The 115,343-nt window shown below is 59.9% G+C and carries 95 protein-coding genes, 4 tRNA genes and 3 pseudogenes (2 of these 102 cut by a window edge); 57 read left to right on the top strand and 45 right to left on the bottom strand.

What is annotated here, in order from left to right; all coding sequences use genetic code 11:
• Positions 1-5,805, top strand: the 3' portion of a protein-coding gene (locus tag F6R97_RS07045) for a non-ribosomal peptide synthase/polyketide synthase (RefSeq protein WP_315866296.1). It extends 7,866 nt beyond the left edge of the window; only the last 5,805 of its 13,671 coding nucleotides appear in the window; its start codon lies beyond the left edge, outside the window; the stop codon is at positions 5,803-5,805.
• A 74-nt stretch (positions 5,806-5,879) separates the two neighbouring features.
• On the top strand, positions 5,880-6,836 hold the full coding sequence (locus tag F6R97_RS07040; protein ID WP_315866295.1) for an alpha/beta hydrolase: 957 nt from the start codon (positions 5,880-5,882) through the stop codon (positions 6,834-6,836).
• Between the two features lie 134 nt (positions 6,837-6,970).
• On the opposite strand, the gene F6R97_RS07035 is transcribed toward F6R97_RS07040, so the two are convergent.
• The 6 genes from F6R97_RS07035 to pvdM form a co-directional block, all read right to left on the bottom strand.
• Positions 6,971-7,330, bottom strand: coding sequence for a DUF6124 family protein (locus F6R97_RS07035; protein WP_048396738.1), 360 nt, complete (start codon positions 7,328-7,330; stop codon positions 6,971-6,973).
• A 563-nt stretch (positions 7,331-7,893) separates the two neighbouring features.
• Positions 7,894-10,374: a TonB-dependent siderophore receptor gene (locus F6R97_RS07030; RefSeq protein WP_080772107.1), complete on the bottom strand. Its 2,481-nt coding sequence runs from the start codon at positions 10,372-10,374 to the stop codon at positions 7,894-7,896.
• Between the two features lie 115 nt (positions 10,375-10,489).
• The gene (locus F6R97_RS07025) at positions 10,490-12,139 is read right to left on the bottom strand and encodes a cyclic peptide export ABC transporter (protein WP_038982323.1); all 1,650 of its coding nucleotides are present in this window, start codon (positions 12,137-12,139) and stop codon (positions 10,490-10,492) included.
• 201 nt (positions 12,140-12,340) lie between these two features.
• The gene (locus F6R97_RS07020; protein WP_315866294.1) at positions 12,341-13,228 is read right to left on the bottom strand and encodes a formylglycine-generating enzyme family protein; all 888 of its coding nucleotides are present in this window, start codon (positions 13,226-13,228) and stop codon (positions 12,341-12,343) included.
• Between the two features lie 43 nt (positions 13,229-13,271).
• Positions 13,272-14,558, bottom strand: coding sequence for an aminotransferase class V-fold PLP-dependent enzyme (locus tag F6R97_RS07015; protein WP_048396744.1), 1,287 nt, complete (start codon positions 14,556-14,558; stop codon positions 13,272-13,274).
• Positions 14,555-15,925 (bottom strand): pyoverdine-tailoring dipeptidase-like protein PvdM, encoded by a 1,371-nt coding sequence (gene pvdM / locus F6R97_RS07010; protein ID WP_038982326.1) that lies wholly within the window; start codon positions 15,923-15,925, stop codon positions 14,555-14,557. Before pvdM ends, F6R97_RS07015 begins: the two co-directional genes overlap by 4 nt.
• Before the next feature lie 308 nt (positions 15,926-16,233).
• Here pvdM and F6R97_RS07005 point away from each other — a divergent pair, with 308 nt between their 5' ends.
• On the top strand, positions 16,234-17,859 hold the full coding sequence (locus tag F6R97_RS07005; protein ID WP_315866293.1) for a PvdJ/PvdD/PvdP-like protein: 1,626 nt from the start codon (positions 16,234-16,236) through the stop codon (positions 17,857-17,859).
• 139 nt (positions 17,860-17,998) lie between these two features.
• On the opposite strand, the gene F6R97_RS07000 is transcribed toward F6R97_RS07005, so the two are convergent.
• The 3 genes from F6R97_RS07000 to F6R97_RS06990 are packed head-to-tail and all read right to left on the bottom strand — an operon-like array spanning position 17,999 to position 22,535.
• Complete coding sequence (locus F6R97_RS07000) at positions 17,999-19,393, bottom strand: efflux transporter outer membrane subunit (RefSeq protein WP_315866292.1); 1,395 nt, start codon at positions 19,391-19,393, stop codon at positions 17,999-18,001.
• Between the two features lie 7 nt (positions 19,394-19,400).
• A complete protein-coding gene (locus tag F6R97_RS06995) occupies positions 19,401-21,374 on the bottom strand; it encodes a MacB family efflux pump subunit (protein ID WP_048396749.1) in 1,974 nt (657 codons plus the stop codon).
• Positions 21,375-22,535 (bottom strand): efflux RND transporter periplasmic adaptor subunit, encoded by a 1,161-nt coding sequence (locus tag F6R97_RS06990; protein WP_315866291.1) that lies wholly within the window; start codon positions 22,533-22,535, stop codon positions 21,375-21,377.
• A gap of 313 nt (positions 22,536-22,848) precedes the next feature.
• Here F6R97_RS06990 and F6R97_RS06985 point away from each other — a divergent pair, with 313 nt between their 5' ends.
• From F6R97_RS06985 to F6R97_RS06965, 5 genes are all read left to right on the top strand, one after another.
• Positions 22,849-23,331: a sigma-70 family RNA polymerase sigma factor gene (locus tag F6R97_RS06985; RefSeq protein ID WP_038982331.1), complete on the top strand. Its 483-nt coding sequence runs from the start codon at positions 22,849-22,851 to the stop codon at positions 23,329-23,331.
• A 290-nt stretch (positions 23,332-23,621) separates the two neighbouring features.
• The gene (locus F6R97_RS06980) at positions 23,622-24,959 is read left to right on the top strand and encodes a lysine N(6)-hydroxylase/L-ornithine N(5)-oxygenase family protein (protein ID WP_038982332.1); all 1,338 of its coding nucleotides are present in this window, start codon (positions 23,622-23,624) and stop codon (positions 24,957-24,959) included.
• Between the two features lie 323 nt (positions 24,960-25,282).
• A complete protein-coding gene (locus F6R97_RS06975) occupies positions 25,283-25,654 on the top strand; it encodes a response regulator (protein ID WP_315866290.1) in 372 nt (123 codons plus the stop codon).
• Between the two features lie 154 nt (positions 25,655-25,808).
• Positions 25,809-26,429 carry a response regulator transcription factor gene (locus F6R97_RS06970; protein ID WP_048396751.1) on the top strand — a complete coding sequence of 207 codons (621 nt, stop codon included), beginning with the start codon at positions 25,809-25,811 and terminating at the stop codon, positions 26,427-26,429.
• A gap of 12 nt (positions 26,430-26,441) precedes the next feature.
• Positions 26,442-29,660 (top strand): ATP-binding protein, encoded by a 3,219-nt coding sequence (locus F6R97_RS06965; RefSeq protein WP_315866289.1) that lies wholly within the window; start codon positions 26,442-26,444, stop codon positions 29,658-29,660.
• 3 nt (positions 29,661-29,663) lie between these two features.
• On the opposite strand, the gene dkgB is transcribed toward F6R97_RS06965, so the two are convergent.
• Both dkgB and F6R97_RS06955 read right to left on the bottom strand, forming a co-directional pair.
• Entirely contained in the window at positions 29,664-30,467 is an 804-nt protein-coding gene (gene dkgB, locus F6R97_RS06960; RefSeq protein ID WP_315866288.1) for a 2,5-didehydrogluconate reductase DkgB, read from the bottom strand.
• A gap of 244 nt (positions 30,468-30,711) precedes the next feature.
• Positions 30,712-31,620 (bottom strand): LysR substrate-binding domain-containing protein, encoded by a 909-nt coding sequence (locus tag F6R97_RS06955; RefSeq protein WP_315866287.1) that lies wholly within the window; start codon positions 31,618-31,620, stop codon positions 30,712-30,714.
• A 105-nt stretch (positions 31,621-31,725) separates the two neighbouring features.
• Here F6R97_RS06955 and F6R97_RS06950 point away from each other — a divergent pair, with 105 nt between their 5' ends.
• The 7 genes from F6R97_RS06950 (at position 31,726) to F6R97_RS06920 (ending at position 41,999) form a co-directional block, all read left to right on the top strand.
• The gene (locus tag F6R97_RS06950; protein WP_038982338.1) at positions 31,726-32,592 is read left to right on the top strand and encodes a pirin family protein; all 867 of its coding nucleotides are present in this window, start codon (positions 31,726-31,728) and stop codon (positions 32,590-32,592) included.
• Positions 32,593-32,719: 127 nt separating this feature from the next.
• Positions 32,720-33,346 (top strand): isochorismate family cysteine hydrolase YcaC, encoded by a 627-nt coding sequence (gene ycaC, locus F6R97_RS06945; protein ID WP_008011497.1) that lies wholly within the window; start codon positions 32,720-32,722, stop codon positions 33,344-33,346.
• A gap of 225 nt (positions 33,347-33,571) precedes the next feature.
• Positions 33,572-35,017 carry a mechanosensitive ion channel family protein gene (locus F6R97_RS06940; RefSeq protein WP_038982339.1) on the top strand — a complete coding sequence of 482 codons (1,446 nt, stop codon included), beginning with the start codon at positions 33,572-33,574 and terminating at the stop codon, positions 35,015-35,017.
• A gap of 241 nt (positions 35,018-35,258) precedes the next feature.
• Entirely contained in the window at positions 35,259-35,699 is a 441-nt protein-coding gene (locus F6R97_RS06935) for a carboxymuconolactone decarboxylase family protein (protein WP_038982340.1), read from the top strand.
• A gap of 297 nt (positions 35,700-35,996) precedes the next feature.
• Positions 35,997-40,796, top strand: coding sequence for an RHS repeat-associated core domain-containing protein (locus F6R97_RS06930; protein ID WP_315866286.1), 4,800 nt, complete (start codon positions 35,997-35,999; stop codon positions 40,794-40,796).
• Positions 40,796-41,212 (top strand): hypothetical protein, encoded by a 417-nt coding sequence (locus F6R97_RS06925; protein WP_038982342.1) that lies wholly within the window; start codon positions 40,796-40,798, stop codon positions 41,210-41,212. The genes F6R97_RS06930 and F6R97_RS06925 overlap by 1 nt, the downstream gene beginning before the upstream one ends.
• Positions 41,213-41,675: 463 nt before the next feature.
• Positions 41,676-41,999 carry a hypothetical protein gene (locus F6R97_RS06920; RefSeq protein WP_038982343.1) on the top strand — a complete coding sequence of 108 codons (324 nt, stop codon included), beginning with the start codon at positions 41,676-41,678 and terminating at the stop codon, positions 41,997-41,999.
• A gap of 147 nt (positions 42,000-42,146) precedes the next feature.
• Here F6R97_RS06920 and F6R97_RS06915 read toward each other — a convergent pair whose 3' ends face one another.
• Both F6R97_RS06915 and F6R97_RS06910 read right to left on the bottom strand, forming a co-directional pair.
• Complete coding sequence (locus F6R97_RS06915) at positions 42,147-43,739, bottom strand: DHA2 family efflux MFS transporter permease subunit (RefSeq protein WP_048396759.1); 1,593 nt, start codon at positions 43,737-43,739, stop codon at positions 42,147-42,149.
• Positions 43,736-44,857: an HlyD family secretion protein gene (locus F6R97_RS06910; protein WP_048396761.1), complete on the bottom strand. Its 1,122-nt coding sequence runs from the start codon at positions 44,855-44,857 to the stop codon at positions 43,736-43,738. The genes F6R97_RS06915 and F6R97_RS06910 overlap by 4 nt, the downstream gene beginning before the upstream one ends.
• 226 nt (positions 44,858-45,083) lie before the next feature.
• On the opposite strand from F6R97_RS06910, the gene F6R97_RS06905 reads away from it, so the two are divergent.
• The 3 genes from F6R97_RS06905 to F6R97_RS06895 all read left to right on the top strand — a co-directional run bounded on the left by F6R97_RS06905 (position 45,084) and on the right by F6R97_RS06895 (position 49,120).
• Entirely contained in the window at positions 45,084-45,584 is a 501-nt protein-coding gene (locus F6R97_RS06905) for a sigma-70 family RNA polymerase sigma factor (RefSeq protein ID WP_007907700.1), read from the top strand.
• A 40-nt stretch (positions 45,585-45,624) separates the two neighbouring features.
• Positions 45,625-46,599, top strand: coding sequence for a FecR family protein (locus F6R97_RS06900; RefSeq protein WP_048396762.1), 975 nt, complete (start codon positions 45,625-45,627; stop codon positions 46,597-46,599).
• A gap of 97 nt (positions 46,600-46,696) precedes the next feature.
• Positions 46,697-49,120, top strand: a complete 2,424-nt coding sequence (locus F6R97_RS06895; protein ID WP_048396947.1) for a TonB-dependent siderophore receptor — start codon at positions 46,697-46,699, stop codon at positions 49,118-49,120.
• A 245-nt stretch (positions 49,121-49,365) separates the two neighbouring features.
• On the opposite strand, the gene F6R97_RS06890 is transcribed toward F6R97_RS06895, so the two are convergent.
• Complete coding sequence (locus F6R97_RS06890; RefSeq protein WP_038982349.1) at positions 49,366-50,517, bottom strand: MFS transporter; 1,152 nt, start codon at positions 50,515-50,517, stop codon at positions 49,366-49,368.
• Between the two features lie 169 nt (positions 50,518-50,686).
• Between F6R97_RS06890 and F6R97_RS06885 the strand changes: the two genes are divergently transcribed.
• Complete coding sequence (locus F6R97_RS06885; protein ID WP_048396766.1) at positions 50,687-51,679, top strand: DeoR family transcriptional regulator; 993 nt, start codon at positions 50,687-50,689, stop codon at positions 51,677-51,679.
• A 101-nt stretch (positions 51,680-51,780) separates the two neighbouring features.
• Here the strand turns inward: F6R97_RS06885 and codA are convergent, their stop codons facing one another.
• From codA to F6R97_RS06860, 5 genes are all read right to left on the bottom strand, one after another.
• A complete protein-coding gene (gene codA / locus F6R97_RS06880) occupies positions 51,781-53,025 on the bottom strand; it encodes a cytosine deaminase (protein WP_315866285.1) in 1,245 nt (414 codons plus the stop codon).
• Between the two features lie 13 nt (positions 53,026-53,038).
• Positions 53,039-54,310, bottom strand: coding sequence for a cytosine permease (codB, locus tag F6R97_RS06875; protein ID WP_315866284.1), 1,272 nt, complete (start codon positions 54,308-54,310; stop codon positions 53,039-53,041).
• A gap of 244 nt (positions 54,311-54,554) precedes the next feature.
• Entirely contained in the window at positions 54,555-55,379 is an 825-nt protein-coding gene (locus tag F6R97_RS06870) for an alpha/beta hydrolase (protein ID WP_315866283.1), read from the bottom strand.
• Positions 55,380-55,605: 226 nt separating this feature from the next.
• Positions 55,606-55,962, bottom strand: coding sequence for a 6-carboxytetrahydropterin synthase QueD (gene queD / locus F6R97_RS06865; RefSeq protein WP_003173033.1), 357 nt, complete (start codon positions 55,960-55,962; stop codon positions 55,606-55,608).
• A gap of 95 nt (positions 55,963-56,057) precedes the next feature.
• A complete protein-coding gene (locus F6R97_RS06860) occupies positions 56,058-57,137 on the bottom strand; it encodes a patatin-like phospholipase family protein (RefSeq protein ID WP_315866282.1) in 1,080 nt (359 codons plus the stop codon).
• Between the two features lie 252 nt (positions 57,138-57,389).
• Between F6R97_RS06860 and F6R97_RS06855 the strand changes: the two genes are divergently transcribed.
• The 4 genes from F6R97_RS06855 to F6R97_RS06840 are packed head-to-tail and all read left to right on the top strand — an operon-like array spanning position 57,390 to position 60,000.
• Positions 57,390-57,698, top strand: coding sequence for a PepSY domain-containing protein (locus F6R97_RS06855; RefSeq protein WP_038982355.1), 309 nt, complete (start codon positions 57,390-57,392; stop codon positions 57,696-57,698).
• Positions 57,698-58,018 carry a PepSY domain-containing protein gene (locus F6R97_RS06850; RefSeq protein WP_038982356.1) on the top strand — a complete coding sequence of 107 codons (321 nt, stop codon included), beginning with the start codon at positions 57,698-57,700 and terminating at the stop codon, positions 58,016-58,018. The genes F6R97_RS06855 and F6R97_RS06850 overlap by 1 nt, the downstream gene beginning before the upstream one ends.
• A 3-nt stretch (positions 58,019-58,021) precedes the next feature.
• The gene (locus F6R97_RS06845) at positions 58,022-58,690 is read left to right on the top strand and encodes a response regulator transcription factor (protein ID WP_315866281.1); all 669 of its coding nucleotides are present in this window, start codon (positions 58,022-58,024) and stop codon (positions 58,688-58,690) included.
• Positions 58,687-60,000 carry a sensor histidine kinase gene (locus tag F6R97_RS06840; RefSeq protein ID WP_048396773.1) on the top strand — a complete coding sequence of 438 codons (1,314 nt, stop codon included), beginning with the start codon at positions 58,687-58,689 and terminating at the stop codon, positions 59,998-60,000. Before F6R97_RS06845 ends, F6R97_RS06840 begins: the two co-directional genes overlap by 4 nt.
• Before the next feature lie 164 nt (positions 60,001-60,164).
• On the opposite strand, the pseudogene F6R97_RS29545 reads toward F6R97_RS06840, so the two are convergent.
• Both F6R97_RS29545 and F6R97_RS29540 read right to left on the bottom strand, forming a co-directional pair.
• Positions 60,165-60,755, bottom strand: a pseudogene (locus F6R97_RS29545) (methyl-accepting chemotaxis protein); the annotation flags it as partial.
• Positions 60,756-61,022: 267 nt separating this feature from the next.
• Positions 61,023-62,093, bottom strand: a pseudogene (locus F6R97_RS29540) (HAMP domain-containing protein); the annotation flags it as partial.
• Positions 62,094-62,672: 579 nt separating this feature from the next.
• Here F6R97_RS29540 and F6R97_RS06830 point away from each other — a divergent pair.
• The 4 genes and pseudogenes from F6R97_RS06830 (at position 62,673) to F6R97_RS06820 (ending at position 66,336) form a co-directional block, all read left to right on the top strand.
• On the top strand, positions 62,673-63,989 hold the full coding sequence (locus F6R97_RS06830) for a Na+/H+ antiporter family protein (RefSeq protein ID WP_038982360.1): 1,317 nt from the start codon (positions 62,673-62,675) through the stop codon (positions 63,987-63,989).
• A gap of 61 nt (positions 63,990-64,050) precedes the next feature.
• Positions 64,051-65,007, top strand: a pseudogene (locus F6R97_RS29535) (cache domain-containing protein); the annotation flags it as partial.
• Between the two features lie 36 nt (positions 65,008-65,043).
• Entirely contained in the window at positions 65,044-65,865 is an 822-nt protein-coding gene (locus F6R97_RS29530; RefSeq protein WP_409999787.1) for a methyl-accepting chemotaxis protein, read from the top strand.
• Positions 65,866-66,171: 306 nt separating this feature from the next.
• Positions 66,172-66,336 (top strand): metallothionein, encoded by a 165-nt coding sequence (locus tag F6R97_RS06820; protein ID WP_046049906.1) that lies wholly within the window; start codon positions 66,172-66,174, stop codon positions 66,334-66,336.
• A 46-nt stretch (positions 66,337-66,382) separates the two neighbouring features.
• Here the strand turns inward: F6R97_RS06820 and F6R97_RS06815 are convergent, their stop codons facing one another.
• The 3 genes from F6R97_RS06815 to F6R97_RS06805 all read right to left on the bottom strand — a co-directional run bounded on the left by F6R97_RS06815 (position 66,383) and on the right by F6R97_RS06805 (position 68,955).
• On the bottom strand, positions 66,383-66,610 hold the full coding sequence (locus F6R97_RS06815) for a DUF6555 family protein (RefSeq protein ID WP_008071169.1): 228 nt from the start codon (positions 66,608-66,610) through the stop codon (positions 66,383-66,385).
• A 317-nt stretch (positions 66,611-66,927) separates the two neighbouring features.
• Positions 66,928-67,974, bottom strand: coding sequence for a purine nucleoside permease (locus F6R97_RS06810; protein ID WP_315866279.1), 1,047 nt, complete (start codon positions 67,972-67,974; stop codon positions 66,928-66,930).
• Positions 67,975-67,998: 24 nt separating this feature from the next.
• Positions 67,999-68,955: a nucleoside-specific channel-forming protein Tsx gene (locus F6R97_RS06805; protein WP_008071167.1), complete on the bottom strand. Its 957-nt coding sequence runs from the start codon at positions 68,953-68,955 to the stop codon at positions 67,999-68,001.
• A 406-nt stretch (positions 68,956-69,361) separates the two neighbouring features.
• Here F6R97_RS06805 and selD point away from each other — a divergent pair, with 406 nt between their 5' ends.
• Entirely contained in the window at positions 69,362-70,396 is a 1,035-nt protein-coding gene (gene selD, locus F6R97_RS06800; RefSeq protein ID WP_038982365.1) for a selenide, water dikinase SelD, read from the top strand.
• Positions 70,396-71,499: a tRNA 2-selenouridine(34) synthase MnmH gene (gene mnmH / locus F6R97_RS06795; protein WP_038982366.1), complete on the top strand. Its 1,104-nt coding sequence runs from the start codon at positions 70,396-70,398 to the stop codon at positions 71,497-71,499. Before selD ends, mnmH begins: the two co-directional genes overlap by 1 nt.
• A gap of 139 nt (positions 71,500-71,638) precedes the next feature.
• Here the strand turns inward: mnmH and F6R97_RS06790 are convergent, their stop codons facing one another.
• The gene (locus tag F6R97_RS06790; RefSeq protein WP_390176105.1) at positions 71,639-72,310 is read right to left on the bottom strand and encodes a histidine phosphatase family protein; all 672 of its coding nucleotides are present in this window, start codon (positions 72,308-72,310) and stop codon (positions 71,639-71,641) included.
• Between the two features lie 317 nt (positions 72,311-72,627).
• Here F6R97_RS06790 and F6R97_RS06785 point away from each other — a divergent pair, with 317 nt between their 5' ends.
• Both F6R97_RS06785 and hemB read left to right on the top strand, forming a co-directional pair.
• Positions 72,628-73,335: a glutathione S-transferase family protein gene (locus tag F6R97_RS06785; RefSeq protein WP_038982367.1), complete on the top strand. Its 708-nt coding sequence runs from the start codon at positions 72,628-72,630 to the stop codon at positions 73,333-73,335.
• 245 nt (positions 73,336-73,580) lie between these two features.
• Positions 73,581-74,555: a porphobilinogen synthase gene (gene hemB, locus F6R97_RS06775; protein ID WP_038982368.1), complete on the top strand. Its 975-nt coding sequence runs from the start codon at positions 73,581-73,583 to the stop codon at positions 74,553-74,555.
• Positions 74,556-74,642: 87 nt separating this feature from the next.
• On the opposite strand, the gene F6R97_RS06770 is transcribed toward hemB, so the two are convergent.
• Positions 74,643-76,172 (bottom strand): FAD-dependent monooxygenase, encoded by a 1,530-nt coding sequence (locus F6R97_RS06770; protein ID WP_315866278.1) that lies wholly within the window; start codon positions 76,170-76,172, stop codon positions 74,643-74,645.
• 189 nt (positions 76,173-76,361) lie between these two features.
• On the opposite strand from F6R97_RS06770, the gene F6R97_RS06765 reads away from it, so the two are divergent.
• Entirely contained in the window at positions 76,362-77,456 is a 1,095-nt protein-coding gene (locus F6R97_RS06765; protein WP_315866277.1) for a DUF1615 domain-containing protein, read from the top strand.
• Positions 77,457-77,555: 99 nt separating this feature from the next.
• Positions 77,556-78,176, top strand: a complete 621-nt coding sequence (locus F6R97_RS06760) for a glutathione S-transferase N-terminal domain-containing protein (protein ID WP_048396793.1) — start codon at positions 77,556-77,558, stop codon at positions 78,174-78,176.
• 129 nt (positions 78,177-78,305) lie between these two features.
• Here F6R97_RS06760 and F6R97_RS06755 read toward each other — a convergent pair whose 3' ends face one another.
• Complete coding sequence (locus F6R97_RS06755; RefSeq protein WP_038982372.1) at positions 78,306-78,746, bottom strand: CBS domain-containing protein; 441 nt, start codon at positions 78,744-78,746, stop codon at positions 78,306-78,308.
• A 335-nt stretch (positions 78,747-79,081) separates the two neighbouring features.
• Here F6R97_RS06755 and F6R97_RS06750 point away from each other — a divergent pair, with 335 nt between their 5' ends.
• On the top strand, positions 79,082-81,442 hold the full coding sequence (locus tag F6R97_RS06750; protein ID WP_161794751.1) for a DNA polymerase II: 2,361 nt from the start codon (positions 79,082-79,084) through the stop codon (positions 81,440-81,442).
• Here the strand turns inward: F6R97_RS06750 and F6R97_RS06745 are convergent.
• The 3 genes from F6R97_RS06745 to F6R97_RS06735 all read right to left on the bottom strand — a co-directional run bounded on the left by F6R97_RS06745 (position 81,407) and on the right by F6R97_RS06735 (position 83,988).
• Positions 81,407-81,877, bottom strand: coding sequence for a DUF1810 domain-containing protein (locus F6R97_RS06745; protein ID WP_038982373.1), 471 nt, complete (start codon positions 81,875-81,877; stop codon positions 81,407-81,409). The genes F6R97_RS06750 and F6R97_RS06745 overlap by 36 nt on opposite strands.
• A gap of 30 nt (positions 81,878-81,907) precedes the next feature.
• Positions 81,908-82,729 (bottom strand): aldo/keto reductase, encoded by an 822-nt coding sequence (locus F6R97_RS06740; RefSeq protein WP_315866276.1) that lies wholly within the window; start codon positions 82,727-82,729, stop codon positions 81,908-81,910.
• A 110-nt stretch (positions 82,730-82,839) separates the two neighbouring features.
• On the bottom strand, positions 82,840-83,988 hold the full coding sequence (locus tag F6R97_RS06735; RefSeq protein WP_050683168.1) for an aldose epimerase family protein: 1,149 nt from the start codon (positions 83,986-83,988) through the stop codon (positions 82,840-82,842).
• Positions 83,989-84,238: 250 nt separating this feature from the next.
• Here F6R97_RS06735 and F6R97_RS06730 point away from each other — a divergent pair, with 250 nt between their 5' ends.
• The 3 genes from F6R97_RS06730 (at position 84,239) to F6R97_RS06720 (ending at position 87,504) form a co-directional block, all read left to right on the top strand.
• Entirely contained in the window at positions 84,239-84,988 is a 750-nt protein-coding gene (locus F6R97_RS06730) for a hypothetical protein (RefSeq protein ID WP_038982376.1), read from the top strand.
• A gap of 278 nt (positions 84,989-85,266) precedes the next feature.
• On the top strand, positions 85,267-86,052 hold the full coding sequence (locus F6R97_RS06725; RefSeq protein WP_038982377.1) for a sulfite exporter TauE/SafE family protein: 786 nt from the start codon (positions 85,267-85,269) through the stop codon (positions 86,050-86,052).
• 93 nt (positions 86,053-86,145) lie between these two features.
• Positions 86,146-87,504: an erythromycin esterase family protein gene (locus tag F6R97_RS06720; RefSeq protein WP_048396803.1), complete on the top strand. Its 1,359-nt coding sequence runs from the start codon at positions 86,146-86,148 to the stop codon at positions 87,502-87,504.
• A 174-nt stretch (positions 87,505-87,678) separates the two neighbouring features.
• Here F6R97_RS06720 and F6R97_RS06715 read toward each other — a convergent pair whose 3' ends face one another.
• Positions 87,679-88,047, bottom strand: coding sequence for a VOC family protein (locus tag F6R97_RS06715; RefSeq protein WP_038982379.1), 369 nt, complete (start codon positions 88,045-88,047; stop codon positions 87,679-87,681).
• Between the two features lie 178 nt (positions 88,048-88,225).
• On the opposite strand from F6R97_RS06715, the gene F6R97_RS06710 reads away from it, so the two are divergent.
• Positions 88,226-88,759 carry a DUF4174 domain-containing protein gene (locus tag F6R97_RS06710; protein ID WP_048396805.1) on the top strand — a complete coding sequence of 178 codons (534 nt, stop codon included), beginning with the start codon at positions 88,226-88,228 and terminating at the stop codon, positions 88,757-88,759.
• Between the two features lie 336 nt (positions 88,760-89,095).
• Here the strand turns inward: F6R97_RS06710 and ampC are convergent, their stop codons facing one another.
• A complete protein-coding gene (gene ampC / locus F6R97_RS06705; RefSeq protein WP_315866275.1) occupies positions 89,096-90,250 on the bottom strand; it encodes a class C beta-lactamase in 1,155 nt (384 codons plus the stop codon).
• A 159-nt stretch (positions 90,251-90,409) separates the two neighbouring features.
• On the opposite strand from ampC, the gene F6R97_RS06700 reads away from it, so the two are divergent.
• Positions 90,410-91,282 carry a LysR family transcriptional regulator gene (locus F6R97_RS06700; RefSeq protein ID WP_038982382.1) on the top strand — a complete coding sequence of 291 codons (873 nt, stop codon included), beginning with the start codon at positions 90,410-90,412 and terminating at the stop codon, positions 91,280-91,282.
• 121 nt (positions 91,283-91,403) lie between these two features.
• Here F6R97_RS06700 and gudD read toward each other — a convergent pair whose 3' ends face one another.
• Positions 91,404-92,747, bottom strand: a complete 1,344-nt coding sequence (gene gudD / locus F6R97_RS06695) for a glucarate dehydratase (protein ID WP_038982383.1) — start codon at positions 92,745-92,747, stop codon at positions 91,404-91,406.
• Positions 92,748-92,772: 25 nt separating this feature from the next.
• Entirely contained in the window at positions 92,773-94,119 is a 1,347-nt protein-coding gene (locus F6R97_RS06690) for an MFS transporter (RefSeq protein ID WP_038982384.1), read from the bottom strand.
• Between the two features lie 366 nt (positions 94,120-94,485).
• Here F6R97_RS06690 and F6R97_RS06685 point away from each other — a divergent pair, with 366 nt between their 5' ends.
• Together F6R97_RS06685 and F6R97_RS06680 are read left to right on the top strand one after the other, a co-directional pair.
• Complete coding sequence (locus F6R97_RS06685) at positions 94,486-95,199, top strand: FadR/GntR family transcriptional regulator (RefSeq protein WP_038982385.1); 714 nt, start codon at positions 94,486-94,488, stop codon at positions 95,197-95,199.
• Positions 95,200-95,372: 173 nt separating this feature from the next.
• Positions 95,373-95,534, top strand: a complete 162-nt coding sequence (locus F6R97_RS06680; protein WP_235375775.1) for a hypothetical protein — start codon at positions 95,373-95,375, stop codon at positions 95,532-95,534.
• 220 nt (positions 95,535-95,754) lie between these two features.
• On the opposite strand, the gene F6R97_RS06675 is transcribed toward F6R97_RS06680, so the two are convergent.
• Complete coding sequence (locus tag F6R97_RS06675) at positions 95,755-96,666, bottom strand: DMT family transporter (protein ID WP_315866274.1); 912 nt, start codon at positions 96,664-96,666, stop codon at positions 95,755-95,757.
• A 96-nt stretch (positions 96,667-96,762) separates the two neighbouring features.
• Between F6R97_RS06675 and F6R97_RS06670 the strand changes: the two genes are divergently transcribed.
• Positions 96,763-97,626, top strand: a complete 864-nt coding sequence (locus F6R97_RS06670; protein ID WP_038982388.1) for a LysR family transcriptional regulator — start codon at positions 96,763-96,765, stop codon at positions 97,624-97,626.
• A 183-nt stretch (positions 97,627-97,809) separates the two neighbouring features.
• On the opposite strand, the gene yegQ is transcribed toward F6R97_RS06670, so the two are convergent.
• Positions 97,810-99,135 carry a tRNA 5-hydroxyuridine modification protein YegQ gene (yegQ, locus tag F6R97_RS06665; RefSeq protein WP_038983660.1) on the bottom strand — a complete coding sequence of 442 codons (1,326 nt, stop codon included), beginning with the start codon at positions 99,133-99,135 and terminating at the stop codon, positions 97,810-97,812.
• A 176-nt stretch (positions 99,136-99,311) separates the two neighbouring features.
• Between yegQ and F6R97_RS06660 the strand changes: the two genes are divergently transcribed.
• Positions 99,312-100,373, top strand: coding sequence for an AI-2E family transporter (locus F6R97_RS06660; RefSeq protein ID WP_038982389.1), 1,062 nt, complete (start codon positions 99,312-99,314; stop codon positions 100,371-100,373).
• Here F6R97_RS06660 and F6R97_RS06655 read toward each other — a convergent pair.
• From F6R97_RS06655 to F6R97_RS06645, 3 genes are all read right to left on the bottom strand, one after another.
• Positions 100,370-100,552 carry a hypothetical protein gene (locus F6R97_RS06655; RefSeq protein WP_038982390.1) on the bottom strand — a complete coding sequence of 61 codons (183 nt, stop codon included), beginning with the start codon at positions 100,550-100,552 and terminating at the stop codon, positions 100,370-100,372. The two genes, F6R97_RS06660 and F6R97_RS06655, sit on opposite strands and share 4 nt — an antisense overlap.
• 100 nt (positions 100,553-100,652) lie before the next feature.
• On the bottom strand, positions 100,653-100,847 hold the full coding sequence (locus F6R97_RS06650) for a hypothetical protein (RefSeq protein ID WP_007901759.1): 195 nt from the start codon (positions 100,845-100,847) through the stop codon (positions 100,653-100,655).
• A gap of 193 nt (positions 100,848-101,040) precedes the next feature.
• Positions 101,041-101,418 (bottom strand): hypothetical protein, encoded by a 378-nt coding sequence (locus F6R97_RS06645; RefSeq protein WP_038982391.1) that lies wholly within the window; start codon positions 101,416-101,418, stop codon positions 101,041-101,043.
• A 239-nt stretch (positions 101,419-101,657) separates the two neighbouring features.
• Between F6R97_RS06645 and F6R97_RS06640 the strand changes: the two genes are divergently transcribed.
• Together F6R97_RS06640 and F6R97_RS06635 are read left to right on the top strand one after the other, a co-directional pair.
• Complete coding sequence (locus F6R97_RS06640) at positions 101,658-102,476, top strand: shikimate 5-dehydrogenase (protein WP_038982392.1); 819 nt, start codon at positions 101,658-101,660, stop codon at positions 102,474-102,476.
• Between the two features lie 284 nt (positions 102,477-102,760).
• Positions 102,761-103,279, top strand: coding sequence for a cupin domain-containing protein (locus F6R97_RS06635; protein ID WP_038982393.1), 519 nt, complete (start codon positions 102,761-102,763; stop codon positions 103,277-103,279).
• A 175-nt stretch (positions 103,280-103,454) separates the two neighbouring features.
• Here F6R97_RS06635 and F6R97_RS06630 read toward each other — a convergent pair whose 3' ends face one another.
• Complete coding sequence (locus F6R97_RS06630; protein WP_315866273.1) at positions 103,455-104,102, bottom strand: YceH family protein; 648 nt, start codon at positions 104,100-104,102, stop codon at positions 103,455-103,457.
• A gap of 140 nt (positions 104,103-104,242) precedes the next feature.
• On the opposite strand from F6R97_RS06630, the gene F6R97_RS06625 reads away from it, so the two are divergent.
• Positions 104,243-104,752, top strand: coding sequence for a DUF1993 family protein (locus F6R97_RS06625; RefSeq protein WP_007901777.1), 510 nt, complete (start codon positions 104,243-104,245; stop codon positions 104,750-104,752).
• A 215-nt stretch (positions 104,753-104,967) separates the two neighbouring features.
• On the opposite strand, the gene sstT is transcribed toward F6R97_RS06625, so the two are convergent.
• Complete coding sequence (gene sstT, locus F6R97_RS06620) at positions 104,968-106,218, bottom strand: serine/threonine transporter SstT (RefSeq protein WP_038982396.1); 1,251 nt, start codon at positions 106,216-106,218, stop codon at positions 104,968-104,970.
• A 331-nt stretch (positions 106,219-106,549) separates the two neighbouring features.
• On the opposite strand from sstT, the gene F6R97_RS06615 reads away from it, so the two are divergent.
• Positions 106,550-107,704: an MFS transporter gene (locus F6R97_RS06615; RefSeq protein ID WP_038982397.1), complete on the top strand. Its 1,155-nt coding sequence runs from the start codon at positions 106,550-106,552 to the stop codon at positions 107,702-107,704.
• Between the two features lie 4 nt (positions 107,705-107,708).
• On the opposite strand, the gene nhaR is transcribed toward F6R97_RS06615, so the two are convergent.
• Positions 107,709-108,608: a transcriptional activator NhaR gene (gene nhaR, locus F6R97_RS06610; protein ID WP_038982398.1), complete on the bottom strand. Its 900-nt coding sequence runs from the start codon at positions 108,606-108,608 to the stop codon at positions 107,709-107,711.
• A 177-nt stretch (positions 108,609-108,785) separates the two neighbouring features.
• Here nhaR and F6R97_RS06605 point away from each other — a divergent pair, with 177 nt between their 5' ends.
• Together F6R97_RS06605 and F6R97_RS06600 are read left to right on the top strand one after the other, a co-directional pair.
• A complete protein-coding gene (locus F6R97_RS06605) occupies positions 108,786-109,028 on the top strand; it encodes a hypothetical protein (protein WP_048396818.1) in 243 nt (80 codons plus the stop codon).
• A gap of 28 nt (positions 109,029-109,056) precedes the next feature.
• Positions 109,057-109,806, top strand: coding sequence for a TerC family protein (locus F6R97_RS06600; RefSeq protein ID WP_048396819.1), 750 nt, complete (start codon positions 109,057-109,059; stop codon positions 109,804-109,806).
• 138 nt (positions 109,807-109,944) lie between these two features.
• Here the strand turns inward: F6R97_RS06600 and F6R97_RS06595 are convergent, their stop codons facing one another.
• A complete protein-coding gene (locus F6R97_RS06595) occupies positions 109,945-110,115 on the bottom strand; it encodes a hypothetical protein (RefSeq protein WP_231669725.1) in 171 nt (56 codons plus the stop codon).
• Positions 110,116-110,286: 171 nt separating this feature from the next.
• On the opposite strand from F6R97_RS06595, the gene F6R97_RS06590 reads away from it, so the two are divergent.
• From F6R97_RS06590 to F6R97_RS06580, 3 genes are all read left to right on the top strand, one after another.
• A complete protein-coding gene (locus tag F6R97_RS06590) occupies positions 110,287-111,015 on the top strand; it encodes a lipoprotein (protein ID WP_038982401.1) in 729 nt (242 codons plus the stop codon).
• 93 nt (positions 111,016-111,108) lie between these two features.
• Positions 111,109-111,324 (top strand): DUF6021 family protein, encoded by a 216-nt coding sequence (locus tag F6R97_RS06585; RefSeq protein WP_038982402.1) that lies wholly within the window; start codon positions 111,109-111,111, stop codon positions 111,322-111,324.
• Positions 111,325-111,336: 12 nt separating this feature from the next.
• On the top strand, positions 111,337-111,561 hold the full coding sequence (locus F6R97_RS06580) for a hypothetical protein (RefSeq protein WP_080772108.1): 225 nt from the start codon (positions 111,337-111,339) through the stop codon (positions 111,559-111,561).
• Positions 111,562-111,626: 65 nt separating this feature from the next.
• On the opposite strand, the gene pbpG is transcribed toward F6R97_RS06580, so the two are convergent.
• Both pbpG and folD read right to left on the bottom strand, forming a co-directional pair.
• A complete protein-coding gene (gene pbpG / locus F6R97_RS06575; protein ID WP_030130814.1) occupies positions 111,627-112,565 on the bottom strand; it encodes a D-alanyl-D-alanine endopeptidase in 939 nt (312 codons plus the stop codon).
• Positions 112,566-112,802: 237 nt separating this feature from the next.
• A complete protein-coding gene (gene folD / locus F6R97_RS06570; protein ID WP_048396825.1) occupies positions 112,803-113,657 on the bottom strand; it encodes a bifunctional methylenetetrahydrofolate dehydrogenase/methenyltetrahydrofolate cyclohydrolase FolD in 855 nt (284 codons plus the stop codon).
• A gap of 274 nt (positions 113,658-113,931) precedes the next feature.
• Here folD and F6R97_RS06565 point away from each other — a divergent pair.
• The 5 genes from F6R97_RS06565 to tig all read left to right on the top strand — a co-directional run.
• Positions 113,932-114,008, top strand: a tRNA-Arg gene (locus F6R97_RS06565).
• A 32-nt stretch (positions 114,009-114,040) separates the two neighbouring features.
• A tRNA-His gene (locus tag F6R97_RS06560) sits at positions 114,041-114,116 on the top strand.
• A gap of 58 nt (positions 114,117-114,174) precedes the next feature.
• Positions 114,175-114,259: transfer RNA gene (locus tag F6R97_RS06555), tRNA-Leu, on the top strand.
• Positions 114,260-114,334: 75 nt separating this feature from the next.
• Positions 114,335-114,410: transfer RNA gene (locus F6R97_RS06550), tRNA-His, on the top strand.
• Between the two features lie 386 nt (positions 114,411-114,796).
• A protein-coding gene (tig, locus tag F6R97_RS06545) for a trigger factor (RefSeq protein WP_038982404.1) crosses the window boundary here: on the top strand, positions 114,797-115,343 show its start. Its footprint extends 764 nt past the window's final position; 547 of the gene's 1,311 nt are visible here — the first part of the coding sequence; the start codon lies at positions 114,797-114,799; its stop codon lies off the right edge, out of view.

The raw sequence follows: 115,343 nt of genomic DNA, 5'->3' as shown, positions 1-115,343 counted from the left end.
GAACAACCCTTGCCGCAGCGTCATCACTGGAATCAGTCGGTGCTGCTCAAACCGTTGAACCCTCTGGTGGCCGCGCCGCTTGAGCAGGCCTTGCACGCGCTGATCGATCATCACGACGGCCTGCGCCTGGGCTTTACACAAACCCCAGGCAGCTGGTCGGCGAGCTATCGGACCGTGGAACAACAGCGCCTGTCGCCGTTGTGGCTGGAATCGGTCAGTGATGCCGCCCACCTGGAACGCGTCGCCGAACAAGCCCAACGCAGCCTGGATCTGCAACAAGGCCCGTTGTTGCGCGCGGTGTTGTTCGATTTGCCTGAGGGCGAACAGCGCTTGTTGTTGATCGTTCATCACCTGGTGGTCGATGGTGTGTCGTGGCGGATCCTGCTGGAGGATTTGCAGGGCAGCTACTGCCAGTTACTGGCCGGCGAACCGTTGGCATTGGCGGCCAAGACCACGTCCTTCAAGCATTGGGCGGAGCAATTGCAAGGTCACGCCCGCAGTGAATCGCTGCTTGAACAACTGCCTTACTGGCAGGCGCAGCGCTCGGACGGCGCGCCGCTGCCGCAAGATAACCCCCAGGGCAGCCTGCAAAGCCGCCATGCCTTGACGCTTTACAGTCGCCTGAACCCGACCTTGACCCGACGACTGCTGCAACAGACCCCGGCGGCTTACCGCACACAGGTCAACGACCTGTTGCTGACGGCGCTGGCACGGGTGATCGCCCGTTGGAGCGAACAGTCGTCGGTGCTGATTCAGCTTGAAGGCCATGGTCGTGAAGATCTGTTCGACGGCCTTGATCTGACCCGCACAGTAGGCTGGTTCACCAGTCTGTTCCCGGTCAAATTGACCCCGACCCAGGAGCTGGCCGGCTCGATCAAGCAAATCAAGGAGCAACTGCGCGCGATTCCGGATCGTGGCATGGGTTACGGTGTGTTGCGTTATCTGGGTGACGAGGCGTGCCAGGCGTCGCTGCGGACCCTGCCGACACCGCGTATCACCTTCAACTACCTGGGCCAGTTCGATGGCAGCTTTGATAGCCAGAGCGGTGCCTTGTTTGTGCCGGCCGATGAGGTCAAGGGCGCAGAGCACAGTCACGATGCGCTGCTGGGTAACTGGCTGACGCTCAATGGCCAGGTGTACGGCGGCGAGTTGAGTGTCGGCTGGTCGTTCAGCACGCACATGTTCAACGCCTCGACCATCGAACGCCTGGCCGAGGAATACGCCCGGGAACTGGAGTTGCTGATCGAGCATTGCTGCCAGCCGGACAGCCACGGCGTCACGCCGTCGGATTTCCCGTTGGCGCGCCTGGATCAGGCCCGACTGGACGCCTTGCCGGTAGCCCCGTCCCGGATCGAAGACATTTATCCGCTGTCGCCGATGCAAGAGGGCATGCTGTTCCACACCTTGTCGGACAATGGTTCGAGCCTGTACGTCAATCAGATCAGTTTGCCGGTGGGCGGTCTGGATGTTGAGCGTTTCCGCAAGGCCTGGGAGGCGGTCATCGCGCGTCAGGCGATCCTGCGTACCAGCTTCCACTGGCATGATGGCTTGGCCAAACCGCTGCAAATTGTCCAGCGTCAGGCGACGCTCGATTTGCAGGTGCTCGACTGGCGCGATCGCGACGTCAGCGAGGAGGACATCGCCACGCGGGCCGCCGAGGACCGTGCACGAGGCTTCGAGCTGACCCAGGCGCCACTGCAGCGAGTGTTGTTGATTCGCAGCACTGAAGATCAGTACCAGATGGTCTGGACCAGCCACCACATCCTGATGGACGGCTGGAGCAGCTCGCGGCTGTTTGGTGAGGTGATCCAGCACTACGCCAAGGGTGAAATCAGCGCAGAAAACGGCCGCTACCGCGACTTCATCGCCTGGTTGCAAGCCCAGGACCAGGACGCCCGGGAACTGTTCTGGAAAGCCCGGTTGGCCCCGGTCAACGAGGCGACGGCGTTGAGCCAGGCCATCCATCCACGGCATGTGTCCGATGAGCCTGGCCACAACGCCATTTACTCCCATTGGGACGCGCAACAGACCGGTCGTCTGCTGCAGTTCTGCCGCGATCTGCGGATTACGCCGAACACGTTGATCCAGGGCGCATGGTTGCTGCTGTTGCAGCGCTACACCGGGAAAAACACCGTGACCTTTGGTGCCACGGTGTCCGGGCGTCCCGAGAGTTTGCCCAATGTCGGCAACATGCTGGGGCTGTTCATCAACACCTTGCCGATCATTCAGACGCTGGAACCGGATCAGCCTCTGGCAGACTGGCTAAACCGGATCCAGGCTTACAACCTGGATATCCGCGACCATTCCCAGGCTCCGTTGGCGGACGTGCAACGCTGGTCCGGCCTGGGCGGGCAGGCGCTGTTCGACAGCATCATCGTGTTCGAGAACTACCCGATCGACGATCGCCTGCAAGAGGACAACGATACCGGCCTGAGCTTCGGCAAATCCATCGGTCATGACGTGACGAACGTGCCGATGGACCTGGCGGTGACGCTCGGCGACGAATTGTCGATTGAATACCTGTACCTGCGCAGCCACTTCAGTGCCGAGGCGGTGGAGGGGATTCGTCTGACCCTGGAAAACACCCTTGAAGCGATGATGCGCGCCCCTCACGAACGCCTGGGTAACCTGCAGCGCCTGTCTTCTGAACAATGGCAGGCGATGCAAACCTGGAGCGCCGAGCCGCCGGCGGATCATCAGCCGCAGCTGTTGCCGGAACTGATCAGCCGACACGCCTTGAGTCAGCCCGAGGCCATTGCGGTGCAATGCGCCGGGCTGAGCCTGAGCTATGGCGAGCTGGAACGCCGGGCCAATCGTCTGGCCCATTGTTTGATCGAGCACGGCGCGGGGCCGGAAGTGGTGATCGGCGTGGCACTGCCGCGCTCGCTGGAAATGGTCGTCAGCTTCCTCGCCGTGCTCAAAAGCGGCGCCGCGTATGTGCCGCTGGATATTGATTATCCACCGGAGCGTCTGGCGTACATGATCGAAGATTCCGGCATGGCGTTGCTGCTGACCCAGAGCAGCCTGCGGGCGACGTTACCGGCGCCCGAGGGCCTGTTGCGCCTTGAACTGGATCACCTCGACGAATCCCGTTATGGCGATGAGGCGCCGGCGTGCCGCGTGCTGGAGCAAGGGTTGGCTTATCTGGTTTACACCTCGGGTTCTACCGGACGGCCAAAAGGCGTGGCGGTCACCCAGGGCCCCCTGAGCATGCACTGTCAGGCCATCGCCAAACTGTATGAAATGGACACCCGCAGCTGCGAGCTGCACTTCATGTCGTTCGCCTTCGATGGTGCTCATGAGCGCTGGTTGAGTACGCTGTACAGCGGCGGTCGGCTGGTAGTGCGGGACGGTTGCCTGTGGACGCCGGAGCAGACTTATCAGGCACTGCACGAGTACGGCGTGACCATCGCCTGCTTCCCGCCGGCCTACCTCAAGCAACTGGCCGAGTACGCCGCGGCCAGCGGTATCGCACCGCCACCGGTGCGCATCTACTGCTTCGGCGGCGATGCGGTGCCGGACCAGACTTTCGAACAGGTCAAAGCAGCGCTGCGTCCGGAGTACTTCACCAACGGCTACGGCCCGACGGAAACCGTGGTCACGCCGATGCTGTGGAAAGTGCCGGTGAGCCAGCAGTGTGAAGCGGCTTATGCACCGATCGGCCGGGCGGTGGGCGCGCGTTCGCTGTATGTGCTGGATGAAGAACTGAATCCGCTGCCGCCAGGTTTTGCCGGCGAGTTGTACATCGGTGGCTACGGGGTTGCCCGTGGTTATCACGGTCGGCCAGACCTGACCTGCGAACGCTTCGTGCCCAATCCGTTTGCTGGCGGCGAGCGGTTGTACCGCACCGGCGACCTGGTGCGCTTGCGCCAGGACGGCGTGGTCGATTACGTCGGCCGTATCGACCATCAGGTCAAGGTGCGTGGGTTCCGCATCGAGCTCGGTGAAGTCGAGGCCAGCCTGCGGCAACTGGCGCAGGTCAGCGACGCCTTGGTGATCGCCCGGGACAACGCCTCCGGCAAGCAACTGATCGGTTACGTCGTCACCGACGCCGGGCAGCAGCTAGGTGATGAACTCAAGGCCGGTCTGCGCAGCACCTTACCGGAATACATGGTACCGGCGCAGATTGTCTGCCTCAGTGCCTTCCCGATCACCCCCAACGGCAAGCTCGACCGCAAGGCATTGCCCGAGCCGGAATTCAAAAGTGAGGAATACGTCGCCCCGCGCAATCAGCAGGAACAACTGCTGGCGGAGATCTGGTCGCAGGTGTTGCAGGTGGAGCAGGTCGGTATCAGCGACAACTTCTTCGAACTGGGTGGCGACTCGATCCTGAGCCTGCAAGTGATTTCCCGGGTCAGGAACCACCCGACCCTGCAGATGGAACTCAAGCTGCGTGATCTGATGCGCTACCAGACCATCGCCGGCATCGTCGAGCAGGACGTGGTGAAGGCGGGCACCGCGCAACCGTCGGTGGACCTCACCCATGTGGCCAGTGACGGGTTGTTCAATCTGCTGCCGATTCAGGAGTGGTTCTTTGCCGAGGGCATGGCCGAGTCTCATCACTACAACCAGTCGTTTTTGCTGAGTGCGCGTCAGACTCTGGATCTGGATGCCCTGGAACGAGCGCTGGGCTGGATCGAAAACCATCACGACACTTTGCGCCTGCGCTTCTGTCAGGAAGGCGGGCGCTGGTTGCAGCGCTATGCCGCACCGACCGAGCGCCGCGAGCCGGTGCTGTGGCGCCGCGAGGTCGAGAGCAGTGAGCAGGTCGAAGCCTTGGCCAACCTGACTCAGCGCAGCCTCAAACTCGACGATGGACCGGCCTGGCGCGTGGTGCATATCGCCTTGCCGGACGGCCAGGCGCGGCTGTTGATGGTCATCCACCATCTGGTGGTGGACACGGTGTCGTGGCGGATTTTGCTCGATGACTTGAAGGTGGCCTACGAGGCCTGCGTGATGGGCATCGAACCGCAATTGCCGATCCGCACCAGCAGCTATCGCGCATTTGCCGAAGCCCTGCAGGCGCAGGCGCCGGTGATTGCCGAGCAGGAATTGGGCTACTGGCTGGAGCAACTGGATCAGCCGGGTATCGACCTGCCGTGCGACAACCGTCGCGGCAAGAATCAGGTGCGTCACCAGGCTCAGGCGCGGCTCAAGTTGTCCAGCGAGCACACCGAGCAGTTGCTCAAGCAGGCGCCGGCGGTCTATCGCACGCAGATCAACGATTTGCTGCTGTCGGCCCTGAGCCGGGCGTTGTGCCGCTGGAGCGAACAACCGTCGGCGCTGATTCTGCTGGAAGGGCACGGTCGCGAGGACCTGTTCGAGAACATCGACCTGAGTCGCAGCCTGGGCTGGTTCACCAGCATGTTCCCGGTCCGGCTCACTCCCGACAGCGCGGACATCGGTGCGTCGATCATCAACGTACAGGCGCAGTTGGCGGCCATCCCACAGAAGGGCATCGGCTACGGCGTGTTGCGTCATCTGGCCGGCCCGCAACTGGCCCGCCAATTGGCCGACCTGCCGCAGGCACGGGTGACGTTCAACTATCTGGGGCAGTTCGACCAGAGCTTCGACGAGCAAGCGTTGCTGGTGCCGGCGCTGGAAGAAACCGGCGACAACTACAGCCTGCAGGCCAATCTGGGCAACTGGCTGGAGGTTGTCGGCCAGGTGTACGACGGTCAGTTGGCGCTGCGTTGCATTTACAGCACCCAGCGTTATCGAGCCAGCACCATGGAGTCGTTCATGCAGGATTATCAGCGCGAGCTTGAGGCGTTGATCGAGCATTGCATGGCGCGGGTGGGCTGAGTGCCGGGGCTTTAATCATTGCTGGAGGGGCGTTGCTCAGGCGCGCCCCTTTTACGGACATAAGGATTTTTTCGATGTCGTTACACCCTGATCTGGAAGCCTTCCTCGACCTGGCGCAAGACGGCCAGGACGCAGGCCTGCCGGCGCTGCATCAAATGACACCGGTCGAGGCGCGGGCGATTTTCGAACAAACCACGGCGCAATTGCGTTGGGATGCTCCTCAGGATCTTGACGTGCTGGAGGTCAACACCACGGCGCGGGACGGTGCGCCGCTGGCGTTGCGTTTGTATCGTCCGAGCGGGGCGATGTCACCGATGCCGGTGCTGGTGTATTTCCATGGCGGTGGTTTTGTAGTGGGCAGCCTGGATTCCCATGACGGAGTCTGCCGCGAATTCTGCCAACGTACGCCGTGTGCGGTGTTGTCGGTTGGCTATCGGCTGGCGCCGGAGCACCGCTTCCCGACAGCATTGGAGGACGGTGAAGACGCCTTGTCCTGGTTGGCGGAACAGGCGCTGGTCCTGGGGCTGGATGTCGGTCGCGTCGCGTTCGGCGGTGACAGTGCCGGTGCCACATTGGCGACGGTGCTGGCCTTGCAAGCGGTGGTTCAGCCACACACCGTGGCCATCGTCCCCAAGGTGCAACTGCTGTGTTATCCGGTCACTGATGCGTCGCGCACTCATGATTCGCGTTTGTTGTTCAGTGAGGGGTATCTGCTGGAGAGCGACACGCTGGACTGGTTTTGCCAGCACTACGCCCGCGGCCCCGAGGACTTGCTGGACTGGCGCTTCTCACCGTTGCTGGCTGAGGATCTGCGCGGTGTGGCACCGGCGATTGTGTTGCTGGCCGGGTTCGATCCATTGCTCGATGAAGGCCAGGCCTACGTCGATAAACTGCGCGCGCAGGGGGTGAGTGTCGAACTCGAACATTGCCCGGGCCTGACCCATGATTTGCTCAGGCTGGCCTCGGTGATGCCGGATGTGCTGAGCGTGCATGAACGCTTGAGTCGGGCGCTGAGTCGGCATTTGGGTTGATGCCGACATTGATCGTTCCCACGCTCTGCGTGGGAATGCAGCCCGGGACGCTCCGCGTCCCACCCTCTAAAGCCGAACGCGGAGCGTCCGTTGAGGCATTCCCACGCAGAGCGTGGGAACGATCAGTGCGTCTGTTAGCCTCGCGGATCGTAGTTATCCAGCACCCGGTTGACGGCCAACTCCCCGAGCATCACCACCGATTGAATCCCCAGCATCATGTTGCGATGTGGCATGTCCATCAACCCGGCGAACTCACTGAGCATCATGCTCGCTGACGCCAGGGTTTCACAGGCGTTTACCAGCAGGGTTTCGTTATCGACCTTCTCACCCACATGGTAAATGGTGCTGGGTTTGCGCTTGGTGTCTTGGGGGATGGATGGCTTGAGGTGGTAATCGAGGGCGCGGTCGGCGGCTTCGTTGAGTTTTTTGGAATCGAGGGATTCGTAGGGGGAAACGTCGTCGGTTTTCGGAGGGTTTGGCGTAGGTTTGAACATAGATGAAACTCCTAGAGTTGTGGAGCCGCTACACATCGCTGCTAAACGAAAAAGAGGTGGCGGCTGTACGCGGGTTAGCAGACCAGGACTCTAGAACCCGGCGCACCGAAGTGCCCCACGCAAAGCCGCCATAACATGAACGACTAACGTTGTACGTCTAGAGATGACCCGGGCTGCTAAACCCGATCGCTGATTGATCAGCGACCCGGAAACGATAGAGCCCGGCCCTTAGACGCACAAGCCAGCGGATTCTGGCGCAGTCGTAGGCAACGGCGCAAGAATGTGTAGCCTGAGTGAGTATCTGGAAGTGTCGATTAAACAGTGCTTGTTTAGTGGTCTGACTGTGTCTTGTGGTGGATGGACTGGCCTCTTCGCGAGCAAGCCCGCTCCCACAGGGGATCTTCGGTGAACACACTATCTGTGTACGCCTGAGATCAAATGTGGGAGCGGGCTTGCTCGCGAAGAGGCCCGCTGGAACACCCTCGAACTTTCAGTTAAACCACCGTCCTTTTCCCGCACAAAAAAACGCCCCGCATTGCGGGGCGTTTTCATTGGCGCTGCAATCAGAAGTCAGCCTTGACCGACATCACGAAGTTGCGCGGTTCACCGTAGAAGTTACCCCAACCTTCGGAACCGATCGTGGCGTAGTAGCGCTTGTCGAACAGGTTGTTGCCGTTCAGTGCCACGGACCAAGTGTCGTCGATGCGGTAGCCGACGCGACCGTTCCAGACCGCATAGCCAGCCTGGGTGATATTTTTGCCGCTACTCGGCGAGACGCGGTAGTTGCTGCTTTGGGCATTGACGCCGGCACCGACGGTAACGCGCTCCAGCGGACCGCTGAGGGCGTAGTCGCCCCACACGCGCAGCAGGTGGCGCGGCACATACGAGTTATACGACACACCGTCCTGACTGGCGTCGGCGTCTTCCAGCACCTTGGTCTGGGTGTAGGTGTAGCCGGCCAGCAATTGCAGGCGGTCAATGACTTCACCGCTGACTTCAGCTTCGAAGCCTTGGGCGCGCACTTTGCCGGAGTTCTGCGAGCAGCTGCTGTCCGGGCAGGCCGGGTCATCCTGGGCTGCGTCTTTCTGGACGGTGCGGAACAGGTTGAAGGAGCTGTTCAGGCGACCGTCGAACCATTCACCCTTGATCCCCAATTCATAGCTCTGACCGATCAATGGCTTGAGCGTCGAACCGGTGATGGTCTTGTAGTTGCCTTGCGGGGTGAAGATATCCGCGTAGCTGGTGTAGACGGTCAGGTTGTCGTTGATGTCGAACAGCAGCGCGGCGAACGGGGTGACTTGCCCGGTTTCCTTGGCCTCGGAACTGATCGGTGTGCCTTCGCCGCGCCAGAACGAGACGGAGTCGGTTTCGGACTTGTACCAGCTGACGCGGCTGCCCAGTACGAAGGTCAGCGGGTCGGCCAGTTTCAGGCGTGCCGTGGAGTAGGCGCCGTATTGCTTGATCCGCATGTCCACCGGACCACCCCGGGTGGCGTTGGCCAGGTAGAAACTTTCATCCGGCTGGGGCAGGTGATGGTTGGGGTTCAGCACATCCTGACGATCAGGCAGGAGGGCCACGGCGTAGAAGTCATCTTTGTGGGAGCGGCTGGCGTTGGCACCGACGATCAGCTCGTGCTCTTGGCCGAATGCGTTGAACTTGCCGTCCACGTAAGCGTCGAGGCCGTAGTCGACCTGATCGTAGTCAAAGATGCTGCCGATCATCAGGGTATCGGTGCTGGTGGCGCCTACCGGTACCGAACCGCTCGGGAAGGCGTATTCCATGTCCTGGGTGTTTTTTGAGTAAACCCCCGCGACCTTCAGCGCCCAGTTGTCGTTGAACTCGTGTTTCAGGTCGCCAAAGTAAGTGGCCCGCTTGCTGCGCTGGTTGTTCCAGGCGGTGTTCAGGCACGTGGAGCGAGAGAGCTTCAGGTCGCTGCCATCGGCGTAGCGCGGCAAGCCGCCCCAGCACGGAGTGGCATCGACGTCTTCATAGGCCATGCCCAGGCCCAGGGTGGTGTAGTCGCTCAGGTCGAAGTCCAGCGCGCCGTAGTAGATCTGGTCCCTGCGTTCGCCCACGTCATAGAAATACTGACGGGTCTGCTGGGTCACCACGGCCCGGCCACGGATGGTGCCGGCGTCGTTCAGCGGGCCGCCGGTGTCGACCTGTCCACGGTAGTTGTCCCAGGTACCGGCAGACAACGACAGTTGAGTGTGCGGAGTGTCCTGGCCGCGCTTGCGCACAAAGTTCACCCCCCCTGCGGTGCCCCCGGCGCCCTTCATCATCCCGGCCGCGCCGCGCAACACTTCGACCCGATCATAGATCGCCATGTCGCTGTTGAAGGCATCGGCCTGCACGTAGCTGCTGCCGATGTCCAGCGGCACGCCGTCGTACTGGTACTGGCCGGTCATGCGGAAACCGCGGGAGTAGAAATACTTGCCGCCCATGGGCGAATCGTAAACGGTGATGCCCGGGGTCTTTTCCATGACCTGTTCGATGGTGTTCAGGTTCTGGTCATCGAGCATCTTGCGCGTGATGACGGTGATCGACTGTGGGGTTTCCCTGAGCGAATGCTCGCCCTTGCCAATGGTCACCGCCCCGGTGGTGTAAGAGTTGCTGCCTTCGGTGGTCGCACCCAATCGCTGACCGTTGATACTGGTCGGTGCCAGTTCCATCGCGCTGCCGGTGGCCGGCGCCAGCAGGGTGACCGTGTTGCCGTCGCGCTGATGGCGAATCCCGGTGCCCTTGAGCATCGCGCTGAGCGAATCATCGTCCTGATAGCGGCCGTTGAGGGCACTGGAACGCAGGCTCTGAATGCTCTCCGGGCTGTAGATGATTTGCAGACTGGTCTGTTGACCGAGGGTCTGCAGCGCCTGAGCCAATGGCTGGGCCGGGATGTTCAGGGTCCATTCCTGGGCCTGAACATACGGCGTCATGGCCAGGGTCATCGCCAGGCCGAGGCCGGTAGACGTCATGCGCGAGCGGGTCGTGCTGCTTATTAACAGGGCGCGGGTCAGAGGTCGAAGCATGAAACGAGATGCGGACATGAGGTTAAGACCTTGGCAGGTATAGTTGGTAATGGTTCTTATTCATCTCATTAAGACGAGGAGGCCGCGGCAAACCGGAAAAAAATATTTTTCCGACCGGCCACGGCCTCGTCGATTACGCGGGTTGCAGTTCGCTTTTAACCTTGCCGGCTTCCATGCGCACCAGTTGATCGGCTACGTCGAAGTAGCGGTCATCGTGGGAGATGACGATGATGGTTTTGCCCAGGCGCTTCAGGTCGGGCAGCAGTTCGGTGTAGAAAATGCGGCGGAAGGTCGGGTCCTGATCGGCCGCCCATTCGTCGAACACCAGCACCGGCCGCTCTTCGAGCCAGGCATTGACCAGCGCCAGGCGTTTGCGCTGGCCGGTGGAAAGATCGGTGGTGCTGAATGCGCCGTCGCGCACGCTGACCTTGTGCGCGATCTCCAGGCGTTCGAGGTAGCGCGTGGCATCCTGCGGCACTTGCCGGTCGCCCTGAATCAGGTCATCGAACAGGTAATAGTCGGCAAATATCGTGGTGAAATTCTGCCGGTAGTCATCGCGGTTGAGGGCGGTGATCGGCTGGTCGTTCACGCGGATCTCGCCTTCGGTGGGCGCATAAAGACCCAGCAGCAGTTTGATCAGCGTGGTTTTGCCGCAGCCGTTCTCACCGACGATGAACACAATGTCGCCTTGTTCGATGCGCAGGTTGACCGGGCCGAGGCGGAAGGGCTCGCTGCCTTCCACCGGCGGGAAAGCGTAACGCACGTTGCTCAGTTCCAGGCTGTGGACCGGGCCGGGTTTGTGGCCCTGGTCTTCCAGCAGCAGGTGCGGTTCCGGGGAGGAAAATTGTTCGCTGAGCTCGGCGATCCGGCGAAACGCAATCTGCGCCCGGCTGATGATTGGCAGGGTGCTGACCAAATGTTCCAGCGGGCCTTTCATGTACAGCAGCACCAACACAAAACCGCTCATCACGGCTTTGTCGGAACTGGGCCAGAACGATTGCAGGGCCAGCGCCAGGCCGATGACCACGAAGAACAGCATCGAGCCGAACGACTTGGCAATGACGAAGGTATTGATCGAGCGGATCTGCGTGTCACAGATTTTCTCGGCGGTTTTCTGGATGCCGGACACGAACATGCGCTGACGCCGCGGGCGGTGGATGCGCAGTTCCTTGGCCCCTTCGGCGATAGCGTTGTAGTGCTTTTGCAGTTCGTCTTCGGAGTCTCGCGCCGCGTAGAAACCGCGCATGCCCTTGGCCCGGGCGATGGCCTGGATGGTGGTGCCGATGGCGATGGCCACCAGCATCATCAGAAACATCGGCCACGACAGCATCGCCAGATAGCCGAGGCAACCGAGGGTCACGGTCAGGGAAATCGCCAATGGTGCGAAGGCGAAGGCGAAATCGCTGATGGTGTCCACGTCATGGGTCAGCACCGGGATCAACCGATGGCTGCGGTAGCGCTCGATCTGGTCGATCGGCGCCGACAGCACTTTCTCCCCCAGTTCTTTGCGCAGCCTGGCGATGATGTGCTGACCGACGTAGTTGGTGCCGATGTCGGAGAGAATCGAGGTCAGCAGCGCCAGCACACACAGCCCGGCGAAAATCATCACCACGGTGCGGGTCAGGCCGTCAGCGGAGTGCAGGGCATTGTTGATGGTCGCCAGCAACACGGTGACGCTCAGGCCACCGATCATGCCGAGCACGATGGACACAGAGACGATCAGGCGGAAGGGCTTGAGCAGGGCGAACAATTCGTTGATCGCCCCACGCGTTGGCTTGGTCATGGAGGATTCCTGCTTCGGTGCGGAGTGCGGAGGGAGTGCCGGTACTTAAGGAAAACGAATGGTTGCGGAGTTTATTTAAACGGCTAAAGACGGTAATGCCCGTAGGAGCCAGGCTTGCCGGCGAAGGCGTCCTTGAGAACGCCTTCGCCGGCAAGCCTGGCTCCTACGAAAAGCGGGGCAAGCCCCCTAGTCACAAAGGACTCAGAGCTCACGCACTACGCGAAACCCCAGCCAGTCGCCGCTGCTGGTGGGCAGGCTGCTGTTGCGATTGCCGGAGCGGGAAAACACCGGTGCTTCGCCCCAGTCGTTGCCGCGCATGACCTGGCGTTTGCAGTTCTGCTCCAGCCACGGGCTGCCATCGCTGGGCACGCCGACATAGTCTTCGCGGTAGCAGTCGGCGACCCACTCGTAAACGTTGCCGTGCATGTCGAACACGCCAAAGGCGTTGGCCGGGAAGGTGCCGGCCGGGGAGGTGAAGTTGTAGCCGTCGGCGGCACCGTAGGTGTTGGCGTTTTTCGAGATCTGGTAGTCGGCGCCTTCATCGAACGCAAACGGGAAAGACCCGGTACTGCCAGCGCGGGCGGCGTACTCACGAATCGACTCGCTGGGCATGCGATAGGCATGACCGGTTTTCTTCGACAGCCAGGCAATGTAGCCCTCGGCTTCGGCCACGTTCATGCACACGGCCGGGTGGCGCGCGGTCTGTTTGAAGCTGGGTTTGCCGGCGGTGCAGCGACGGCCCGGGCGATCATCGAAGTCGGCGGGGGTGTTGCCGGTGGCGCGCACGTAGGCGTCCCATTCGCCGGCCAGTACCTGGAAGCGACTGATGGCGAAGGGGCGGGTGAAGGTCACTTGATGCAGCGGACCTTCATCGGGCTGGTGGCCGACTTCATCCTCTGGCGTGCCCATGGTGTAGCGGCCGGCGGGCAGCACGACCATTTCCGGACAGTCCTTGCAGTCCTTGAACACCTTGCCGGGGGCAGGCGGGTTCGCGGCCTGGGCGGTGCCGGGCAGCAGGCCGCCGAGCAGTGCGGTCAGCGCCAGGGCCGATAGGGTTCGCAGGGAAGAGGGCATAGGGAGGGTTTTCATAAGTCGTCTCGGTTAAAGGAAAACTGTGCCTCGCAGCGAAGGTTCATGCGGAGCGCTTTTTGCTCAGCACGTCGATAAAACGGTCCACCTCGGCTTCGGTATTCAGCAAGCCGGGGGCGGTGCGGATCACCGGGCCGACGTCGCGGCTGACTGCATCGCTGACAATCCGGTTTTGCATCAGGCGAGCAGCCACCGCATCGCCGTCCTGACCCTTGACCCGGAAGAAGCTGAACCCCGCCGAAAATTTCGGATCGACCGGGGTGACCAGTTCGACGCCCGGTTGCTCCAGCAAGCGCTGTTTCAGGTAGCTGTTGAGCTGATGGATGCGCGCCTGGACGTCGGCCTTGCCCAGTTGCAGGTGCAATTTGAACGCTTCGTCCACGGCCCAGCGATGTTCGAAAGCGTGATAGCCGCCCGGGGACATGGTGGTGGAAAAGGTCGTGGCTTCGGAGAAGGTCGGCACGCTCGGGCTGACGTACTTCAGCTCTTCACTGCGGCTGCAAACGATGCCGGTGCCGCGGGGGCCGAACATCCATTTGTGGGTGCCGGCAATGAAGAAGTCGCAGTTCATCGCCGGGAAGCTCAGGTCTTCGACGCCGAAACCGTGCACGCCGTCGACCACGTAAACGATCCGGTCCTTGTCGTCGCGCTGACGATTATGTTCATCGACGAGTCCGCCGATGACGCTGATCGGCAGCTTCACGCCACTGCCCGAGTGCACCCAGGTCATGCCCAGCACGCGGGTTTCGGGGCGGATGTTGCGGTTGATGGTATCCAGCACCTGATCGGCCGAGATCGACTGTGGCTGCTCGAACAACTGAATTTTACGCACCCGGGTGCCATCGCGCTGGTTGCGAAAATGCAGGATGTTGTTCGTGGAGTAATGCTCGTGAACCGTGGTGAGGATTTCCTGATCGGGGCGCACCTGTACGCCGCCATAAATCATCGCCAGGCCTTCGGTGGTGCTGCCTGTGAGGGCGATCTGTGTCGGTTTGGCCTGCAAATACCGACCGGCCCAGAGCCGCACGTTTTCTTCGCGCTGGTGGGTCACACCCAAGTCCCAGTCCATGGCCAGCCCGGGATTCAGATCGAGAGCGGCGCGGTGACGGGCGATGGCCTCGCGCACGGGTTTGGGGTGGGAGGTCACCAGAAAATTAGCGAAGTGGATGTAGTTCGGGTCTTGGTCGAACAAGTGACGCAATTGCGCCCATTTGTCCCGTGGCTGGGTTTGCATCTGCGCGGCGGCGACCGGTGAGCCGAGGCTGGCACCCAACGGCAGGCCGGCGGCGAGGACCCCGGCCTGTTTCAGAAAGGTACGACGGTCACTCATGGCTTGACCGGTTCCTGGCGAGAAATCAGCGTGGGCTTCGCGGCTTTTTGCACCTGTTCCCAGACTCGCAGGAAGTTACCGCCCCAGAGCTTGGCGATGTCGGCTTCGGAATAACCGCGCTGGATCAGTTCGGCGGTGACGTTGCGGATTTCACCGACATTTTCCCAGCCCTTGATGCCGCCGCCGTCGTTGAAGTCCGAAGCGATGCCGACGTGGTCGATGCCGACCTTGCGCACGGTGTAATCGATGGCGTCGCCGAGGTCCTTGAGCGTGGCCTTGGGCTCTTCTTCGAGAATGGCGTACAGACCGCTGGCGTATTGACCGAGCTTCTGTTCGGACCAGGCGGTAATGATCGGATCGCCCGGCATCAGCGCCATCGCCAGGTTGGGCAATGGCGGCAAATCGAAACGCGTGCGCAGGGCGTTGAGTTTGTCCTGTGTGTCTTGGGTCAGCGGTTTGAGGTATTGCGAGAAACCGACCACCTGCACCACGCCGCCGCTGTTCTTGATCAGCTGCAACTCTTTGTCGCTGAGGTTGCGCGGGATGTCCACCGAAGCCCGTGGCGCCGAGTGCGAGGCCACCATTGGCGTGCGGCTCAGTTGCGCCACTTGTTCCAGGCCCTTGGTCGACATCTGCGACACATCAATGATCACGCCCAGATCGTTGAGGCGTTGCACCGCTTGTTTGCCGATGTCCGACAGCCCATCGAGGGCATCGGGGGAGTCGTTGAAAAACGGCAGCGGTCGTGACGAATCGGCCCAGCTGTTGTTGCCGATGTAGCTGAAACCGAACATGCGCATGCCGCGAGCGGCCCACAGGTCCAGTTTGCTCAGGTCATTGCCCAGCGGGTAGGCGTTGAGCATGCTGATGAAAATCGCAAACTTGCCTTCGCCGTGCAGGCGCCGGAAGTCGTCGGGGGTGTAGGCGATGCCGACCTGATTGGGAAAATCGCGCACCAGGCCGGAGATGATTTTGTAGCGCACTTCCTGCTGGTTGCGTGCTTCTTCGACGAAACCGTCGGTGGGCCTGTGCGGCGCGTTCGGGCCGTTCCACATTTCCGGCCAGCCGAAGACTGTCAGGGCCGCGCCGGACAGTCGGCCACGGTTGGCCTTGATCAGGTCGAACTGGCCGGAACCGTCCTTGTCGGCCTCGTTGCCGTGGGCGCCGAAACTCAGTGGGACGGTGATGTGGCTGTCGAAGGAAAGGATCCGCCCCTGCAGTTCGGTGGCCTGTTTCATGACCTTGACCGGGTAGCCGGGGTTGTCCTTGAACCCGTAATCCCAGACCAGCCAGCCTGCGCCGGCACTGATCGCCAAGGCCAGTGGCAGGCCGAGGTACAGCGCTTTTTTCGAACGTGTTTTTTTCATCGCCATCTCAGTCAGGTTCGCCGCCCCGGTGCAGGCGCAGGGGCCTTTGCTATCTGGGAAGAACGAGTGACCGATGCAGGAATTTAGGTGGCCGTTGAAAAAATCGCAGGCTGCGCCAACTCCTACATTTGAAATGCGATCCCTTTGTAGGAGCTGCCGAAGGCTGCGATCTTTTGATCTTGATCTTTGGTGGCCCCGAAAAGATCGCAGCCTTCGGCAGCTCCTACAGGGGGCGCATTTAAATTTGTAGAGGCAACAAACGTTCTAGCTTGGATAAAGCCTGCTTCATGGCTGACACAGGTAGGGCAATGACGATTTCTCGACGCTGGTTCATGGCGGGCCTGGCGCTCACGAGCGCTGCGGTGCCTGCCGCTTTTTATGCACATCGTGAGCTGACCCGGGAAAAGGAACCGATCACGCCGGGGGAGGCCACGGTCGACCTCGCCAGCACCGCCGGCCAGCAACTCGCCGACAGCTTGCGCGGAATCTGGGACATTCGTTTTGTCGGCAGCGAGGCCGGGCTTGATGGCTTACCGCAGGACGGGCTGGAGCTGTTTCTCGACATCGCTCATCGCGGGAGAGGGTTGCGCGGTTGCCTGGACACCGGCACTCACCTGCGCGGGGAAGGCCAGCCGTGCTATCAGGTCATCGGCGATCTGGCGCCGGCCAAGGGCGCCGAACTGTACTGGCGACTGATGCGCACCGACGCCCCGCTGGTGGCGCCGGTGTATGAGTTCAAGGCAAAACTCGACGAGGTTTGGGCCGCTTTCGGCAACGCCGGCAGCGGCACGTTCAGCGGCCAGGTGCTGAGCCTGAATCGCCCATTGGGTTTGCCCGAACTCGACAACCGCTTTATCGCCATCAAGCGTCGGTTTCCGGAAGCGCGGGAGCGAACTGCCCTCAACCCGGCGTTTCTGGCGTGGCTGGTGTCCCCCGAGCATCGGCTGTTTCATCAGCTCTGGCACGCGTCCCGGGACAAATGGCACAAGCTCTCGGAGAAAAAACGCGAGGCGTTGCGCGGTATCGGCTGGCAACCCGGCCCACGGGACAAGGAGCGTGATGCCCGCGGGCCGCGCAAGGACCGAAACGGTTCGGGCATCGATTTCTTCTTCATGCACCGGCACATGCTCGGCATCGCCCGGTCCATGCAGGATTTGCCCTCATGGCCGGCGTTCCCCTTGCCGCAGCCGGAACTCGAGCGTGATCGCCAGGGCTTCGCGCGTTATTTCGACAATCACGATGGCAATGCCTTGCCGCCGACCTGGTTGACCGAAGGCGACGACGAGTACACCAAGTGGGTCAGTGATATCAAAGCCGCAGAGACCTATCACAGCAACTTCCAGGTCTGGGAGTCGCAATACCGGGATCCGCGTTACCTGTCGAAACTGACCCTCGGCCAGTTCGGCTCGGAGGTCGAGCTGGGCTTGCACGATTGGCTGCACATGCGCTGGGCGTCGGTGGCCCGGGACCCGTCCAACGAGATACCGGTGCCGATGGCCCGGGATCAGGCCGACTTCGCGGCGCGCTGGTATGCCCCGGAAAACGATTTTCTCGGCGATCCGTTTTCGTCCCACGTCAATCCGGTGTTCTGGCGTTTTCACGGCTGGATCGACGATCGCATCGAAGACTGGTTCCGCGCCCATGAGCGTTTTCACCCGGGCGAACTGAGCCGCCTGGAGGTCAACGGTGTGCCGTGGTTTGCGCCGGGGCGTTGGGTGGAAGTCGGCGATCCATGGCTCGGGCCGGACACCCACGGTTGCAGCACGACCCCGGGCCTGCAATCGGGGCGCTCGGTGGAAATGGACCCGGAAACCATGAAGCTGGCGTTGCGCATCACCTTTGGCGATGAAGACAACATGAGTGACCTGTTGCGCAAAGTGCCGCGACGGCCGTGGTATGCGCGGCATTTGAAGGTCAAGGGGTGGTCGGTTTAATCAGGTAAACCGCGTTATCGTTCTTCGCGAGCAAGCCCGCTCCCACATTAGGTCTGCGTCGTACACAAACCTTGTGCTCGATGGAGATCAAATGTGGGAGCGGGCTTGCTCGCGAAGGCGATCTCAAACTCACACTGAGCTAGAGCACCTGCCAGCCCCCACCCAACGCCTTGTACAGCGCAATACTGGCCTGCAACCGCGACAATCTCAGCTGCACATTCATATCCTGGGCGGCATACAGCGTGCGCTGGGTTTGCAGCACCGTGAGCAGGTCTTCGGCGCCGGCCTGGTAGCGGCTCTGGGCGATGTCGAAAGCGGTCTGCGCCTGGCTCAATTCTTCCCCTTGCCACTGACGTTGTTCGTCCAGCCCACGAATGCTGTTGAGGGCTTTTTCGACATCGGCGAAGCCATTGATGATTGCCCCGCGATAGGTTTCCAGCAGTTCCTGTTGGCGCGCCGTGGCTTTGTCGCGGGCGGCGCTGAGGCGACCATTGTTGAAGACCGGCGCCACCAGCCCCGAGGACAGGTTGTAAAAAGTCGTGCGCAGCAGATCCGAAGCGAGGTCGGCGCCGGTGCCCAGGCTGGCGGTGAGCGTCAGGGTGGGCAGCATCGCCGCGCGGGCGACGGTCACATCGGCCTGGGCGGCGGCGAGCTTGGCTTCGGCGCTGGCGATGTCCGGGCGACGACTCAACAACTCACTGGGCACGCCGCTGGCAATCTCCGGCCAGTGCAATTGATCGAACGGCTGCTCCGTCAGTGTCAGCGCCTGTACCGGTTGGCCGAGCAGGGTGGCCAGGGTGATCCGCGCTTCCCGGGCCTGTTGCTGCACCAGCGGCAGTTTGCGTTGCTGTTCGGCCACCAGGCTTTTTTGCTGAGCCAGTTCCAGTGCGGTGGCGCTGCCGGCGTCGTAGCGGGTCTGCACTAATCGCAGCACGCTTTGGGCGTTGGCCAGGTTCAGCTCGGCGATCCGTTGCTGTTCACGCAACGACAAAGCCTGGGTGTAGCTGTTGGCCACGCCGCTTTGCAAGGTCAGTTCCACGGTGGCCCGGTCGAACTCGCTGGCCTGCAAGCCGAGCAGGGCACTGTCCCGGGCCGCCCGTTTGCCGCCCCAGAAATCGATTTCGTAACTGGCGCTCAGTTCCGCATCGTAATAGTTCAGCGAGCGATTATCGGGGCTGACGTCCAGTTGGCTGTAGCCCTTGCCATGCATCAAGCGTTGGCGATTGGCGTTGAGGCCAGCCTTGAGTTCGGGCAGCAGCGGCGCGCCGGCGACGGTGGCGCTGGCTTGGGCCTGCTGCACCCGAGCGACGGCGGCAGCCAGGTCATGACTGCCCACGCTGGCTTGTTCGATCAGGCGATTCAGTTGCGGGCTGCCGAACTGCATCCACCATTGCCGATTGCTGTGTGCAGCGGCTGCGGTGTTCGGCGATTGCCAGGCGGCGGGTGGTTGCAAGCCGCTGTCGGGGCGCGGCGCAGGGTTACTGCAGGCGGCCAGCAACAGGCTGGCGGCCAGAAGGGTCAGGGGCACTTTCATAGGTCGATCATTCACTGGTAAGGGCCGTGACCGGATCGAGCCGGGCAGCCTTGCGGGCAGGCATGAAACCGAAGATGACGCCGGTGACCAGGGCGCAGCCGAAGGCGCCGAGCACGGCGAACAACTGGAACGCGACCGCGACATTGCTCAGCAGCAACACGCCACCGACCAACAGCGCCAGGCCGATCCCGGCGACACCGCCGACCACCGAGAGCATCACCGCCTCGGTGAGAAACTGGCGCAGGATGTCGCGCTGACGGGCACCGGTGGCCATGCGAATACCGATTTCCCGGGTGCGTTCGCGCACGGTCATCAGCATGATGTTCATGACGCCGATGCCGCCGACCAGCAACGAAATCGCCGCAATCGAACCGAGCATCAATGACAGCGTGCCCTGGGTGCGGGCCTCGGCCTGGATCATGGCGGCGTTGTTGGTCAGTTCGAAATCGCGCTTGCCCTTGTGCTCGCGCAGCATCGTTTGTTCGATCGCTTGCTCGGCTTCCTTGACCTTGCGCGCATCCTTGGCGGCGATCACCACATACTCAGGGTTGCGACTGCCAAACAGACGCACGCTGGCGGCCGAGTAGGGCACGGCGATGCGGTTATCGCTGTCGGAGTCGCCGGAACTGGAACCTTTCTCGGCCAGCACGCCGAGCACCTGAAACGGCACGTTTTCGATCAGGATGTACTGGCCGATCGGGTCGGCCAGGTCTTTGAACAGCTTCTCCCGGACCTTGTGGCCGATCACCGCGACCGCGGCGGCACTGTCTTCATCGGCCTGGGTGAAATAGCTGCCTTGAACCACCGGCCAATTGAAAATGCTCGGGAAGTTGGTGTCGTTGCCGCCCACATAAGCGGTGTGATCGGCGTTGCCGAATCGCACGCCGGCCGTCGAGCCGTTGACCGGCATGATCCGCTGCACCTGGGGCAGGTTGGCGAGCGCGGCGACGTCGTTGAGGGTAATGATCCCGGGCGGCGTACGTGGATTGGGCGCAGCGCCGCTGAGGTAAATGATGTTGGAACCGAAGGCGCCCATCTGCGCCATCACCTGCCGCTTGCTGCCTTCGCCCACCGCCAGCATCACCACCACCGACGCGACGCCAATAACAATCCCGAGCAGCGTCAGTGCGGTACGAAAGCGGTTGATCCACATCACGCGCCAGGCCGCTTGAACCGCGTCCACCAGTTCGCCTTTCCAGGCGCCATTGGGCTCGCTGCCGGCGCTCAGGCGCTGGCGCAGGTCCACGGCTTGCAGCGCGCCGGGAGGGGCCGAGCGCGGGGCACCCGAGGGATGTGTGGCAGTGTCGCTGATGATCAGGCCGTCGCGGATTTCGATGACCCGGTTGGCACGCTTGGCCACTTCGCGGTCATGGGTGATCAGGATCACCACGTGCCCTTGACTGGCCAGTTCATCGAGCAGGGTCATGACTTCGGCGCCGCTGTGGCTGTCGAGGGCGCCGGTGGGTTCGTCGGCGAGGATGATGTGGCCGCCGTTCATCAAGGCGCGGGCGATCGATACCCGTTGCTGTTGACCGCCGGAGAGCTGATGCGGACGGTTGCCGGTGCGCGAGCCCAGGCCGAGGCGCTCGAGCAGCACCGCTGCGCGGGCATGGCGTTCGTCCGCCGGAGTGCCGGCATAAATGGCTGGCATCTCGACGTTTTCCTGGGCCGATCCGGACGGGATCAGGTGGTAACCCTGAAACACGAAGCCGAAGGCCTCGCGCCGTAACCACGCCAGTTCGTCACTGCCCAGGCCCGCGACGTTTTCCCCGGCGAACAAGTAGTCGCCGCTGGTAGGGCGGTCGAGGCAGCCGAGGATGTTCATCAGCGTCGATTTGCCGGAACCGGAGGCGCCGACGATGGCGACAAATTCGCCAGCGTGGATCGACAGGTCGATGCCGCGCAGTACTTCCACCAAGGGGCTGTCACCACCGCCGTAGGCTTTGCGGATCTGTCGCAGGTCAATCAGGGGCGTTTGCATTCAGCCTCCGCTGCCGGTGAGCGGAGCGCTCAGCACGTGATCGCCTTCCGCCAACCCGTCGAGAATCTGCGTGCGCAGCCGGTCGCTGATCCCGGTGCGAACCTCGCGGCGTTGAACCTCGCCGTTGGCTGCCACCACTTGCGCCACTTGGCGATCCGCGGCGGTGCCGTTTTGCAGGGCTGCGGTAGGCACCGTCAGCACGTTCTGCGCTTGCCGGGCGACGAAAAATACCTGGGCGGTCATGTCCGTCATCAAGGCGTTGTCGGCGTTGTCGACATCCAGCAACACGGTGTAGAGCACCACTCGTTCACTGCCACTGCGACCGCTGGTGGGGCTGCCCTGCGTCTGTTCGAGCGGGCGCGGTGGCACTGGCAAAATCTGCCGCACGGTGCTGCTCCAGCGTCGGCTGCCACCGCTGAGCGTGGTGAACCAGGCGGTCATGCCGGGTTTGACCTGACCGATATCGGCCTCCGAAACTTCGGCCCATACGGTCATCGGTGACAACCGGGCAATGCGCAATATCAGCGGCGTCTGTTGTTGGGCGTTGAGCGTCTGGCCTTCCCGGGCGCCGACGGCGACCACCGTGCCGGACATCGGCGCGTAGATCCGTGTGTAACCCAGCTCCGCTTCGTCGCTGCGCAAACTGGCCTGGGCTTGACGAATCTGCGCCTGGAACCTGTCGATGCGCGCCTGGGTCGCCCGCACTTCGGCGCGGGCGGTCTGCACATCTTCTTCGCGGGTGGCGCCGCCGGCCTTGAGGTTCTGCTGACGCTGGTATTTTTGCTGCGCCAGGTCGTGCTGGGCGCGCTGCTCTTGCAACTGGGCCTTGAGGTTGTCGATGGAAAAACGTCCAGCGTCGAGTTTGGCTTTCTGGGTCGAGGGATCGATCTCCACCAGCAATTGGCCTTCCTTGACCTGATCGCCGGCCTCGACATGAATCTTCTGGATCTGCCCGGATGCCTGGGCGCCAACGTCGACGTAACGTCGCGGTTGTAGGGTGCCGAGGGCGGTCACGCTGTTTTCGATATCAGCGCGGGTCACGGCGGCGGTGGCAAGTTTCTCACGCCCCGGCGGGATCACTTGCCAGACGGCCAGGGCCACGGCGGGGATCAGGCACAGGGCGACAAACAGGGCGCGTCGGGTGGGGCGGGGACGTTTCATGCGGGGTTCCAGCCGGAGAAAATCGGCCCGTCGCTCGGCGAGCGCGGCGGTGACCGGCGCCGCTGAACGCTGTCGGTGGACCGACAGACACGGGAAGCTGTCCTGTAAACGAGAACCCCGGAGCAGAATTTAAGCCTTGATACATAGGGTTACAGGACGGCAAATGAGGTTATTTCTCAGGCAAATGGATCCAGTGCTTTAAATCTATATGAGAATTACTATAAATTACGCCCCTTGCGCGCTGCCATCATCGTGCCGCCATCTCTTTATGGCGCACTCTTTATGGCACAGATTGGCCCAAGAACCGGGAGTCATGTTGGAAAACTACTATCGCGAGCTGGTGTGTTTCCTGAACGCCAAGCTAGGCAACCGTCAGGTGGCCGAAGATGTGGTGCATGACGCTTATCTGCGGGTGCTGGAGCGTTCCAGTGACACGCCGATCGAACAACCCCGGGCGTTTCTTTATCGCACCGCGCTCAATCTGGTTATCGATGACCACCGACGCAATGCCTTGCGGCAGGTCGAATCCCTGGACGTGCTCGACAGCGAAGAGCGCTATTTCACGCCATCCCCTCACAACAGCCTCGATCACGGCCAGCGTCTGGACATGCTCCAGCGCGCCCTGGCGGAGTTGCCAAGGTTGTGTCGCGAGAGTTTTCTTTTGCGCAAGATCGATGGCTTGTCGCACCCGGAAATCGCCGAGCAGTTGGGTATTTCCCGGGCGCTGGTGGAAAAGCACATCGTCAATGCCATGAAGCATTGCCGGGTGCGAATGCGTCAGTGGGATGCTCCCTGATCGACCTAGGCACAATGCCAGCCAGTTAAGCCGCGGAACCTGTGGGAGCGGGCTTGCTCGCGAAAGCGGTGTGTCAGGCGACATCAATGTTTACTGTGCCGCCGTCTTCGCGAGCAAGCCCGCTCCCACAGGAATTTCGCTTAACTGACTGGCATTGCGCCTAAGGGGCGTTAAATTTTTTTTCATTGTCCTCGTTCCTATTCAACAGACGATCTGCTGCCGCACAAGGCCGGTCAGGTCACCCAGGCTTTATCCCCGCTGGTCCGGGGTTCATCCAGAGGACACTGGAAATGACACAGGCAATTGCATCGCCCATCGTTCACGACCTGATCGGCGTCGGTTTCGGCCCTTCGAACCTGGCTCTGGCCATCGCCCTGCAAGAGCGCGGGCCGAGCCAGGGCGAGCTGGATGTGCTGTTTCTCGACAAGCAGGCGGACTACCGCTGGCACGGCAACACCCTGGTCACCCAGAGCGAACTGCAGATTTCCTTTCTCAAGGATCTGGTGACGCTGCGTAACCCGACCAGCCCATATTCCTTCGTCAATTACCTCAAGCACCACGGTCGTCTGGTGGACTTCATCAACCTCGGCACCTTCTATCCGTGCCGCATGGAGTACAACGACTACCTGCGCTGGGTCGCCGGGCAATTTACCGAGCAGAGCCGCTACGGCGAGGAAGTGTTGGCCATCGAACCGGTGCTGCACCAGCAGCAGGTCGAGGCACTGCGGGTGATTTCGCGTGATACGCAAGGCCAGCAGCATGTGCGCACCACCCGTTCGGTAGTGGTCAGCGCCGGCGGTACACCGCGCATTCCCGAAGCGTTCAAGGCACTCAAGGATGACGGCCGGGTGTTCCACCACTCCCAGTATCTGGAGCGCATGGCCAAGCAGCCGTGCGTGAACAACCAACCGATGAGCATTGCGATCATCGGCGGCGGGCAGAGCGCGGCGGAAGCCTTCATCGACCTGAACGACAGCTTCCCGTCGGTGCAGGTGGACATGATCTTGCGTGGCTCGGCCCTGAAGCCGGCCGATGACAGCCCTTTCGTCAACGAAGTGTTCTCGCCGGAGTTCACCGACCTGGTGTTCCAACAGGCCAGCAGCGAACGCGAGCGCCTGGTCAACGAGTACCACAACACCAACTATTCAGTGGTGGACATCGACCTGATCGAGCGCATCTACGGCATCTTCTATCGCCAGAAGGTCTCGGGCATCGCACGTCATGCGTTCCGTACCCTGACCACGGTCGAGAAAGCCACCGCCACCGAACGCGGTATCGAGCTGGCGGTGCGCAACAACGCCACCGGTGAAGTCACGGTTCGCCATTACGACGCCGTGGTGCTGGCCACCGGTTACGAGCGCCAGATGCACCGCAAACTGCTGGCGCCGCTGGAACAGTACCTGGGTGATTTCGAGGTTGATCGCAACTACAAACTGATCACCGACGAGCGCTGCAAGGCCGGCATCTATATGCAGGGCTTCTGCCAGGCCAGCCACGGCTTGAGCGACACCTTGCTGTCGATCCTGCCGATCCGCGCCGATGAAATCGCCGGCTCGCTGTATGACCATGGCAAGTCGCGTGGGCATGGCCGGTCGGTGATGGATTTGTTGTTGGCGACTGCCAGCTAAATCTTCGGCGCCTGCCAGGCCGCTATCGCGGGCAAGCCCGCTCCCACAGTTTCATCTTCAGTCACCAAATCTGTGTTCACTGAAGATCTCTGTGGGAGCGGGCTTGCCCGCGATAGGCCCTCAAAAGCACCACACATCCAGAATCATGAACCCTCCTGAAGAATCCCGCGCTGCAACGGCGCGGTGAATCCCGACCCGTTCCCGGAGAACCACGTCCTGAAGGGATAAGTGACACAGTTTTTAGGAAAGTTCCTACAGAACGCTTCATGGGTCTTGCGTAGTCTTGCCGCCTCACTCATCAGGCATTGACCTGGAGGCACGCGATGACCAACAAAACCTTGCGTATCCTGATCGCCGACGAGCAGCATTTTCACCGGATGAAAACCGAACGGCTGTTCAATCAGCTCGATTACTACCGGGTGGCGCCGGTACAAAGCCTTGCGGAGATGCTGACCTTGGTCGAGTACGGCTGCGAGCCATTTGATCTGGTCGTCATCAATGCCTCACTGGCGGATGGGGCATTGGATCTGCCTGGGTTCTTCCTCGATAACTGCCAGGTTCGTCACGCCTTGATCTACGCTTCGGCGCTGCCGGATTTTGCATCAATTCAACGGCTGATGACGCTCATCGATCCGCCTTCGTGTGAAGCTGCACCCTCCTTGGATCAAGAGCGGTATTGGCAACGGATCGGTTGATTTTCGGGGTTGCCGTTCGTCGGTACTATCACTTCTGTCAGGTACATTCTTTCTGCCTTCCGTGCAAAAGTCTTAGCGCAGCCGTTGCGTCCGGTTCGTCGTTATCCGGCGTGCATTGGTGCGCAATCGTCAGATCTTTGCACAGGGAATTAACATGAAGTCAGTGCTGATTGTGGACGATCATCCGGTGGTACGCGCCGCAGTCAAAATCGTATTGGAGAAGGAGGGTTTCAAACGAATTTATGAGGCGTCCAGCGGTAGCGAGGCGTTGTCGATGCTCCGAGAGCATTCACCCACCCTGGTGGTGCTTGATCTGGTCATGCCCGAGGGCGATGGGCTGGATGTGCTGGACCGGATCAGGGCCAGTGATTGGTCATGTCTGGTACTGGTTTTCACGTCCCTGGATCCGCTGTTTTTTCAAGAGCGTTGCATGCGTGCCGGGGCTATGGCGTATGTCGCCAAGAGCAACGTCCTGAGTCAATTGCAAAAGGCCGTGCATGCGGTCATGACCGGTTACACCTATTTTGCGCGGCTGCCTTCGGGATCGCAGGACGCCCTGCAACGCAGCGAAAAACAGATGATCGACAAACTCTCCAACCGCGAACTGACCATTCTGCAATACCTGGCCCGGGGCACGAGCAACAAGGCGATTGGCGAGCTTATGCACTTGAGTCACAAGACTGTCAGCACCTACAAGACTCGCTTGATCGAAAAACTCGGGGTGAACGCAGCGGTGCACTTGCGGGATTTTGCCAAGCGCAATCATCTGATCTGAATGAGCCTGATCATGCGCATGTTGCTGTTGGCCTTGGCACTGAGCCTTTTAACGCAGTTGCCTGCGGCGATGGCCGACGAGCCACAGCGGTTGCACCTGCTGGGGCGCTCCACGGTGGATGGCTTTCAGGTCAAGCTGGATGAAAAGGACTGGCAATGGCTACGCGATAAACGGGCCCTGCGCCTGGGAGTGACGGGGGCGGATTACCCTCCGTTCGAAGTGACGCGCCACCGCGATGAACTGGAGGGCATCACGGCCGATTACGCCGCGCTGCTGGGGCAACTGCTGCACGTCAACATCGACGTGCTGCGTTATGCCACTCGTGAAGCCGCCATGGACGCTCTCAAACGCCAGGAGCTGGATCTGCTCGGGACATCGAACAACTTCGAGGCGGCCGACCCCGCGCTGACCCGGTCCCGAGCCTATGCCGAAGATCAGCCGATGCTGGTCACTCGACTGGACGAGAGAATGCCCGTCGACCTTGCCGGCAAACGTATCGCCATGGTCGATGACTATTTGCAGGCGCAGACGGTTGAAGAGTTTTATCCCGATGCAAGTTTGCAGCTCTATCCCTCGGCACTCGACGCGCTCGGAGCGGTAGCGTTCGGGCCAGACGATGTGTACCTCGGCGACTTCATCAGCGCCAATTACCTGATCAACAATAATTACCTGAATAACGTTCATCTGGCGGGGCCTTCCGGTCTGGATGCCAACCCGTTCGGCTTCGCCTTGGCGTTGGACAACCCGCGTCTCAAAGGCATCATCGACAAGGCTCTGGCGGCGATTCCCATGGATCAGCGGCTGGCCATTGAGGTGCGCTGGAGTGCCGGAAAGGCCAATACGGCGGGTCAACAACAGGTGCGTTTGAGCCCCAGTGAACAACGCTGGCTGGACCGGCATCCGACGGTCACTGTCGGCGCGATCGACAACTTTGCCCCGCTGACGTTCTACGATGCCCAAGGCCGGCTCAGCGGGTTGACGGCGCAGTTGCTGACGCTGATCAGCCAGCGCAGCGGTTTGAGCTTTCAGGTGCAACGCGGACGCTCACTGGACCGGCAAATAGAGCAGCTCCAGGATGACGAGATCGACCTGTTGCCGGTGGTCACCCCCAGTACCGAGCGTGAAGACGCGTTGCTCTTTACCCGCGCCTACCTCAGCAATCCGTTTGTGCTGGTCAGTGCAACTACCCAAGGCAGCCCCAGGACGCTGGACGATCTGGCCGGTAAACGCCTGGCGATTTATCGTGGTCATCCGTTGTTCGGATTTATGCAGACCCGGGCGCCGCAGGTGCGCCTGGTCGAAGTGCAAAGCCCGGCCGAGGGCATGGAATGGGTGATCAAGGGGCAGGCTGATGCGACGCTCAGTTCATTGATCGTCGCCCGTTACCTGATTGCTCGGCATTACCCTGATCGTCTGCGCGTCAGCAGCACCGTGGGCGATCAACCTGCCCGCATTGCCTTGGCCACCGATCGCGGCGCGCTGGAATTGCACTCGATTCTGAACAAGGCGTTGCTGAGCATTTCGCCTCAGGAAATGGACGACCTGGTGGCCCGCTGGAGCCATGATGTGGTGCTGGATGACAGCTATTGGCTACGCCATCGTCAGGGCATTCTTCAGGCCTTTGCCGCGGCTGGCGCCTTGCTGTTGCTCGCCTTGGGCTGGATCGCCTGGCAGCGCCGGCAGATCCGCCAGCGCCAGCAGTGGTTGCAGCAATTGCAGGATGCCAAGAACGAAGCAGAGGATGCCAACCGCGCCAAAACCACCTTTCTGGCGACCATGAGTCATGAGATCCGCACGCCGATGAGCGCCCTGATCGGCATGCTCGAACTGGCCCTGAAACGTGCCGACGAGGGCGTCACCGATCGGTCCGCCATTGAGGTAGCGTCCGATGCCGCACAACAATTGCTGGCGCTGATCGGTGACATTCTGGACATCGCCCGTATCGAGTCCGGCCATTTGTCCCTGACACCTGAGCGGGCCAATCTTCGGCGGCTGGTGGAATCGGTGTGTGGGGTTTTCGAAGGCCTTGCACGGCAGAATGAACTGGCGTGGCGCATCGATCTGGATGAACACAGCGACTGCGACGTGTTGATCGACCCCACCCGTTTCAAGCAGGTGCTGTCCAATCTGCTGAGCAATGCGATCAAGTTCACCCGGGAGGGCGAGGTCAGCCTGACGCTGCGGGCGACGCCCGTGACGCCGGGGCATCTGGCGGTCAGTGTGCGCATTGAAGACACTGGCATTGGCATCAGCGACGTCGACCGGCAACGGTTGTTCAGCCCGTTCGCCCAAGCCGGCAATAACCTGCAGTCAGCTCGCGGCGGCTCCGGGTTGGGCCTGGTGATCAGCCGCACCCTGTGCGAAATGATGGGCGGCCGGTTACAACTCGACAGCGTCCTCGGGCAAGGCACACAGGTCGACATCAAGCTTGAGCTGATCGCACTGCAACCGTTGCCTTCCATTGAGGCAGTGGATAGCGGGTTGCAAGTGCCGACGCGGCCACTGACGATTCTGGTGGTCGACGATCACCCGATAAATCGGCTGTTATTGTCATGGCAGCTGTGTGATCTGAAGCATCACGTTTTGCAGGCTGCGGATGGCGAACAGGGGCTTGAGTTGTGGCGCAAGCATGAGTTCGACCTGGTGGTTACCGACTGCAATATGCCGAGGCTCAGTGGTTATGAACTGGCGGGTGCAATCCGCGATGAGGAGCGCGCCCAGGGATTACCAGCGACGCTGATTCTGGGCTTTACCGCCAATGCACAGCCCGAGGAAAAAGTCCGCTGCCTGGAGGCGGGTATGGATGATTGCCTGTTCAAACCTATCCTGTTGGCGGATTTGAGCGCATGGCTGTCGTCCAGATTTGTGAGCGAATTGCCAGAGGCGCTCGAAGAGCAATCCACGCCCGAGATGGACTTGAGTGGCCTGGAGCAATACGTCGGTGTGGACCGCACGCTGCTCGATCACCTGGTGCGCGAACTGGCGGTGACTAACCGCAGTGATCGGAAAAAACTGCTCCAGGCGCACGCCAATGGCAATCGCCCAGATCTGCAAGATTTGGCGCATCGCATCAAGGGGAGTGCGCGTATGGTCCGGGCGGTGCGTTTGATCGAGCATTGCGAGCAACTGGAGCGTGTCATCGATGAGGATAACATGGTGCTGCTCGACGAAGCCGTCGATCAGCTGCAGCACGCTATGTCATCGCTGGACAGACACTTGAACCAAGGCTGAAGCTCAATCCCACTGCGGCGCAATGCCTTTGGGGCTGGTCAGCCGCTGACCGCGATCCAGGCCTGCGATCAGCGCCATGTCGGCGTCGCTCAAGGTCAGGGTGCAGGCCTGCAGATTGCTTTGCAGGTTGGCGCGTTTGGTGGAGGAAGGAATCACCGCGTGCCCCAGTTGCATGGCCCAGGCCAGCGTGACTTGGGCCGGTGTCGCCTGAAGGCGATCGGCGATCTGCTGGATGAGCGGATCCTTCAGCACTTCGCCGTAGGCCAGGGTCATGTAAGAGGTGATCTGGATGCCTTGGCTTTGGGCGAATTCGACAACCTTGCGATTTTGCAGGTACGGGTGCAGCTCGATCTGGTTGGTGGCGATGTTCTCGGCACCGATGGCAGCAGTGGCCTGTTGCATCAGGTCGACCGTGAAGTTGGACACGCCGAGCTGTCGGGTCAGGCCCAGTCGTTTGGCTTCGAGCAGCGCGCCCATGAATTCTTCGACCGGCACCTGATCGTCCGGCGACGGCCAGTGGATCAGCGTCAGGTCCAGGTAATCGGTTTGCAGTTTTTTCAGGCTTTCTTTGAGGCTGTCGATCAACCGGTCTCTGGCAAAGTTGGCGACCCAGATTTTGCTGGTGATGAACAGTTCTTCACGGGCAATGCCACTGGCCGTGATGGCCTGGCCAACCTCGGCTTCGTTTTCGTAGATTTGCGCGGTATCGATGACCCGGTAGCCCAGCTCAAGACCGGTGCTCACCGAATCGATGACCACTTGGCCTTGCAGGCGAAACGTACCAAGACCGAATGCGGGGATAGACATCAATGACTCCAGGGGTTGCAGTGAGAACGGACAGGAGTATCCCCGGCTGGACCCTTGAGAAAAACCGCTGGATTGGCAAAGCACTGTTTACCGTAAGTCATGAATGGAGAATTGCTAAGCGCATAAGATCAAAAGATCGCAGCCTTCGGCAGCTCCTACCCGGGATTTTGTTCGACCGCGATGTTGCGGCGTACATCGAATCTGTAGGAGCTGCCGAAGGCTGCGATCTTTTGATCTGCTGTTCTTAAGCAATATCACTATGGCTGAATTCCTCACCCAGAAAGTCGATCAAAGTCCGCACCGACGGCAGCAATCCGCGTCGTGACGGGAAGATCGCATGCACGATCCCGCACTTGGGTGTCCACCCCGGCACCAGTTCCACCAGTCGGCCGGCAGCAATCTCATCGCGCACCACCACTTGGGGCAGGTGGGCGATGCCGATGCCGGCGAGTACCGCGTGACGCAAGGCCAGCAAATCGTCGGTGACCATCCGCGGGGTATGACGAATCAGCGCGCTGGCGCCATCGGCACCGAACAATTCCCACTGATATTCACGCTGCGCGCCACCCCAATGCACGCTCGGCAGACCGCTGAGATCAGCCGGCGTGGCCGGTGATGACAAGCGCTGCAAAAACGCCGGAATACCCACCAGGCATTGGGTGCTGTTGCCCAGTACCTTCATCACCATGTCGGTGTTTTCCAGCGGTGGAAAGCGCACTCGCAGAGCGATATCGAACCCTTCGTGGATCAGATCGACCCGGCGGTTGGTGCTTTCGATGAACAACTCCACCAACGGGTATTTGAGCATGTAGCGGGTCAGCATCGGCCCGACCCAGGAATTCAACAGCGCGGTCGGGCAACTGATGCGCACCAGGCCCTGGGGTTCGGAGCGATTGCGTTCGATCAGTTCGGCGGCGCTCTCGGCTTCCACGCGCATGGCCAGGCAACGCTGGTAATACGCCTGGCCGATTTCGGTCAGCGAGCAATGCCGACTGCTGCGGTGCAGCAAGCGCACACCAAGGCGTTCTTCGAGCTCGGCAATGCGTCGGCTGAGCTTGGATTTGGGCATGTCCAGCGCGCGCCCGGCCGGGGCGAAACCGTGGTGTTCCACTACTTGGGTGAAGTAGTACAGGGTGTTGAGGTCTTCCACCATCGTTCTCCAAATAGAACGCTAAGGCTGATTTTTGCAGTCTAGCGCAGCAAAGGCTCCGGTTTTAAGCTTTGTCCATCGCGTCACACAACAGATTTGGAGGAAAAGATGAAAAACATCATCGGTATCTACACCAGCCCACGACCTCATTGGGTCGGCGACGGTTTTCCGGTTCGCACGCTGTTTTCCTACGACAACCTGGGCAAACACATCAGCCCGTTTCTGCTGCTGGATCACGCTGGTCCCGCCGAATTCACCCCGACCACCGAGCGTCGTGGCGTTGGTCAGCATCCGCACCGTGGTTTCGAAACCGTGACTATCGTTTACAAGGGCGAAGTGGAACACCGCGACTCCACCGGCAGCGGCGGCAAGATCGGCCCCGGCGACGTGCAATGGATGACCGCGGCCTCGGGGATTCTTCATGAAGAGTTCCACTCCGAAAGTTTCGCCAAGAGCGGCGGCACCCTGGAAATGGTGCAGCTGTGGGTCAACCTGCCGGCCAGGGACAAAATGGCTGAGCCCGGTTACCAGACGATTCTTGACGGTGACATCCCGAGCATCCCACTGAAGAACAACACTGGCAGCCTGCGTTTGATCGCCGGTGAGTTCGAAGGCCATAGCGGCCCGGCGCGCACCTTTACGCCGATCGACGTGTGGGACGTTCGCTTGAACGCCGGCAAATTGCTGACCCTGGATCTGCATGAAGGGCGTAACACGGCACTGGTGGTGCTGCGCGGCACGGTTCAGATCAACGGTGTGGAATTGGTTCGAGAAGGGCAGTTGGCGCTGTTCGAACGCGACGGTGATCAGCTCAGTCTGGAAGCCAATAACGACGCCGTGGTGCTGCTGCTCAGCGGCGAGCCGATCGACGAGCCCATTGTCGGCCATGGCCCGTTCGTGATGAACACCGAGCAGGAGATTCACCAGGCCTTTGCCGACTTCCAGTCGGGGCGCTTCGGCCGGATGCCCGGTTGAAATCTTTGTTGTAACGCTGTGGCGTGCCGGGCTTGGCTGACTACGCTTGCTTGGCCGCGTTTTAACGAAATATCAGAGTTCACTCACGCCGGCCCGTTCGGCATCGATAAAAAGCGAGGATTGACCCATGACTACTTCCTACAAACGTCTCGACAAGGATAACGCCGCCGTTCTGCTGGTGGATCATCAGGCGGGTTTGCTTTCTCTGGTGCGCGACATCGATCCGGACCGTTTCAAGAATAACGTGCTGGCCCTGGCCGACCTGGCCAAGTACTTCAAGCTGCCAACGATTCTGACCACCAGTTTCGAAACCGGCCCCAATGGCCCGCTGGTGCCGGAACTCAAGGCACTGTTCCCGGACGCGCCGTACATCGCTCGCCCAGGCCAGATCAACGCCTGGGACAACGAAGACTTCGTCAAGGCGATCAAGGCTACCGGCAAGAAACAACTGATCATCGCCGGTGTGGTAACTGAAGTCTGCGTGGCATTCCCGGCGCTGTCGGCCCTGGCTGAAGGCTTCGAGGTGTTCGTGGTGACCGATGCTTCCGGCACGTTCAACGAACTGACCCGTCAATCGGCATGGGATCGCATGTCATCCTCTGGCGCCCAGCTGATGACCTGGTTCGGCCTGGCCTGTGAACTGCATCGCGACTGGCGCAACGACGTGGAAGGCCTGGCGACTCTGTTCTCCAACCACATCCCGGATTACCGCAACCTGATGACCAGCTACAACACCCTCACCAACAGCAAGTAAACCCTGGCAGCACATACACACATATCCTGTGGGAGCGGGCTTGTGTGGCGAGGGGACTTGCCCCCGTTCGAGTGCGCAGCGCTCGCAGGTCTTGGGTCCGCTGCGCGGCCCAACGGGGGCAAGCCCCCTCGCCACACAAGCTCGCTCCCACGGTGTTTTGTGTTGTTCTGAAGACATCAAATCCTCCTACACTGTGCCCATCCGTACTATTGCTGGAGTTGCTTGATGCTGTCACTGCTTACCGATCACCCGTTGCTCAGCGCGTTGATCCTGATCCTGATCGATCTGGCTTTGTGGCGTTTGATCGCGGCCAGCGGCAGCAACTGGAAACTGGCGGTACGGCTGGTAATTTTTTCGTTGTTCAGCGTGCTGCTGTTCAACGAAGGCTTGAACCCCATGGAGCCGGCGCCCTGGGCCGACAACGTGCCGTTGCACCTGGCGGCAACCGGTTTGCAAATTGGCTGGTGGCTGTTCGCCGCGCGCACCCTGACGGTGTTGATCGGTGCGGGGATGATGCAACGGGTCGGACACACCGGGCGCTTGTTGCAGGATCTGCTCGGCGCGGTGATTTTCCTGATCGCGGTCATCGCTGCCCTGGCATACGTGCTCGATTTGCCGGTCAAGGGCGTGCTGGCAACGTCCGGTGCGTTGGCGATCATCGTCGGCCTGGCCTTGCAAAGTACCCTCAGCGACGTGTTCTCCGGGATCGTCCTCAACACTACCAAACCCTATCAACTGGATGACTGGATCTCCATCGACGGCACCGAAGGCCGGGTCATCGACATCGACTGGCGCGCCACGCGCCTGCAAACCGCGCAAGGCAGCATGGCGGTGATTCCCAACTCGTTGGCGGCCAAGGCCAAGATCATCAACTTCAGCCGACCCAGTGACATTTTCGGGGTGTCGATCAGCTTGCAAGTAAGCCCCCATGCGCGTCCGCAAAAGGTGATCGATGCACTGGAACGGGCCGTGCAGGGCTGCCGCCTTCTGTTGAACAAACCGGCGGCGAGCGTGGCGTTGAAAAGCTCTGGCGGCGCCGGTGTGGAATACGAAATCAGCGGGTTCGTGGTCTCCATGGACCAGAAGCGCATGGTGCGTAATCAGCTGTTTGATCTGGCGTTCCGGCACTTGCAGGCTTCGGGTATCAGCCTGTTGTCGAGCGTCGAACCCAATACGCCCGCTACCCTGTCACGGCCGCTGGCGCTGCTGGAAAGCTCGAACATTTTCTCGACCCTGCGTCAGGAAGAGAAAGAAGCCTTTAGCCAGAACATGACCCTGCAAACCTTCCGCGCCGGGGAAATGATCCTGTCAGCGGGGGAGGTCAGCGATCATTTGTTCATCATCGAATCAGGTGTGGTGTCGGTGGAGCTGAGCCGTGGCGGGGTCAAGTTCGAATCCGGGCGCATGGGGCCGGGCGAGGTGATTGGCGAGGCCGGGATATTGTCTGATTCGTCAGTGCCGGCGGACATCAGCGCCAAGACTTTTTGCAGTTTGTACCGGATCGAGAAGGAATACCTCAAACCGTGCCTGGAGGCGCGACACGACATCAGCGAAGCGATGAAGGCGTTACTCGATTTCCGTTTGCACAAGGCTCAGACGTTGACTCAGGAAGTGCCGAAGGTGGTGGCGAAGAAGGGGTTTTTGCAGTGGTTGCGTAGTCGTAGCGGCTGATGTGTTGGTTGCCTGTTCCGGCCCCTTCGCGAGCAAGCCCGCTCCCACACTTGATCTTGGCCGGACACAAAACCTGTGTTCACTGAAGATCTAATGTGGGAGCGGGCTTGCTCGCGAAGAGGCCGGAACAGGCAACCCCCAATGGTCTATTGGCATCCTCAACTTCCCAATAATTGGCTATTTGTTCAACCCCACGTCGGTATTAACGTAGCGCCAATCCCACCCGTGATTGGAGCTCACCATGCAACCTCGTATCGATTTCTACACCGCCTCCCCAGACGGCCTGAAAGCCATGATCGCCCTGGAAACCGCCGTCTCGAAGCTGCCGCTGGAAAAGTCGCTGATCGAACTGGTCAAGCTGCGCGCTTCGCAGATCAACGGCTGCGCCTTTTGCATCGACATGCACACTGCCGATGCCATCAAGGGCGGGGAAACTCCACGCCGGCTGTTTGCCGTGACGGCCTGGCGCGAGGCACCGTTCTTCACCGATCGTGAGCGCGCCGCGCTGGCCTGGACCGAATCCCTGACCCAGCTGAGCCTCACCCACGCGCCGGATGAAGACTATGCGCTGCTCAGCGCCGAGTTCAGCCCCAAGGAAATGGTCGACCTGACCGTGGCGATTTCCACCATCAACAGCTGGAATCGCCTGGCCGTGGGTTTTCGCAAAATGCCTCAGGCGTAACGCCCTGGCTCTAATGCCAGTCAGTTAAGAGCGGCGATCCGACTTGCTCGCGAAAGCGGTATGTCAGGCGACATCAATGTTGACTGTGCTGCCGTCTTCGCGAGCAAGCCTGCTCCCACCTGGATTGCGCGTTATTGAGTCGCTGTTAATCAGCGAATCCCCCTACAGCTATTTCCACCTTTCCCGACTTCTTTCCTGATCGATCCCACGCAAAGTCCCCGCGCCTAATTTTCTGCGCGAGGGATTGCTCATGTTCGACTCCTTATATCCAGCAACTCCGTACTTCTCGGTGCGTTGATGGAGCACGTTACCCGCATCGAGGAGGAACTCGACAACTTTCCGCACACCCTCTCGCTCTATCGCGAACAGCTCAATCACTGGCTCAACCGAGCCGCCGACCAGGCCAGCCACGTGGCGGATCTGCCGTCGCTGATGGGCATGGAACGGATCATCCGGTTCGCAAGCTCCAGCACCGTTGTCAGCAGCGGCGACGACGAGTTTATCTCCACCGTCGTCGAGTGCCCGAAAGGCGGAAAGCTCGAAATCGAGAGCAAGTTCGAATCGGTTTATGACATTCCCGTGGGGGACATTCAGGTCGATGTGATCGCGATGGATGGCGGTAAGTCGACGCCGGTCACGCTCGATAAAAACGGCAAGGGAACATTCCGAGGGGAAGAGGGCAAGTTCTACCGCGTTCACGTTCACAACGAAGTGACGCCGGAACAAGTTGATGAGCTTTTTTCTTCCTATGGCGGCCTGACCACGAAGCTCGATAACTGGCTGCGTGAGGAATGGCAGACGTTCAAGCCGAAGTGGTCGGAATCATCTTCGGTTGCTGTAGGCAATGGAATGCTTGCGGGGAGTTGGGCGGCGATCGAGGGTGTGTGGGACAGCATCAGCCTGCTGTCGGACATCCTCAAGGATCCCGACCGGTTTGCTAAGCGATTGGGCTGCGGTGCCGATCAGTTGCGCGAGCTGGCGGAAAAATCACCGCAGGTGATGCAAAAAATCCAGCTGTTGGCCAGTGACGAAGCGGCCCTGTGTTTGCTGCTGCGCACGGCCAGCCTGTGGCTGGACATGCTGCCGCCCAGCGAGATCGCCGGTAAAACCGCTGAAGCAGTCTCGGCGGGCGTGGTGCAATTGCTGATCGACATTCTGATCGGGATTGTCCTGACGTTCGCCGGGGCGGGTGCCGGGATCGCCTATCTGAGCATGCGCCTGGTCAACTACGGCGCGCGAATCATCAATGCCGTGGTGCGCTTTATCAAAGCGATTTTCACGATCATCGACAGCTTCATGGAGTACGTCGACCACTACAAGAAAGTCGCTGCACGCGGTGTTGCAGCGGGTCTGAAAAAAGGTCGGATGCAACTGCGCTGGGATGCCAAACACAACACCACGCTCAAGCCAAACGAACACCACGACGACGCCTCGAAACAGGCCACCAACCCCAACGGCGACAGTGCCGAGTCAGCCGATAAAACCGCGACCAACAAATGCCCGGTGTCGATGGTCACCGGCGAAGAACTGCTGACCCTCACCGACGGTGCGCTGGACGGGCTCCTGCCGTTCGACTTCACCCGGCTCTATCGCACCAGCGCCGCGGAGATCGACTGCGGGCTGGGTTTTGGCTGGAGCCATTCGCTCGCCCATCGGCTGGAAATCGATGGCGACACGGTCATCTGGGTCGACCACGAAAACCGCCGCACCACCTTCCCGCTACCGAATCGCGAACGCCCGGCGATCCACAACAGCCTGTCACGCGCGGCGATTTATCTCGGCGATGAACCCGAGGAACTGATCCTCGCCCAAGCCGGCGACGACGCACGTTTTTATCACTTTCATAACGGTCGGCTGACGGCGATCAGCGATGCCTACGACAACCGCTTGCGCATCACCCGCGACCGCCAGCAGCGCATTCAGCGCCTCGACAACGGCGCCGGTCGCGCTTTGTTGTTGCGCTATGACCGCGCGCATCTGATCGCCGTCGACTATCAGGTTTTTGTCCCGGCCCAGACCCTCGCCGAGGCCTGGCACACCGAGCAGACGCTGGTCAGCTACCTCTACGACGAACGCGCTCATCTGATCGAAGCGAGCAACGCCGCCGGGGAAAGCGAGCGTTACGATTACGACGACCGGCACGTGATCCTGCAGCGGCAACTGGCCGGTGGCGCGAGTTTCTTCTGGGCGTGGGAAAGGTCTGGCAAGGCAGCGCGCTGCATCCGGCACTGGGCGTCGTTTGCGCAGATGGATGCGCGTTATGTCTGGGATGACCACGGCAGCGTTACGGTCCTGAACATCGATGGCAGTGAAGAGGTTTACCTCCACGACGACCGCGCGCGGCTGGTGCGTAAGGTCGAGCTGAACGGTGGTGAACAGCTCAAGGCCTATGACGACAACGGCCGGTTGGTGGCCGAGCAGGATCCGCTCGGCGCCGTCACCGAATACCGTTACGACGAAGTCGGACGGTTGGTGGCGCTGATTTCGCCGGAAGACGAGCCAACGGCCTACGAGTATCGCAACGGTTTCCTGCATGCGCGCTATCGCGGCAAAGCGGTGTGGACCTACCAGCGCAATGCCCAGGGCGATGTCACTGAAGCCACCGATCCCGACGGGCAGGTCACCCACTATCACTACGACGAAAAAGGTCAGCTGCTGTCGATCCGCTACCCGGACACCAGCCGACATGTGTTCGTCTGGAATGCCTTGGGGCAGTTGCTCGAAGAGACTTTGCCGGACGGTGGGCAGCGAAAGTTTTCCTACGATGCGCTGGGTCGGCAGACGACCCGTCAGGATGAACACGGCGCGGTCACCCGCTACCAATGGGATGCCATCGGCCGACTGCTCCAGACGACTTTGCCTACCGGCGCCAGCCGCGGGTTCAGCTACAACGCCTACGGCCAGATCACCGCGGAGCGCGATGAACTGGGTCGCATCACCCGCTACGAATACGCCGACGACCTGCACTTGGTCAGCCGCCGGATCAATCCGGATGGAACCCAGCTCCAGTACCGCTACGACAACGCGCAGCTGCTGCTCACGGAAATCGAAAACGAATCCGGTGAAAAATATCGGCTGGACTACACGGCCAACGGCCTGATCCGACAGGAAACCGGATTCGACGGCCGCCGCACCGCGTATGCCTACGACCTCAACGGCCACCTGCTGGAGAAAACCGAGTTCGGCGACGACGGCTCGCAGCTGGTTACGGCTTATGAGCGGGACTCGGCCGGACGGTTGCTAACCAAGACCCTGCCCGATGGCATCCAGGTCAAGTACCGCTACGACTCGCTGGGCCGACTGACCAGCGTCGACGACGGTCACGACCATCCGCTGGAATTCGAGTACGACCAGCAGGATCGCCTGATCACCGAACATCAGGGCTGGGGCACCTTGCGCTATGGCTACGACGCCTGCGGCCAACTCAAGCGCCTGCGCCTGCCGGACGGCAGCAAACTCGATTACCACCACGCCAAGGGCGGCGCGCTGACGGCCATCGACCTCAACGGTGCACGTCTTACAAGCCACACGTACAAATTCGGTCAAGAGCAACAACGCCAACAGGGCCTGCTGCTCAGCGAATACGCCTACGACGACCAAGGCCGTTTGAAGGCCCATGCTGTCAGCCAACAGCAAAAAAGCCTGTACCGCCGCGACTATGCCTACAGCCTCAACGGCAACCTCGACCAGATCGCCGACACCCGCCACGGCCAACGCAGCTACCAGTACGACCCGCTCAACCGCCTGATTCGCGTGCGCCACACCCGCGACGACCCACCGGAAAGCTTCGCCCACGACCCGGCCGGCAACCTGTTGATGCAAGATCGCCCCGGCGCCGCGAAAGTGCGGGGTAATCGCCTGCTCATGCAAGGCGACCGCCATTACGACTACGACGCCTTCGGCAACCTCATCCGCGAACGCCGCGGCACCGCGCAAAAACTCGTCACCGAATACCGCTACGACTGCCAGCACCGACTGGTCGGCGTCACTACCCCGGACGGTCGTTGCTCCAGCTACCGCTACGACGCCTTCGGCCGCCGCATCGCCAAAACCGTCGATGGCAAAACTACCGAGTTTTTCTGGCAGGGCGATAACCTCGTCGCTGAAAGCAGCAAAGAGCATTACCGCAGCTACCTATACGAGCCGGGCAGCTTCCGCCCATTGGCCATGCTCGACGGCAAGGGCCCGAAAAAGGCCTGCCCGTTCTACTACCAACTCGATCACCTCGGTACGCCGCAGGAACTGACGGATTTCGGTGGCGAGATTGTCTGGTCGGCGAAGTACAGCGCCTACGGCAAGGTCACTCGCCTAGCGCTCGGTGGGGGCGAGCAGCTCGATCAGCCGCTGCGGTTTCAGGGGCAATATTTCGACGCCGAGAGCGGTCTGCACTACAACCGGCATCGGTACTATGATCCGGAGGTTGGTCGATACCTGACGCCGGATCCGGTCAAGTTGGCGGGTGGGCTGAACCAGTATCAATACACCCCGAATCCAACGGGATGGGTTGATCCGTTGGGGTTGAGCGGGAACTGTCCGCCACCGAATAAGCCTGGGTGTTCCGCGCCGGATGGTGTTGCTGGTGTCAAGGTGGATGAGGGTGACCCACCGCTGCCGAAGCTGACGACTGAACAGCGGCGCGCGCGGATAGATGAGTTGGCTGAGGCGAATGCCAAGGGGCGGGTCATGGCGATGGAGGATAAATACGACATGCACACTGTTAAAAAGCACAGTTCAGAAATACCTGATGCTGCACTAAAGCAGAGGGCTATAAATGGAGCACACCCTGAAACGGGAAGAGTTCCAGTACCACCAAGAGGAAATTTAAGCTCCCAGTTCGCAAACTGGAGAGTTCATTTTAATGCGTTGAACAAAGCTATGACGAGGGAAAGGCTCGGGCTGGACCCATATACAGGTTGGGATCACAATAATGACCCTATTGTAAGGATGGAGTTGCCTGGTGCGGGTCGCGGTTATCGACCGAACAAAAAAGACAATCAAAATCCCACGCTGAATGATGATTTAAATTGGTTTGAGGTTAAGTTTGATCAGGATAAGGTGGCTTGGCCGTATACGGGTTTTCCCTCGGAGAGAAAGTGATGTTGAAAGATCCCTTTATGAATGAAGATTTTGAACCGAACCTGATGTGGTTTATTGGGGTGTTTAATGTCTATGATCGTGAGGAGACTCGAGGGGAAGAACTCGTAGCCTTTGATCCTGATAATCAGGTTGATAGAGATGTTCTGATCGTTAGGTATAGTTTGAAATTGAGGTGTTTATCTTATCGGCACAAGTTTGTGTTGTTTGAGTTTTTGGCCGAAAAGCTAAAAGATTGTAACTATGACTTTCAAATTTTGTTCAATATAGACGATGTGTATGACTCAAGTTGGCCGCGAACTGAATGGTATGCGCTGAAAGACCCTCGTGGTTTTTTTGAGGATATATATAGATTGGCGAGCGAAGAGTGGAAAGACGATCTTCATAAGGCCAGCCTTGAAGATCAGTCCACATGGTGAAGTCCGTTAATTTAGTGTCTGAAGGATTTTATGACCGCTTCGCGCTCAATCGCGGGCAAGCCTCGCTCCTACAGGACGGCGGTGATCTGTAGGAGCGAGGCTTGCCCGCGATGGCGGTCTCATAGGTCGCGAAATTTCCGGACAAGCTCGTCGGAAGTTTCCTTCAACTCGTAGCGGTTTCCATGAACTGGTGCGAAATGAGCTCCATCGATAGTCTTTGGCAGTCACTGAAAATTCAGTGGCAGGGTGTAGGAACCCTTCAAGACTAGAGTGGACGCTTTGGCGTCGACACCTGAATTTGCGGCCATCAACGTGCGTCCGTAAGATCAGTTGCGGCGGCTGTGCGCGGGCACGCTTCGGTGTGGTCGAGTTCTCTGGTCTCGATATTCCTACCCCGCGTATAGCTGCCACCCAAGCCTGTAGGAAGGCTGATGGTAGCTCCACTTCTACCAGAGGTTTAAAAATGAAAAATCTTCACCCCGATCCACCCTACGAAAAACCAATTCCCCACCCCAAAAACCGCTTCATGGCGCTCACCAGCAACTGCACTGACATGCCCACCCTGTTCGTCGATACCCACGCGCCGCTCGATATCCTGACCGACGCCGCCAGCTATCGAATTCGTGCTGTAACGCAGGTGCTCGAAAATCTGTCCATGCGCGGCTCAGTCGAATGCGATTCGATGATTCTCAGCGACTTTGCTTTGCTCTGCGCCATTCCTCTGCGGGATGGGTGCGATGTGCTGGATGTGATTGGGCGGCGGTTGAGGGCACGGCCTTCGGAGTAGCGGCGGGCGTTGTTGTGGCGAGGGGGCAAGCTCCCTCGCCACAAGAGCAAGATCAAAAGATCGCAGCCTTCGGCAGCTCCTACGGGGGGCCTTCTTATGCTTCTGTGTCGGGAGAGGGGCCGCTTCGCGACCCAACAGGGGCAAGCCTCAATGCGCATCAGCACTCGGCGCGGCCGGTGGTTGTATCTTGCGCATCAAGGGCACCATCGCCGTGGCGAGGATGAAGCAGACCATGATCATCAGGAACGCGTCGCCATAGGTTTGTGTCTGCGCTTCGCGGTAGGTCAGCAGCCACAACTGACGCAGGCTGGCGGTGACGCCGATGTCACCGCTTTGGCCGAGGGCGGCGAAGTTATTGCCGACCTGGGACAGCCACTGATTCAGCGCTTCGTTGGTGCTGTTGAGGTTCTCCGCCAACCGGGTGAAGTGCAGGTTGGTGCGGTCATTGAGGATGGTCGCGCACGCGGCGATGCCCATCGCGCCGCCGAGATTACGCATCAGATTAAACAATCCCGAAGCATGTTTGAGCCGCGCGGGCGCCAGTCCGCCGAGGGTCAGGGTCACCGCGGGCGGCACCGCCAGTTGTTGAGCGATCCCGCGCAAGGCTTGCGGCAGCATCAATTCTTTAGCCCCCCAGTCGTGGGTGATCGGGCTGAAATCCCACATCGACAAGGCGAACAACCCAAGGCCGATCATCATGACCCAGCGCAGGTCAATGCGGTTGGCCAGAAAGGCGTACAGTGGAATCGCCAGAATCTGGAACACCCCGGTGGAAAAAACCGCCAGGCCAATATCCAGCGCGCCGTAGCCACGTACACGACCGAGAAACAGTGGCGTCAGGTAAATAGTCGCGAACAGGCCGATCCCCGTGACGAACGAAAAGAAACAACCGAGGGCGAAGTTGCGGTCTTTCAAGGCACGCAGATCGACGATCGGATTGGCCACGTGCAAGGTCCGACCGATGAAAGCCAATCCCGCCAGGCCGCTGATCCAGGCGGTGGTCAGGATCGTGCTGTCGCTGAACCAGTTGAAGCGTGGGCCTTCTTCGAGGGTGTATTGCAGGCAACCGAGAAACACCGCCATGAACAGCATGCTCAGGTAGTCGGCACCCTTGAGCAGCGACAGTTCCGGCTGGTCGATTTTCACCAGCATCGGCACCGCCACCGCGACGAAAATTCCCGGCACCAGGTTGATGTAGAACAGCCAGTGCCAGGACGAAATGTCGGTGATCCAGCCCCCGATCACCGGCCCCAGCGTCGGTGCCAGCGAGGCCACGGCACCGATGGTCGCGGCGGCGATTACCCGTTGTTTACCGGTGAAGAAAAAGAACGCGGTGGTGAACACCAGCGGGATCATCGAACCACCGAGAAACCCTTGCAAGGCGCGGAAGGCGATCATGCTCTGGATGTTCCAGGCCGCGCCGCAGAGCAGGCTGGCTAAAGTGAAACCCACCGCCGAAGCGCAGAACAACCAACGGGTCGAGAACACTCGGGACAGCCAACCCGACAGCGGAATCACGATGATTTCGGCGATCAGGTAACTGGTCTGTACCCATGCAGTTTCGTCGGTGCCAGCCGAGAGCCCGCCGCCGATGTCACGCAGCGACGCCGAGACGATCTGGATATCCAGCAGCGCAATGAACATGCCGATGCACATCGTGGCGAAGGCGAACACCTTGGTCGCCGTCGCCATGTTGGCGGCGTCGAACGGCAGCGCGGGGGCGGCGAGGGCGCGACTCATGGTGTGCTGGCCACGGTCGGGGTTTCAGGCTCGGCGCGGGTGTCCACTTCGGCAGTCACCGACAAACCGGGGCGCAGGTGACCGAGCACGCCGTCAGCGGGATCGAGCAGGATTCGCACCGGCACTCGCTGGACAATTTTGGTGAAGTTGCCAGTGGCGTTTTCCGGTGGCAGCACGCTGAACTGCGAACCACTGGCCGGCGCAAGGCTGTCCAGATGACCGTGGAATTCACGCCCCTTGAGCACGTCTGCATGAACGATCACACGTTGGCCCGGCGTCATCCGCGACAGCTGATCTTCCTTGAAATTGGCATCGACCCACAGCCCGCTGGCCGGCACCACCGACAACAGTTGCGAACCGGCCTGGGCATAAGCGCCGACCCGTGCCCGGCGATTGCCGATCACGCCGTCGACGGGGGCTTTCAACTCGGTGTAACCGACATTCAATTGCGCCAGATCACGCTCGGCCCGCGCCTGGATCAACGCGGCGCGCGCTTGCTGCTTCTGGGTTTCAATCACGTTCAATTGGCGTTGCGCGGCCAGCAATTCGGCTTGGGCTCGGGCACTCTGCGCCTGTGCAGTCTTGAAGGTGGCGTCGGCCCGTTGCGCGCTTTCCACCGAGACGGCATTGCTGTTCACCAGGCGTTTGTAGCGGGCGTTATCGTCCCGCGAGCGCGCGGTTTCGGCACCCGCGGCATCGATGCCGGCGCGGGCCTGGCCGATCACCGCGTGTTGCAGTTGTTCGGTGGCGTCGAGGTTGGCGAGTAACGCTTCTTCGGCAGCCACCGCACCTTCGGCCTTGGCCAGGTTGGCGCGATAGTCACGGGCGTCGAGCCGAATCAGCACATCGCCAGCCTTGACCTTCTGGTTGTCGGTGACCAGCACTTCTTCGATATACCCCGCGACTTTCGGCCCGATCACCGTGACGTCACCACCGATATAGGCATCGTCGGTTTCTTCGATGAAACGCCCGGCGGTCCACCAATGAGCTGCGTACAACCCGATAAACACTAAGGCAGCGATGGCTGCCGTCAGCAAGACCAGCCTTTTAAGCAGGGGAGGCTTGGGTGTGCTCACCGGGACAGCAAGGTCGGGTTCAAGGCTGGGCATGCTGGTCATAAAAAAATACCTGTGAGGAACGGCGCTTTATTACATCTGTAATATGACGTAGGTAATATTCACTGACAATTGTTTTCTGCTGCCGATCGTCAGGTGCTCTTGGAATAGTGAGGGAAATGATTGGCTTCTATCACTGCTTGACTCTTTATCAGACGCTCTGAGGAATGATTTGCCGGCCTTAATAGGAAGCATTACTATTCACGCCTCCTCCCCACAGCACACCGCAATGACCCCCAAGCTGCCCCGCAGACACGGCTTTTTCGAGCATTACGAAGAGTTGATCGGCACCTGGACCCGTCGCCTGAGAAATCGTCAGCAGGCCGAGGACCTGGCCCATGACACCTTCGTGCGGGTGCTTGAGTCTGATTCGGCGGCGGTGCAACAACCTCGGGCGTATTTGCACCAGACCGCGCGCAACATTGCGGTGGACGGTTATCGGCGTGAGGATCGGCGGGGCGCCATGGAGTCGGAGGCGATCGATCACAGTGTGTCGTCGTCCGGCGACCCGGAGCATTTCATGCACGCGATCCAGTTGGCGGATTCCATCGAACGGGCGCTCACCGAGCTGCCGGTCAACTGTCGCAAGGTGTTCGTCTGGCAGAAGATCGAAGGCCTGACCCAGGCCGAAATCGCTGAGCGCCTGGGGCTGTCCAAGAACATGGTGGAAAAGTATATGATCCGCACCCTGCGGCATTTGCGTGATCGCCTGGACGGGTTACAGCCATGATTCGCCGCGCCTTTTCATCCCCGGCCAAACAGGACTTTCCATGATGGATACTCGTGATTGTGCGTGCGGGCAAACAACGGTTCGCGATGACGCGGCGCGGTGGTTTGTGCGTTTGCAGGAACCTGCCGTCAACGCCGAAGATCGGCGAGGCTTCGAGATCTGGCTGGACGAACACCCTCAGCATCGCGACGAATATCAAATGCTCCAGAGCCTGTGGGCGGCAACAGATCTGCTGCCCGCCAAGCGTTTGCACGCCTTGTGCGAAACCCCGCCGGCGCGCCGCACACGTCATCCGCTGGTGCGTTACGCGGTGGCCGCCAGTGTGTTGGCGGTGGCGCTCGGCCTGGGGTTGTTCAGTGGCTTGAACCCTCCGGCGACCTACACCGCTGAATATTCCACGGCCCTTGGCGAGCGTCGTCATGTGGCGTTGCCAGACGGTTCGGTGATCGATATGAACAGCCGCAGCCGGGTGCAGGTGCGCTATGAAAAAGATCGTCGCGGCATCGAGTTGACGCAAGGCGAGGCGATGTTCAGCGTCGAGCACGACAGCAGCCGACCGTTCGTGGTCGAGGCGGGCAGCGGCAAGGTCACGGTCACTGGCACCCGTTTCGACGTACGTCGCGACAACACTGAAACCCGGGTCGCGGTGGAGCAGGGCACGGTCAAGGTTCAAGGTAGCGGCGCCGATTTCGTCAGCCTCACCGCTGGCCTTGGCACTCGCGTCGATGCTCTGGGGAAGGTGGCCGCGGCCTATACGGTCAACTCTGCCGAACTGACCGCGTGGCGCAACGGCAAACTGGTATTCAACAATGCCAGCCTCAGCGAAGTGGCCGAAGAAGTGTCGCGTTATCGGGCAAAACCACTGACGGTCGGTAGCGCCAAAGTGGGCGATCTGCGCCTGACCAGCGTGTTCAAATCCGACAACACCGACGCCTTGCTCAAGGCCTTGCCGAGCATTCTGCCGGTAGCCATTCGCACCCTCGATGACGGCAGTCAGGAAATAATTGCCCGATAGATTCAGGTTTTTTTCGAGTTCTTCGTCTTCTTGTCCAACTGCAACTGGTTTTCATTAACAGCCGCACACTCTTGCGATCCACAGGACAACGTTCGACGTGAAAAAAACCACCGCTAAAAATAACAAATCATCCTGGTTGCCCCTCGCTCTCGCCCTGGCGGTCAGCTCGGCGCTGCCCCAGGCGTTCGCTGCCGATGCCATTCATATTCAGGCGCAGCCGCTGGGTCAGGCCTTGAGTCAGTTGGGTCAGCAAACCTCGCTGCAGGTTTTTTTCAGCCCTGAACTGGTGGCCGGCAAACAGGCTCTGGCAGTCGATGGCAATCTCTCGCCGGAACAGGCTTTGCGCCAATTGCTGCAAGGCAGCGGTCTGGAATATCAGATCGATGAAGGCTCGGTGACCCTGATACCAGCCCCGACTTCCGCCGCCAACGGTCCGCTGGAGTTGGGCGTGACCGATATCAAAGTGGTCGGCGACTGGCTCGGCGATGCCAACGCCGCCGTGGTGCAAAACCATCCCGGCGCGCGCACGGTGATCCGTCGTGAAGCCATGGTCGAGCAGGGCGCCATGAACGTTGGTGACGTGCTGCGTCGCGTACCCGGCGTGCAAGTGCAGGACGCCAACGGCACCGGCGGCAGCGACATTTCCCTGAACGTTGGCGTGCGTGGCCTGACCTCGCGGCTGTCGCCACGCTCCACCGTGCTGATCGACGGCGTGCCAGCCGCCTTCGCGCCTTATGGGCAACCGCAGCTGTCCATGGCACCGATTTCTTCCGGCAACCTCGACAGCATCGACGTGGTGCGCGGCGCCGGTTCCGTGCGTTATGGGCCGCAGAACGTCGGTGGCGTGATCAACTTCGTCACCCGCGCGATCCCGGAGAAAGCCACCGGCGAAATCGGCACCACCCTGGAAACCACCCAGCGCGGTGGCTGGAAACACATCGACACCGCGTTTCTCGGTGGCACCGCCGATAACGGCATGGGCGTGGCGCTGTTGTATTCTGGCGTGAACGGCAACGGTTATCGCAAAAGCAACAACAGTAATGACATCGACGACGTGATCCTCAAGACCCATTGGGCGCCCACCGATCAGGACGATTTCAGCCTCAATTTCCATTACTACGACGCCAGCGCCGACATGCCCGGTGGCCTGACGCAGAAGCAGTACGACGCTGATCCGTTTCAGTCCGACCGCGACCATGACAACTTCAGCGGCCGCCGCAAGGACGTGTCCTTCAAGTGGATTCGACAGATCGACGACCGCACCCAGGCCGAAGTGCTGACCTACTATTCCGACAGTTTTCGTGGCAGCACCATCGCCGCTCGCGACCAGAAAACCCTCAGCTCTTATCCGCGTACTTACTACACCTTCGGCATCGAACCGCGTGTGTCCCATGTGTTCGATCTGGGCCCGACCACTCAGGAAGCCAGCGTCGGTTATCGCTACCTGAAAGAGGGCATGCATGAAGAGGCGAGCCGTCTGGCGCTGGTGAACAATCAGCCGGTGGTCACCAAAACCTCCGATGGTCATGTGTTCCAGGATCGCACCGGCGGCACCGAAGCCCACGCTGTGTACATCGATGACAAGATCGACGTCGGCAACTGGACCGTGACCCCCGGCATCCGTTTTGAAAGCATCAGCACCGAATGGCACGACCGACCGGTTCTCGACACCGCCGGCAAACCTGTGCAGGAAAAACGCCGCAGCATCGACAGCAACGAACCGCTGCCGGCCCTGAGCGTGATGTATCACATGTCCGAGGCCTGGAAGCTGTTCGCCAACTACGAAACCTCGTTTGGCAGCCTGCAATATTTCCAGCTCGGTCAGGGGGGCTCGGGTGACAACACCGCCAACGGCCTGAACCCGGAAAAGGCCAAGACCTACGAGATCGGCACGCGCTACAACGATGACGTGTGGGGTGGGGAAGTGACGCTGTTCTACATCGACTTCGATAAAGAACTGCAATACATCAGCAACGATGTGGGCTGGACCAACCTCGGCGCCACCACGCACCAAGGCCTTGAAGCCTCGGTGCATTACGACATGGCGGCGCTGGACCCACGGCTCGACGGCCTGACCGCCAACGCCGGTTTCACCTACACCCGCGCCGTTTATGAAGGCGAGATTCCAGGCTTCAAGGGCCGCGACCTACCGTTCTATTCGCGTCAGGTGGCGACCGCCGGCCTGCGTTACGACATTAACCGCTGGACCTACAACCTCGATGCCTTTGCCCAATCCAAACAGCGCTCGCCAGGCACCGCGGTGAACGCTGATGGCAGTTTCAGCGGCAACTACATCACTGAAGGCAGCGCGGACGGCCAGTACGGCGACATCCCGGGTTACGTCACCTGGAACGTGCGTGGGGGGTATGACTTTGGCTCGCAACTGTCGAACCTGAAAGTCGGCGCAGGGGTGAAGAACATTTTCGACAAGCAGTACTTCACCCGCTCCAGCGACAACAACTCGGGGATGTACGTCGGCGCACCACGTACATTCTTCGTGCAGGCCAGCGTCGGGTTCTGATCGACCGAGTTAACTTCATCGCGGGCAAGCCCGCTCCCACAGGATCTGTGTCGTACACAAAATCTGTGTCCGCTGAAGATCTCTTGTAGGAGCGAGGCTTGCCCGCGAAGACGGACATCCAGCCGAAAAAGCCGTCGCCTGACCCAACGCTTTCGCGAGCAAGCCCGCTCCCACATGATCTTTGGCGTACACAAATGCTGTGTTCACTGAAGATCCTTGTGGGAGCGGGCTTGCCCGCGATGCTTTTAAACCTTCAACACCTTCCCGCCAATCGCCACGGCCACCAGCAACACCGCCATCAACCCAAAGGCAAAACTCAAGCTGCTGCCATGGGCGATAAAGCCGATCACCGCAGGCCCGGCGAGAATCCCTGCATAACCCAGGGTGGTAATGGCCGGCACGGCAATGCTTTCCGGCATGACGGTCTGTTTGCCCACGGCGGTATAGAGCACCGGTACGATGTTCGAACAGCCAGCGCCCAGCAGCGCATAACCCACCAGTGCCGCTTCCCAGCTCGGTGCGAATGTCGCCAGCGCCAGGCCCGCCGCGGCCGTCGATCCACCGAACACAATCACTCGTGTAGCACCGAGGCGCCGGACAATCGCATCGCCGGTCAAACGCCCGACAGTCATGGTCAACGCAAACGCCGCATAACCCAGCCCTGCATACGCCGTGTCGATCCCGCGCTCCTGCGCCAGGAACACCGCGCTCCAGTCCAGCGCCGCGCCTTCGGCCAGGAACACGATGAAACACATCCCGCCGATAAACAGCACGATGCCATGCGGCACGGCAAACGCCGGGCCGGAGCTTTCGCTGCCATAGGGCAATAAATGCGGCGCGGCCTTGAGCAACGCCACCACCAGCAGCACGATCACCACCAGCATCGCCCCCAGTGGCGACATCCCGAAACCGAGCAGCGCGCTGACACCCGCCGCGCCGACGATTCCGCCAAGGCTGAACAACCCATGAAACCCCGACATCATGGTCTTGCCGCTGGCTCGCTCAACGATCACCGCTTGCAGGTTCACCGTCGAATCCACCGTGCCCAGGCCCGCGCCGAACATGAACAACGCCGCAATCAACGCCGGAATCGTAGACACCGTCGCCAACAGCGGCAGGGCCGCACAGATCAACAAAGTCCCGCCGCTCAACACCCGACGGCAGCCGAAACGCGTCGCCAGAATACCGGCCATGGGCATCGCCAGAATCGAGCCCACTCCCAGACACAACAGCAACAGTCCTAGGGTGCCTTCATCCAGCCCGGCCCGCGCCTTGGCGTAAGGCACCAGCGGCGCCCAGGCCGCGATGCCGAAGCCTGCGATGAAAAAGGCGATGCGGGTGGACATCTGTTCCAGACGTCCGGGGACGAAGGTGGCTTGGGTGTTGAGGTTGGTCATATCAATCCTTGGCAAAAAACGTCGCGTCCCCAAGGGACAGTGAACAACCGCAAAGGGTTCGCTCAGCACGTCCGGGTGGAATCGCAGTCAGGCAGGGTGACATCCTTGCACAGCCAGCCGTTGTTTCGCGATATCGTCGATGCATCAATTGTTCATAGAGGGGGGCGCCATGACGCGGATGTACGATGCTCGAGGGAATATCTACGCGGTCGTGATGCCTGATGCGCTGCGCGGTTGCGGTATCGACCTGCCTGAACAAGCCAGCCTGGCCGCGCAAAGCCGTGGGGCCTGGGCGTCGTCGGCCATCGAGGCGTTCTGCGGCTGGGTCCCCGGTACACAACCGCCCGGCAGCAAGGCACATCGCTGCGATGGTTTGCTGGTGGGGCCGTTTCAATCGTCGCCGCCTTTTGACCTGTTGATCGTCAACACCGACGGCACCCTGGCCGAACGCAGTGGCAATGGCCTGACGATTTTTTCCCAGGCCCTTGGCGAACAAGGGCTGATGCCGACGAAAGAGGCCTGTCAGCTGCGGGTTCATCACGACAAGAGCGATGCGCTTTCGCCGGTGGAGACCTCAGTGAAACCCGCTGAAATCGATGGTGTGCAAGGGTTCTGGCTGGACTTGGGGCGGCCATCATTCGGACCTGAAGCGGTGGCTGCGCAAGGCGTTGAACCCGTGACGTTGAACGGTCGAGAAGTCAGTCATGTGCGGCGATTGTCGGCGCTCGATCCTGCCTGGAACCGCAGCCAGTTCGTACGCATCGGTAATCCCCACTGCGTGACGTTGGTGACAGGTGCCGATGCGTTGCCGAGTAACGCGCAGATGCGCGAGTCGGCGTTGGCCAACGGATTGACCCGCATCGCCTACGCCCTGCCGATCGGGGCAGGGCAGCCGTGTGCGGCAGGGGTGAACCTGCAATGGGCGATGCTTGAATCCGAGGGACGAATCGTTGCGCGGGTGTTCGAGCGCGGCGAAGGGCCGACCGCGTCGTCAGGCACCAGCGCCAGTGCGGTGGCGTGTGCGGCGTGGCGCGTGGGATGGGTTACGGCGGGGGAGGTGAAGGTGGTCATGCCTGGCGGCACGGCGCCGATTTTGCTGGAAGAATTGGATGGCGAATTGAGTCGGGTCAGGTTGTTTGGTACGGCGCGGTTGATGGGTTGAATTCAACATCGCCATCGCGGGCAAGCCCGCTCCCACAGGTTCAGCGTGATCCCTGTGGGAGCGGGCTTGCCCGCGAAGAGGCCTGCACAGTCAGCGAAAACTCAGAGTTGATCCGCCCATTCCACCACCGGCATCTGCCGCTTCATCAACACCTTACCCCCGCGAACCGAGTACAGCGGCAAACCCTGACTACGAATCACCTCATAATCGCTGTCCGCCGATAGAATCAGCAGGTTCGCCGGCCGCCCTTGCTCCAGCCCATAACGATCGCCCAGGTTCATGGCCTTGGCACTGTTGTCGGTCACCAGATCCAGCGCGCTCTGCAGATTGCGATAACCGAGCATATGGCAGATGTGCAACCCAGCCTCGAGCACCCGCAGGATATTGCCGTTGCCCAGCGGATACCACGGATCGACAATCGAGTCCTGACCGAAACACACATTCATCCCCGCTTCGAGCAACTCATTCACCCGGGTCACGCCACGGCGTTTCGGGAAGCTGTCGAAGCGTCCTTGCAGGTGAATGCTTTCGGTCGGGCAGGAGACAAAGCTGATCCCCGAATGCCCGAGCAGCCGAAAGAGCTTGGCGCAGTAGGCGTTGTCGTAGGAGCCCATGGCCGTGGTGTGGCTGGCGGTAACGCGCGAACCCATGTCGCGGCTGCGGGCCTCTTCGGCCAGCACTTCAAGGAAGCGCGAGTGCGGGTCGTCGGTTTCGTCGCAATGCACGTCCACCAGGCAACCGGTGCGCTCGGCCAGGTCCATGAGGAACTTCACCGAACTGACGCCCTGATCCCGGGTGTATTCGAAGTGCGGAATACCCCCGACTACATCGGCGCCCAGGCGGATCGCTTCTTCCATCAGTTCCCGACCGTTGCGGTATGACTCGATGCCTTCCTGAGGGAACGCGACGATTTGCAGGTCGATCAGATGGCTGCTTTCCTCGCGGACTTCAAGCATCGCCTTGAGCGCCGTCAGCTCCGGGTCAGTGACGTCGACGTGGGTGCGCACATGCTGAATGCCGTGGGCGGCGAGGGTCTGGATGGTCTTCTTGGCGCGGGTCTTGGTGTCTTCCTGGGTGATCGTTGCCTTGCGCTCGCCCCAGCACTCGATGCCTTCGAACAGCGTGCCGCTCATGTTCCAGCGCGGCTCGCCGGCGGTCAGGGTGGCGTCGAGGTGAATGTGCGGCTCGACGAAGGGCGGCACCACCAGATTACCGCTGGCATCCAGGTCATCAGGCCCCAGGGACGGGGCTTCGGTTTGCCGGGCGATGCTGTGAATCAGGCCGTTTTCCAGGTGCAACTCATGCAGGCCTTCTTGGTTGCGCAGGCGGGCGTTGATGATATGCATCAGGCGAATCCTTCTAGAGATCTTGTAGTGGTGCGTCGGCGGTACGGGCACCCAGTACCCCGGTCAATAGCACATACGTTAGCGCGGCTACGGCAATTCCTACCAGCGGCGCGACCCACGGCGAGCTGAAGGCGGCGACTGTGCCGACCGCATAAGCGCTCAGTCCCGGCCAGTTGAAGGCGGGCAGCCGTGTGTCGGCCAGGCGTGGGTAGCGGCACCGATAGCGGAAGAAAAAGTCCGCCATGATCACCCCGCCAATCGGCGGAATCACCGTGCCCAGCAAAATCAGGTAAGGCACCAGCATGTCATACATGCCCAGTAGCGCCAGCAGCGTGCCGATCACCGCGCCAGCCAGGGTCACGGTTTTGCGCCGGCCGGTGCGCAGCAGGTTGCAGCCAGCGACGGCGAAGTTGTAGATGGTGTTGTCCTGGGTGCTCCAGATGTTGAGCAGCAACATCGCCATTGCGGCCATGGCGAAGCCTTGCAACAGCAGCACTTCGACCACGTCCGGTTGTTGATAGACGATGGCGCCGTAGGCACCGATCAATACCATCAGACCATTGCCGACGAAGAAGCCGATCAGGCTCGCCAGCACCGCCACCCGCGCCGAACGGGAGAAGCGTGTCCAGTTGGTGGCTTGCGTCGCACCGCTGACGAACGTGCCGAACACCAGGGTAATGGCGGTCGACCAATCCAGCATTCCCGTCGGAACCACCGCGAGCAAGCCCTCGAACCCGCCGACCTTCACCGTCGCGACCCACATAGACAACATCAGCAGCAACATCATGGCCGGCACGGCGATGTACGACAGAATCTCCAGCCCGCGATAGCCGATGTAGGCCGTGGCGCAGAAGCCCAGGCCGAACAACACCATCAGCCCCAGAACCGTGCCCTCGCTCAGTTCGAAATATTTACCGAGTACGACAGCTGCCGTCGCGGTGCCCCAGGCGTACCAGCCGATCTGGGTGAAACCGAGGATCAAGTCGCTGAGTTTGCTGCCCACTTCACCGAAGCAGAAACGTCCCATCAGCACCGAGTTGAGGCCGCTCTTGAAGGCGATGTAGCCCAGCCCCGCGGCGTAGATTCCCAGCAGGAGATTGCCGACGATAATCACCGCCATCATTTCGCCGAAACTGAACGCCACACCGAGCTTGCCGCCGGCAAACATGGTCGCGGTGAAGAAGGTAAAACCCAGTAGCACCATGGCGGTGGAGGCAAGTCCCTTACGGGCATGCATCGGGACTTCGCTGAGGGGGTAATCGTTGCCCGAATCGTTCTGCGTCATATGGCGTTCCTTGCTGGATGGAGGACGCGGGGGGTGTTGCAGTGCTCGTGCCAATGGCGCGAGGGTGTTGTTATTTATAGACGAGCAGGCGGATTTGGCCCGAAGAGAGGCACGAAAGCGGTGCGGGGTTGAGTCAAATTGGAACATTTGTGGCGTTGCTGGAATTGCCAGGATCGCAGCCTTCGGCAGCTCCTACACCGATCCCTGTAGGAGCTGCCGAAGGCTGCGATCTTTTGATTTTTAATCACCCTGCCAATGGTAAAAACCGCAATATCGCCGCCACAATCGCTTCCGGCGCATCCTCCTGAACCAGGTGCCCGGCATTCGCAATGGCGTGAAATTGCGATCCCGCAATCATTTGATGCAGCGTCCGGCCGCGCTCGATGGGAATCCACTGATCGTCCTCCCCCCAAAGAATCTGCACCGGGCAGCGAATCGTCGGGTACAGCCCTTCGACCTCGCGGGTATAACGTTCATCCATCTGCGCGATCTGCCGGTAGAACGCCGCTTGCCCGGGGTCTCCCAGCCAAGGCCGCACATAGGGCGCCAGCTCATGATCGGGAATCTCGCGCTTGATCGCGCCGCGAATATAGGCCGGCACAATCGCCTGCTGAATGTAATCGGGCAGTCCACTGAACGCCGCTTCATGCTGACGCACATGCTGCACGAACGGTGACCCCCAGGGCGATAGCGCCACAGGGTCGATCAGCGTCAGGCTGCGGTAATCCTTGCCATTGAGCAGATGCGCGCGCAACGCGGTGGCGCCGCCGAAATCGTGGGCCACCACGTCAGGCCGTTCCAGGCCCCAGTGCTCCAGCAATTGCGCCAACAGTTGGTTTTGTACGCCCAGCGACACATCGCCTTCCGGCTGTGCGGATAGCCCATAGCCCAGCAGATCAAAATAGTGCACCCGGTGCGTGGTGATGAAGTGCGGCGCAATCCGGTGCCACACATAAGAAGAGAAGGGCGTGCCATGCACGAACACCAGCGGCGGACCGTCGCCACGCACGGCGTAGCGCACGGAGTGCCCGTTGAAGCGATAGGTCTGAGCCAGCGGCCAGTCAGCCATGGATGCGTCCTCTTGGCATGTGCGAGCCAAGAAGCATAGGCATAAAAAAACAGCCATTGAAGGCTGTTTTTATATTCACTGACGAAACGCAGTTCTTGTGTGGTCGGGCTTGTGTGGGAGTCGGGCTTGCCCGCGATGCAGGCGGCTCGGTTTAACGTCGAACCGGGTTGATGCCATCGCAGGCAAGCCAGCTCCCACAGGGATTTATGTTGTGCTTGGGGTCGGTTTACTCACCGCGATAGATGCAACCGCTGGTGCAGGTTTCGTGGATGCGAATCGCACTGAGTTCCGGCAGCAGGGGCTTCAATTCATTCCAGATCCACTTGGCCAGCACTTCGCTGGTCGGGTTTTCCAGGCCGGGAATGTCGTTCAGGTAGTTATGGTCCAGACGCTCGTAGAGCGGCTTGAAGATCGCCTTGATTTCCGAGAAGTCGCGGATCCAGCCGGTGTGCGGATCGAGGTCGCCGCTCAGGTGAATCGCCACTTTGAACGAGTGACCGTGCAAGCGACCGCACTTGTGGCCGTCCGGCACGTGGGGCAGGCGGTGTGCGGATTCGAAGGTAAATTCTTTGAAAATTTCCACAGTGATGTTCAGCTCTGTCAGGTGGCGATCGCCGCAGCGATGTGGGCAGGTGGCGAGTTTACCAGCTTGTGTTTGGCGATGCGGGAAAACACTGACTAAAGGGTCAGCAAGCGCTCGCCGAGACGACCGTTGGCGGTCAGTTCGAGAAACTCATCGCCCAGGCGACGGCTTTCATCCATCGTCGCGCGCCAGTATTTCTGCCGGCTCGGGGCATCGCCCATGAAGCGCTTGAAATCGTTACGGTCCGGCAGTTTGCCGTAGGGCAGGCGCGACAGGTATTCCTTGGACGGCGCCAGCAACAGAACATCCTGCAAACGCACCGGGCAGGCGCGGCGCCACGGCAGGGTCTTGTCGAACCAGCCGGGGATCACTCGATCAGTGAAGTGCGGATACAGCACAATGTCGTTGCCGCTGTAGGGCAAATCGAGGTGATAGTCCAGCAGACCACCGTCGCGAAACGTCCCGGCGCCGGCACCCGGCAGGTCGCGCACGCCTTGCATGACCATCGGGATCGAACCCGAGGCGAGCAGGGCCTGGCGCAGGTTGCCGGCATCCAGCGCAACGAAGCGCGACGGGAAGTCATTCAGCGCGTTGACCGGTGGCGCCAGGCGCGGGTCGTGGATGATCAGCCGCTCGAAATGCCGCGACAGCCGCGCCCGCCCGCGCAGGTTGTCGGCGATCACCGACGACAGGCCCAACCCCAACCGACCGCGATGATCGTCCGCCAGCAAGCCGTGGCTTTTGACCACCATGATGTTCAGTCGGTAATGGGCATTATCCAGAATCGATGCATCGCGGCCGTCGAGCAAGTCATCGAGCATGCACCGGGAGCTCTGGCTGATCTGCGCCATGGTCACACCCTTGGCGAAATTCTGCTCGGTGTACAGATGACCCAGGCGGCGGATGCCTTCGGCGGCGTCCGGCAGGCAGGCGCTGGCGAACCGCCAAGAACCCACCGAGGCGCCGATCAGCGAACGCTCCCGGGGCGCCGCCGGCAGCCATTCGCCGAACAGCGCCAGGTCCAGCCCCTGAATCCCCAACGCTTTCGGGCCACCGGCGGCGCCCGGCAACGTGCCCACATCGGCGGCGCTCAAGCCATTTGCACGGATGCGCGCCAAGGCACGCGGGCCGGCCTTGATAGTCAGGGAAGGGAACTTGATGTGGATCGCGGTCATAACCGGTCTCGATGTCTGGCGTGCGGGGATTATAAGCGCGTTCTGCAGGTGCACGAATCCATTGTGGGAGCGGGCTTGCCCGCGAAGGCGGTGTACCTGTCGCCTCGATACTGGATGTGCCGACGCCATCGCGGGCAAGCCCGCTCCCACAGGTTTTGTGCAGTGGTCATCAATGATGGCAATTCAGTTTCAGTTAAGTTCGAATCACTAAGGTAGCTCTCGTAGCAACACATAAAAAATACGGAGACATCCATGAAAATCCTGACTGCCCTGTTCACCGCCTCCATCATCGCCATGACCGCCAGCATCGCCCACGCTCGCGACCTGGGGCCCGACGAAGCCCTGAGACTGCGCGACGCTGGTACCATTGTGTCCTTCGAGAAGCTCAACGCCACGGCATTGGCCAAACATCCCGGCGCCACAATCAGCGAAACCGAGCTCAAAGAAGAGTACGGCAAGTACACCTACCAAGTGGAACTGCGCGACCCGCAGAGCCTCGAGTGGGACCTGGAATTGGACGCTGTCAGCGGGCAGGTTCTCAAGGATCATCAGGATACGTAATGAAGGTGTTTTGTTTAAATCGACGCGCCAGCAGTCGAATGGCGCTGGCGTTCCTGGCTTTTTGCTCGGTGGTCATGGCCCGTGACCTGGATCAGGACGAGGCCCTGCGCCTGCGCCAACAAGGTGTGATCCTGCCGCTGGGGCAGATGTTGCAGCAAGCGCTGGACCGCTATCCCGGGGCCAAGCTGCTGGAAGCCGAGCTTGAGGAAAAGCACGGCGTCTACATTTATGAAGTCGAGCTGTTGACCACCGAAGGCGTGGTGCGCGAGCTGGACCTCGATGCCACCACCGGCCAGTTACTGAAAGACAAGGAAGATTGATCGATGCGTTTGCTTCTGGTGGAAGACCATGTGCCGCTGGCCGACGAACTGATGGCCGGCCTCAACCGGCAGGGTTACGCCGTGGACTGGCTGGCCGACGGTCGCGACGCGGTGTATCAGGGCAGCAGCGAGCCTTATGACCTGATCATCCTCGACCTCGGCCTGCCGGGTTTGCCGGGGCTCGACGTGCTGGCGCAATGGCGGGCCGGCGGCCTGGTCACGCCGGTGCTGATCCTCACCGCGCGCGATTCCTGGGCCGAGCGGATCGAAGGCCTCAAGGCCGGCGCCGACGATTACCTGACCAAACCGTTCCATCCCGAGGAGCTACACCTGCGAGTCCAGGCACTGTTACGTCGCTCCCACGGTCACGCCAATCAGCCAACGCTCAAGGCCGCAGGTTTGCATTTGGATGAAGGTCGCCAGTGCGTGACCCGCGACGGCGCCGACATTCAGCTCACTGCCGCCGAGTTTCGCCTGCTGCGCTACTTCATGCTGCACCCCGAACAGATCCTTTCCAAAAGCCATCTCGCCGAACACCTCTACGACGGTGAAACCGAGCGCGATTCCAACGTGCTGGAAGTCCACGTCAACCATCTGCGACGCAAGCTCGGCCGCAGTGTGATCGAAACCCGTCGCGGTCAGGGTTACCTGTTCGGCGGGCAAGCCCGGTGAGGTCGATCCAGCGCCGCTTGAGCCTGGGCCTGATCAGCGTGATGGTGATCTTTGGCCTGGTGCTGGCGCAAACCAGTTTATGGCTGTTCGAAATGGGTTTGCAGCGCTACCTCGAAGCCGGGCTGCGCAATGACAGCGAAAACCTGCTGGTGGCGCTGGTGCGTGGACCGCAGGGATTGCAACTGGATGAGCGGCACTTGGCGCCGGCCTATCAGCGACCGTTTTCCGGGCACTATTTTCGCATCGACTTTGCCGACAGGCATTGGCGTTCCCGCTCACTATGGGATCAGGATCTGCCGCAGCTAGACCATGTCGGCCTGCACAGCAACCTGCAACTGGGGCCGGAAGGGCAGCAGCTGCTGGTGTTGCGTTCGGACTATCGCCGGTTGGGCCAGGCGATTTCCATTAGCGTGGCACAGGATTACACCCCGATACGTGAGAGTTTCTGCCGCATGCAAGAGGTCGGTCTGGGGCTGGGGCTGGCGGGGTTGTTGTTGATTTTGCTGTTGCAACGAGTCACCGTGCGCCGCGCCTTGCGCCCGCTGGAAAAGGCCCGCGAGCAAATCGCCCAGTTGCAGCAGGGGCAGCGCTCGCAACTCGACGAAGAAGTGCCGCTGGAGCTGGAACCGCTGGTGGCGCAGATCAACCATTTGCTGGCCCACACCGAAGACAGCCTCAAGCGCTCGCGCAATGCGCTGGGCAATCTCGGCCATGCCTTGAAAACCCCGCTGGCGGTGTTGTTGAGCCTGGCTTCCAGCGAAAAACTCGATGCTCACCCGCAGTTGCGCAAAATCATGCAGGCACAACTGGAACAGGTTCAGCAGCGGCTCAATCGTGAACTCAACCGCGCCCGGCTGTCCGGCGACGCACTGCCGGGTGCGTTGTTCGATTGCGATGCCGAGCTGCCTGGGTTGCTGGCCACGTTGAACATGATTCACGGCGAACACCTCGACCTGAGCTACCGGGCCCCGGCCGGTTTGCAACTGCCATGGGATCGCGAAGATCTGCTGGAATTACTTGGCAACCTGCTGGACAACGCCTGCAAATGGGCGGATGCGGAGGTGCGGCTGAGCGTGGTCGAAACGGCAGAAAGGTTTGAGCTGAGCGTGGAAGACGATGGACCGGGGATTCCCGAAGACCAGCGCGCTCAGGTGTTCAGCCGCGGTACCCGGCTTGATGAACAGACGGATGGGCATGGGCTGGGGTTGGGCATCGTGCGCGACATCGTCGACACATGGGGCGGGGTGTTGAAGTTGCAGGAAAGCGAGTGGGGCGGGTTGCAGGTGACGATCGAGTTACCCAAACGCTGAGTTCGATCCTGTGGCGAGGGGGCTTGCCCCCGTTGGGCTGCGAAGCAGCCCCAAAATTTCTGATACACCAAAGATCTTGTGAGTGCTACGCACTCAAACGGGGGCAAGCCCCCTCGCCACATGCCGCTCCCACATTTGGATCTTCGGTGGACGCGGAATCTGCATCACACCCGAAACTGATCCATCAAGCTCTGCTGCTGATTCGCCAAACTGTTAAGCGACTGACTCACCCGGGCCGATTCATTGGCCTGCCCCGACAGTGATTCGGTGACATCCCGAATGGTCGCCACGTTGTTATTGATCTCTTCAGCCACCGCGCTTTGCTCTTCAGCCGCACTGGCAATCTGCAGGTTCATGTCGCTGATCACCGTCACCGCATCACCAATCTGCTTCAATGCCGTCACCGCTTGACCGACCTGCTCGACACTGCCCTGAGCCTGGCGATGGCTATTGTTCATCGAACTCACCACGTCCTGAGTACCGCTCTGCAACTGCTCGATCACCAGGCGGGTTTCTTCGACAGACTCTTGAGTGCGCCGCGCCAGGTTGCGCACTTCATCGGCCACCACGGCAAAACCGCGTCCGGCTTCCCCGGCACGGGCGGCTTCGATGGCGGCATTCAGCGCCAAGAGGTTGGTCTGTTCGGCGATGGCACGAATGACCTCCAGCACCGAACCGATTTTCTCGCTGTTCGCTGCCAGGCCTTCGACCTGCACCATGGCCGCGCTCATGTCGGCGGCGAGGTGGTCGATGCTGGTGGTGGTGCGGTCGATCACGGTCAAACCCTGACGGGTTGCCTGATCGGCGTCGCGCGCCGCGTGTGCCGCCTGTGCGGCACTGCGGGCCACGTCCTGGGCGGTGGCGCTCATTTCATGGGACGCGGTGGCGACCTGATCGACCTGACGGTATTGCTGTTCCATGCCGGCGCTGGTCTGGGTGGCGATGGCGGACGACTGGTCCGCCGTGCTTCGAGCGTCCTGCACCGAGCGCTTCACTTCGGCGATGATCGGTTGCAGCTTGTCGAGGAAACGGTTGAACCAACCGGCCAACTGGCCCAGTTCATCCTGCTTGTCGTAGGCCAGGCGCCGGGTCAGGTCGCCTTCGCCGCTGGCAATGTCTTCCAGCATGCGGGCCACGCCGAGGATCGGTCGGGTCACGCTACGCGCCATTAGCCATACCAACAGCAGACCGACAAGCGCCGCCAGCACACCCAGGCACAGTTCGATCAGCGTTCCGGCGGTGTTGCTGTCGTCGAGTTGTTTTTTCAGCGTTTCGGCAGGGCCGACCAGGACCTTCTCCGGCACGTCGAGCAACACCCCCCAGGATTTACCACCGGGAATCGGCTGGAACGGCGACAGCACTTTCAATTGCTGGTTGCTGTGCAGACTTTCGGTCTTGCTGCTGGTGGTCAGCCGGCGGAGCAGTTCGGCTCCGTCGGTGGTGTCCACGGCGTCCAGGCGTTGGCTGAGTTTGCTGGCGTCCCGGCTGTAGCCGGCGAGCAAGCCGACCGGGCTGACGATGCTGACGCTGGTCTGGCCGTCATAGAGTTTTTTACTGGCGCTCTGGCTGATCGCTTGCAGACTGTTGAGGTTGATGTCCACCGACAAAGAGGCGATGACTTTGCCGTTGACCATCAGCGGGAACACGATGCTGGTCATCAGCACGTTCTGGCCGTCGATCACATAGAAGTAGGGTTCAATCACGCACGGCTTGAGCGTGGTGCGCGGGCACGTGAACCAGGCGTTGGCTGGCTCGCCGCTGGGGCCGGTGCTGGTGTCGGCCATGTCACTTTCCGGCAGGGCCATGGAGGTCACCTTGCCAGGTACAGGTTGCGACCAGTACAGGGCGAAACGGCCCTTGTCGTTACTGCCCAGCTCCGCCTGACCGGCGAACAGTTCGTCCTTGTTGTCCAGCGCATTGGCTTCGAACACCAGCGACAGGCCGAGCAGTTCCGGGTTGGCTTGCAGGGCTGACTTGACCTGCCGGGTCAAGTCTTCACGCAGGTCGAAGGCATCGAGAAAGCGCTTCTCGGCCTGATCGCGCAAAAACAGCACCTGCCGCGAGAAACCATGGCCATATTGATAGGCGTCCATGAACTGCTGACGAATGCCCAGCGCCTGGACTTCACCCTGGGACTCAATGCGCGCCTGGGCGGCTTCGGTCAGCATCTCCATGCTTGAGGCTTTTACCAGCGCGGAGCTGTGCTCCATGCGATACAGCGAAAGCCCTACCAGCAGGGTCACGATACCCGCCAGGCACAGCCCGGCCAGCAGGGTGATTTTCCATTGAATGGAAAGTTGTCTGAGCGACATGGGAACGTCCTTTTATTCTTTATTCGATAAATATCTGAGACTTTGCACTGTAGCGGCCGTGATTTGGCTTTCTTTATGCTCCCCTATGAATACCGAATTACCCCCGTAGGAGCTGCCGAAGGCTGCGATCTTTTGATCTTCGGCGTCATCAAGGGCGCAAAAATCAAAAGATCGCAGCCTCCGGCAGCTCCTACACGGGACCGTGCTCCGGCTTTGACACCGAGGCGACTCTGCGGCACAGTGCGCGCCCTCTAATAAAACCCTTTTCTCCATCCGCTGGCGGCGCTCCTACAGACTGCCGGCCGGACTCATTCCGTTTGGCGGTGATTGCCTCACCGCGCTGCTTTTGAGGTAACAACAATGAATGCAGTAATTGCCGCGGTCGGCATCATGCTGATACTCAGCCTGTCCCGCGTGCATGTGGTGATCGCGCTGATCGTGGGTGCGCTGGTCGGTGGCTTGACCGGTGGCCTGGGCATCGACGCGACCCTGAAAGCCTTCAACAATGGCCTCGGCGGCGGGGCGACGGTTGCGTTGTCCTACGCTTTGCTCGGCGCATTCGCGGTGGCCATCGCCAAGTCCGGCCTGGCCCATGCGCTGGCCGACAAAGCCCTGGCCATGGTCGATCGCCAGCACGCCAACGGTGGCGGAAACGTCAAATGGCTGCTGATCGGTTTGCTGTGGGTGGTGGCCATCGCCTCCCAGAACATTTTGCCGATTCATATCGCCTTTATTCCGTTGCTGGTTCCGCCTCTTCTCTACGTGCTGACCAAGCTGCAACTGGACCGTCGATTGATTGCCTGTGTCATCACCTTTGGTTTGATCACGCCGTACATGTTCCTGCCCGTGGGCTTCGGCAACATCTTCCTCAATGAAATCCTGTTGGCCAACGTCGCCCGTAGTGGCGTGGACATCAGTGGCATCAACGTCACCCATGCCATGGGCATTCCGGCACTGGGCATGGTGTTTGGCCTCGCGGCAGCGTTCATCAGCTACCGCAAGAAGCGCGTTTACGACCTGGAAAAAATCGAGCAGGTCGAACAGGTCGCGGTGCAGTACAACCCGTTGAGCCTGATGATCGCCGGTCTGGCCATTGCCGCCGCGTTCATTGTTCAGTTGCTGCTGGACTCGATGATTATCGGGGCGCTGGCGGGTTTTCTGATTTTCTCGGTGTCGGGGATTGTGAAGTGGCGGGACACCGATGACCTGTTCACCGAAGGCATGAAGATGATGGCGATGATCGGCTTCATCATGATCGCCGCGTCCGGGTTTGGCGAAGTGATCAAAGCCACCGGGCAAGTGCAGACACTGGTCGAAACCTCGGCCTCGTGGATCGGCCACAGCAAAGCCATCGGCGCGTTGCTGATGTTGCTGGTGGGCCTGTTGGTAACCATGGGCATCGGCTCATCGTTTTCCACCGTCCCGATTCTGGCGGTGATTTTCGTACCGTTGTGCGTGCAACTGGGCTTCAGCCCGATCGCCATCGTGTGCATCGTCGGCACCGCCGGCGCACTGGGCGATGCCGGGTCACCCGCGTCGGACTCGACCCTGGGCCCGACCTCCGGTCTGAACATCGACGGCCAGCATCACCACATCTGGGACACCGTGGTCCCGACCTTCCTGCACTACAACCTGCCATTGCTGGCGTTTGGCTGGGTAGCGGCGATGGTTCTGTAAAACACCCCGGATCAAATGTGGGAGCGGGCTTGCTCGCGAAAGCGATCTGTCAGACACATCAATGCTGGATGTGCCGCCGCCTTCGCGAGCAAGCCCGCTCCCACATTTGATTGCTGTGCCCTTCACTCAACTTTTGAATTGGCCTGCCGTTATAGCCTTTAACCACGCCAACAAAATCAAAAGAGTGAACGTCATGCGCATGAGCCTGAAGGCTAAAGTCCTGTCCCTTGCCGTCCTCCCGGTGCTGCTCTTTGCGCTGGTCATCAGCCTGACCACGTTGTTCATTCTGCAGGAGCAGGCTCGCAAGGAAGTCGAGCAAACCCGTCAGCGCCTGCTCAGCGATGCCAAGGCGACTCTGCAAAGTTACGTCGCCGTGGCCATGACCACGATCAAACCGCTCTACGACGCGGCCGCCCCCGGCGATGACGCGGCGCGGGCGCAGGTGATCAAGTTGCTGTCGAGTATCACCTACGGCAAGGACGGCTACTTCTTCGGCTACGACTCCAATACCGTGCGCTTGTTCAAGGCCAACAGTCCCGAAGGCGTGGGCCAGAGCTTCAAGGACAACCGCGACCCGAACGGCGTCTACGTCAACCGTGACCTGGTGAAAGTCGCGAAGGACGGGACCCACTACCTGCAATACAGCTCGACGCTGCCCGGCAACACCCAAGTGCTGGTGCCCAAACTCGGCTACACCGAATACCTGCCGAAGTGGGACATGGCGGTCGGCACCTCGGTCAACCTCGACGGCATCGAAGCGCAAGTGGCGGTGGTCGAGGCCAAGGTCCAGGAACGCATGCAAGGCGTGGTGCTGAGCATTGTCGGGATTGCCGTGGTGGTGCTGCTGGTGATCGCTGCTGCCGGGATGCTGCTGGCCAACACCATTTTGCGTCCGCTGAACCTGATGAAAGCCAACCTCGACGACATCGCGGCGGGCGAGGGCGACTTGACCCGGCGTCTGTCCATCACCAGCCAGGATGAACTCGGCGAACTGGCCGGCTCGTTCAACCGTTTCGTCGATAAGATCCATGGGTTGGTACGGCAGATTACTGAAATGACCTCGCAACTGACCGGGCTGGTGAATCAGGTCTCCGATCAGGCCCAGCGCTCGGATCAGGCCATGGAGCGCCAGCGTCACGAAACCGATCAGGTGGCCACGGCGATCAACGAAATGTCGGCGGCGGCCCAGGAAGTGGCAAAAAGCGCGCAAAACGCGGCGGTCGCTGCCCAGCAGACCGACGAAGAAGGCCAGGCTGCCAAGCGCGTGGTGGCAGGCAGCATTGTGAAGATTCATGCGTTGGTGAACGACATTCGCAGCAGTGGTGTGTCCCTCGACAGCTTGCAGAAAGACGTGTCGTCGATTGTCAGCGTACTCGGGGTGATCCGTTCGATTGCCGAGCAGACCAACCTTCTGGCGCTCAACGCCGCCATCGAAGCGGCCCGCGCCGGTGAGGCCGGGCGTGGTTTTGCGGTGGTCGCCGACGAAGTGCGGGCATTGGCCAGTCGCACGCAAATCAGCACCCAGGAAATCCAGAGCATGATCGACCGCTTGCAGGCCGGCACCCAATCGGCAGTCGAAGCCATGCGCCGCTCCAGCGAGGCCGGTGACGGCACGTCGGCCCAGGCCAACGAGGCGGGGGCATCTCTGGATGCCATGGCTCAATTGATCGGCACCATCAACTCGATGAACGCCCAGATCGCCAGCGCCGCCGAAGAGCAAACCGCCGTGGCCGAAGAAATCAACCGCAGCGTGCATCAAATCGCCGTGGCCGTAGACAGCGTCGCCGACGAAACCCAGCTCGGCGCCCAGACCTCGCGCAGCCTGGCCGACCTTGGTCAGCGCTTGGGGAAACTGGTCGGGCAATTCCGTATTTGATTGATAGTGCTTTTGGGGCGAGGGGTTTGCCCCCACTACCGGTAAGTTAAGAAATTCGAGCGACGAAAATCCTGTGGGAGCGAGGCTTGCCCGCGAAAGCGTAGTGTCAGTCGATATCAATGTTGAATGACACTACGCCTTCGCGGGCAAGCCACGCTCCCACAGGTTCTGCATCGAGACTACCCTCATTAGTAAGCAAACACCGTCCAAGCGTTTGTTTGAACCCGTTTGTGGAACGGGCGGTCATTTGCTTCAGGTGTCGCGCACCCGCGACACCTTGACGACCACAACAATGGAGTCAGACTCATGATCGACAGTGAAAGTATCTGCGACTGCCCCAAATGTTCCTGCAAACTGGGCGAACATCCGATCGCGCGTCACGGCAAGCACTATTGCTGTGAAGCCTGTGCCAAGCACCACGAACATGGCGAAGAATGTGCCAGCAAGGGCTGTAAGTGCGCCCAACGCTGACAGTTCATCCAAAAAAAGTGGAGCCTGATCGGGCTCCACTTTCATTTCAACTGGCCGGTCGCCAGGTCACATTCTCGATGCCGAATTTTTCCGCCAGCGGTTTGCTGGTCTTTTGCACCCGTTCACGGCCAAAGCGCGGGATCCGGCCGACTCCGGCGTCGCAACTGGCCCAGTGCCAAGCCTCTGCATTGTCCATTTTGTCCAGGCGGATAATGAAAGACTTGGGCTGGCCATGAAGGGTGTATTCAATAACGAAAAGTTTTGCATTGTTCATAAAGCCTGTATTCCTCCCTGTAGTTATAGAGGGATCGCGAGGCGCGGGGAAAATTCAGTCGAATTGTCGGACGGTGACAGTGGCTGGCGACGGCCGGACGCCTTGTGATCATGGAGCCTTCCTTGACCCCCAATGATCCTAGCCTATGGCCCAGGGGGTGCTGGCGGAACCGTCACAGTCGGCATTTATGTTGAATGTTCTGGCCCTATCGCGAGCAGGCTCGCTCCCACAGTTGATCTGCGCCGCTCACATGATTTATGACCGACACAGACCTCTGTAGGAGCGAGCCTGCTCGCGATGACGGCCTGAAGCCGAACTCAGACCTCAGGCACACCTTTCTCCCAAGCCGACCAGTTCTGCAAAATCTCCTGCACCAACGGATTCCCGGTGCGGTACAGGTTCTCCAGCGCCGGCACAAAACCGCCTTGATCGGCGTATTTGAGCAGGTTATCCACCTCACTCTGGCCCGGCGCCGGCCGGTCGAAGTCGGAACCGGCGCGCACCACCGCCAGGCGCCGGACATCCACCAGCCCCTCGCGGCTGGCGCGCAGCAGCGCCTCGTAGGTTGAGTTGTCTTCCTGTTGAGTCGTGCAATAGACCCCTTCGTTATTGGTCAACAGCTTGGTCCAGACTTCTGCCCGCTCACTCAACCGCGTCCCGGAAAACCAGGTATTGCCCGCCAGTGTGTCGCACTGGGTCACCACCGGTGGCTGATTGGCTGGCGCAGACGGATACTTCAAGCGCCATATCGCTGATTCCTTGCTCTCGCTCAGCTGGACCTTGTGGCTCAGGGCGAACGCCTTGGCCTGCAACTTTGGATTGAGTTCGAACACTTCAGTCTTGTAGTCCAGCGGCGGCTTTTCGTTCGGACCTTTGGTGTTGATGCCCAGGTAACCGGTCGGCCAGTCTTTCGGCGCGTCGCGGGAATCCAGTTCCCACTGGGTGCCGAACTCCACCAGATAGTGCGCCCACGCGGTCGTGCCGATGGTGCCGTGGTGCGGGCTGATGCCGGCAATCCCGGCGATCAGGAAGTAACTTTTGCGCAGGTCGAATTTCGGTGACAGCGCCAGGGCCAGGGTCGAGGCTGCGGCATTGGTCTGGCCCATGCCGGTGACCATCAGGCACACCTGTTGGGTGTTGCAGCGGATATTCGGGTATTCGGCGGCCAGGCCCGGTACGCGCACTTCTTGCTTGAGCTCCAGGCGATCGATCCAGTTCTGCGCCTCGGGGGCGAACATGGTGATCAGCATCACTTTCGGCTGGATCGGCGCGTCGCCAGCCCAGGCAGCAGAAGAGAGCAGAGTGCCGCAGGCCAGGGGCAGGGTTACGGACAGGGAAAAGGAAAGACGCGTCATTGCATTCATAAAACCTCCTGATTCAAATGAACCTTAAAACTGATAACCGACACCGGCGTAGTAGCCCCAGCCGTTGGAACGGGCGCGGAAGTCACCGTCGCCGAAATTCAACTCGCTGCCGTCGTCCCAGTTGCCGCCGTTGTGGAAGTAACGGCCGACCAGGGTGAAACGCAAGTGGGTGAAGGCGTAGAGCAACACGTTGGTGGCCACGGTGGCGTTGGCGGTGCGGGCCGGGTTGTCCTTGTGCAGGTCGGAGCCGAAGTCGAAGTTGGTGAAACCGATGTAGGTCAACGACGCGCCGTTGCTGAAACTGCTGATGGGCACGATGTATTTGAGCTGGGCGCGGTAGCCGTCCCACGAATACTCGTTGCTGGCACCGTAGTTTTCCCACTGGTAGCGGCCGTAGAAGTTGGCCGACAAGTTGACCCGCGAATGGGTGTCGATGTCGGTACCGAGGCCGCTGTACAGCGTGTTGGCGCGATTGGCGCTGTTGCTGCCGTGGTCATAGATCCAGTCGAACGCCACGTACCATTCCTTGAACGGCCCGACGGCCAGGCTACGGCCGGCCAGGTAGTCGATGGAAATCCGTGGTTCGTGCTCCATGAACACCGGCGAGCCATGGTCCCAGACACCTTTGTCATGGCTGTTGCCAATGTCGAAGATCTTCGGAATGTCGATGTAGCCGTACAACTCGAACGGCCCCTTGCGGCCGAAGTACTCATATTCCAGGTAGATATCGTCGGCCGGTTGCGGGCCGAAGCTGATGTCTTTGCTGCCGATGACGGTCAGGTCCTGGTTGAACCAGTCCGACAGGTAGGCGCCTTTTTTCGGCGGGCTGGCTTCAGGGCTGAGGGCTTCGCCCTGGGCGGATTCTTCGGCGGTGGCCGGTTGGGCCAAAACGTGGCTGCTGAGTAGTCCTGTAACGCTGGCCAGCAGCAAGGAAACAGCCAAAGTGCGCGAGCAAGTCACGCGGCTGGAGGTGCAGTGCATTAAAAATCCCTTTTTGTGCGGATCGAAAGCCCGGTGGTGCGGGTTTGCGCGGTCAGGTGGCGAACAGGCCGGTATCGGCGACTCGCAAACGTTTGCACAAGGCATACCAGTTTTGTTCAAAGCACGGAGAAATCTAAGGAATTGACGGTTTAACTGTCCTTTCGGTCAAGGAATACGGAGGGATAGGCAGAACGAGTGATATTCAGGGCGAAAGGGATCTGGCGGTATATGCACCAAAGTGGTGTCGACTGCTCCCTGTAGGAGCTGCCGCAGGCTGCGATCTTTTGACTTTGGGCTATTTCAACTCTGCCGAAGATCAAGATCAAAAGATCGCAGCCTTCGGCAGCTCCTACAAAATGGGGTTGCTGTAGAATCCTCGGCATTGACTTCACAAGGTGCACCCCTGATGAGCGAGCCGATTCGTCTGACCCAATACAGCCACGGCGCAGGTTGTGGCTGCAAGATTTCGCCCCAGGTGCTGGAAGTGATTCTGGCCGGCAGCGGCGCGCAAAACCTGGACCCGAAACTCTGGGTCGGCAACGCCTCGCGCGATGACGCGGCGGTGTATGCCATCGACGAAGAACGCGGCGTGGTGTCGACCACCGACTTTTTCATGCCGATCGTCGATGATCCGTTCGACTTCGGTCGCATTGCCGCCACCAATGCCATCAGCGATATCTACGCCATGGGCGGCGACCCGTTGATGGCGATTGCGATCCTCGGCTGGCCGGTCAATGTGCTGGCGCCGGAGATTGCCCGGGAAGTGATTCGCGGCGGGCGTTCGGTCTGTGACGAGGCGGGGATTCCTCTGGCCGGAGGCCATTCCATCGACGCGCCAGAGCCGATCTTCGGCCTGGCCGTGACCGGGCTGGTGGAAAAGCGCCACATGAAGCGCAACGACACCGCCACCGCCGGTTGCTTGCTGTACCTCACCAAACCCTTGGGCATCGGCATCCTCACCACGGCCGAGAAGAAGGGCAAGTTGCGCAATGCCGACATCGGCCTGGCCCGCGACTGGATGTGCACCTTGAACAAACCCGGCAGCCGTTTCGGCAAACTCGACGGCGTGACCGCAATGACCGACGTCACCGGTTTTGGCCTGCTCGGGCACTTGGTGGAGATGGCCGACGGCAGCAACGTGACCGCCCGCATCGAATATGACCGGGTGCCGCGCCTGCCGGGTGTCGAGTATTACCTCGATCAGGGCTGTGTGCCGGGCGGCACGCTGCGCAATTTCGACAGCTACGCCAGCAAGGTCGGCCGGCTCCAGGAGTTGCACAAACGTGTGCTCTGCGATCCGCAGACCAGCGGCGGCCTGCTGATTGCGGTCACGCCTGAGGGCAATGAACAGTTTCTGGTGGTGGCGGCCGAACTCGGCCTGACCCTTGAACCGATCGGCGAACTGGTTGAGCGACAGACTAACGCGGTAGAGGTGTTTTGATGTCCATCGACTTCACCGATTACCGCGACATTTTTCTCAACGACCGGCCGATGATGGATACCCGCGCGCCGGTCGAATTCCTCAAGGGCTCATTCCCCGGCGTGGTCAATTTGCCGTTGATGAATGACAACGAGCGGCAACGGATCGGCACTTGCTACAAGCAGCAAGGTCAGCAAGCGGCCATCACGCTGGGACATCAATTGGTGTCCGGCGAGATCAAGGCCGAGCGCATCCAGGCCTGGGCCGATTTTGCCCGGGCTCATCCGGATGGTTATTTGTATTGTTTTCGCGGCGGCTTGCGTTCCCAGATCGTTCAGCAATGGCTCAAGGACGAAGCGGGTATCGACTATCCGCGGGTCGGTGGCGGCTACAAGGCCATGCGCACCTTTTTGCTCGATACGCTCGATCAGGCCATTACCCAGTGCGATTTCGTTTTGCTGGGCGGCATGACCGGCACTGGCAAGACCGAGGTGCTCACGCAATTGAGCAACGGGCTGGACCTCGAAGGCCACGCCCATCATCGCGGCTCCAGTTTCGGCAAGCGCGCCACCGGCCAACCCTCCAACATCGACTTTGAAAACCGCGTGGCGGTGGACGTGCTGAAGAAGCGCGCCCGCGGCATCGAACAGTTCGTGCTGGAAGACGAGAGCCGCGCGATTGGCAGTTGTGCCTTGCCGCTGCCGCTGTATCAGGGCATGCAGCAGTTTCCGATGGTTTGGCTGGAAGACAGCCTGGAAGGTCGGGTCGAGCGGATCCTGCGCGATTACGTGGTGGATTTGTGCGCCGAATTCATCGAGGTGCATGGTGATGAAGGGTTCGTGCTGTTTTCCGAGCGTTTGCTGGCGAGCCTGAACAATGTCCAGAAACGTTTGGGCGGTGAACGTCATCAGCGGATGTTGACCTTGATGGAAGACGCGCTGGCAGAACAGGCGAGCAGCGGTGCGGTGGATTTGCACCGGGGCTGGATCGAAGGGTTATTGCGCGAGTATTACGACCCGATGTATGCGTTTCAGCGGGAGAAAAAGGGCGCGCGGATCGAGTTTGTCGGGGAGCGGGGGGCGGTACTCGAATATCTGCAGGAGCGTGCTAACAAGCGAGTTTAGGTGGCGGGTTTGCTGGCCTCTTCGCGGGCAAGCCTCGCTCCTACAGGGGATATTCGTTGTACACAAATGCTGTGTTCACTGGGATCCCCTGTAGGAGCGAGGCTTGCCCGCGAAGGGGCCCTGACAGGCGCCCGATCGCTTACGTCGGACAGCTCTCCTGACCGTTATCCAGCCCCTGCTTGTAGCTGTGGCTCTGCAGGCTGGCCTTGCCGTTGTGCCAGGTCAGCGTGAGCACGTACAGCGAGTCGTAGTCGTTCGATTCCCAGTCATCGGTAATGTTCTGTTTTTTGCCGACGGCTTCCCCGGCGACTTTGTTGATCAGCTCGGGCAGGTAGCCGTGGGACCAGGCCGTATAAATGACCGAGTTGTGATACTTGTCGTGCAGCAATTCATCCGCCAGGTCGCTGGTGTCGTTGGCCGAGAAGTTGATGTTCACCGGCAAGCCGAGCTTGATCGCGCTGGGGCTGATGGTCATCAGGGGGCGGATGTAACTGTAGGAGTTATCCAGTTCGCCTTCCTCGACATTGCGTGTCGGGTTGGCGGCAAACACGTAATTGGCCTTGCCGAATTTTTCCGGCAACAAGGTGGCCAGGTCGATGGCGCGGTTCAGCCCCTGACAATTGAGCTGACCCAAGCCGCCGGCGGGTTTCTCCGCGTGGCGCAGAAACACCAGCGTCTGAGTGCCATCCGCCGGTTGGGCACGGCTTTCACTGGACTCAAGCGACAAGAACAGCGCGCTGACCGCCAGCAGGGAGGGCAGGAAGATATAGGCGCGATGCTTGAAGCGTTTGGCGAATTTCAATGGATTCATCATCGAATTGGTCATCTTCAGCGCATTCGGTTAAGGCTGACAAACCTTGACACCGCGAGCTCCCAGCATCGGGTGTATTCCATGTCGTTGACCCGGTCTGTTTCCTACAGGGCAATCCTCAGAGTCCTCTGAAGCCCTTTGGTTCGATCCGAGCGAGGTGCCTGGCACTTTAGCGGCAACCTTTTATGGATTGGGGGAAAGGTTATCGACAGGATGTTGCGGATTTAAGTAAACCCGGAGTGGCCGTGAAAAGATTGCAACCGTCGGTCGGCGATCCTGGATTATGCTCAACCCTTTCTTTGTACCGGATGCTCCTTATGACCGATTTGTCTGCATTCCCCATCACTCAAAAATGGCCGGCCCAGTACCCGGAGTGGATCCAGCTCTATTCCTTGCCAACGCCCAATGGTGTCAAGGTTTCGATCATGCTCGAGGAAATCGGGCTGCCCTACGAGCCGCATCGTGTGGGCTTCGACACCAACGATCAGTTGTCCCCGGAATTTCTGTCGCTGAATCCCAACAACAAGATCCCGGCAATCCTCGACCCCCACGGTCCAGGGGATCAACCGCTGGCGTTGTTCGAGTCCGGGGCGATTCTGATTTACCTCGCCGACAAGAGCGGGCAGCTGCTGGCGCAGGAATCGGCGGCGCGTTACGAGACCATTCAGTGGCTGATGTTTCAGATGGGCGGTATAGGGCCGATGTTCGGCCAACTCGGTTTTTTCAACAAATTCGCCGGCAAGGACTACGAAGACAAGCGTCCCCGTGATCGCTACGTCGAGGAAAGCAAGCGCTTGCTCCAAGTCCTTGAAGGCCGTCTGCAAGGGCGCGACTGGATCATGGGCGAACGCTATACCATTGCCGACATCGCGACCTTTCCGTGGGTGCGCAACCTGATCGGCTTCTATGAGGCCGGCGACCTGGTTGGTATCCAGAATTTCCCCAACGTCACCCGCGTGCTGGAACGTTTCCTGACAAGGCCGGCGGTGATTCGCGGACTGGAAATCCCTAGGCAACCCCTTTGATTTATCGGCTGAACCTGTGGGAGCGGGCTTGCTCGCGAAAGCGGTGAGTCAGTCGATATCAATGTTGAATGATAGGCCGCCTTCGCGAGCAAGCCCGCTCCCACAAGGTTCTGTGCTGGATGCGGCGATTGTTATCGAACCGGTAATGCTTTGTTCCGTGTCTGAGGTTTGTGCCTCGCGCCTTGCAGGGCATAAGCTTCGCTCCCTACGATTTTTGTCTCATCCGCCGTTTTTCAGGAAGCCCCATGCCCAGTCAGTTCCCCGAAGCACGTCCACGCCGTCTGCGCCGCAATGCGAGCCTGCGCAGCCTGTTCCAGGAAACCGAGTTCAGCTTGAGCGACCTGGTGCTGCCGATTTTTGTCGAGGAAGAAATCGACGATTTCGTGCCGATCAAGAGCATGCCTGGGGTGATGCGTATTCCCGAGTCGAAGCTGGCCGGCGAGATTGAGCGTTACGCTCGGGCCGGGATCAAGTCGGTGATGACGTTTGGCGTGTCCCATCATCTGGACAGCAGCGGCAGCGACACCTGGAGCGACAACGGCCTGGTGTCGCGCATGTCGCGCATCGCCAAGGACGCCGTGCCGGAAATGATCGTGATGTCCGACACCTGTTTCTGCGAGTACACCGACCACGGCCATTGCGGCGTGCTGCACCACCACGAAGTCGACAACGATCAGACCCTGATCAACCTCGGCAAACAAGCCGTGGCGGCCGCTCGCGCCGGCGCCGATGTGATCGCACCGTCGGCGGCCATGGACGGGCAGGTCCAGGCCATTCGCCGGGCGCTCGATGAGGCGGGTTTCAGCCAGACCGCGATCATGGCCTATTCGACCAAATTCGCTTCGGCGCTTTATGGCCCGTTCCGCGAGGCCGGTGGCAGTGCACTGAAGGGCGACCGCAAAAGCTATCAGATGAACCCGATGAACCGCCGCGAAGCCGTGCGGGAATCACTGATGGACGAGCAGGAAGGTGCCGACGCGCTGATGGTCAAACCGGCCGGCGCGTACCTGGACATCATCCGCGACATCCGCGAAGCCTCGCGTTTGCCGCTGTCGGCGTATCAGGTGAGCGGTGAGTACGCGATGATCAAATTCGCCGCCCAGGCCGGGGCCATCGATGAAGACCGAGTGGTGCGTGAGAGCCTGGGGGCGATCAAACGGGCCGGGGCGGATTTGATCTTCACCTACTTCGCGATGGATCTGGCCCTGGCCGGGATCTAAAAAATCAAAAGATCGCAGCTTGCGGCAGCTCCTACAGGTGCACTCAATTTCATGTAGGAGCTGCCGAAGGCTGCGATCTTTTGATCTTCAGCCGAAGAAAGACCGAATTTCACGGTCCCGGAAATACCGCTCGATCACCTTCGGATCGGCGCTGTAGTCGGCAATCGCCACATACGTATCCGGTCGCAGCAGGTAAAACCCGTTGCGCGCCAGCCCCGCCGTTTCAAACGCCGGCCGCCAGTCGAACACCTGCAACGGTAAGTGATGCTCGGCGCACCAGGCGATCATCTCATCGCTGGTGTCGCCATATACATGCACTTGCCAGGTTGGGTCCTTCAGCGATTCGAAATTGTCCCCTTCACCGTCGTGGGCCCAGGGCAGGCGATCACCGCCGTGAACATGGCCAGCAACGCCTTCGCTCAACGGCATGCCACGATAGTTGAGGGTGGTCTGCGACACCGTGCGAAACAGGAATTCCCGAGCAGCTTCCAGCGATGTCATTTTCGGGATCAAGAAGGGGGCCACGCGGGTGCGCAGCAAGTCGGCAATTCGCCCTTCGGCCGTGACGAAACTGAAAACCCGGTCAGTAGTTGCCACCAATCGCCGGGCAAAGGCGATGCGTTCGGTTTCATAACTGTCGAGCAGTTTGGTCGTGGCGCCACCGCTCAACACCGCCGCGAGTTTCCAGGCCAGATTGATCGCGTCGCCAATCCCGGTATTCATGCCCTGGCCACCCGCCGGGCTGTGGACATGGGCGGCATCACCCAACAGAAACGCGCGCCCGGTGCGAAAGTGATCCGCAACCCGGTGATGCACACGGTAGGTCGAGAACCAGTTCACCTGATCGATCTGCACCTTTAGATGCTCGATGGCCCGGCTGCTGACGTCTTCAAACTGGAGGGTTTCGGCGCGGTCAGCACGCTCGTCGCGAACCGTGCCGATCAGGCGGGCGCGACCTTCGCCAGCCAAGGGAAATACGGCGAGGAAGTCGGCTTCATCAAGGTCCACATGCAGTTCACCGTTGAACGTGGGGCCGCGAGCTTGCACATCAGCCACGTAGAAAATCTGCTGGTAAGTGCCGCCCGGAAAACCAGTGTCCAGCGTCTTGCGCACAATCGACCGGGCGCCGTCGCAGCCGGCGAGATAACAGGCCTGGCAGGTTTCTTGCTGACCATCGGGCAAGCGCAGCCGGGCGGTGATGCCGTCGCCGGTTTCCTCGAAGCTTTGCAGTTCAGTGTTGCGCTCCACCGTAATACCGAAGGCCTCCAGGCGTTCGATCAGCAGGCGTTCGTGCTCGTCTTGCGGATACATTTCCAGAAACGCGTAGGGCGTCAGACCTTCGCCAATGGTGCTCAGCGGCAGGCGCGCAACCGGTTCGCCCTTGACCCAGAAATTCGCCGCGGCCACTTTATGGCCGTTTTGCACAACGGTGTCGCTGAGGTCGAGCTGGCGATACAGTTCAAGCGTTCGCGCCTGTACTGCCAGCGCACGTGAAGTGGTGCCGGGTTCCGACGTCTTGTCGATAATGCGCACCCCAATTCCCAGTTTGCTCAGCCACAGCGCCAGTACCAGCCCGGTCGGGCCGGCGCCGATGATCAGCACGTCGCTACGGTTCATGAGCTGTCCTCCTCGGTATGTGGATCAAGTATGGTTCAGCCCGGATGCACCGGCCGCCCGGCTGCCCAACGGAAAACCACCGCTACGGAGCGGGGGGCAGGGGAACAGTCCGCGACTGTCACAGTCATAGCCTGCGCCATGCCATTGATCGTATGGTTAACCCGGCTCAACGGATTTTGATGGAGCATCATGCAAGCCAATCGATTGATCATGAGCGTCGCGGCACTGTTGGTTCTGGCCGGTTGCGGTAGCCAACGCACGCAAGAACCGCCGGCCCGCAAGCCTGCCGAGGTCAAGGCCGAGATCATGCGTCTGCTGCCGGCCAAGACGGTCGACCGCCAAGGCTGGGCCACGGACATCTATGCAGCATTTGCCGCGCAAAAGATTCCACCGACCACGCAAAACCTGTGTTCGGTACTCGCGGTCACTGAGCAGGAATCAACGTTTCAGGCTGATCCGCGGGTACCGGGCCTGGGCAAGATCGCCCGGGACGAGATCGACCGCCGCGCCGCCAAGGCCCACATTCCCGGCCTGCTGGTGAGCGGTGCCTTGCAGGTAAGCTCACCCAATGGCAAAAGTTACAGTGACCGGCTGAATGCCGCGCGCAGCGAAAAAGAACTCAGCGCGATTTTCGATGATTTCATTGGCATGGTGCCCATGGGGCGGACGCTGTTCGATGGTTTCAACCCGGTGCACACTGGTGGGCCGATGCAGGTCAGCATCGACTTCGCCGAGCAGCAGGCGCGTAATTATCCCTACCCGGTGAATGGCTCGATTCGCCGCGAAGTATTCACGCGTCGCGGCGGTATGTATTTCGGTATTGCCCACTTGCTCGGTTATCCAGTGAGCTACAAGCAGCCGCTGTATCGCTTCGCCGATTTCAACGCCGGTTGGTACGCCAGCCGCAATGCGGCGTTTCAGAACGCGGTAAGTCGTGCGACCGGTATCCCGCTGGCGCTGGATGGCGATCTGGTGCGCTACGGTTCGATCATGCCGGGTACCACGGAATTGGCGGTGCGTACTCTCGGCAAGCAATTGGACATGCGCAACCTGACCATTCGGGATCAATTGGAGGAGGGGAAAGGTCTCGAATTCGAGGACACCAAGCTTTATCGGCGGGTTTTCGCCCTGGCCGAACAGGCTGAAGGCCGACCATTACCCCGGGCGGTGTTGCCGGGGATCCTCCTGCAAAGCCCGAAAATCACCCGCAAACTCACCACAGCGTGGTTTGCCAAGCGGGTCGATGAGCGTTATCAGCGCTGCATGAAGCGCGCAGGGATGTGACTGAACCAAAAATGGTCAAAAAAACCAACGCTTAACTGACAATTCGAACGCAATCTTCGGCAACTGCTACAAAGAGAGAGTCGCAGAGGAGATTTAGTCATGTACCAGCTCTACGGGCACCAGAACTCGGGTGCGGCCGCCATCGAAGCCGCGTTGGAACTGTGCGAGGTTCCTTATCGCTTCATCGATGTTTCATCGTCCCCGGAGGCGGTTCAGGCATTGGAGAAGCTCAACCCGCTCAAGCAGATTCCCACCCTGCAATTGCCCGATGGCGGTGTTCTGACCGAGAGTGCGGCCATCCTGATCCATCTGGGCCTGACATTCCCGGAGTCGAACCTGCTGCCGGAAAACCCGCTCAAGCGTGATCAGGTTATTCGGGGGCTGGTGTACATCGTCAGCAATTGCTATGCCGCCATCGGCATCATCGATTATCCCGAACGCTGGCTGGCCGAGGCGGACGAATCATCCAGGGAAAACCTTATAGCCGGTGCCCGCCAGCGCCTGCACTGGAGTTGGGAGGTGTTTGCCGATCAGTTCGCCGGCAAGTTGTACCTGGGCGAGGGCGCGCCGGGCGCGCTGGATATTCTGGCGGCGGTGGTGACACGGTGGGCGGGTACCCGAGAGCACTTGCGCACCGCGCGGCCGGGGTTCTCTGCCTGGCTTGAACGCTTCGACCGGCACCCTGCGTTGGCACCGGTTTTCGCGCGGCATTGGCCATAGGAACACCGCCAAACAAATGTGGGGGGGCTTTTGTGGCGAGGGGGCTTGCCCCCGTTCGGCTGCGAAGCAGTCGCAAAGCTTTTGGGGCCGCTTCGCGACCCAACGGGGGCAAGCCCCCTCGCCACAGGATCACTCGCCGCGAATGTACTGCTCCAACTGCCGAATCAGTTCAGCCTGTTCGGCAATGGCTTCCTTGACCAGGTCGCCGATGGACAGCAAGCCTATCAACTCGCCGTTTTCCACCACCGGCAAGTGCCGCAGGCGTTTTTCGGACATGATGCCCATGCAGGTTTCGACGGTTTGATGGGTGTCCACGGTGATCACCGGCGCCACCATGATGTCACTGACCGGTGTGCCGACGGAGGAGCGCCCCTTGAGCACCAGTTTGCGCGCATAGTCACGCTCGCTGATGATGCCGACGACCGCGCCATCTTTCAGCACCGGTAACGCGCCGACGTTTTTTGCGGCCATCACCATCAGCGCTTCCAGCACCATTTGATGAGGCGCAATGGTGTGGACTTCCTGATTCTGTTGGGCCTTTAACTTGAGCAGTTGGGCGACGGTTTTCATGGCGGTTTCTCGGGTGTTGTCGTTGTTCTTGAAGAATCGTAGAGACGCGCTCACAGAGCAAGGCAGAAAGCGGCAGATACCGCGCAAAAAGCGTCATTCAGCGATTTTTCTTTGTAAAAGTCCGCCCCTGAGCGACGAAAATCCTGTGGGAGCGTGGCTTGCCCGCGAAGAATGCACCGCGGTTTTTCAGGTACTACGCGTTATCGTTCTTCGCGGGCAAGCCACGCTCCCACAGGTTCTGCGTCTTAACTTACCGGCATTAGGGCAAGCCCCCTCACCACACCGTCGATCACGCGTAGAATTACCCCTTGAATCAGATCGTTGAGGTTGCAGTGGTGGATTTACAGCAGGGCTTCGTCCTGACCCGGCATTGGCGCGATACCCCGGCCGGCACGGAAGTCGAGTTCTGGCTGGCGACCGATGCCGGTCCCCGACGCATCCGCCTGCCGCATCAACCGTCGGTAGCGTTCATTCCGGCAGTCCAACGCGAGCAAGCCGAAACACTGCTGCGCGGCGAGAAAAATGTCGAGCTGAAGCCCTTGGCACTTCTGGACTTCGAACACCGCCCGGTGCTTGGCCTGTATTGCCAGCAGCACGGTCAATTGATGCGCCTGGAAACCACGCTGCGCAGATCAGGTATCGATGTATTCGAAGCCGACATCCGCCCGCCGGAACGCTACATGATGGAGCGTTTCATCACCGCGCCCGTTTTGTTCGGTGGCACACCCAGTGCCGAAGGCCTGCTGCTCGACGCGCAAATGAAACCCGACCCCGGCTACCGACCGAACCTCAGGCTGGTCTCGCTGGACATCGAAACCACCGCCCAAGGCGAGTTGTACTCCATCGCCCTGGAAGGCTGCGGCGAGCGTCAGGTGTACATGCTTGGGCCGCCCAATGGCGATGACAGTGCGGTGGATTTTCAGCTCGAATACTGCGACTCGCGAACCCTGCTGCTGAAAAAACTCAATGAATGGTTCGCCCGGCATGACCCCGACGCCATCATCGGCTGGAACGTCGTGCAGTTCGATCTGCGCGTACTGCACGAACATGCTCGCCGCTTGGCGGTACCGCTGAAACTGGGGCGTGGCGGTGAAGAAATGCAGTGGCGCGAGCACGGCAGCCGCAATCATTATTTCGCCTCGGCCGCCGGCCGGTTGATCATCGACGGCATCGAGTCGCTGCGTTCGGCGACCTGGAGCTTCCCCTCGTTCAGCCTGGAAAACGTCGCGCAAACCCTGTTGGGCGAGGGCAAGTCGATCGACAACCCGTACCAGCGCATGGACGAAATCAATCGCATGTTCGCCGAGGACAAACCGGCCCTGGCGAAATACAACCTCAAGGACTGCGAACTGGTGACGCGGATCTTCGCCAAGACCGAGTTGCTGACCTTCCTGCTCGAGCGCGCCAGCGTTACCGGTTTGCCGGCGGACCGCAGCGGTGGCTCGGTGGCGGCGTTCACTCACCTGTATATGCCGTTGATGCACCGTCAGGGCTTCGTCGCACCGAACCTGGGCAACAAACCACCGGAGGCCAGCCCCGGCGGTTTTGTCATGGACTCGCAACCAGGGCTGTACGAATCGGTGCTGGTGCTCGACTACAAAAGCCTCTATCCGTCGATCATCCGCACCTTCCTGATCGACCCGGTGGGCTTGATCGAAGGGCTCAAGCATCCCGACGACAGCGAGTCGGTGCCGGGCTTTCGCGGTGCACGTTTTTCAAGAGCCCGGCATTGCCTGCCGGCGATCATCACCCGGGTCGCCGAAGGCCGTGAAACCGCCAAGCGCGAACACAACGCGCCGCTGTCGCAGGCGCTGAAGATCATCATGAATGCCTTCTACGGCGTCCTCGGTTCCAGCGGTTGCCGCTTCTTCGATACACGGCTGGCCTCCTCCATCACCCTGCGCGGTCACGAGATCATGCTGCGCACCCGCCAGTTGATCGAAGCCCAAGGCCACGCGGTGATCTATGGCGATACCGACTCGACGTTCGTCTGGCTGCGACGCGCTCACGGGCAGGCCGAAGCTGCGCAGATCGGCCACGCGCTGGTGGACCACGTCAACCAGTGGTGGCGCGAGCATGTGAAACAGGAATACGGGCTGGAAAGTGCCTTGGAATTGCAGTTCGAAACTCACTACAAACGCTTTCTGATGCCGACCATTCGCGGCGCCGAGGAGGGTAGCAAGAAGCGCTATGCCGGGTTGGTTACCCGCGCCGATGGCACCGATGAAATGGTCTACAAGGGCCTGGAAACCGTGCGCACCGACTGGTCGCCGCTGGCCCGGCAATTCCAGCAGGAGTTGTACCTGCGCATCTTCAATCGCAAGCCCTATCAGGATTACGTACGTGACTATGTGCGCAAGACATTGGCCGGTGAGTTCGACGAGCGCCTGATCTATCGCAAACGCCTGCGCCGTACCCTCGATGATTATCAGCGCAACGTGCCACCGCATGTGCGGGCTGCGCGAATCGCCGATGACTACAACGACCAGCAGGGACGTCCACGGCAATACCAGAATGGCGGCTGGATCAGTTATGTAATCACCGTCGCCGGCCCCGAGCCGCTGGAAATCCGCAGCGCGCCCATCGACTACGACCATTACGTCACCCGGCAGCTGCAACCGGTGGCGGATGCGATCCTGCCGTTCGTGGATGATGATTTCTCAACGCTGATTGGGGGGCAACTGGGCCTGTTTTGAGTCCAGCAGCGACAACGTCCAGCCATCCGGTATGCCATGAAAATACTGATCCAGCGCCTGATGGAACAGGCTGCCTTTTGGCGAAACCTGGGCGAACAGCGTCATCGATGAGTGAAACTTGAGGTTGTCGGGATGACCGAAAATCTTGGCGATCGACTGATGAGGAACGTCCAGGACCAATTGCGTGCAGGCACGCAAACGTGGACCCAGTAACGGATGCTCCAGGTACGCCGTGGCTTCTTCGCTGGAGCGAATGGCAAAGTAGCGGGACATCTCGCTGTCGCCCAACCCGGAAAACTGCGGAAAGATAAACCACATCCAGTGCCGGCGCTTCTGGCCGGCGCGCAATTCCTCCTGCACCCACTCGAACACAGGGTCCTGCGCCTGGACGAAGCGTGGCAAATTGAACGAGTCGAGCTGATCGGTACTTCTCATGCCGATGCCCTCTGACAGAACCGCGATGGCTCAGACCATGGCCAACCGCTGCTTGCGTTGTGGCGCGCGAAAAGCTTGGTCCAGCGCCTCCAGATCCCCGACCTCAAGCCGCAATTGCGCCGCTTGCGCATTGAGCTGCACGTGCTCGGGACGGACCGCCTTGGGGATGGCGATCACGCCGTTCTGACGCAGAATCCATGCCAGCGCTACCTGCGCAGGTGTCGCTTCGTGACGGGCGGCAATCTGCTTGAGCGTCGAATTGGCCAGCATGCTCCCGCCCTGGCCGATCGGACAATAGGCCATCACCGGCATCCTTTGGTGTTGGCTCCAGGGCAGCAAATCGAATTCGATGCCGCGCTCTTCCAGGTTATACAGCACCTGATTGGTGGTGCAGGTCGGCGAGGCCAGTTCTTCCATGTCGTCCAGATCGAAGTTGGACACGCCCCAACGGTCGATCTTGCCGCTTTCACGCAGGCGTTCGAAGGCTTCGACGGTTTCCTCAAGGGGATACTCGCCGCGCCAGTGCAACAGGTAAAGATCGATGTAATCGGTATTCAAACGCCGCAGGCTACGTTCGCAGGCCTGGGGGATGCCCAGGCAGCTGGCGTTGTGAGGGTAGACCTTGCTGACCAGAAAAACCTGGTCGCGCCTGCCTGCGATGGCTTCACCCACCACCTCTTCAGCGCCTCCTTCGGCGTACATTTCAGCGGTGTCGATCAGGGTCATGCCCAACTCGATGCCCAAACGCAACGCTGCAACTTCCTTTGTGTGTCGGGAGCGTTCCTCTCCCATGCGCCAGGTTCCTTGGCCGATGACCGGCACATGGATGCCGGCCAGCTCAAGAGTACGCATGAATTCTCCTCACCGAAGCCCGATCGATACTTCAGTTGGCAGCAAAATAGTCCAGTGGTTCCGTCGGACTCCAGAAAGGAGGTAACAGCAAACGCGTCAAAATCGCAGCGTTATAGGGCGGAAAACTTGAACACCGTAGTCTGGGCATAGCGCTTGCCCGGATCCAGCCTTGTGGAAGGGAAGTTCGGCTGGTTCGGCGAATCAGGATAATGCTGAGTCTCCAGAGTAAACGCCCCCCAATGCGGATAGATCTTGCCCGCCTTGCCCTTGACCGTGCCATCGAGGAAGTTGCTGGTATAGAACTGCACGCCGGGCTCGGTAGTGTAGAGCTGCAAGCGGCGCCCGGATTGCGGATCGCTGACATCGGCGGCGAGTTTGCCCAGATCCCCCTTGGCATCCAGCACCCAGTTGAAATCGAAACCACCTTGTTTGGGTTCGGCGAATTTCAATTGAGGATGATCAGCCTTGATATGTTGACCGATGGCGGTCGGTTGAGTGAAGTCCATGGGCGTGCCGGCGACCGGGGCCAGTTCACCGGTGGGGATCAGTTTGCCGGTGACCGGCGTGTAGCGGGCGGCATGCAAGGTCGCAAGCTGCTTCAGTACGTCGCCATTGCCCGCGCCGGCCAGGTTGAAATAGCTGTGGTTGGTCAGGTTCAGCACTGTGGGTTTGTCAGTGCTGGCCTTGTACTCGATGCGCAGCTCATTGTTCTCGGTGAGGCTGTAGGTGACTTCGGTTTTAAGGTTGCCCGGGAAACCCATTTCACCGCTCGCCGACAGATACGTCAGGGTCACGCCCACCGAATCCTTGCCTTTGCTCGGTTCGGCTTTCCACACGCGCTTGTCGAAACCCTGGGCCCCGCCGTGCAGTGAATTGCTGCCGTCGTTGAGTGGCACTTGATAGTGCTTACCGTCCAGCTCGAAGGCACCGTTGGCCAGGCGATTGCCGAAGCGGCCGATGGTCGCGCCGAAGTACGCGGTGCCGCTTTGATAACCCTGCACGTCGTCGAAGCCCAGCACCACATCGTCGAGCTTGCCGTTTTTGTCCGGCACTTTCAGCGACTGCAGAATCCCGCCGTAGGTAATGACCGTGGCTTGCAGGCCATGGCTGTTGCGCAAGATGTATTGCTCGACGGGCGTGCCGTCATTGGTTTTGCCGAAGGCTTTGTGTTCGCTGGACAAGCCGGCGGCATGAGCGGGGAGGGTGGCGATCATCAGGGACAGTCCGAGGCCGGAGAGCAGGTATCGAGATTGAAGCATGGTTGACCTTCCTTTTTGTTGTTTTGTGATAAGTAGTCATACTAATAGTCGAGTTTTAACGCAATCAAAGAAGGATTTATAGCTTATTTATGCAGTGTTGCAATTATAAAGTATGACTAATTTAGGGGCGCTTTCACGGTGATCCGCGTTTACGGACCACCGGCACTGCACTTTTTCGGCTTTCGCGGTTCTATCCTTGGCCAGCCCGCGGCGATCCCCACCGCCGGCCCATGCCCAAGTTCAAGAACCCATGGCTCGAGTTTTACCCCGCTTTACCCCGCACATTCGCCGTCATAGCTGGCTGCTGATTGGCCTGTCGATGCTCTTCGCCAGTGGCTGCAGCCATCAGCCGGGCAACGATATCGTCAGCCAGTTTCGCAACGGCACACCCCAGGAGTTTCTTCAGACCAGCGTCGACCGCATGGCGACTCTGGCGATGCGCGACAACCTCGAAAGCCTCTACCTGCTGATGAACAAGCTCTACCTGCGCAACCCGGAAGAGCTGAAGAAATCCGGCTTCCTTGATGTCGGCACCGCGGAAAAACAAGTGCGCATGGCCATCGAACAGCAACAGCCGCTACCCACTCTCGGTGGCAAAAAAGACCTCGCCGCGCTGAGCTACGCCATGAGCCCGGAATTCCTCGGCGACCGGGTCGGTGCTTTCATCTATGCCATCGGCAGCATGCTGGTCACCGCCCACGGCAATCGGCTGGAGTTCTACATGACGGATGCGATCAACCCGACCTTCGTCAGCAATGCCGCGCGCAACATTGAGAAAGCCACCTGGATCTTGAGTCAGCGGCAAAACAAGCAAGGCGAGCCGTTGCTGTTTTCCAACGAAATCTCGGAGGAGGGCAGCAACCTGAGTTTTGCCGTGGAGTTCGGCAAAATCGTCGCGCGGCTGGACCTGCTGACCCAGATGCTCGACGAACGCTACCGACGGATCGGCCTCAACTACGCCCAGAGTTTGCTGTTTCTGAATTTTTTGCCAGTGCAGTGATTTGAGTAGTGAACCCAAATCCCCTGTGGGAGCGAGATTTTGTGGGAGCTGGCTTGCCTGCGATGGCATCAACTCGGTTCGACGTTAAACCGAGCCGTCTGCATCGCAGGCAAGCCAGCTCCCACAAAAAGCCGGCCTCACAGGGGGCTTGAAAGAAAGAAGATTGTGTTCCGCCTAAATGAGTTGGCATAACGATAGACCGCATCGATATAACTGGTTATAAGAAAAATCGCTATGCTGCGAGCCGGTTATTTCCCTGCGATTTTCTGGGCGTATTAATGGAATTCGGTAATTTCGGGTTGGTCGTTGCAGGTCTGGTGGTCGGCTTTATTGTCGGCATGACCGGCGTCGGGGGCGGTTCGTTGATGACCCCCATTCTGTTGTGGTTCGGCGTCAACCCGGCTACGGCGGTGGGCACGGACTTGCTGTACGCGGCCATTACCAAATCCAGTGGTGTGCTGGTTCATCGCAAGAACAAGAACATCGACTGGGCAATCACCGGTTGGCTGACGCTCGGCAGTGTGCCGGCGGTGGCGCTGACGCTGTGGTTCCTGAGCAGTTTGCAGACCTCGCCCGACGCGATGAACGCCGTTATCAAACAAGCCTTGGGCTTCGTATTGTTCGCCACGGCACTGGCGATTTTCTTCAAGAAACGCTTGCTCGATTTCGCCCACAAACGGGCGGGCGGCCACTACAACCCTAGCGGTCCCCGCTTGAATGCACTGACCGTCATCACCGGTCTGATCCTGGGCACCATGGTGGCCCTGACCTCCATCGGCGCCGGCGCCCTGGGCACCGTCGCACTGTTCATTCTGTATCCCATGCTGCCTACTCGCCGCCTGGTCGGCACCGAAATCGCTCACGCGGTGCCCCTGACCCTGGTCGCCGGCCTGGGCCATGCGAGCATGGGCAACATGGATTGGCACATTTTGGGCTACTTGCTGGTCGGTTCGCTGCCGGGGATTTATCTGGGCAGCCATTTGACCGGGCGTATCTCCGACGAACTGCTGCGTCCGTGCCTGGCCACGATGCTGGTGCTGATCGGCTACAAACTGGCGTTCTGATCCGGCACCGTATGGATCACTGAATTTGGCGGAATCATGCTCTCGCTGACGTAGTCAAAACTATGACCACGTTCAGATGAGGTCATGACGTCCATGAACAGCCCCGTAAACGATCTTCTGCGACGGTTCCGCCGCCCCCGTGGCGAGCCTCCCGGCAATGCAGCCGAAGTGCTACGCCGACATGCCGAGCCGTTGCCTGCACTCGACTCACCTGAATTCGGCGAACTGTTCGACCGCTTTGGCGATGCCAGCGTGGTGCTGATCGGTGAATCCAGCCACGGCACCCAGGACTTCTACCAGACCCGAGCGGCGATCACCCGCCGCCTGATCGAGCAGCATGGCTTCGGCATCGTCGCGGTCGAAGCCGACTGGCCCGATGCTGGGCAGATCGATCGATGTGTCCGCGACCTGGGGCGCTCCGCCTGGAAAAAACAGGCCTTCGCCCGATTCCCCACCTGGATGTGGCGCAACACCGCCGTGCAGACTTTTACCCGCTGGCTGCACCACCATAATCGCGGGCTGACGCTGGAGCAGCGAGTGGAGTTTCGCGGGCTGGATGTTTACAGCATGCGTCACTCCATCGACGAAGTGCTGGGCTATCTCGATAAGACCGACCCGCAGCTGGCAAAAGAAGCTCGACATCGCTACAGCTGCCTGACGCCGTGGCATGACGACCCGGCGCTGTACGGTCATTTCGCCGAGCGTGGCAACATGGCCACATGCGAGGACGCCGTGGTCGAGCAATTGAATGTGCTGCTGGGCGAACGGCTTGATCCGATGGCTGCCGATGACGAGGCGTTTTTCAGCGCCACCCAGAACGCCCGGGTGGTGCGGGCCGCCGAGCAGTATTACCGCGCCATGTACCGCGGCTCGACTTCCTCGTGGAACCTGCGTGACCTGCACATGTTCGACACCTTGCAAACCCTGATGGAGCATCGCGGGGCAGGCGCCAAAGCGGTGGTGTGGGCGCATAACTCACACATCGGCAACGCTGCCGCTACGCAAATGGGTTGGGAGGGGCAGTTCAACATCGGTCAGTTGTGCCGCACGGCCTACGGCTCACAAGCGGTGCTGATCGGCATGGGCACCGACCACGGCACCGTCGCCGCCGCCGATGACTGGGACGAGCCGATGCAGGTCAAACAAGTGAACCCGGCATTGGCCGACAGCTGGGAACAACTGTTTCTCCAGGCCGGCGTCCCCGCAGCATTGCTTGACTGGCGGACGTCACCGAGCGAGGAGTTGCTGGACGTACTGGCCGAGCCATTACTTGAACGCGCCATCGGCGTCATCTATCGACCCAGGACCGAGCGCCAGAGCCATTACTTTCAAGCAGTGCTGGCGGAGCAGTTCGACGCTTTCGTCTGGATCGAAAAAACCCATGCGGTCTCGCCATTGCCGGCGCCTGAGTTCATGGAGCACGAGGAAGACACCTTTCCGTTCGGTATATGACCCGCAAATGACGGGTATCTATGCCAGTCAGTTAATAGAAATCCCTGTGGGAGCTGGCTTCTGTGGCGAGGGGGCTTGCCCCCGTTCGGCTGCGAAGCAGTCGCAAAGCTTTTAGGGCCGCTTCGCGCCCCAACGGGGGCAAGCCCCCTCGCCACAGAAGCCCGCAGGTTCTGCCTATTCCCGGGTGAAAATCTCCAGCAGATGCCCGTCCGGGTCATCGAAATACACCCGCCGACCACCACCGTAATCATTGATCTCATTAGGCCGTTGCTTGCCAGGATCGGCCCACCAGGGCTGCTTGCGTGCTTGCAGGCGAGCAAAGGCCGCATCGAAGTCTTCGTCGCCAATCAGGAACGCATAGTGTTGTGACGCGATGGGCGGGTCGTTGTTGTAGAAATCCAGCGACACTCCGTTATCGAATTTGACCACCAGCATCGGCCCGAACGGCTCGGCATCGGGCAGGCCGAGGAGGTCGGTCAGGTAGCAGGCCGACACCTGTTTGTCACGGCACCAGACGATGGTGTGGTTCAACTGAGCGCTCATGGAAAATCCTCACGGCGAATCAGGTCGTTCATGTCGTGCCATGAGATTAGCTCAGGCTGTTGCGCAATGACTGCCCTGACCTAAGCTTGGGGCAAGGCGAACACAAATACGTTGCCTCACCCGGAACGTTCGCCGCGATGCGCAATCATTAGAGCGTGGATATCAAAAGGAGATGCGCATGCTCATCAGGTCTTTGACCCTGGCTACTCTGCTGGCTTTCGTCGGCCCCTTGTTCGCCGCCGATGACGATTCCCCTCTGGTTAAAGACGTGGGCAGGGCCCGTCCCCTGATTGTCATCGCGCCCAGTTCGGTCGACCCCACCTGGGTCAGCCTGAAAAAATCCCTGGATGAACCCGCCAGCCGCAAGGGCTTCACCGAGCGAAACATGGTGCTGTACACCGTGATCAATACGATGGGTCAGCGCGACGGCAAAGACCTTGACCCGCAAACGACGATGGCGTTGATCCGCTCGCTGAAACTGGGCGCCGGGGCGAAGAGCAAAATCATCCTGGTTGGCAAGGACGGCGAAAAGAAGCTTGAAAAAGATGTGGTCGAGCTGAAAGAGATTTTCAGCACCATCGACGCGCTGCCAGCCGCTGAAAAGGAAGCGACAGTACCGGTGCCAGCGCCGGTGGCTGACGTTGCACCGGCCAAAGGTGCAAAGGGCAAACCGGCGAAACCCGCCAAACCGCCTGAGCAGCCGGATGACTGAATTTTCGCTGGTAAGTTAAGAAAATTGAGCGACGAAAATCCTGTGGGAGCGTGGCTTGCCCGCGAAGAATGCACCGCAGTTTTTCAGGTGTTGCGCATCATCGTTCTTCGCGGGCAAGCCACGCTCCCACAGGTTCTGCGTCTTGACCCTTTTTCGTTTATCCCCCGAACATCCGTAGCAGCTGCGAGCCTGCGAGGCTGCGTTCGGCTGCGAAGCAGTCGCAAAATCTGCCACGGCGTTCTTTCAGGTAAACCGCATTCTCCGGATTACGACCGCTTCGCGGCCGGACGCAGCCTCGCAGGCTCGGCAGCTGCTACGGGGCTGCGTCACTCTCGGCTATTTGTCCAGTGCACTCAGAATTTCATGGGCGATTTTGATTCGCTCGGCGTTGGGATAGTTTTTATTGGCCAGGATCACGATGCCGATGTCCTTCGTCGGAATATAGGCAACGTAGGCGCCGAAGCCGCCGGTTGAGCCGGTTTTGTTGATCAGCACATTATCGTGTGGCGGTTGCGGCGGGTTCAGCGGTTGGACGGCATGAGCCTCCATCGCCATCTGCGACGAGTTGCCGACGAGCAATGTGTCGAGCGTCACCGGATAGTTGTAGAACTCCCATCCCAACCCTTGAGTCATCTCGCCGACGGTGTAATAACCGGTGTGAGTGATGGCGATGGCTTGCTGCAAGGGCTTTTCCAGCGAAGTCGGATTCATGTTCGCTTCAACATAGCGAAGCAGGTCCGAGGCACTGGTTTTCACGCCATACGCTTCAGAATCCAGTGCGCCCGGTTCGACCCGCACAGGTTTGTTGTCCTTGTTGTAACCCCAAGCGTAAAGCCCCATCTGATCCTGCGGCACCTTGAGGTAGCTGTGTTTCAGACCCAGTTTCGGCAGCAAGGTTTTTTCCATCAGCTCATCGAACGGCGCCCCCATGCTTTGCGCTGCCAGATAGCCGAATAACCCAATGCTGGGGTTTGAATACTGGCGATGAGTGCCGGCGGTGTAGGTCGGTTTCCACTGCTTGAAATAACCGAGCATTTTGTCCTGATGGTCTGCATCGCTGGGGAATTGCAGGGGCAAACCACCGGCGGTGTAGGTGCCGAGTTGCAGCACGCTGATCCTGTCAAACGCGCTGCCACGCAATGTCGGTAGAACCTGACTGGCGTTGTCCGACAGGGTCAGTTTGCCTGTCGCCTGCGCGTAGGCGGCGAGGGTGGCGGTGAAGGTTTTACTCACCGAACCGATCTCGAACAGGGTGTTTTCGGTGACGGCTTTGCCGTTTTCTTTCGAGGCCACGCCGTAGTTAAAGTAATGCGCTTTACCATTGACGGTAATCGCGACCGCGACACCGGGGATGTGCTGTTGCTGCATCACCGGTTCAATGGTTGCCTTGACGATGGCTTCGATGCGCTCGTCAGCAAAGCTGTGGCTAACGCCGAGCAGAAGTGCGAAAGCGCTGTAAGACGCGAGTTTTCTCTGATTCTTTTTAGGCATGATTGAATGACTTTCCATGAGTTTCTGTGGTGTTAACCGCTACACTCCGAGCGGTTTTTAAGCCGGTCCGTTGCTGGGCGAGCCAAATCTATGCAGTTTGGCGAAGACCGACAAACGACGATATTTCGGATGAGCCATTAGAAAATTTTGGGGGTGGGCATGATTCGACCACATCTGCCGTTGAATGCGCTGCGCGCTTTCGAGGCTTCGGCACGTCATCTGAGTTTCACACGGGCGGCGGTGGAGTTGTGTGTCACGCAGGCGGCGGTGAGTCATCAGGTCAAAAGCCTTGAAGCCCAGCTTAACGTGACTTTGTTCAAACGCCTGCCCCGAGGCCTGATGCTGACCAGCGAAGGTGAAACCCTGCTGCCGGTGTTGCGCGAATCCTTCGACCGGATCGCCGAGACCCTGGAGCGTTTCGAGGGCGGGCATTTTCGCGAGGTGTTGACGGTGGGGGCGGTGGGGACGTTTGCGGTCGGCTGGCTGTTGCCGCGGCTGGCGGATTTTCAGACGAAACATCCGTTTATCGATTTGCGCCTGTCGACCAACAACAACCGGGTGGACGTGGCCGCTGAAGGCCTGGATTACGCCATTCGCTTTGGCGCGGGGGCGTGGCATGGGATCGAAGCGGTACGGTTGATCGAGGCGCCGCTGTCGGTGCTTTGCGTCCCCGAGATTGCGCGGCAATTGCACACACCGGCCGATCTGTTGCAGCAAACGCTGTTGCGCTCTTATCGAACGGATGAGTGGCCGGAGTGGTTTCAGGCAACCGGGCTCTCAATCCATGCGGCACCGCCGAGAAGCATCGTCTTCGATTCCTCGCTGGCGATGATGGAAGCGGCGTTACAAGGGGCGGGCGTAGCATTGGCGCCGCCCTTGATGTTCTCCCGGCAACTGGCCGCAGGCGTAATCGAGCAACCGTTCGCCATCGGGATCACCACGGGCAGCTACTGGTTGACCCGCTTGCAGTCGCGCCCTGAAACGTCGGCGATGGCAGCGTTCAAGGACTGGTTGCTGCAAGCTTCGCTTTAATACAAAACCCTGTGGGAGCGGGCTTGCTCGCGAAGGGGCCATCACATTCAACATTGATGTTGACTGACACACCGCCTTCGCGAGCAAGCCCGCTCCCACAGGGATTGCATGTGTTTCAGGGTTACCGCACGAGACACGGCCGCTTGTTATCGAACGTCCACCCCGGAATCAGAAACTGCATCGCCACGCTGTCATCCCGCGCGCCCAGCCCCATGCCTTTGTACAACTCATGGGCCTTGGCCAGTTGATCGATGTCCAGCTCAACCCCCAGGCCAGGTTTTTTCGGCACCTGCACGCAGCCGTCGACAATTTGCAGCGGCGCTTTGGTCAGGCGTTGGCCGTCCTGCCAGATCCAGTGGGTGTCGATGGCGGTGATCTCACCCGGCGCAGCCGCCGCGACGTGGGTGAACATCGCCAGGGAAATATCGAAGTGGTTGTTGGAATGCGAGCCCCAGGTCAGGCCCCATTCGTGGCACATCTGCGCGACTCGAACCGAGCCCTGCAGGGTCCAGAAGTGCGGGTCGGCCAAGGGAATATCCACCGATTGCAACTGGATCGCATGGCCCATTTCCCGCCAGTCGGTGGCGATCATGTTGGTCGCGGTTTTCAGGCCCGTGGCACGACGGAACTCGGCCATGACTTCGCGGCCGGAGTAACCGTTTTCCGCACCGCAAGGGTCTTCGGCGTAAGCGAGAACGTGATGTTGATCCCGGCACAGGCGGACCGCTTCTTTCAGCGACCAGGCGCCATTCGGATCTAGGGTGATGCGCGCATCGGGAAAACGCTCGGCGAGGGCGGTGACCGCTTCGATTTCCTCGTCGCCGCTCAACACGCCACCCTTGAGTTTGAAGTCCTTGAAACCATAACGAGCGTGGGCGGCCTCGGCCAGGCGCACCACGGCGTCGGCGCTCATGGCTTTTTCGTGACGCACACGGAACCAGTCGTTGTCGGCGTCCGGTTCGCTGCGGTAGGCCAGATCGGTTTCGTTGCGATCACCGACATAAAACAGGTAACCGAGCATCTTCACTTCATCGCGTTGCTGACCTTCGCCGAGCAGGGCCGCGACCGGTACGTCCAGGTGCTGACCGAGCAAGTCGAGCAGGGCGGCTTCCAGGCCGGTGACCGCGTGAATGGTGATGCGCAGGTCGAAGGTCTGCAGGCCGCGACCACCGGCATCGCGATCGGCAAAGGTCTGGCGCACTTGATTGAGGATCTTCTGGTATGTGCCGATGGTGCTGCCGACCACCAGTGCGCGCGCATCTTCCAGCGTCTGACGAATACGCTCGCCACCCGGCACTTCGCCGACGCCAGTGTGGCCGGCGTTGTCCTTGAGGATCACGATGTTGCGGGTGAAAAACGGGCCATGGGCGCCGCTCAGGTTGAGCAGCATGCCATCGTGACCAGCCACGGGAACAACCTGCATGCTGGTGATGATTGGGGCTTTTGCGGTTTCTTGTGTGTTCATTTTTATGTCCTTGAAAAGCAGGTATTCAGGCGTGACGGGGCGAAGGTTTGCCCAAGGCAACGGCCGGTGCGGGTTTCGGTTTATTGCGCGCGGCGAAGACGATGATCGCGGCGATGATCGACGTGGCGGCCAGGCCGTACAGCCCGCCCTGAATCGACCCGGTGTGTTCTTCCAGCAGACCGAAGGTGGTCGGCGCAACGAAGCCACCGAGGTTGCCCACCGAGTTGATCAGCGCGATCACACCAGCAGCAATCCGTGCATCCAGGTACGCCTGGGGAATCGGCCAGAACAGCGACGATGCCGATTTGAAACCCAGCGCGGCGAAGCAGATGGCGACGAAGGCGAAGATCGGCCCGCCGGTGGTGGACATGAACATCCCGGCGGCAGCGATCAGCAGCGCAGCGGCGACCCAGGCTTGCTGGTGTTTCCATTTGGCCGACAACGTGGCGAAGGCATACATGCCGACGATCGACAGCAACCACGGAATCGAGTTGAACAGCCCGACCTGAATGTCGCTCAGGTCGCCCATCTTCTTGATGATGCTCGGCAGCCAGAAGGTCGCGGCGTAGATGGTCAACTGAATGAAGAAGTAGATCACGCAGAACAGGATGATCTGGCGATCCTTGAGCAGCGTGCCCAGCGACGGTTTGATCGGCGTCGCGGCTTCGCGGGCCAGTTGTTCGTCATCGATAGCTTTGACCAGTGCGTCCTGCTCAGGAAGGGTCAGCCATTTGGCGTCGTGGGGTTTGGAGTCCAGCCAGAACCAGACAAACACGCACAGTCCGACCGAGAACATGCCTTCAATGAAGTACATCCACTGCCAGCCGTGCATGCCCAAACCGCTGATTTGCAGCAGCAACCCGGACAGCGGGCCGGAGATCAGCGACGCAATGGCCGAGCCGCTGAGGAAGATCGCAATCGCCTTGCCTCGTTCGACGCCGGGCAACCAGCGGGTGAAGTAATAAATCACCCCGGGGAAGAAACCGGCTTCGGCCACGCCGAGCAGAAACCGCAGGATGTAGAAGTGGGTTTCGTTCTGGATGAATGCCATGCAGGAGGCCACCAGGCCCCAGGTCAGCATGATGCGGGTCAGCCAGATTCGTGCGCCGACTTTTTGCAGGAGGATGTTGGAGGGGACTTCGAACAGCGCGTAACCGATGAAGAACAGACCGGCACCGAGGCCGTAGGCGGCAGCGCCAATTCCTAAGTCATGTTCCATATGGGCGCGGACGAAGCCGATGTTCACGCGGTCGATGTAGTTAACGATGAACATGATCACGAACAGCGGCAGGACGTGGCGTTTCACTTTTGAGATGGCGGACTTCAGGACCGAATCGGCGCCCTCGTTCATCCCGGATATGGATGTATTCACTGCTTTTCTCCCACTCGTTATTTTTATGCGGGGTGTGGCTGGGTGCTGCGTTGTTGATAGACATCATACAACTAGATTTTTTTAGTCGGCAAGTGTCGTCTCTCAACGAAATGGTGCTAGGGGGCAGGGTTTTTATTCGTTTTGCGGGTTTGTGTGGCGTATTTGTTGGGCTATGCCGTGGTCTGTTCAGTCGCCAATTTTTTATTTATCGGGACGGAGCGCCTGGATTCGATAGTTAAAATCGTCTGTTTTAGTATGTTTATTGAGTGTTGTCATACAAGTTTGGCGGCATTTTGTTGAGATTCCGATCACCGGGAGGCGAGCGCAGTGCTACGATCCGGATACCTGCTTTACGGATAAATCACCATGCAAGAAGACATCGACGCACCCGCGCGCAAGCGTGCCCATAACCTTGCCCATGATCTGGTGAGCAAACTGACCCAGAGCATCCTGCTCGGCCAGATGGTTCCGGGGGACAAGCTGCCGTCGGAGAACTCGATTGTTCAGGAACACGGCGTCAGTCGCACGGTGGTGCGCGAGGCAATCTCGAAGTTGCAGGCTTCGGGGCTGGTGGAAACCCGTCACGGCATCGGTACTTTTGTCCTCGAGCGTGCACCGGATCAGGGGCTGCGACTGAACGTCGATACCGCGCTGGGCGTGCGCAGTATTCTGGAGTTGCGCATGGGCCTGGAAACCCAGGCCGCCGCGCTGGCAGCGGTGCGTCGCACAGACCAGCAATTGGCGCAGATGCGTGAAGCGCTGGATGACTATCAAAGCCTGTTGGCCAACAACGACAGCTGCGTCGAGGCGGACAAACGCTTCCATCTGCTGATCGCCGAAGCCACCGGCAACGTGTGCTTCACCGAGATCATGCAACACCTGGGCAGCGCCATGATCCCCCGGACCCGCGTCAATGCCGCCGAGCGTGGGTCGGCGGATTTGAGCAAGCTCGGGCAACTCGCCAACCTCGAACACGAGGCGATTCTCAACGCCATCAAGCGCCAGGATCCGGATGCGGCGCGGGCGGCGATGTGGTTGCACCTGACTAACAGTCGCGACCGCTTTTCGGCTGATCGGTAGCCGCCGTTTGTCTCCTCGATAGCACCCCTTTTACAGGCTCGTTTCCAACCTGTACGGCCCAGATTCGCTGGACCTCATCAGTGAGGTGCGTCATGGCTTACGAGCAAATTCTTCAGGGTGGAACTTCCGATAACGACCCTGACAGACCCATTCCCGATAGGGACGATCCGTCGATGGATCACGATGCACCACCCGGCATGGATCCTTCGCGAGACCCGACCGATACGGACGTTGATCGTCCAGAAGACTGGAGGGACCCTGCTCTGGACCCGGATCTGGATGACGACATTCCGGCGCCGGATGAAGAAACGCCATTGTCCGACGACAGGCGATAAACGAAACCCGGCCGATGTGCCTAATGCCGGTAAGTTAAGCGCAATCCATGTGGGAGCGGGCTTGCTCGCGAAGACGGCGGCACAATCAACATTGATGTCGCCTGATACATCGCCTTCGCGAGCAAGCCCGCTCCCACAGTGACCTCATGAACATCGGAGATCACCTGTAGGAGCGAGGCTTGCCCGCGAAGGCGCCAAACGCAGCAACACCAATCAGCGATCAAACACTGGCCACTTGAATCCCAAAAAACCGCCGCTCCAGATTCAACGCCAACACACTGACCAGGACCACCACCGCACCCACCACCACCATCAACGTCGGCTGCTCGCCCAAGCCAACAGACGCAATGGCCATCGCAGTAGGTGGAATCAGATACATCGTCATCGTCGCCCGGCTCAAGTCCACATGAGTCAACACAAACGCCCAGGCCAGGTAGGCGAGGGCGCTGGGAAACACGCCCAATGCAACGACTGCCCATTGCACATGAAGCGGCGCGCTGACGATTTCGCTCGCCAGTCCCGGCAGATAAACCAGCAACAATGCCGTCCCCGACCAGACGGTGTAGCAGACCAGCGTCAACCCGTCATAGCGCCCGGTTTGATGCTTTTGCAAGGCAAAGTAGAAACTCCAAGACACCGCCGCCAGCAAAATCAGCAAGCCGCGAGCGTCGATGCTCCCCAATCCATGATCACCGGCCACCACAATTACCACGCCGGTCAAACCCAGCAACACGCAGCCCCAGCGCCACACGCTCACTCGGTCCTTGAATACGAAACGCGCCAGCAGCGTGCTGAACAACGGCGTGGTTTGCGCCAGCACACTGGACGCCCCGGCGCTGACCCCTTGCTGGCCGAAATTCAGTGCGACGTGATGCAGGCTCACGGCAAAGAAACCGAGCACGATCAGCAACGGCCAGTCGCGCAGGTTAGGCAGGCGGATGCCTCGGAACACGGCGACCACCGCCATGAACACCGATGCCACCAAAAACCGCAGCAGCGCCAGATGCCCCGGGTCATAGGCCTGCAAACCGATATGAATACCGGTCGGGGAATACCCCCAGCAGGCGACGACAAACGCCATCGCCAGAATGATTTTGACGGAGAGATGAGAGGAGGGTGTGAGTGGCTTCATGGTCGGGCACCTGTGGGCGTATGCACCGAGTATCGGAAGCCTGACCGTTCGCCACAACTGACTTATACTGCGCCAACTATTCACTTTAGGTGATGTATGGAGCTGGCGCAGATTCGCATGTTCAAGACCGTCGCCGACGTCGGCAGCATCGCCCGGGCGGCTGAGTTGCTGCACTGTGTGCCGTCGAACATCACAGCGCGCATCAAGTCGCTGGAAACCGAGCTGGGTGTCGCGTTGTTTCTGCGCGAAGGCCGAGGGTTACGAATCAGCCCGGCGGGGCAGACCTTTCTGGCTTACGCCTCGAAAATTCTCGCGCTGACGGCTGAAGCCAAACGCGCACTGGATCCCTCAGCCGAGCCATCCGGGCCGCTGCGCATCGGCGCTATCGAATCGTCCGCGACCGGTCGATTGCCGCGTTTACTGGCCAAGTTTCACAAGCGCTATCCCGGCGTTGCGCTGGAACTGACCACCGGCAGTTGGGGGCAATTGCTCGATGACACGCTCAATCACCGGCTCGACGGCGCGATCGTCGCGGTGGATGTCGAGCGTTCACATCTCAAGCGCACGCCGATGTACCGCGAAGAGCTTCTGCTGATTGCGTCGACGTCGTTGGGGCCGGTGCGCGATATCGCCGATTTGCAGGACAAGACCGTCTTCATGTGGCCTCAGGGTTGTCCTTATCGGGCGGCGCTGGAACATTGGTTGTTGCGTCAAGGGCAGGCGTTGCCGATTGTCAGCCTGGCCAGTTATGGCGCGATTGTCGGCTGCGTCAGCGCCGGGGCCGGCGTCGCGCTGGTGCCTAAAGGGATCTTCGATCAGTACGCCAAAGGGGCGGGGTGCGCGGGGTATGAGTTCCCCGAGCTGACGGCTATCGACAACCTGTTTTACTGGCATGAAAACGCCGGGGTTCACCCGGCGCGAGAGGCGTTTGTGGCGATGTTGCGCGAGGAGTTTGCCTGACCATTTGTGGTGAAGCAGCTTGCTGTGGTGAGGGGGCTTGCCCTAATAGCGGTAAGTTAAGACGCAGAATCTGTGGGAGCGTGGCTTGCCCGCGAAGAACGATGACACGTAATACCTGAAAAACCGCGGTGCATTCTTCGCGGGCAAGCCACGCTCCCACAAGGTTCTCGGCGCTCAAATTATCTAACTCACGCTGACATCCCGCATCAACAACCCAAAACGCAAATCCACCTCATCCGGAATCGGCAAATACACCGTGTGCCCATCCCCCGGCGCCACTTCAATCGCCTCGCCTTTGACGTTCTGCAGTTGATGCAAATCGAAGTGGAAGTTGCCTTGGGGCGTCATCAGTTCCAGGTGATCGCCCAGACCAAATCGATTCTTCACCCGCACCTCGGCCAGTCGATCCCGGCGTTCACCGGTCAACTCGCCCACGAACTGTTGGCGCTCTGAAACCGAGCTGCCGTTCTGGTAATTCTGATATTCGTCATGCACATGCCGGCGCAGAAAGCCTTCTGTGTAGCCGCGCTGCGCCAGGGATTCCAGATCGGTCATCAAGCTGCGATCAAACGCCCGGCCAGCCACCGCATCATCGATCGCGCGGCGATACACCTGGGTGGTGCGCGCGCAATAGAAGTGCGATTTGGTCCGGCCTTCGATCTTCAGTGAGTGCACGCCCATCTGCGTCAGGCGCTCGACGTGCTGTACGGCACGCAGGTCCTTGGCGTTCATGATGTACGTGCCGTGTTCATCCTCGAATGCCGGCATCAGTTCGTCAGGGCGATTGGCTTCTTGCAGCAGGAACACTTGATCGGTCGGCGCACCGATACCCAAGGTCGGTTCGGGCCGGAACTGCTGAACGATTTCACCGAGCTGATTTTCCCTGGCCGGCGTCGCCGAGTATTTCCAGCGACAGGCGTTGGTGCAGCTGCCCTGATTGGCGTCGCGCTTGTTCATGTAGCCCGACAACAGGCAGCGCCCGGAATAGGCCATGCACAACGCGCCGTGCACAAACACTTCCAGCTCCATCGCCGGGACGTGCTGGCGGATTTCGGCGATTTCTTCCAGCGACAGTTCGCGGGACAGGATGATCCGGCTCAAGCCCTGTTGCTGCCAGAACTCGACGCTGGCCCAGTTCACCGTGTTGGCCTGCACTGAGAGGTGGATCGGCATCTGCGGGAAGTGCCGGCGCACCAGCATGATCAGGCCCGGGTCGGACATGATCAGCGCGTCCGGCGCCATGGCGATCACCGGTTCCAGATCCTTCAAGAACGTTTTGAGCTTGGCGTTGTGCGGGGCGATGTTCACCACCACATAGAAGCGCTTGCCCTGAGCCTGGGCCTCGGCGATGCCAAGCGCGAGGTTGGCGTGATCGAATTCATTGTTGCGCACCCGCAGGCTGTAGCGCGGCTGGCCGGCGTACACCGCGTCGGCGCCGTAGGCGAAGGCATAACGCATGTTTTTCAGGGTGCCGGCAGGGGCGAGCAGTTCCGGGGGCGTGAGCGTCATGGCGCTGGTCATGGCAGTGTCGATCGCAAAAGCCGGCAAGGGTAAGCGGCTTGCCCGCGGGGTTTATTGATCTGGATCTATGCTTGATGAATAAACGGATGGCACTCGCGCGAGCCGTGGCGGACTAAATATCAGGACGCGCAAACGGCGCCCCTGCGCACTGACATGGATCGGACATGAACGAAACGAAACTGCAAAACACATCGTTGATGGTCTTGCTGACGCTGGTGAGCATCGCCTTTATCTGGATTCTGCTGCCGTTCTATGGCGCGGTGTTCTGGGCGGTCATCCTTGGCATTCTGTTTGCGCCCTTGCAGCATCAGTTGCAGTTGAGGTTCGGCTGGCCACGCGACCTGACGGCCTTGTGCACCTTGATTCTCTGTGTGCTGATCGCCATCTTGCCGGTGATCACCATCAGTACCTTGCTGGTTCAGGAAGGCGCGTCGCTGTACAGCAGAATCGAAAGCGGCGAACTGGACATTGCCGGGTATGTGTCACAGTTCAAGCAAAGCCTGCCGCCGTACGTTCAAAACTTGCTCGATCGTTTCGGCATGGGCGAGCTGGCCGGGCTACGGGAAAAAATCATCAAGAGCACTATGCAAGGCAGCCAGTTTGTCGCGACCAAGGCGTTCAGTTTTGGTCAGGGAACGTTCGAATTCGTGGTGGGCTTCTTCGTCATGCTGTATCTGTTGTTTTTCTTCCTGCGGGACGGCTCCGAACTGGCGCGCAAAGTACGTGCGGCCATACCGCTGGAAGATAACCAGAAGCGCCGCTTGCAGCTCAAGTTCAATCGTGTGGTGCGGGCCACGGTGAAGGGCAATGTGGTGGTGGCGATCACACAAGGTGCGTTGGGCGGTTTTATCTTCTGGTATCTGGGTATCCCGAGCGTTTTGCTCTGGGCGGTGTTGATGGCGTTTCTGTCGCTGTTACCGTTGGTGGGAGCGGGGATTGTCTGGATACCAGTGGCGGCATACTTCCTGCTCAGCGGGGCGATCTGGCAGGGCACGGTGCTGGTGTTGTTCGGGATATTTGTGATCGGCCTGGTGGACAATGTCTTGCGGCCGATGCTGGTGGGCAAGGACACCAAAATGCCCGACTACTTGATCCTCATCTCGACCCTGGGTGGCCTGGCGATTTTCGGCCTGAACGGTTTTGTCATCGGGCCGTTGATTGCTGCGTTGTTCGTGTCGAGCTGGGCAATTTTCGTCGATGCCAAGCCGCGGGTTCAGTTGCCTTAAGCACTGAGCTGGCCTGAACCGATACGTTGCGACAGGGCTTGGGCGGCGGGAAGCGAAGTGAGCGGACCGCTGATCGGTTCGCCGTCCTGCACCAGATACCAACAGGCAAGCAATCCTCGCGCTCTGAGCTGTGCGGGAACGGCGCTGCCGATGACGGACATGATCTGAACCTGAGCCATAAGTACCTCCATTAATCTATGGAGCTACCTTACGGATTGGACGCTTGAACGGACAATCAACGCTTTCGATAGTCGTCATTGATGCCAATGAGTTCTGCGGTCAATCCACCACTAGATCGAGCATATGCACCACTTCCTGCTCATTGAGCAGGCCTTTGCGCACCAGGTTTTCTGCCAGCAGCGAGAGGAATTTTGCGCTGCGATGGCCTTCCAGGTGTTTGAGTTCGGTCAGTGCGTTGTACACCTTGCCGGAAGTGCACAAGCCGACAATGCGATGCGGGTTTTGTGTGGGCATGAAGGTCGTCCTTGTTTTTATCAACCTGTTGTTTACGGACAGATCCAAGCTTGCGGACCTGACATGACATAAATATGACCAACTTTACCGGTCGGTACTGTCTCGACAGCGACCTTGGCGAGATTTATTCAGACCTCCTCCTGCCAATGGTCACAAAAAAGGCCCCGCTTTTAAGGGGGGCCTGATGAGCGTGTTACCAGCGGTCGCCACGATAATAACCATGGGGAGGGCCGTAATAGCCGCGTGGTGGGCCGTAACCGCGTGGCGGCCCGTAGTAAACCGGTGCAGGGCGGTAATAGATGGGTTGTTGCACGTACACCGGGGCTGGTTGGTAGTAGACCGGTGGCGGTTGCTGTATGTACACCGGCTGTGGCTGCACGTAAACCGGCTGCTCCACATACACTGGACGGTCGCGGCCGATTATTGCTGAGCCAATGATTGCCGAGCCGACGATCGCACCAAACACAGCCGGACCTTCCCAGCCGCCATGACCACGACCACCTGCTTCTGCCTGCCCTGCGATAGCGAGAGCACCGATCAGCAAGGCTACTGTGGGGATTTTACGGATCATGATAAGTCCTCGGTTCTTCGACCCGGCGCTCGCGTCTGCAATAGACACAAGTTGTCGCGGGGATACTTCTAAGACAGCATTTTTTTGAAAATCAGCACAGCCGTTGGGTAAATTTTGTGTAAGGTCTGTACCGGCTTCTTTACGGCTGTGTGCCAGGTGCAGACTGGCTTTTATGATCAATCAGAACCGGTGGAGTGGCTAATCCCGTCCATCCGAAAGTGCTATTGAAGGAGATTCCAATGCAGATGAACCCCAACAGAGACACTCAGCTGTGCATGTCACTCTCGGGGCGCCCCGGCAATTTTGGCCTGCGGTTTCATAACCATCTGTACGAACAACTGGGCTTGAATTTCTACTACAAAGCCTTCAGCAGCCAGGACTTGCCGGGCGCCGTTGGCGGCATCCGCGCCTTGGGAATCCGGGGTTGCGGGGTGTCAATGCCGTTCAAGGAAGCTTGTATCGCATTGGTCGATGAGCTGGATGCATCGGCTGAGGCTATTCAATCGATCAACACTATCGTCAACACCAACGGTCACCTCAAGGCTTACAACACCGATTACATCGCCATTGCCCAGTTGCTTGAAACCCATCAGGTTCCCAAGGATTCGACTTTTGCCCTGCGCGGCAGTGGCGGCATGGCCAAGGCTGTGGCCAGTGCCTTGCGTGATGGTGGCTACAAAAATGGTCTGATCGTGGCCCGCAACGAGCGTGCCGGGCGTGCTTTGGCTGAATCGTTGGGTTATCACTGGCAGGCGGAGTTGGGCACTCAACGCCCGCAAATGCTGATCAACGTCACGCCCATCGGCATGACCGGCGGGCCCGAAGCGGATCAACTGGCGTTCGAGCCTGACGCTATTGCTGCCGCTGAAACTGTCTTCGATGTGGTGGCGATCCCCTCGGAAACACCGTTGATCGTGCGCGGTCGTGCCGAAGGCAAACGGGTGATCACCGGGCTGGAAGTGATTGCGATCCAGGCGCTGGAACAGTTCGTGCTGTACACCGGCGTGCGGCCGACCGATGAACAGTTCCAGAAAGCTGTGGCGTTTGCCCGGAGCTGATCATCCCGATTATTTGTCGTCAGTACCGGCCCCTTCGCGGGCAAGCCCGCTCCCACAGGTTCAGCGCTGACCTTGGGGGAGCAGGCTTGCTCGCGAAGGGGCCGGCACATCTTGCATCAATAGGACTGACAGACCGTCGGCGCTGACCTTTGTGGGAGCCTGCTCGCGATTGTTGCGACTCGGTCTCCTGCCAATCCCCATTCACTTGCCCGCGAATATCCCCCGCCTATACTGGCCACCAGCAAGCGCAGACTTGCTCTCCAGCCACCGTGACCGAGGTTTTCATGCATCCCGCCATTCTCAACCTGGATCAGGCCGAACTTTTACCGCTGCCCGAAGAATTTGCTCCCACCGGAGACGCTGCCGGCCGCTACCAACAACGCTTTGCCCGCATCGGCCAGCAATTGGGCGCGCAAAAGCTGGGTTATCGGTTGTACGCCCTGGAGCCAGGCATGCGCGGCAGTCCTTTTCATAGCCATCGGGTTAATGAAGAGATGTTCTACATCGTGGCCGGGGAAGGGGAGGTTCGCCTTGGCGCCGAACGCTTTCCGATCCGCGCCGGCGACGTGATCGCCTGCCCGGCGGGCGGTCCTGAAGCTGCGCACCAGATCATCAACACCAGCAACGGCGAATTGCGCTATCTGGCGGTCAGTAGCCAGCAATCACCGGACATTTGCGAATACCCGGATTCCGGCAAATACGTGGTGATGGACGACTTCAAGGTCGATGCCGAGGGCAATGCTTCGGGCTTCGTCGCCGTCGCCAGGCAGGCTGATGGCGTGGATTATTGGGATGGCGAGTAGCAACTTGGAGTGAACACGGACCTGTGGCGAGGGGGCTTGCCCCCGTTGGAGCGCGAAGCGCTCCCAAAACCACTCAGTGTATTACTTCAGAAAAAAACACAGTCATCGATTGACGACTGCTTCGCAGCCGAACGGGGGCAAGCCCCCTCGCCACAGAGGTCCGCCCTCTGGCTATTTATTCGAGACGTGCCAGTCGCTCTTCCAGTGCCGCAATCCGCGCTTCAAGCTCTTCGATTCGCTCAACCGACACACCGCCACTGGTGCCACGCTCCACCGGATTCTGCCGGGCAGCCAGGATCGCGTCGATATCCGCCGGATCACCCAGCGCATGCATGTAACGGTCTTCGCGCTGGCCGGCCTGACGTGGAATCAACAGCGCCAGACCTCTGGCGATCAGGCGTTCCAGCTGATGCACCACCTGCTCGGCATCTTCGAAGTCATGCATGCGGCCGCTGCGGGTCAGCAGTTCGTTGACCGTCTGCGGGCCGCGCAGGAACAACAGCCCCGTCAAAATCACCTGCGCCGGCACCAGTTCCAGCGCTTTGTCGACCCGATGCTCCCAGCGGTCGGCACGGCTGCCCATCACCAGTCTGGTAAAACCACGACCTTCCAGAACGCGCAAGCTCTGGCCGACCTGGCCCTGGCTCAGGTTCATCACCGGTTCGCGGCTGGTTTTCTGGTTGCAGGCAATCACCAGCGCATTGAGCGTCAGCGGATAGGTTTCCGGGCTGGTGGCCTGTTTCTCGATCAACGAGCCCAGAATGCGAATTTCCGTGCTGTTGAGCCGCGGTTCGTCGCAGGTCGTTTCTTGTTCAGTGCTCATCGCGCTTTTCCCTATGCAGTCGAAGCATGCAGTCGAAGCCGCCTAGCCTAATCCTTGCAGGATAAAAGACAAGCCGCAGGGCGGTCGGGCATGGCTATAATCGCTCCACGTTTTTACTCCTGTCACCACACGAGACCACCATGACTATTTCCCTGTACGCCGCTTCCGTTCCGGTTTTCCAGCAAATGCTCAATGCCCTGAGCAATAACCTGAGCAAGGCCGAAGCCCACGCTACCGCGAAAAACATTGATCCGAACGCGTTCCTGCAAGCCCGTCTGTACCCGGACATGTTCCCGCTGGTACGTCAGGTGCAGATCGCCGTTGATTTCGCCAAAGGCGTTTCGGCGCGTCTGGCTGAAGTCGAACTGCCGAAATATGACGACACCGAAACCACCTTCGCCGAACTGCAAGCGTTGATCGCCAAGGTCCTGGCCTTCATCGGCGAGATCAAGCCCGAGCAGATCGACGGCAAGGAAGGCATCGAGATCGTTACCCGTCCAGGCACGCCTAAAGAGAAACGCTTCACTGGCCAGGCTTACCTGCTGAGCTACGGTTTGCCGCAGTTCTTCTTCCACGTCACCACCGCTTACGCACTGCTGCGTCACAACGGTGTGGAAGTGGGCAAGCGCGATTACATGGGCGCGTTCTAAACCGCCCAGGCGCAAAAAAGCCCGCCAAGGTGTAAGCCTTGGCGGGCTTTTTCGTTTTACCTCCTGTAGGGGCCAGGCTTGCCTGCGAAATGTGGGAGCGGGCTTGCTCGCGAAGGCGGTGTATCAGGCAACGATGATGTCGACTGACACTCCGTCTTCGCGAGCAAGCCCGCTCCCACAGGTTCCGCGCCAGCTTGGCTCCTACAGGGGCGTTGTTACGCCAAGCGCTGAGCTTCCCGGGCTTTCTGGGTCTTCAGTTCTTCACCCTGACACGCGGCCGCGGTGAACAGCACGTCGGTGGAGGAGTTCAGCGCGGTTTCCGCCGAGTCCTGCAACACACCGATGATGAAACCGACCGCCACCACCTGCATGGCGATTTCGCTCGGGATGCCGAACAGGCTGCACGCCAGCGGAATCAGCAACAGCGAACCGCCGGCCACGCCCGAGGCGCCACAGGCACAGATTGCCGCGACGATGCTGAGCAGGATGGCCGTCGGAATATCCACGGCGATGCCCAGGGTGTGCACGGCAGCCAGGGTCAGCACGGTAATGGTGATCGCGGCGCCGGCCATGTTAATGGTGGCGCCGAGCGGGATCGACACCGAATAAGTGTCTTCGTGCAGGCCCAGGCGCTTGCTCAACTCCAGGTTGACCGGAATGTTCGCCGCCGAACTGCGGGTGAAGAAGGCGGTAATACCGCTCTCGCGCAGGCAGGTGAGTACCAGCGGATACGGGTTGCGACGCAGCTTCCAGAACACAATGGCCGGGTTCATCACCAGCGCTACGAACAGCATGCAGCCCAGCAACACGGCCAGCAGATGCATATAACCGATCAAGGCGCCGAAACCGGAGGTGGCGAGGGTCGAGGCCACCAGGCCGAAGATCCCCAGCGGCGCAAAGCGAATCACCAGACGCACGATCAAGGTCACGCCATTGGATAGATCGCCCAGTACTTCGCGCGTCGTCTCGCCGGCATGGCGAATCGCAACACCCATGCCGATCGCCCAAGCGAGAATGCCGATGAAGTTGGCGTTCATCAGTGCGCTGACCGGGTTGTCGACCACGCTGAGCAACAGACTTTGCAGTACTTCGCTGATGCCGCCCGGTGCGGTTATCGCAACATCCTGAGTAGATAGCACCAGACTCGACGGGAACAGTGTACTGGCGATCACCGCCACCACGGCCGCCCCGAAAGTGCCCAGCAAATACAGAAACAGAATCGGCCGGATATGAGTTTCCTGGCCGTGCTTGTGGTTGGCAATCGAGGCCATGACCAGCACGAACACCAGAATCGGCGCGACAGCCTTGAGCGCCGACACGAACACTTTGCCAATGAAGGCGGTGGACTTGGCCAGCTCAGGCGCGAACAGCGCCAAGGCAATCCCGGCGATCAGGCCGATGATGATTTGCGTGACCAGGCTGCTGCGTTTCAGGCGTTGCAAGAGAGAAGGGGATGAAGCGGTCATAACGGCATCTCTGATTTTATTAGGGTGCAGGGTTCTGCTCATGCAGCAAAAAGCCGGGCAGGCCACATGGAGGGAACCGAAGGGTCGCTACATCAATGCCAATCAATGGCCGATGAGCAAAGTATAAGTACCGAGGGCCGCGGACTTTATCACAGCGTAGCCGTGATCCTTCAGACCTGTGACGATCTGCCACCCGATTGCTCAACGCGATTTGCAGGTTCGTGCAACCTCGTCCGGAAACACTCTGTTAAGCTTCGCCATCCTCATTTTCAAGTTCTGCCAGTGAGCCTTCGGGCTGTCGCTGGTGTCGTCGTTTTCCTGGAGTTTCTGCATGCTGTTGCCCATTCTTCTGTTGTCCGCCGCCGGTTTTACGGTGTTGACCACGGAATTCATCATCGTCGGCCTGTTGCCGGCAATCGCCCGTGATCTGGACGTCAGCATCCCTCAAGCGGGTTTGCTGGTGACCCTGTTCGCTTTTACCGTGGCTGCTTTCGGGCCTTTCCTGACCGCATACTTTGCAAGGTTTGAACGGCGCAAACTGTTTATCAGCGTGCTGATCATGTTCGGCCTGGCCAACACGCTGGCGGCGCTGGCACCGAACATCGGGGTGATGGCCATCGCCCGGTTGATTCCGGCGCTGGGGTTGCCGGTGTTCTGGGCGTTGGCCAGTGAAACCGCAGTGGACATCGTCGGACCGGACTACGCCGGGCGGGCCATCTCCAAGATCGGTTTCGGCATTGTCTGCGCCACGGTGTTCGGCATTCCGGTGGGTACGCTGATTTCCGATGCGTTCGGCTGGCGCAGTGCTTTCGGCATTCTGGCGGTCATCGCGTTTGCCAAGGCGTTGCTGCTGTTTATCTACCTGCCGAAAACCAACCTGCACCAGCATCAAGTGAGCTTCCGTTCGCAGTTCAGAATCCTGCGTAGCCCGTTGATGCTGGGGCATGTGCTGTTATCGATCCTGGTGTTCAGCGGCATGTTCACCGCTTACACCTACCTGGCGGACATTCTTGAGCGGCTGGCCGGTTTCAACGGCACGGTGGTCGGTTGGTGCCTGATGGGCTTCGGTGCGGTCGGCTTGATCGGCAATTCATTGGGCGGTCGCGCGGTGGATCGGCATCCGCTAATCGCTTCAGTGACGTTCTGTGCCTTCATGATCGCGGGCATGGTGGCGTTGGTGCCGAACATTCATTCGCCCCTCGGTCTGGCGGCAGCGATGGGGATTTGGGGCGTGACTCAGGCCGCGCTGTTCCTGGTCAGTCACGTGCGCCTGATGAAGGCTGCGCCTGAGGCTCCGGCCTTTGCTGCATCGCTGAACATCGCCGGGGCCAACCTCGGAATCGGTCTGGGCGCGATGGTCGGTGGGCGGGTGATCGACAGTGTGGGCCTGGGCGGACTGGGTTTCGCGGCGGCTGGTTTTATCCTGGTCTCGATTCTGTTGGCGATGGCGCTGATGACCTTCAAACCTCGCGAAATCTACGCCTGACGCCTCACATCTCGACGAACAACTCGCGTCGGGCACCTTCGGTAATGGCGACAATGCCGGGGTGCTTGACCTTGCGTTCCACCGAGATGGCGTAGAACGACTCGCGCACCGCGTCGGTCTGACCGATCAGCTCCACGTCGCATTGGCGTTTCACTTCGTCGGCAATCACGCTCGGGCCGATGAATATCCCGCTGCCGGATTGGCCGAAGGCCTGCATCAAGGCGCTGTCGTCGAACTCGCCGACGATCCTCGGCTGGATCTGCTGTTCGGCAAACCAGCGTTGCAAGCGACTACGCACCACGGTTTCCGGTCCGGGAATCAGCAACGGGGCGCCGTGCAAGCTGCGGGGGAAGTCCTGGCCATATCGCGCGGCCAGATCAAAGGTGGCGAAGAAGCTGATGCCGCATTCACCGAGTTTCTGGCTGTAGCCCTTGATGTCCAGATTAGAGGGCATCGGGCTGTCGGAGATCACCAGATCAAGGCGTTGAATCGCCAGGTCGGCAAGCAAGCGTTCCAGTTTGTCTTCGCGACAGGTGATACGCAGGGGCTCGCTCAACTCCATGGTCGGAGCGATCAGGCGATAGACGATGGATTTGGGCACTACGTCGGCGACTCCTACCCGAAACAGGATTTGTTGTTCATTGGGCTGCGCCCGCAGCATCAACTCCAGTTCGCCCCCGAGCTGAAACATCTGCTCGGCGTAGGGCAGGGTCTGACGCCCGGCTTCGGTGAGTTCCAGCTGCCGGCCGACCCGACGAAACAACTCGATGCCATAGGTTTGCTCGAGCAGGGAAATCTGCCCGCTGATGGTCTGTGGCGTCAGGTTCAGTTGCTCACAGGCGCGCACGATGCTGCCGGTCTTGGCCACCACCCAGAAGTAATGCAGCTGTCGATAATTCAACATGTTGGTGAAATCCCTTGTTCACATTTTCATGCGTAGAAGCTGTTGTAGGACGATTCGTTAAAACCGAAGTATAGCCGCTAAAAATACGAATTTTCCTGAAGTGTTTGCTTCCTTAGAATGCCTCGCTATCGACGGATCGCCTTTCCGGTTCTGTCTGTTCTATTTGAGGGAAGCATCATGAAGCTTAAAACCACGGCACTGCTGATCACGTCTTTACTGGTGTTGGCCGGTTGCGACCAGGCCGAGAAAAGCGCTCAGCAATTGATGGGCAAGGCCGCCGAAACCGCCAAACAGGCGATTGACGATACCCATAAAGCGGCCGAGCAAGCGCTTAGCGATGCCACGAGCGGTTTGATCAGCAAGAAAGAACAACCGGCCAAAGAGACGGACAAACCCGAATCTTCGTCCCAGGAAATCTAAACCGTCTACAACGAGTCAGGACTGACCCATGGAATACCTTTTAGAACTTGCTGCAAGCCCCACTGCCTGGGTCGCCCTGGCCACGCTGGTGGTGATGGAAATCGTGCTCGGCATCGATAACCTGATCTTCATCTCGATCCTCACCAACAAGCTGCCCGAACAGCATCGCCAGAAGGCGCGGCGCATCGGTATCGGCATGGCGTTGATCCTGCGCCTGGCACTGTTGAGCACCATCGCGTTCATCGTCCAGTTGACGGAGCCTGTGATCGAGATTCTCGGCCACGCGTTCTCCTGGAAGGACATGATCCTGATTGCCGGTGGCCTGTTCCTGTTGTGGAAGGCGACCACCGAGATCCATCACAGCATGGACCCGGCGCCAGATGATCCGAAGTCGGCTACCTCGACCGTGACCCTGGGCTTTGCCGCTGCGATTGGTCAGATCCTGCTGCTGGACATGGTGTTCTCCATCGACAGCATCATTACCGCTGTCGGCATGACCGAGCATTTGCCGATCATGATTATCGCGGTGGTGGTGTCGGTACTGGTGATGTTGCTGGCGGCCGACCCTCTGGCCAAGTTCATCAACGACAACCCGACGGTAGTGATGCTGGCGCTGGGCTTCCTGATCATGATCGGCATGACGCTGATCGCCGAAGGTTTTGGCGCCCACGTACCGAAAGGCTACGTCTACGCGGCCATGGCGTTCTCGGCCACGATCGAAGGCTTGAACATGCTGTCGCGTCGGGCCAGGCAGAAGCGCATCGCCGCTGAAGCTTAACCATCGTTAAACGAAACGGCCGCCTGAACTCGAAAGAGTCCAGGCGGCCAATGAACCGCTTTTCGTAGGAGCCAGGCTTGCCGGCGAAGGCGTTCTTGAGGACGCCTTCGCCGGCAAGCCTGGCTCCTACATGTCCAATCAGTGCGCAGTGGCGGGGTGGGCAGCCGGCTGACCGGTTTTCGCCACAGGCGCCGATTGAACCGGGTGGCGATGGTGTCGGCGGGTAATACGCAAAACGCCCCACAGCATGGCGGTGGCCACGGCCAGCCAGCCGGAAATCAACATTGCAATGGTCATTGTCAGGCTCATCAGTGCCTCCTCTTTGCCCTGCATCGGGCACACACTCATCCTTGGTAAAGGACAGTTTAGCCGCTGCTGTATTTCAGACAATTGACCAAAGGTCGCCTGTCACCAACCAGTTCGCTCTATCGAATGCAATCAACTGCCGGTTAAGGCTATACCGCTGCAGCGCGACATCCTATGATCGACGGCAAAGCCAGGCGTGCGATTGCCTGGCGTCTGAACAAGAGAGTGATGATGGTGCGGGTATTTTCTCGAATTCGATCTTTGGTGCTGATCGTTGGCTGCATCGCCGGCCTGGCTGGTTGTGCGGGGAGCGTGGCGCCTGAGATCAAGCGTCTGCCAGAGCGGGTCGAACTCAGCGGTACGTTTTACCGAGGGCAAAGTTATCAAAGCGGGCCCCAAGTGCTGGCCAGCCTGCTGTCCCGGCAGGGCATCGTGATAACCCCGGGGTTGCTCGACAAACCTCTGCATTTGCCGGGTGCCGAAGATCGCTTGCAGCAGAACATGCAGAACCTCGCGCGCGAGTACGGGATGGTGGTCTATCCCCTCGACAGCCATTTGCCGGCGCTGCTGACCCAGGTTGCGGCCGGTTATCCGGTAATGGTGCGCTTCACCGAAGGCTCGGCATTCTGGGCGGAGCCCCGGTACGCCATTCTCGCCGGTTACAACCGTCAGAAGCAGACCGTGCTGCTGCGCGCCGGGATGGATCGTCGGTTGCTGATGGGGTTCAGTTCCTTTGAATCAGCATTCGAGAATGCCGGCGGTTGGGCCATATTGATCCAGAAGCCGGACCAGATTCCGGCCAATGTCGATCAGCAGCGCTGGCTGAAAGCGGCGAGCGATCTTGCCCAGTCAGGTCAGGAGCAGGCGGCAGCCCGGGCGAAGAAGGCGCTGACCACGAAGTAAGTTTCCGCTCGTCATCGGCATGGCACCGCCACGCTATGCTGAAGTCTCAAGTAGAGGGCCCGGATTTTTCCGGGACCCTGAACAGGAGGCGCCATGGCACATTCCAATACCCCCACCGGCCCGCACTCGTCTGAGCATTCGTCCGATACTGAGTTGGGGTTCGACCCCGATTCTCCGGACGTTGCCGATCCTCAGGTCGATCCCATCGGGCCCGCCAAGGCGCCCAGGGATATAAAGCCGGGTGAGGAGGGCAAGAAGGCCCCGGCGAAGCCTTACGATCCACTTGGCGATCTGAAACCCAAGTCCTAATGTGAGGTGCATATGTCTACCGATTCGAGCTTCGACGACAAGCGTCCAGATCCTCCAGACAGTGTTCCAACAACCCCCGAAGCAGATGTGGATCCGGTGATGGATCCGGACAGCCCGTTAAGGGACCCGTTGGCCAGGCCGACAGTGGTGCCGACGAAGCATCCGCAGGGTTGGAAAGACCCGAGTGCCGGGGATGGCATTCCGGATGACGATCAGATGCCGTTGCCCAATGATTAATCCGGACAAAAAAGCCCCGAATATTCGGGGCTTTTTTTTGTGGACCGTTTGGAGGCGTTTCGACCTTATTTCGATGCTTCAACCACGCCGCTCTGGCGATGCTTGAGATTCTTGTCGGACTTGTACTGCAAGGCGACGGACGGCACGTTGGCGCTCTTGCCGGTTTCCATCCAGCTGCGAATCCGGTTCGCATCGGCAAAGTGCGTGTACTTGCCGAAGGCATCGAGGATCACCAGTGCAACCGGACGGTCGCCCATGTGGGTGACCAGTACCAGGCAATGCCCCGCTGCGTTGGTGAAACCGGTCTTGGTCAGCCTGATGTCCCAGTTGGGCTTGTTGACCAAATGATCGGTATTGCGGAAGCCCAGGCTGTAGTTGGGTTTACGGAATCTGACGGTTTTTTCCTTGGTGGTGCTCAGCTGAGTCAATAGCGGGTACTTGTGTGCGGCGATCAGCAATTTGCTCAGGTCGCGGGCGGTGGACACATTGCGCGGAGAGAGGCCCGTCGGTTCGACAAAGTGGGTGCTGGTCATGCCCAGCGCTTTGGCTTTGGCGTTCATGGCGGCAATGAACGCGACATAACCGCCCGGATAGTGATGGGCCAGCGTCGCGGCAGCCCGGTTTTCCGATGACATCAGCGCAATCAGTAGCATCTCTCGGCGCGGCAATTCGCTTTTGAGTTTGACTCGGGAAAACACGCCTTTCATTTCCGGGGTGTCGCTGATGTTGACGGAAAGGTATTCGTCCATGTTTTGCCGGGCTTCTACCACCACCAGGCCGGTCATCAGTTTGCTGACGGACGCGATTGGTACTACGACGTCAGGGTTGCTGGCATAGATGACTTTGTTGGTTTGCATGTCCATCAGCAAAGCGCTGCCGGAAGCGATCTTCAGTTGTGAAATGTCTCGGGGTGCCGCGGTGGTTTCTGCTGCGTTAACCGTTGGCGTGGTGAAAGTCCCTGTAAATGCAAAAAATAGGCTCAGGATAGAAAGACGGATTTTCACGCTGGCGGACTCATAAAGGGTGGATATACCGTTTTGTAACGGGCTGTTCCTTGAAAAACGACGCATTTTAGGAGTATGGCTGAAGAACTGTCGATGGTTGTTCGATGTTCAGGTGATAGTGCCTCGGAACCTGAGAAAAACAGGCTTTTCCGGCGGATGGTCGAGCTTTTTATGCGTGCAAAAAGAACCCCGCGATGGGCGGGGTTCTTTTATGCGGCGTTGCAAGCCAGCGTGAACTCAGCCGTGCAGTGTTTCCGCGGCGTACAGCGTGTTTTCCAGCAGGCAGGCGCGGGTCATCGGGCCAACGCCACCCGGTACCGGAGTGATCCAGCCAGCGCGGGGCAGGGCGGCTTCGTAGGTCACGTCGCCGACCAGCTTGCCGTCTTCCTGACGATTGATGCCGACGTCGATCACGATCGCGCCTTCCTTGATCCATTCACCTTTGACCAGGCCCGGCTTGCCGGCGGCAACCACCACCAGGTCGGCGCGACCGACATGGCCCGCCAGATCCTTGGTGAAACGGTGGGTAACGGTCACGGTGCAACCGGCCAACAGCAGTTCCATCGCCATCGGACGGCCAACAATGTTGGAAGCCCCGACAATGACCGCGTCCATTCCGTACAGATCGGTGCCGGTGCTTTCCAGCAACGTCATGATGCCTTTAGGAGTGCACGGACGCAGCAGCGGAATACGCTGGGCTAGACGGCCGACGTTATAAGGGTGGAAGCCGTCGACATCCTTGTCAGGACGAATGCGCTCCAGCAATTTGGAGGCGTCCAGGTGTTCAGGTAAAGGCAGCTGAAGCAGAACGCCGTCAATCGCCGGGTCGTCGTTAAGACGATCGATCAGATCGGTCAGTGCTTCTTGAGTGGTTTCGGCAGGCAGGTCATAGGCTTGGGAAAGGAAGCCGACCTCTTCACAGTCTTTACGCTTGTGCGAGACATAAACCTGAGAGGCAGGATCGCTGCCGACCAGGATCACCGCGAGGCCGGGTGTGCGCAAGCCTTGCTGGCGACGCTCGGCGACTCGTTTGGCGATCTGCTGGCGCAGGCTGGCGGCGATCGATTTGCCGTCGATTAGTTGTGCAGTCATTGCGCGTGATTAACCATCGAGAGGGGAAAAAAAGAGAACGCATTCTCGCATGTCATGAGGTGAGGGCAAAGGCGCTTGGTCTGCAAATTCCTCTAAGCCCTTTAATTAAATGAATTTTTTTTAAAAAGGATTTGACGACCTTCGGGGCGCTCTATACTATTCGTCGCACTTGTCGGGCACAGCCTAGCACTGGTTGAGAAGGTCTAGCAGAATCGAAGTTCTGCAAGGCTGAAAAGCACTTAGTTTGTAGTCCTTCAAGGTTACAGCTAACAAGGCGCCCGTAGCTCAGCTGGATAGAGCATCCGCCTTCTAAGCGGATGGTCGCAGGTTCGAGTCCTGCCGGGTGCGCCATTAGGCAGCTTTGGCACAAGTAACGCGATATGGTGGGCGTAGCTCAGTTGGTAGAGCACGGGATTGTGACTCCCGTTGTCGTGGGTTCGATCCCCATCGTCCACCCCATATTTCGAAAGGCGCCAGATTTAACGGTCTGGCGCCTTTGCTTTAACAGCTTCAATCCGCGGATGTGGTGGAATTGGTAGACACACTGGATTTAGGTTCCAGCGCCGCGAGGCGTAAGAGTTCGAGTCTCTTCATCCGCACCAAATAAAGCTTCTCTCATGCCGATGGCATAGTTGGGGCTCAGCAAAGAAGTTGTTCATTCTTTGTAACGCAATATGGTGGGCGTAGCTCAGTTGGTAGAGCACGGGATTGTGACTCCCGTTGTCGTGGGTTCGATCCCCATCGTCCACCCCATATTTCGAAAGGCGCCAGATTTAACAGTCTGGCGCCTTTTTTGTTTCAGTGGCCGCAGGTTCCGGGTCGCAGCGGCGGGGCGTTTCGTCGTATTTATGTTTCTCGATGATGCCGCGCTGTCCGCCGGCCTTGCTCGCAAGATCGGCTGTCAGGGAGAATGTTGGCAGTCTCTTCTATATATAGAAGGGTTGGCGCAGAGCCCTGGCGTGACTGGCTGTAATTGCCATCGGGGCGAAGTGCATTCGTGCCTTCGCACCTATAAATTGCCTGCTGCTTTTTTACCCGTTTTCAGTAGGGTGACTTCTTGAGTTTGACCCACTAGAATGCATGCCCTTGATTCTGGGGTCGGAAACGGCCGGCTAACGTCTGTGCAACGAGGAATATCCATGCAAGTTTCTGTTGAAAATACTACTGCTCTTGAGCGCCGCATGAGCGTCACCGTGCCGGCTGAGCGCATCGAGACTCAGGTCAACAAGCGTCTGCAGCAGACTGCCCAAAAGGCCAAGATTGCTGGCTTCCGTCCAGGCAAAGTGCCAATGAGCGAAATCAAGCGCCGTTTCGGTGCTGACGCTCGCCAGGAAGCGGTAGGCGACGTGATCCAGTCTTCCTTCTACGAAGCTGTGGTTGAGCAGAAGCTGAACCCGGCCGGTTCGCCGTCGATCGAACCAAAATCCCTGGAAGCTGGCAAGGACCTGGAATACGTTGCCGTGTTCGAAGTGTTCCCTGAATTCACCGTTGCCGGTTTCGAAGGTATCACCGTTGAGCGCCTGAGCGCTGACGTGGCTGATGCCGATCTGGACAAGATGCTGGAAGTCCTGCGCAAGCAGAACACCCGTTTCGAAGTGGCCGATCGCGCTGCTCAGAACGAAGACCAACTGAACATCGATTTCGTCGGCAAAGTCGACGGTGAAGTGTTCGCTGGCGGTTCCGCCA

Origin of the sequence: Pseudomonas sp. JV414 (assembly GCF_032424305.1) — a bacterium.
GTDB lineage: Bacteria > Pseudomonadota > Gammaproteobacteria > Pseudomonadales > Pseudomonadaceae > Aquipseudomonas > Aquipseudomonas lini.
The sequence above is the reverse complement of the archived record's forward strand: the minus strand, read 5'-3'. Positions and strand labels throughout refer to the sequence as shown.

Coding starts and splice junctions, on each gene's coding strand:
- F6R97_RS06700 (WP_038982382.1), top strand. CDS start 90,410: ATGATTCGACCACATCTGCCGTTGAATGCGCTGCGCGCTTTCGAGGCT.
- F6R97_RS06650 (WP_007901759.1), bottom strand. CDS start 100,847: ATGCCCACACAAAACCCGCATCGCATTGTCGGCTTGTGCACTTCCGGC.
- F6R97_RS06905 (WP_007907700.1), top strand. CDS start 45,084: ATGACCCCCAAGCTGCCCCGCAGACACGGCTTTTTCGAGCATTACGAA.
- hemB (WP_038982368.1), top strand. CDS start 73,581: ATGCCCAGTCAGTTCCCCGAAGCACGTCCACGCCGTCTGCGCCGCAAT.
- F6R97_RS06580 (WP_080772108.1), top strand. CDS start 111,337: ATGTCTACCGATTCGAGCTTCGACGACAAGCGTCCAGATCCTCCAGAC.
- F6R97_RS06940 (WP_038982339.1), top strand. CDS start 33,572: ATGCTGTCACTGCTTACCGATCACCCGTTGCTCAGCGCGTTGATCCTG.
- F6R97_RS06990 (WP_315866291.1), bottom strand. CDS start 22,535: ATGAAACGTCCCCGCCCCACCCGACGCGCCCTGTTTGTCGCCCTGTGC.
- nhaR (WP_038982398.1), bottom strand. CDS start 108,608: ATGTTGAATTATCGACAGCTGCATTACTTCTGGGTGGTGGCCAAGACC.
- yegQ (WP_038983660.1), bottom strand. CDS start 99,135: ATGACGCTCACGCCCCCGGAACTGCTCGCCCCTGCCGGCACCCTGAAA.
- F6R97_RS06625 (WP_007901777.1), top strand. CDS start 104,243: ATGACTATTTCCCTGTACGCCGCTTCCGTTCCGGTTTTCCAGCAAATG.
- F6R97_RS07020 (WP_315866294.1), bottom strand. CDS start 13,228: ATGAAAACCCTCCCTATGCCCTCTTCCCTGCGAACCCTATCGGCCCTG.
- F6R97_RS06745 (WP_038982373.1), bottom strand. CDS start 81,877: ATGAGAAGTACCGATCAGCTCGACTCGTTCAATTTGCCACGCTTCGTC.
- F6R97_RS06600 (WP_048396819.1), top strand. CDS start 109,057: ATGGAATACCTTTTAGAACTTGCTGCAAGCCCCACTGCCTGGGTCGCC.
- F6R97_RS06820 (WP_046049906.1), top strand. CDS start 66,172: ATGATCGACAGTGAAAGTATCTGCGACTGCCCCAAATGTTCCTGCAAA.
- F6R97_RS06765 (WP_315866277.1), top strand. CDS start 76,362: ATGCAAGCCAATCGATTGATCATGAGCGTCGCGGCACTGTTGGTTCTG.
- F6R97_RS06930 (WP_315866286.1), top strand. CDS start 35,997: ATGGAGCACGTTACCCGCATCGAGGAGGAACTCGACAACTTTCCGCAC.
- F6R97_RS06975 (WP_315866290.1), top strand. CDS start 25,283: ATGACCAACAAAACCTTGCGTATCCTGATCGCCGACGAGCAGCATTTT.
- pvdM (WP_038982326.1), bottom strand. CDS start 15,925: ATGAAAAAAACACGTTCGAAAAAAGCGCTGTACCTCGGCCTGCCACTG.
- mnmH (WP_038982366.1), top strand. CDS start 70,396: ATGTCCATCGACTTCACCGATTACCGCGACATTTTTCTCAACGACCGG.
- F6R97_RS06605 (WP_048396818.1), top strand. CDS start 108,786: ATGAAGCTTAAAACCACGGCACTGCTGATCACGTCTTTACTGGTGTTG.
- F6R97_RS06885 (WP_048396766.1), top strand. CDS start 50,687: ATGACGCGGATGTACGATGCTCGAGGGAATATCTACGCGGTCGTGATG.
- F6R97_RS06920 (WP_038982343.1), top strand. CDS start 41,676: ATGAAAAATCTTCACCCCGATCCACCCTACGAAAAACCAATTCCCCAC.
- F6R97_RS06590 (WP_038982401.1), top strand. CDS start 110,287: ATGATCGACGGCAAAGCCAGGCGTGCGATTGCCTGGCGTCTGAACAAG.
- F6R97_RS06615 (WP_038982397.1), top strand. CDS start 106,550: ATGCTGTTGCCCATTCTTCTGTTGTCCGCCGCCGGTTTTACGGTGTTG.
- F6R97_RS07000 (WP_315866292.1), bottom strand. CDS start 19,393: ATGAAAGTGCCCCTGACCCTTCTGGCCGCCAGCCTGTTGCTGGCCGCC.
- F6R97_RS07040 (WP_315866295.1), top strand. CDS start 5,880: ATGTCGTTACACCCTGATCTGGAAGCCTTCCTCGACCTGGCGCAAGAC.
- F6R97_RS06595 (WP_231669725.1), bottom strand. CDS start 110,115: ATGAGCCTGACAATGACCATTGCAATGTTGATTTCCGGCTGGCTGGCC.
- F6R97_RS06720 (WP_048396803.1), top strand. CDS start 86,146: ATGAACAGCCCCGTAAACGATCTTCTGCGACGGTTCCGCCGCCCCCGT.
- F6R97_RS06850 (WP_038982356.1), top strand. CDS start 57,698: ATGAAGGTGTTTTGTTTAAATCGACGCGCCAGCAGTCGAATGGCGCTG.
- F6R97_RS06915 (WP_048396759.1), bottom strand. CDS start 43,739: ATGAGTCGCGCCCTCGCCGCCCCCGCGCTGCCGTTCGACGCCGCCAAC.
- F6R97_RS06670 (WP_038982388.1), top strand. CDS start 96,763: ATGGAGCTGGCGCAGATTCGCATGTTCAAGACCGTCGCCGACGTCGGC.
- F6R97_RS29530 (WP_409999787.1), top strand. CDS start 65,044: ATGACCTCGCAACTGACCGGGCTGGTGAATCAGGTCTCCGATCAGGCC.
- F6R97_RS07035 (WP_048396738.1), bottom strand. CDS start 7,330: ATGTTCAAACCTACGCCAAACCCTCCGAAAACCGACGACGTTTCCCCC.
- F6R97_RS06995 (WP_048396749.1), bottom strand. CDS start 21,374: ATGCAAACGCCCCTGATTGACCTGCGACAGATCCGCAAAGCCTACGGC.
- F6R97_RS06925 (WP_038982342.1), top strand. CDS start 40,796: ATGTTGAAAGATCCCTTTATGAATGAAGATTTTGAACCGAACCTGATG.
- codB (WP_315866284.1), bottom strand. CDS start 54,310: ATGACGCAGAACGATTCGGGCAACGATTACCCCCTCAGCGAAGTCCCG.
- F6R97_RS06660 (WP_038982389.1), top strand. CDS start 99,312: ATGAACGAAACGAAACTGCAAAACACATCGTTGATGGTCTTGCTGACG.
- F6R97_RS06810 (WP_315866279.1), bottom strand. CDS start 67,974: ATGAATGCAATGACGCGTCTTTCCTTTTCCCTGTCCGTAACCCTGCCC.
- F6R97_RS07005 (WP_315866293.1), top strand. CDS start 16,234: ATGACGATTTCTCGACGCTGGTTCATGGCGGGCCTGGCGCTCACGAGC.
- selD (WP_038982365.1), top strand. CDS start 69,362: ATGAGCGAGCCGATTCGTCTGACCCAATACAGCCACGGCGCAGGTTGT.
- F6R97_RS07025 (WP_038982323.1), bottom strand. CDS start 12,139: ATGACCAAGCCAACGCGTGGGGCGATCAACGAATTGTTCGCCCTGCTC.
- F6R97_RS06870 (WP_315866283.1), bottom strand. CDS start 55,379: ATGGCTGACTGGCCGCTGGCTCAGACCTATCGCTTCAACGGGCACTCC.
- codA (WP_315866285.1), bottom strand. CDS start 53,025: ATGCATATCATCAACGCCCGCCTGCGCAACCAAGAAGGCCTGCATGAG.
- ampC (WP_315866275.1), bottom strand. CDS start 90,250: ATGCCTAAAAAGAATCAGAGAAAACTCGCGTCTTACAGCGCTTTCGCA.
- F6R97_RS06805 (WP_008071167.1), bottom strand. CDS start 68,955: ATGCACTGCACCTCCAGCCGCGTGACTTGCTCGCGCACTTTGGCTGTT.
- F6R97_RS06770 (WP_315866278.1), bottom strand. CDS start 76,172: ATGAACCGTAGCGACGTGCTGATCATCGGCGCCGGCCCGACCGGGCTG.
- F6R97_RS06715 (WP_038982379.1), bottom strand. CDS start 88,047: ATGAGCGCTCAGTTGAACCACACCATCGTCTGGTGCCGTGACAAACAG.
- F6R97_RS06830 (WP_038982360.1), top strand. CDS start 62,673: ATGAATGCAGTAATTGCCGCGGTCGGCATCATGCTGATACTCAGCCTG.
- F6R97_RS06845 (WP_315866281.1), top strand. CDS start 58,022: ATGCGTTTGCTTCTGGTGGAAGACCATGTGCCGCTGGCCGACGAACTG.
- F6R97_RS06680 (WP_235375775.1), top strand. CDS start 95,373: ATGGATCACGATGCACCACCCGGCATGGATCCTTCGCGAGACCCGACC.
- F6R97_RS06635 (WP_038982393.1), top strand. CDS start 102,761: ATGCATCCCGCCATTCTCAACCTGGATCAGGCCGAACTTTTACCGCTG.
- F6R97_RS06645 (WP_038982391.1), bottom strand. CDS start 101,418: ATGATCCGTAAAATCCCCACAGTAGCCTTGCTGATCGGTGCTCTCGCT.
- F6R97_RS06725 (WP_038982377.1), top strand. CDS start 85,267: ATGGAATTCGGTAATTTCGGGTTGGTCGTTGCAGGTCTGGTGGTCGGC.
- folD (WP_048396825.1), bottom strand. CDS start 113,657: ATGACTGCACAACTAATCGACGGCAAATCGATCGCCGCCAGCCTGCGC.
- F6R97_RS06965 (WP_315866289.1), top strand. CDS start 26,442: ATGCGCATGTTGCTGTTGGCCTTGGCACTGAGCCTTTTAACGCAGTTG.
- F6R97_RS07015 (WP_048396744.1), bottom strand. CDS start 14,558: ATGAGTGACCGTCGTACCTTTCTGAAACAGGCCGGGGTCCTCGCCGCC.
- F6R97_RS06760 (WP_048396793.1), top strand. CDS start 77,556: ATGTACCAGCTCTACGGGCACCAGAACTCGGGTGCGGCCGCCATCGAA.
- F6R97_RS06640 (WP_038982392.1), top strand. CDS start 101,658: ATGCAGATGAACCCCAACAGAGACACTCAGCTGTGCATGTCACTCTCG.
- F6R97_RS06710 (WP_048396805.1), top strand. CDS start 88,226: ATGCTCATCAGGTCTTTGACCCTGGCTACTCTGCTGGCTTTCGTCGGC.
- F6R97_RS06815 (WP_008071169.1), bottom strand. CDS start 66,610: ATGAACAATGCAAAACTTTTCGTTATTGAATACACCCTTCATGGCCAG.
- F6R97_RS06855 (WP_038982355.1), top strand. CDS start 57,390: ATGAAAATCCTGACTGCCCTGTTCACCGCCTCCATCATCGCCATGACC.
- F6R97_RS06950 (WP_038982338.1), top strand. CDS start 31,726: ATGAAAAACATCATCGGTATCTACACCAGCCCACGACCTCATTGGGTC.
- F6R97_RS06755 (WP_038982372.1), bottom strand. CDS start 78,746: ATGAAAACCGTCGCCCAACTGCTCAAGTTAAAGGCCCAACAGAATCAG.
- ycaC (WP_008011497.1), top strand. CDS start 32,720: ATGACTACTTCCTACAAACGTCTCGACAAGGATAACGCCGCCGTTCTG.
- F6R97_RS06985 (WP_038982331.1), top strand. CDS start 22,849: ATGTTGGAAAACTACTATCGCGAGCTGGTGTGTTTCCTGAACGCCAAG.
- F6R97_RS06860 (WP_315866282.1), bottom strand. CDS start 57,137: ATGACCGCGATCCACATCAAGTTCCCTTCCCTGACTATCAAGGCCGGC.
- F6R97_RS06935 (WP_038982340.1), top strand. CDS start 35,259: ATGCAACCTCGTATCGATTTCTACACCGCCTCCCCAGACGGCCTGAAA.
- F6R97_RS06585 (WP_038982402.1), top strand. CDS start 111,109: ATGGCACATTCCAATACCCCCACCGGCCCGCACTCGTCTGAGCATTCG.
- sstT (WP_038982396.1), bottom strand. CDS start 106,218: ATGACCGCTTCATCCCCTTCTCTCTTGCAACGCCTGAAACGCAGCAGC.
- F6R97_RS06675 (WP_315866274.1), bottom strand. CDS start 96,666: ATGAAGCCACTCACACCCTCCTCTCATCTCTCCGTCAAAATCATTCTG.
- dkgB (WP_315866288.1), bottom strand. CDS start 30,467: ATGTCTATCCCCGCATTCGGTCTTGGTACGTTTCGCCTGCAAGGCCAA.
- F6R97_RS06730 (WP_038982376.1), top strand. CDS start 84,239: ATGGCTCGAGTTTTACCCCGCTTTACCCCGCACATTCGCCGTCATAGC.
- F6R97_RS06785 (WP_038982367.1), top strand. CDS start 72,628: ATGACCGATTTGTCTGCATTCCCCATCACTCAAAAATGGCCGGCCCAG.
- F6R97_RS06955 (WP_315866287.1), bottom strand. CDS start 31,620: ATGGTGGAAGACCTCAACACCCTGTACTACTTCACCCAAGTAGTGGAA.
- F6R97_RS06630 (WP_315866273.1), bottom strand. CDS start 104,102: ATGAGCACTGAACAAGAAACGACCTGCGACGAACCGCGGCTCAACAGC.
- gudD (WP_038982383.1), bottom strand. CDS start 92,747: ATGAACACACAAGAAACCGCAAAAGCCCCAATCATCACCAGCATGCAG.
- F6R97_RS06740 (WP_315866276.1), bottom strand. CDS start 82,729: ATGCGTACTCTTGAGCTGGCCGGCATCCATGTGCCGGTCATCGGCCAA.
- F6R97_RS06685 (WP_038982385.1), top strand. CDS start 94,486: ATGCAAGAAGACATCGACGCACCCGCGCGCAAGCGTGCCCATAACCTT.
- F6R97_RS06655 (WP_038982390.1), bottom strand. CDS start 100,552: ATGGCTCAGGTTCAGATCATGTCCGTCATCGGCAGCGCCGTTCCCGCA.
- F6R97_RS07030 (WP_080772107.1), bottom strand. CDS start 10,374: ATGTCCGCATCTCGTTTCATGCTTCGACCTCTGACCCGCGCCCTGTTA.
- F6R97_RS06900 (WP_048396762.1), top strand. CDS start 45,625: ATGATGGATACTCGTGATTGTGCGTGCGGGCAAACAACGGTTCGCGAT.
- F6R97_RS06970 (WP_048396751.1), top strand. CDS start 25,809: ATGAAGTCAGTGCTGATTGTGGACGATCATCCGGTGGTACGCGCCGCA.
- F6R97_RS06735 (WP_050683168.1), bottom strand. CDS start 83,988: ATGCTTCAATCTCGATACCTGCTCTCCGGCCTCGGACTGTCCCTGATG.
- F6R97_RS06980 (WP_038982332.1), top strand. CDS start 23,622: ATGACACAGGCAATTGCATCGCCCATCGTTCACGACCTGATCGGCGTC.
- F6R97_RS06910 (WP_048396761.1), bottom strand. CDS start 44,857: ATGACCAGCATGCCCAGCCTTGAACCCGACCTTGCTGTCCCGGTGAGC.
- F6R97_RS06890 (WP_038982349.1), bottom strand. CDS start 50,517: ATGACCAACCTCAACACCCAAGCCACCTTCGTCCCCGGACGTCTGGAA.
- F6R97_RS06790 (WP_390176105.1), bottom strand. CDS start 72,310: ATGAATCCATTGAAATTCGCCAAACGCTTCAAGCATCGCGCCTATATC.